Annotated in this window: 96 protein-coding genes, 4 pseudogenes and 1 riboswitch (1 of these 101 running past the window's edge); of the genes and pseudogenes, 54 read left to right on the forward strand and 46 right to left on the reverse strand. The window is 69.9% G+C overall.

Annotation, left to right across the window (positions count from 1 at the left end; genetic code table 11):
• The 6 genes from hrpA to ACXIZN_RS23720 all read right to left on the reverse strand — a co-directional run.
• On the reverse strand, positions 1-1,164 hold the 5' portion of the coding sequence (gene hrpA / locus ACXIZN_RS23695; RefSeq protein WP_457956952.1) for an ATP-dependent RNA helicase HrpA. It extends 2,727 nt beyond the left edge of the window; only the first 1,164 of its 3,891 coding nucleotides appear in the window; it begins with the start codon at positions 1,162-1,164; the stop codon falls past the left edge of the window.
• Positions 1,165-1,454: 290 nt separating this feature from the next.
• A complete protein-coding gene (locus ACXIZN_RS23700) occupies positions 1,455-2,618 on the reverse strand; it encodes a lactate 2-monooxygenase (protein ID WP_457956953.1) in 1,164 nt (387 codons plus the stop codon).
• A gap of 13 nt (positions 2,619-2,631) precedes the next feature.
• The gene (locus ACXIZN_RS23705) at positions 2,632-3,840 is read right to left on the reverse strand and encodes a cation:proton antiporter (RefSeq protein ID WP_457956954.1); all 1,209 of its coding nucleotides are present in this window, start codon (positions 3,838-3,840) and stop codon (positions 2,632-2,634) included.
• Between the two features lie 41 nt (positions 3,841-3,881).
• Positions 3,882-4,193 carry a hypothetical protein gene (locus ACXIZN_RS23710; RefSeq protein ID WP_457956955.1) on the reverse strand — a complete coding sequence of 104 codons (312 nt, stop codon included), beginning with the start codon at positions 4,191-4,193 and terminating at the stop codon, positions 3,882-3,884.
• Positions 4,194-4,216: 23 nt separating this feature from the next.
• Positions 4,217-4,789 (reverse strand): GNAT family N-acetyltransferase, encoded by a 573-nt coding sequence (locus ACXIZN_RS23715; RefSeq protein ID WP_457956956.1) that lies wholly within the window; start codon positions 4,787-4,789, stop codon positions 4,217-4,219.
• On the reverse strand, positions 4,786-6,255 hold the full coding sequence (locus tag ACXIZN_RS23720) for an APC family permease (protein ID WP_457956957.1): 1,470 nt from the start codon (positions 6,253-6,255) through the stop codon (positions 4,786-4,788). Before ACXIZN_RS23720 ends, ACXIZN_RS23715 begins: the two co-directional genes overlap by 4 nt.
• A 189-nt stretch (positions 6,256-6,444) precedes the next feature.
• Here ACXIZN_RS23720 and ACXIZN_RS23725 point away from each other — a divergent pair, with 189 nt between their 5' ends.
• Positions 6,445-7,086: a GOLPH3/VPS74 family protein gene (locus tag ACXIZN_RS23725; RefSeq protein WP_457956958.1), complete on the forward strand. Its 642-nt coding sequence runs from the start codon at positions 6,445-6,447 to the stop codon at positions 7,084-7,086.
• Positions 7,087-7,106: 20 nt separating this feature from the next.
• The gene (locus ACXIZN_RS23730) at positions 7,107-8,276 is read left to right on the forward strand and encodes a saccharopine dehydrogenase family protein (RefSeq protein ID WP_457956959.1); all 1,170 of its coding nucleotides are present in this window, start codon (positions 7,107-7,109) and stop codon (positions 8,274-8,276) included.
• A 295-nt stretch (positions 8,277-8,571) separates the two neighbouring features.
• Here the strand turns inward: ACXIZN_RS23730 and ACXIZN_RS23735 are convergent, their stop codons facing one another.
• From ACXIZN_RS23735 to ACXIZN_RS23745, 3 genes are read right to left on the reverse strand one after another with little or no spacing between them, the layout of a single operon-like run.
• The gene (locus tag ACXIZN_RS23735; protein WP_457956960.1) at positions 8,572-9,564 is read right to left on the reverse strand and encodes a PHP domain-containing protein; all 993 of its coding nucleotides are present in this window, start codon (positions 9,562-9,564) and stop codon (positions 8,572-8,574) included.
• A gap of 18 nt (positions 9,565-9,582) precedes the next feature.
• Positions 9,583-10,086: a metallophosphoesterase family protein gene (locus ACXIZN_RS23740; protein WP_457956961.1), complete on the reverse strand. Its 504-nt coding sequence runs from the start codon at positions 10,084-10,086 to the stop codon at positions 9,583-9,585.
• Complete coding sequence (locus ACXIZN_RS23745) at positions 10,086-10,745, reverse strand: GntR family transcriptional regulator (protein ID WP_457956962.1); 660 nt, start codon at positions 10,743-10,745, stop codon at positions 10,086-10,088. The genes ACXIZN_RS23740 and ACXIZN_RS23745 overlap by 1 nt, the downstream gene beginning before the upstream one ends.
• Before the next feature lie 35 nt (positions 10,746-10,780).
• Here ACXIZN_RS23745 and araD point away from each other — a divergent pair, with 35 nt between their 5' ends.
• The 5 genes and pseudogenes from araD (at position 10,781) to ACXIZN_RS23770 (ending at position 17,282) form a co-directional block, all read left to right on the forward strand.
• Entirely contained in the window at positions 10,781-12,499 is a 1,719-nt protein-coding gene (gene araD, locus ACXIZN_RS23750) for an L-arabinonate dehydratase (RefSeq protein WP_457956963.1), read from the forward strand.
• Between the two features lie 149 nt (positions 12,500-12,648).
• Complete coding sequence (locus ACXIZN_RS23755) at positions 12,649-14,451, forward strand: VanW family protein (RefSeq protein WP_457956964.1); 1,803 nt, start codon at positions 12,649-12,651, stop codon at positions 14,449-14,451.
• 227 nt (positions 14,452-14,678) lie between these two features.
• Positions 14,679-15,137 (forward strand): annotated as a pseudogene (locus ACXIZN_RS23760) (MFS transporter); the annotation flags it as partial.
• Positions 15,138-15,417: 280 nt separating this feature from the next.
• Entirely contained in the window at positions 15,418-15,927 is a 510-nt protein-coding gene (locus tag ACXIZN_RS23765; protein WP_457960582.1) for an MFS transporter, read from the forward strand.
• A gap of 140 nt (positions 15,928-16,067) precedes the next feature.
• Positions 16,068-17,282 (forward strand): GGDEF domain-containing protein, encoded by a 1,215-nt coding sequence (locus tag ACXIZN_RS23770; RefSeq protein WP_457960583.1) that lies wholly within the window; start codon positions 16,068-16,070, stop codon positions 17,280-17,282.
• 68 nt (positions 17,283-17,350) lie between these two features.
• Here the strand turns inward: ACXIZN_RS23770 and ACXIZN_RS23775 are convergent, their stop codons facing one another.
• Positions 17,351-18,703 carry a TrpB-like pyridoxal phosphate-dependent enzyme gene (locus tag ACXIZN_RS23775; protein WP_457956965.1) on the reverse strand — a complete coding sequence of 451 codons (1,353 nt, stop codon included), beginning with the start codon at positions 18,701-18,703 and terminating at the stop codon, positions 17,351-17,353.
• 76 nt (positions 18,704-18,779) lie between these two features.
• Between ACXIZN_RS23775 and ACXIZN_RS23780 the strand changes: the two genes are divergently transcribed.
• The 3 genes from ACXIZN_RS23780 to ACXIZN_RS23790 all read left to right on the forward strand — a co-directional run bounded on the left by ACXIZN_RS23780 (position 18,780) and on the right by ACXIZN_RS23790 (position 21,526).
• Positions 18,780-19,664, forward strand: coding sequence for an arginase family protein (locus tag ACXIZN_RS23780; RefSeq protein ID WP_457956966.1), 885 nt, complete (start codon positions 18,780-18,782; stop codon positions 19,662-19,664).
• On the forward strand, positions 19,661-20,350 hold the full coding sequence (locus ACXIZN_RS23785; RefSeq protein WP_457956967.1) for a dienelactone hydrolase family protein: 690 nt from the start codon (positions 19,661-19,663) through the stop codon (positions 20,348-20,350). The genes ACXIZN_RS23780 and ACXIZN_RS23785 overlap by 4 nt, the downstream gene beginning before the upstream one ends.
• Before the next feature lie 381 nt (positions 20,351-20,731).
• Positions 20,732-21,526, forward strand: a complete 795-nt coding sequence (locus ACXIZN_RS23790) for a PIG-L family deacetylase (protein WP_126735470.1) — start codon at positions 20,732-20,734, stop codon at positions 21,524-21,526.
• 64 nt (positions 21,527-21,590) lie between these two features.
• On the opposite strand, the gene ACXIZN_RS23795 is transcribed toward ACXIZN_RS23790, so the two are convergent.
• Positions 21,591-21,989, reverse strand: coding sequence for a RidA family protein (locus ACXIZN_RS23795; RefSeq protein ID WP_457956968.1), 399 nt, complete (start codon positions 21,987-21,989; stop codon positions 21,591-21,593).
• A gap of 57 nt (positions 21,990-22,046) precedes the next feature.
• Here ACXIZN_RS23795 and mtnA point away from each other — a divergent pair, with 57 nt between their 5' ends.
• Complete coding sequence (gene mtnA / locus ACXIZN_RS23800; protein WP_457956969.1) at positions 22,047-23,012, forward strand: S-methyl-5-thioribose-1-phosphate isomerase; 966 nt, start codon at positions 22,047-22,049, stop codon at positions 23,010-23,012.
• A 431-nt stretch (positions 23,013-23,443) separates the two neighbouring features.
• Here mtnA and ACXIZN_RS23805 read toward each other — a convergent pair whose 3' ends face one another.
• The 4 genes from ACXIZN_RS23805 to ACXIZN_RS23820 form a co-directional block, all read right to left on the reverse strand.
• Positions 23,444-23,653, reverse strand: a complete 210-nt coding sequence (locus tag ACXIZN_RS23805; protein WP_457956970.1) for a hypothetical protein — start codon at positions 23,651-23,653, stop codon at positions 23,444-23,446.
• Between the two features lie 108 nt (positions 23,654-23,761).
• The gene (locus ACXIZN_RS23810) at positions 23,762-24,982 is read right to left on the reverse strand and encodes a GNAT family N-acetyltransferase (protein WP_457956971.1); all 1,221 of its coding nucleotides are present in this window, start codon (positions 24,980-24,982) and stop codon (positions 23,762-23,764) included.
• A gap of 53 nt (positions 24,983-25,035) precedes the next feature.
• Positions 25,036-25,251 (reverse strand): ferredoxin, encoded by a 216-nt coding sequence (locus tag ACXIZN_RS23815; protein WP_457956972.1) that lies wholly within the window; start codon positions 25,249-25,251, stop codon positions 25,036-25,038.
• 2 nt (positions 25,252-25,253) lie between these two features.
• Positions 25,254-26,444: a cytochrome P450 gene (locus tag ACXIZN_RS23820; RefSeq protein ID WP_457956973.1), complete on the reverse strand. Its 1,191-nt coding sequence runs from the start codon at positions 26,442-26,444 to the stop codon at positions 25,254-25,256.
• Between the two features lie 112 nt (positions 26,445-26,556).
• Here ACXIZN_RS23820 and ACXIZN_RS23825 point away from each other — a divergent pair, with 112 nt between their 5' ends.
• Both ACXIZN_RS23825 and ACXIZN_RS23830 read left to right on the forward strand, forming a co-directional pair.
• The gene (locus ACXIZN_RS23825; protein ID WP_457956974.1) at positions 26,557-27,123 is read left to right on the forward strand and encodes a TetR family transcriptional regulator; all 567 of its coding nucleotides are present in this window, start codon (positions 26,557-26,559) and stop codon (positions 27,121-27,123) included.
• Positions 27,124-27,163: 40 nt separating this feature from the next.
• The gene (locus ACXIZN_RS23830) at positions 27,164-28,066 is read left to right on the forward strand and encodes a phosphotransferase (RefSeq protein WP_457956975.1); all 903 of its coding nucleotides are present in this window, start codon (positions 27,164-27,166) and stop codon (positions 28,064-28,066) included.
• Here ACXIZN_RS23830 and ACXIZN_RS23835 read toward each other — a convergent pair.
• Together ACXIZN_RS23835 and ACXIZN_RS23840 are read right to left on the reverse strand one after the other, a co-directional pair.
• On the reverse strand, positions 28,005-29,249 hold the full coding sequence (locus ACXIZN_RS23835; RefSeq protein WP_457956976.1) for a cytochrome P450: 1,245 nt from the start codon (positions 29,247-29,249) through the stop codon (positions 28,005-28,007). The genes ACXIZN_RS23830 and ACXIZN_RS23835 overlap by 62 nt on opposite strands.
• A gap of 135 nt (positions 29,250-29,384) precedes the next feature.
• The gene (locus ACXIZN_RS23840; RefSeq protein WP_457956977.1) at positions 29,385-32,150 is read right to left on the reverse strand and encodes an FAD-binding and (Fe-S)-binding domain-containing protein; all 2,766 of its coding nucleotides are present in this window, start codon (positions 32,148-32,150) and stop codon (positions 29,385-29,387) included.
• A gap of 94 nt (positions 32,151-32,244) precedes the next feature.
• Between ACXIZN_RS23840 and ACXIZN_RS23845 the strand changes: the two genes are divergently transcribed.
• The 7 genes from ACXIZN_RS23845 (at position 32,245) to ACXIZN_RS23875 (ending at position 39,065) form a co-directional block, all read left to right on the forward strand.
• Positions 32,245-33,420 (forward strand): GAF domain-containing protein, encoded by a 1,176-nt coding sequence (locus ACXIZN_RS23845; protein WP_457956978.1) that lies wholly within the window; start codon positions 32,245-32,247, stop codon positions 33,418-33,420.
• Entirely contained in the window at positions 33,390-34,031 is a 642-nt protein-coding gene (locus ACXIZN_RS23850; RefSeq protein WP_457956979.1) for a response regulator, read from the forward strand. Before ACXIZN_RS23845 ends, ACXIZN_RS23850 begins: the two co-directional genes overlap by 31 nt.
• Positions 34,032-34,210: 179 nt before the next feature.
• On the forward strand, positions 34,211-35,020 hold the full coding sequence (locus ACXIZN_RS23855) for an ABC transporter ATP-binding protein (RefSeq protein WP_457956980.1): 810 nt from the start codon (positions 34,211-34,213) through the stop codon (positions 35,018-35,020).
• Positions 35,017-35,793 carry an ABC transporter ATP-binding protein gene (locus ACXIZN_RS23860; protein ID WP_457956981.1) on the forward strand — a complete coding sequence of 259 codons (777 nt, stop codon included), beginning with the start codon at positions 35,017-35,019 and terminating at the stop codon, positions 35,791-35,793. Before ACXIZN_RS23855 ends, ACXIZN_RS23860 begins: the two co-directional genes overlap by 4 nt.
• Positions 35,790-36,668, forward strand: a complete 879-nt coding sequence (locus ACXIZN_RS23865) for a branched-chain amino acid ABC transporter permease (RefSeq protein WP_457956982.1) — start codon at positions 35,790-35,792, stop codon at positions 36,666-36,668. The genes ACXIZN_RS23860 and ACXIZN_RS23865 overlap by 4 nt, the downstream gene beginning before the upstream one ends.
• Positions 36,661-37,818, forward strand: coding sequence for a branched-chain amino acid ABC transporter permease (locus tag ACXIZN_RS23870; protein WP_192746070.1), 1,158 nt, complete (start codon positions 36,661-36,663; stop codon positions 37,816-37,818). Before ACXIZN_RS23865 ends, ACXIZN_RS23870 begins: the two co-directional genes overlap by 8 nt.
• Positions 37,815-39,065: an ABC transporter substrate-binding protein gene (locus tag ACXIZN_RS23875; protein WP_192746071.1), complete on the forward strand. Its 1,251-nt coding sequence runs from the start codon at positions 37,815-37,817 to the stop codon at positions 39,063-39,065. The genes ACXIZN_RS23870 and ACXIZN_RS23875 overlap by 4 nt, the downstream gene beginning before the upstream one ends.
• Here the strand turns inward: ACXIZN_RS23875 and ACXIZN_RS23880 are convergent.
• Entirely contained in the window at positions 39,007-40,065 is a 1,059-nt protein-coding gene (locus tag ACXIZN_RS23880) for a Glu/Leu/Phe/Val dehydrogenase dimerization domain-containing protein (protein WP_457956983.1), read from the reverse strand. The two genes, ACXIZN_RS23875 and ACXIZN_RS23880, sit on opposite strands and share 59 nt — an antisense overlap.
• A gap of 111 nt (positions 40,066-40,176) precedes the next feature.
• On the opposite strand from ACXIZN_RS23880, the gene ACXIZN_RS23885 reads away from it, so the two are divergent.
• The 3 genes from ACXIZN_RS23885 (at position 40,177) to ACXIZN_RS23895 (ending at position 41,673) form a co-directional block, all read left to right on the forward strand.
• A complete protein-coding gene (locus ACXIZN_RS23885) occupies positions 40,177-40,656 on the forward strand; it encodes an Lrp/AsnC family transcriptional regulator (protein WP_125681177.1) in 480 nt (159 codons plus the stop codon).
• A gap of 116 nt (positions 40,657-40,772) precedes the next feature.
• Entirely contained in the window at positions 40,773-41,042 is a 270-nt protein-coding gene (locus ACXIZN_RS23890; protein ID WP_457956984.1) for a hypothetical protein, read from the forward strand.
• 40 nt (positions 41,043-41,082) lie between these two features.
• A complete protein-coding gene (locus ACXIZN_RS23895; protein ID WP_457956985.1) occupies positions 41,083-41,673 on the forward strand; it encodes a GNAT family N-acetyltransferase in 591 nt (196 codons plus the stop codon).
• Between the two features lie 80 nt (positions 41,674-41,753).
• Here the strand turns inward: ACXIZN_RS23895 and ACXIZN_RS23900 are convergent, their stop codons facing one another.
• Positions 41,754-42,383: a YigZ family protein gene (locus ACXIZN_RS23900; RefSeq protein WP_457956986.1), complete on the reverse strand. Its 630-nt coding sequence runs from the start codon at positions 42,381-42,383 to the stop codon at positions 41,754-41,756.
• A gap of 551 nt (positions 42,384-42,934) precedes the next feature.
• Between ACXIZN_RS23900 and ACXIZN_RS23905 the strand changes: the two are divergent.
• The 5 genes and pseudogenes from ACXIZN_RS23905 to ACXIZN_RS23925 all read left to right on the forward strand — a co-directional run.
• A pseudogene (locus ACXIZN_RS23905) lies at positions 42,935-45,892 on the forward strand (glutamate synthase central domain-containing protein); the annotation flags it as partial.
• A 17-nt stretch (positions 45,893-45,909) separates the two neighbouring features.
• Positions 45,910-47,643, forward strand: a pseudogene (locus ACXIZN_RS23910) (glutamate synthase-related protein); the annotation flags it as partial.
• Complete coding sequence (locus ACXIZN_RS23915) at positions 47,636-49,087, forward strand: glutamate synthase subunit beta (RefSeq protein ID WP_457956987.1); 1,452 nt, start codon at positions 47,636-47,638, stop codon at positions 49,085-49,087. The pseudogene ACXIZN_RS23910 and the gene ACXIZN_RS23915, both read left to right, overlap by 8 nt.
• Positions 49,088-49,331: 244 nt before the next feature.
• On the forward strand, positions 49,332-50,744 hold the full coding sequence (locus ACXIZN_RS23920) for a Dyp-type peroxidase (protein WP_457956988.1): 1,413 nt from the start codon (positions 49,332-49,334) through the stop codon (positions 50,742-50,744).
• A 253-nt stretch (positions 50,745-50,997) separates the two neighbouring features.
• Positions 50,998-51,783: a DeoR/GlpR family DNA-binding transcription regulator gene (locus ACXIZN_RS23925; protein ID WP_457956989.1), complete on the forward strand. Its 786-nt coding sequence runs from the start codon at positions 50,998-51,000 to the stop codon at positions 51,781-51,783.
• Here the strand turns inward: ACXIZN_RS23925 and ACXIZN_RS23930 are convergent.
• From ACXIZN_RS23930 to ACXIZN_RS23950, 5 genes are all read right to left on the reverse strand, one after another.
• On the reverse strand, positions 51,773-52,666 hold the full coding sequence (locus ACXIZN_RS23930) for an ROK family protein (protein ID WP_457960584.1): 894 nt from the start codon (positions 52,664-52,666) through the stop codon (positions 51,773-51,775). The genes ACXIZN_RS23925 and ACXIZN_RS23930 overlap by 11 nt on opposite strands.
• Positions 52,667-52,735: 69 nt before the next feature.
• Positions 52,736-53,365, reverse strand: coding sequence for a response regulator (locus tag ACXIZN_RS23935; protein WP_457956990.1), 630 nt, complete (start codon positions 53,363-53,365; stop codon positions 52,736-52,738).
• Positions 53,362-54,645 carry a sensor histidine kinase gene (locus tag ACXIZN_RS23940; RefSeq protein WP_457956991.1) on the reverse strand — a complete coding sequence of 428 codons (1,284 nt, stop codon included), beginning with the start codon at positions 54,643-54,645 and terminating at the stop codon, positions 53,362-53,364. Before ACXIZN_RS23940 ends, ACXIZN_RS23935 begins: the two co-directional genes overlap by 4 nt.
• A 3-nt stretch (positions 54,646-54,648) precedes the next feature.
• Positions 54,649-55,389, reverse strand: coding sequence for an ABC transporter permease (locus tag ACXIZN_RS23945; RefSeq protein ID WP_457956992.1), 741 nt, complete (start codon positions 55,387-55,389; stop codon positions 54,649-54,651).
• Positions 55,390-55,399: 10 nt separating this feature from the next.
• Positions 55,400-56,308, reverse strand: coding sequence for an ABC transporter ATP-binding protein (locus ACXIZN_RS23950; protein ID WP_457956993.1), 909 nt, complete (start codon positions 56,306-56,308; stop codon positions 55,400-55,402).
• Positions 56,309-56,621: 313 nt separating this feature from the next.
• On the opposite strand from ACXIZN_RS23950, the gene ACXIZN_RS23955 reads away from it, so the two are divergent.
• Both ACXIZN_RS23955 and ACXIZN_RS23960 read left to right on the forward strand, forming a co-directional pair.
• Positions 56,622-56,828 carry a CbtB domain-containing protein gene (locus tag ACXIZN_RS23955; protein ID WP_034312940.1) on the forward strand — a complete coding sequence of 69 codons (207 nt, stop codon included), beginning with the start codon at positions 56,622-56,624 and terminating at the stop codon, positions 56,826-56,828.
• A 14-nt stretch (positions 56,829-56,842) separates the two neighbouring features.
• Positions 56,843-57,598, forward strand: coding sequence for a CbtA family protein (locus ACXIZN_RS23960; protein WP_457956994.1), 756 nt, complete (start codon positions 56,843-56,845; stop codon positions 57,596-57,598).
• A gap of 397 nt (positions 57,599-57,995) precedes the next feature.
• Here ACXIZN_RS23960 and ACXIZN_RS23965 read toward each other — a convergent pair whose 3' ends face one another.
• Both ACXIZN_RS23965 and ACXIZN_RS23970 read right to left on the reverse strand, forming a co-directional pair.
• A complete protein-coding gene (locus tag ACXIZN_RS23965) occupies positions 57,996-59,456 on the reverse strand; it encodes a cobyric acid synthase (protein WP_457956995.1) in 1,461 nt (486 codons plus the stop codon).
• Positions 59,453-60,385 carry a cobalamin biosynthesis protein gene (locus ACXIZN_RS23970; protein ID WP_457956996.1) on the reverse strand — a complete coding sequence of 311 codons (933 nt, stop codon included), beginning with the start codon at positions 60,383-60,385 and terminating at the stop codon, positions 59,453-59,455. The genes ACXIZN_RS23965 and ACXIZN_RS23970 overlap by 4 nt, the downstream gene beginning before the upstream one ends.
• Positions 60,386-60,421: 36 nt before the next feature.
• Here ACXIZN_RS23970 and ACXIZN_RS23975 point away from each other — a divergent pair, with 36 nt between their 5' ends.
• Genes ACXIZN_RS23975 through ACXIZN_RS23985 form a run of 3 tightly spaced genes read left to right on the forward strand, consistent with a single transcriptional unit; the run spans position 60,422 to position 62,793 of the window.
• Positions 60,422-61,027 (forward strand): bifunctional adenosylcobinamide kinase/adenosylcobinamide-phosphate guanylyltransferase, encoded by a 606-nt coding sequence (locus ACXIZN_RS23975; protein WP_457956997.1) that lies wholly within the window; start codon positions 60,422-60,424, stop codon positions 61,025-61,027.
• Between the two features lie 9 nt (positions 61,028-61,036).
• Positions 61,037-62,050, forward strand: coding sequence for a nicotinate-nucleotide--dimethylbenzimidazole phosphoribosyltransferase (gene cobT, locus ACXIZN_RS23980; protein ID WP_192746087.1), 1,014 nt, complete (start codon positions 61,037-61,039; stop codon positions 62,048-62,050).
• Positions 62,047-62,793: an adenosylcobinamide-GDP ribazoletransferase gene (locus ACXIZN_RS23985; protein WP_457956998.1), complete on the forward strand. Its 747-nt coding sequence runs from the start codon at positions 62,047-62,049 to the stop codon at positions 62,791-62,793. Before cobT ends, ACXIZN_RS23985 begins: the two co-directional genes overlap by 4 nt.
• A 128-nt stretch (positions 62,794-62,921) precedes the next feature.
• Here ACXIZN_RS23985 and ACXIZN_RS23990 read toward each other — a convergent pair whose 3' ends face one another.
• Genes ACXIZN_RS23990 through ACXIZN_RS24010 form a run of 5 tightly spaced genes read right to left on the reverse strand, consistent with a single transcriptional unit; the run spans position 62,922 to position 68,515 of the window.
• The gene (locus ACXIZN_RS23990; protein WP_457956999.1) at positions 62,922-63,542 is read right to left on the reverse strand and encodes a hypothetical protein; all 621 of its coding nucleotides are present in this window, start codon (positions 63,540-63,542) and stop codon (positions 62,922-62,924) included.
• A 54-nt stretch (positions 63,543-63,596) separates the two neighbouring features.
• The gene (gene cobC, locus ACXIZN_RS23995) at positions 63,597-64,622 is read right to left on the reverse strand and encodes an Rv2231c family pyridoxal phosphate-dependent protein CobC (RefSeq protein WP_457957000.1); all 1,026 of its coding nucleotides are present in this window, start codon (positions 64,620-64,622) and stop codon (positions 63,597-63,599) included.
• Positions 64,615-65,949 (reverse strand): cobyrinate a,c-diamide synthase, encoded by a 1,335-nt coding sequence (locus ACXIZN_RS24000; protein WP_457957001.1) that lies wholly within the window; start codon positions 65,947-65,949, stop codon positions 64,615-64,617. Before ACXIZN_RS24000 ends, cobC begins: the two co-directional genes overlap by 8 nt.
• Positions 65,943-66,557 carry a cob(I)yrinic acid a,c-diamide adenosyltransferase gene (cobO, locus tag ACXIZN_RS24005; RefSeq protein WP_457957002.1) on the reverse strand — a complete coding sequence of 205 codons (615 nt, stop codon included), beginning with the start codon at positions 66,555-66,557 and terminating at the stop codon, positions 65,943-65,945. The genes ACXIZN_RS24000 and cobO overlap by 7 nt, the downstream gene beginning before the upstream one ends.
• On the reverse strand, positions 66,557-68,515 hold the full coding sequence (locus ACXIZN_RS24010; RefSeq protein WP_457957003.1) for a putative cobaltochelatase: 1,959 nt from the start codon (positions 68,513-68,515) through the stop codon (positions 66,557-66,559). Before ACXIZN_RS24010 ends, cobO begins: the two co-directional genes overlap by 1 nt.
• A gap of 59 nt (positions 68,516-68,574) precedes the next feature.
• On the opposite strand from ACXIZN_RS24010, the gene cbiE reads away from it, so the two are divergent.
• Genes cbiE through ACXIZN_RS24035 form a run of 5 tightly spaced genes read left to right on the forward strand, consistent with a single transcriptional unit; the run spans position 68,575 to position 75,342 of the window.
• The gene (gene cbiE, locus ACXIZN_RS24015; protein WP_457957004.1) at positions 68,575-69,714 is read left to right on the forward strand and encodes a precorrin-6y C5,15-methyltransferase (decarboxylating) subunit CbiE; all 1,140 of its coding nucleotides are present in this window, start codon (positions 68,575-68,577) and stop codon (positions 69,712-69,714) included.
• On the forward strand, positions 69,711-70,472 hold the full coding sequence (gene cobM, locus ACXIZN_RS24020) for a precorrin-4 C(11)-methyltransferase (protein ID WP_457957005.1): 762 nt from the start codon (positions 69,711-69,713) through the stop codon (positions 70,470-70,472). Before cbiE ends, cobM begins: the two co-directional genes overlap by 4 nt.
• A complete protein-coding gene (locus ACXIZN_RS24025; RefSeq protein WP_457957006.1) occupies positions 70,469-71,464 on the forward strand; it encodes a Gfo/Idh/MocA family protein in 996 nt (331 codons plus the stop codon). The genes cobM and ACXIZN_RS24025 overlap by 4 nt, the downstream gene beginning before the upstream one ends.
• Positions 71,461-72,204, forward strand: a complete 744-nt coding sequence (locus tag ACXIZN_RS24030; protein ID WP_457960586.1) for a cobalt-precorrin-6A reductase — start codon at positions 71,461-71,463, stop codon at positions 72,202-72,204. Before ACXIZN_RS24025 ends, ACXIZN_RS24030 begins: the two co-directional genes overlap by 4 nt.
• 33 nt (positions 72,205-72,237) lie before the next feature.
• Positions 72,238-75,342 carry an arabinosyltransferase domain-containing protein gene (locus ACXIZN_RS24035; RefSeq protein WP_457957007.1) on the forward strand — a complete coding sequence of 1,035 codons (3,105 nt, stop codon included), beginning with the start codon at positions 72,238-72,240 and terminating at the stop codon, positions 75,340-75,342.
• Positions 75,343-75,441: 99 nt separating this feature from the next.
• Here ACXIZN_RS24035 and helR read toward each other — a convergent pair whose 3' ends face one another.
• Together helR and ACXIZN_RS24045 are read right to left on the reverse strand one after the other, a co-directional pair.
• A complete protein-coding gene (gene helR / locus ACXIZN_RS24040; RefSeq protein WP_457957008.1) occupies positions 75,442-77,616 on the reverse strand; it encodes an RNA polymerase recycling motor ATPase HelR in 2,175 nt (724 codons plus the stop codon).
• Between the two features lie 267 nt (positions 77,617-77,883).
• Positions 77,884-81,543 carry an nSTAND1 domain-containing NTPase gene (locus tag ACXIZN_RS24045; RefSeq protein ID WP_457957009.1) on the reverse strand — a complete coding sequence of 1,220 codons (3,660 nt, stop codon included), beginning with the start codon at positions 81,541-81,543 and terminating at the stop codon, positions 77,884-77,886.
• Between the two features lie 203 nt (positions 81,544-81,746).
• Here ACXIZN_RS24045 and ACXIZN_RS24050 point away from each other — a divergent pair, with 203 nt between their 5' ends.
• Positions 81,747-82,376, forward strand: a complete 630-nt coding sequence (locus tag ACXIZN_RS24050) for a response regulator (RefSeq protein ID WP_457957010.1) — start codon at positions 81,747-81,749, stop codon at positions 82,374-82,376.
• Here ACXIZN_RS24050 and ACXIZN_RS24055 read toward each other — a convergent pair.
• From ACXIZN_RS24055 to ACXIZN_RS24065, 3 genes are read right to left on the reverse strand one after another with little or no spacing between them, the layout of a single operon-like run.
• Positions 82,367-83,872 (reverse strand): precorrin-2 C(20)-methyltransferase, encoded by a 1,506-nt coding sequence (locus ACXIZN_RS24055; protein ID WP_457957011.1) that lies wholly within the window; start codon positions 83,870-83,872, stop codon positions 82,367-82,369. The two genes, ACXIZN_RS24050 and ACXIZN_RS24055, sit on opposite strands and share 10 nt — an antisense overlap.
• Positions 83,869-84,492, reverse strand: coding sequence for a precorrin-8X methylmutase (locus ACXIZN_RS24060; RefSeq protein ID WP_457957012.1), 624 nt, complete (start codon positions 84,490-84,492; stop codon positions 83,869-83,871). Before ACXIZN_RS24060 ends, ACXIZN_RS24055 begins: the two co-directional genes overlap by 4 nt.
• The gene (locus ACXIZN_RS24065; protein ID WP_457957013.1) at positions 84,489-85,577 is read right to left on the reverse strand and encodes a precorrin-3B synthase; all 1,089 of its coding nucleotides are present in this window, start codon (positions 85,575-85,577) and stop codon (positions 84,489-84,491) included. The genes ACXIZN_RS24060 and ACXIZN_RS24065 overlap by 4 nt, the downstream gene beginning before the upstream one ends.
• A 99-nt stretch (positions 85,578-85,676) precedes the next feature.
• Here ACXIZN_RS24065 and ACXIZN_RS24070 point away from each other — a divergent pair, with 99 nt between their 5' ends.
• Genes ACXIZN_RS24070 through ACXIZN_RS24085 form a run of 4 tightly spaced genes read left to right on the forward strand, consistent with a single transcriptional unit; the run spans position 85,677 to position 88,338 of the window.
• Positions 85,677-86,582 carry an ABC transporter ATP-binding protein gene (locus tag ACXIZN_RS24070; RefSeq protein WP_457957014.1) on the forward strand — a complete coding sequence of 302 codons (906 nt, stop codon included), beginning with the start codon at positions 85,677-85,679 and terminating at the stop codon, positions 86,580-86,582.
• A complete protein-coding gene (locus ACXIZN_RS24075) occupies positions 86,579-87,430 on the forward strand; it encodes an ABC transporter permease (protein WP_457957015.1) in 852 nt (283 codons plus the stop codon). The genes ACXIZN_RS24070 and ACXIZN_RS24075 overlap by 4 nt, the downstream gene beginning before the upstream one ends.
• Before the next feature lie 3 nt (positions 87,431-87,433).
• Complete coding sequence (locus ACXIZN_RS24080; RefSeq protein WP_457957016.1) at positions 87,434-87,679, forward strand: helix-turn-helix transcriptional regulator; 246 nt, start codon at positions 87,434-87,436, stop codon at positions 87,677-87,679.
• A complete protein-coding gene (locus tag ACXIZN_RS24085; RefSeq protein ID WP_457957017.1) occupies positions 87,676-88,338 on the forward strand; it encodes a Clp protease N-terminal domain-containing protein in 663 nt (220 codons plus the stop codon). Before ACXIZN_RS24080 ends, ACXIZN_RS24085 begins: the two co-directional genes overlap by 4 nt.
• Before the next feature lie 40 nt (positions 88,339-88,378).
• On the opposite strand, the gene ACXIZN_RS24090 is transcribed toward ACXIZN_RS24085, so the two are convergent.
• Positions 88,379-88,687 (reverse strand): hypothetical protein, encoded by a 309-nt coding sequence (locus tag ACXIZN_RS24090; RefSeq protein ID WP_457957018.1) that lies wholly within the window; start codon positions 88,685-88,687, stop codon positions 88,379-88,381.
• Positions 88,688-88,729: 42 nt separating this feature from the next.
• Positions 88,730-88,843, forward strand: a riboswitch (cobalamin riboswitch).
• 35 nt (positions 88,844-88,878) lie between these two features.
• On the opposite strand from ACXIZN_RS24090, the gene cobN reads away from it, so the two are divergent.
• A complete protein-coding gene (cobN, locus tag ACXIZN_RS24095; protein WP_457957019.1) occupies positions 88,879-92,460 on the forward strand; it encodes a cobaltochelatase subunit CobN in 3,582 nt (1,193 codons plus the stop codon).
• Positions 92,461-92,664: 204 nt separating this feature from the next.
• Here cobN and ACXIZN_RS24100 read toward each other — a convergent pair whose 3' ends face one another.
• Positions 92,665-93,753 carry a dihydrofolate reductase family protein gene (locus ACXIZN_RS24100; protein ID WP_457957020.1) on the reverse strand — a complete coding sequence of 363 codons (1,089 nt, stop codon included), beginning with the start codon at positions 93,751-93,753 and terminating at the stop codon, positions 92,665-92,667.
• Between the two features lie 69 nt (positions 93,754-93,822).
• Between ACXIZN_RS24100 and ACXIZN_RS24105 the strand changes: the two genes are divergently transcribed.
• The 3 genes and pseudogenes from ACXIZN_RS24105 to ACXIZN_RS24115 all read left to right on the forward strand — a co-directional run bounded on the left by ACXIZN_RS24105 (position 93,823) and on the right by ACXIZN_RS24115 (position 96,117).
• Positions 93,823-94,023: a hypothetical protein gene (locus ACXIZN_RS24105; RefSeq protein WP_457957021.1), complete on the forward strand. Its 201-nt coding sequence runs from the start codon at positions 93,823-93,825 to the stop codon at positions 94,021-94,023.
• A 522-nt stretch (positions 94,024-94,545) separates the two neighbouring features.
• Positions 94,546-95,043 (forward strand): annotated as a pseudogene (locus tag ACXIZN_RS24110) (ATP-binding cassette domain-containing protein); the annotation flags it as partial.
• 570 nt (positions 95,044-95,613) lie between these two features.
• Positions 95,614-96,117, forward strand: a complete 504-nt coding sequence (locus tag ACXIZN_RS24115; protein ID WP_457960588.1) for an ATP-binding cassette domain-containing protein — start codon at positions 95,614-95,616, stop codon at positions 96,115-96,117.
• Between the two features lie 60 nt (positions 96,118-96,177).
• Here ACXIZN_RS24115 and paaE read toward each other — a convergent pair whose 3' ends face one another.
• From paaE to paaZ, 6 genes are read right to left on the reverse strand one after another with little or no spacing between them, the layout of a single operon-like run.
• On the reverse strand, positions 96,178-97,248 hold the full coding sequence (paaE, locus tag ACXIZN_RS24120) for a 1,2-phenylacetyl-CoA epoxidase subunit PaaE (RefSeq protein WP_457957022.1): 1,071 nt from the start codon (positions 97,246-97,248) through the stop codon (positions 96,178-96,180).
• Complete coding sequence (gene paaD, locus ACXIZN_RS24125) at positions 97,248-97,736, reverse strand: 1,2-phenylacetyl-CoA epoxidase subunit PaaD (protein ID WP_005168083.1); 489 nt, start codon at positions 97,734-97,736, stop codon at positions 97,248-97,250. The genes paaE and paaD overlap by 1 nt, the downstream gene beginning before the upstream one ends.
• The gene (gene paaC, locus ACXIZN_RS24130; RefSeq protein WP_457957023.1) at positions 97,730-98,587 is read right to left on the reverse strand and encodes a 1,2-phenylacetyl-CoA epoxidase subunit PaaC; all 858 of its coding nucleotides are present in this window, start codon (positions 98,585-98,587) and stop codon (positions 97,730-97,732) included. The genes paaD and paaC overlap by 7 nt, the downstream gene beginning before the upstream one ends.
• Position 98,588: 1 nt before the next feature.
• Entirely contained in the window at positions 98,589-98,873 is a 285-nt protein-coding gene (gene paaB, locus ACXIZN_RS24135; protein ID WP_007034026.1) for a 1,2-phenylacetyl-CoA epoxidase subunit PaaB, read from the reverse strand.
• Positions 98,870-99,814: a 1,2-phenylacetyl-CoA epoxidase subunit PaaA gene (paaA, locus tag ACXIZN_RS24140; RefSeq protein ID WP_457957024.1), complete on the reverse strand. Its 945-nt coding sequence runs from the start codon at positions 99,812-99,814 to the stop codon at positions 98,870-98,872. The genes paaB and paaA overlap by 4 nt, the downstream gene beginning before the upstream one ends.
• Positions 99,811-101,841, reverse strand: coding sequence for a phenylacetic acid degradation bifunctional protein PaaZ (gene paaZ / locus ACXIZN_RS24145; RefSeq protein ID WP_457957025.1), 2,031 nt, complete (start codon positions 101,839-101,841; stop codon positions 99,811-99,813). Before paaZ ends, paaA begins: the two co-directional genes overlap by 4 nt.
• A gap of 203 nt (positions 101,842-102,044) precedes the next feature.
• Between paaZ and paaI the strand changes: the two genes are divergently transcribed.
• From paaI to ACXIZN_RS24160, 3 genes are read left to right on the forward strand one after another with little or no spacing between them, the layout of a single operon-like run.
• Positions 102,045-102,434, forward strand: coding sequence for a hydroxyphenylacetyl-CoA thioesterase PaaI (gene paaI / locus ACXIZN_RS24150; RefSeq protein ID WP_185927413.1), 390 nt, complete (start codon positions 102,045-102,047; stop codon positions 102,432-102,434).
• Positions 102,431-103,717 (forward strand): phenylacetate--CoA ligase PaaK, encoded by a 1,287-nt coding sequence (gene paaK / locus ACXIZN_RS24155; RefSeq protein WP_457957026.1) that lies wholly within the window; start codon positions 102,431-102,433, stop codon positions 103,715-103,717. Before paaI ends, paaK begins: the two co-directional genes overlap by 4 nt.
• A complete protein-coding gene (locus tag ACXIZN_RS24160; RefSeq protein ID WP_126737382.1) occupies positions 103,714-104,307 on the forward strand; it encodes a TetR/AcrR family transcriptional regulator in 594 nt (197 codons plus the stop codon). The genes paaK and ACXIZN_RS24160 overlap by 4 nt, the downstream gene beginning before the upstream one ends.
• A 93-nt stretch (positions 104,308-104,400) precedes the next feature.
• Here ACXIZN_RS24160 and ACXIZN_RS24165 read toward each other — a convergent pair whose 3' ends face one another.
• The gene (locus tag ACXIZN_RS24165; RefSeq protein ID WP_457957027.1) at positions 104,401-104,667 is read right to left on the reverse strand and encodes a hypothetical protein; all 267 of its coding nucleotides are present in this window, start codon (positions 104,665-104,667) and stop codon (positions 104,401-104,403) included.
• Positions 104,668-104,792: 125 nt separating this feature from the next.
• Here ACXIZN_RS24165 and ACXIZN_RS24170 point away from each other — a divergent pair, with 125 nt between their 5' ends.
• Positions 104,793-105,458 (forward strand): TetR/AcrR family transcriptional regulator, encoded by a 666-nt coding sequence (locus tag ACXIZN_RS24170; protein WP_457957028.1) that lies wholly within the window; start codon positions 104,793-104,795, stop codon positions 105,456-105,458.
• Here ACXIZN_RS24170 and ACXIZN_RS24175 read toward each other — a convergent pair.
• Positions 105,385-106,413 carry an AraC family transcriptional regulator gene (locus ACXIZN_RS24175; RefSeq protein ID WP_457957029.1) on the reverse strand — a complete coding sequence of 343 codons (1,029 nt, stop codon included), beginning with the start codon at positions 106,411-106,413 and terminating at the stop codon, positions 105,385-105,387. The two genes, ACXIZN_RS24170 and ACXIZN_RS24175, sit on opposite strands and share 74 nt — an antisense overlap.
• Positions 106,414-106,491: 78 nt before the next feature.
• On the opposite strand from ACXIZN_RS24175, the gene ACXIZN_RS24180 reads away from it, so the two are divergent.
• From ACXIZN_RS24180 to ACXIZN_RS24190, 3 genes are all read left to right on the forward strand, one after another.
• Complete coding sequence (locus ACXIZN_RS24180) at positions 106,492-107,607, forward strand: winged helix DNA-binding domain-containing protein (RefSeq protein WP_457957030.1); 1,116 nt, start codon at positions 106,492-106,494, stop codon at positions 107,605-107,607.
• 47 nt (positions 107,608-107,654) lie between these two features.
• The gene (locus ACXIZN_RS24185; protein WP_457960589.1) at positions 107,655-109,112 is read left to right on the forward strand and encodes a flavin-containing monooxygenase; all 1,458 of its coding nucleotides are present in this window, start codon (positions 107,655-107,657) and stop codon (positions 109,110-109,112) included.
• Positions 109,109-110,744, forward strand: a 1,636-nt coding sequence (locus tag ACXIZN_RS24190; protein ID WP_457957031.1) for a GMC oxidoreductase, incomplete at its 3' end; no start/stop codon positions are given. The genes ACXIZN_RS24185 and ACXIZN_RS24190, both read left to right, overlap by 4 nt.

Here is a 110,744-nt window from a genome sequence, read left to right on the forward strand (position 1 = left end):
CGACACCGGCTCGATCGGCAGCCGCTGCACCTTGGTGCGATGGCTGTAGCGCGAGATCCGCGCGGTGCCGGGGTCGATGACGTACTTGATACCGGGCACGGTCAGCGACGTCTCGGCGACGTTCGTCGCGAGCACGACGCGGCGCCCGGTGTGGCGCTGGAAAACCCGGTGCTGGTCCGACGACGAAAGCCGCGCGTACAGCGGGAGGATCTCGGTGTTCCTCAGGTCCTGTTTGGACAGGGCGTCCGCGGCATCGCGGATCTCCCGCTCGCCGGAGAGGAACACCAGGATGTCGCCGGGTCCCTCGTGCTGCAGTTCGTCGACGGCGTCGCAGATGGCCTGCGTCTGGTCGCGATCCTGGTCGGCGTCCGGGTCGTCGGGGTCGATGATCGGCCGGTAGCGGACCTCCACCGGATACGTCCGGCCCGAGACCTCCACGATCGGCGCGTCGTCGAAGTGCTTGGAGAACCGCTCCGGGTCGATCGTCGCCGAGGTGATGATCACCTTGAGATCGGGGCGGCGCGGCAGGAGCTGCTTGACGTAGCCGAGGATGAAGTCGATGTTGAGGCTGCGCTCGTGCGCCTCGTCGATGATCAGCGTGTCGTACTGCCGCAGCATCCGGTCGGTCTGGATCTCGGCGAGCAGGATGCCGTCCGTCATGAGCTTGACCAGCGTGTCCTGCCCGGACTGGTCGGTGAACCGGACCTTGTAGCCGACGGCCTCGCCCAGCTCGGTGTTCAGCTCGGAGGCGATGCGATCGGCGACCGTGCGCGCCGCCAGCCGCCGCGGCTGCGTGTGCCCGATCTGACCCCGGATACCGCGGCCGAGTTCGAGACAGATCTTCGGCAGCTGGGTCGTCTTCCCGGACCCGGTCTCGCCCGCGACGATCACCACCTGGTGGTCGCGGATGGCGGCGGCGATCTCGTCCTTGCGCTGGCTGACGGGCAGCTCTTCGGGGAACGAGATCTTCGGGACGGCGTCGCGACGGCGGGTGACCCGCAGCTCGGCGGCCTCGATATCGGCCTCGAGCTGGGCGGCGATCGACTCGGCGTTCCGCGCTTTCCGGGCACCGTCGAGCCGGCGCCGGAGGCGGTGCTCGTCGCGCGACATGAGTTCGGGCAGGCGAGCGCGCAGGGCGCCGAGCGGGGAAGGTTGAGAAGCCATGACCGGCACCAGGATAGCCGTGCGTGACGATCCGGGCCTCCGAATATCCCCCACGTCACCACCACCCCACGCGTTTCGTCCTCTGGATGCGGTAGTTCGCGATGCCAACTACCGCATCCAGAGGATGAANGAGCGGGGAAGGTTGAGAAGCCATGACCGGCACCAGGATAGCCGTGCGTGACGATCCGGGCCTCCGAATATCCCCCACGTCACCACCACCCCACGCGTTTCGTCCTCTGGATGCGGTAGTTCGCGATGCCAACTACCGCATCCAGAGGACGAAACGCGGGTCAGGAGTGCCGCAGGGAGGCCGGGGTGAGATCGGCCAGGGTCCGGTGCCCGGACAGGCCCATGGTCAGGTCGAGGTCGGCGAGCAGGCTCCGCAGCACGTGCCGGACGCCGTCCTCCCCCGCGTGCGCGAGGCCGTACACCCACGGCCGCCCCACCAGCACGGCCTTCGCCCCGAGCGCGAGCGCCTTGGCGATGTCGGCGCCGGTGCGGATACCGGAATCGAACAGGATCTCCAGCCGGTCGCCGACCGCGGCCACGATCTCCGGGAGCGCGTCGAGCGACGCGACCGCGCCGTCGACCTGACGGCCGCCGTGGTTGGACACGACGATCCCGTCCATCCCGGCCTCGACGGCGCGGCGCGCGTCGTCGGGATGCTGGATGCCCTTGAGCACGATCGGCCCGTCCCAGTGCTCGCGCAGGAAGGGCAGCCGGTCCCAGGTGCTGTCGGTGCCGGTGATCATGGAGATCCACCGCAGGATCGCGGTGGGCGGGTCCTCCTCCGGCGTCTTCTCCAGCAGGCCGCGGAACACCGGGTCGCTCAGCGGGACACCGAGCCCGATGCCCTTGATGAACGGCAGGTACGCGTGGTCGAGGTCGTTCGGGCGCCACGCGAGGGTCCAGGTGTCGAGCGTGACCACGAGCGTGGTGAAGCCCGCGGCCTTCGCCCGCGCCAGGATGCTCGCGCAGACCTCGTTGTCGGTCGGCCAGTACAGCTGGAACCAGCGCGGCCCCTCGCCACTGGCCTCGGCGACGTCCTCGATGCTCGTGGACGACGCCGTCGACATGACGTACGGCAGGCCGACCGACGCCGCGGCCCGCGCGGCCGCCGGTTCGGCACCCTCGTGCACGATCGACTGGACGCCGACCGGCGCCAGCAGCACCGGCGCCGGCACCGGCGTCCCCAGCACGGTCGTCGACAGATCGCGTTCGGTGGCGCCGGTGAGCATCCGGGGCACGAGATGCCAGCGGTCGAACGCCTCCCGGTTGGCGCGCGCGGTGGCGCCCGATCCGGCCGAGCCCGCGACGTACCAGAACGGCCCGGGCTCGAGGATCTCCCGCGCGGACTCCTCCAGCTTCGTGGCGTCGGTGGAGCACGGCGGGAAGGTCCCGCCGAGCCCCTGCAGGTAGATCTCGTTCTGGTAGCCGCCGAACCGTTCGGTCACCCAGGCCTCCTCGTCACGTCGCCCTGGCCGGCTCGTCGCGGCGGGTCGAGCCTCGGACAATACTCGCCGGTAGCAACCAGGTGAGTTTCTCCGAGCGGATGACCGCGACTGGACCGATCACGGCCAGCAGGAGGACGTAGCCCGCGACGAACGGCGCGACCCGCGAGTCCAGCCCAGCGGCCGTCGCCATCGCGGCGAGCACGAGCGAGAACTCGCCGCGCGTGAGCACGGTGAGGCCGATGTTCACCCCGGCCTGGCGATCGAAACCGTTCACTCGCGCGGCCAGCGCGCCGGCGCCGAGGTTCAGCACGATCGTCAGCGCCACCGCGATCAGCACCGGCACGGCCACCGAGCCGACCGCGTTCGGATCGATGCTGAGCCCGAAGATGAAGAAGAACAGCGCGCCGAACGCGTCCCGCAGCGGGAGCACCAGCTTGTGGATACGCGGCGCGACCTTCGAACCGCCGAGCATCATGCCGACCATGAACGCGCCGATGGCGTCGGACACCCCGACCTCTTCGGCGACGGCGGCGCCCATCACCGCGACACCGACGAAGCAGACGGTGAGCAGCTCGTCGTCGGCCGAACCGAACAGCTTCGACACCACCCGGCCACCCCAGCGGGCGAGCGCGGCCATCACGATCAGGAACGCGAAGGCCTTGCCGAAGTCGGCGAGCGCCGAACCGAAGCTCCCGGCGCCGGACAGCACCGGCTGCAGCAACGCCAGGTAGAGCGCGAGGAACAGGTCCTCGATCACGATGATGCCCATGATCAGCCGGGATTCGGGGTTGTTCATCCGGCGGGATTCGAGCAGGAGCTTGGTGACGATCGCGGACGACGAGATCCCGATGGCACCGGCGATGACCAGCGCCTCCCTGGTCCCCCAGCCCAGCAGGAAGCCGAACGCGAGACCGCCGCCGATGTTGAGGATCAGGTAGATCAGCCCGGACCAGACGAGTTTGCGCCCGCCCTTGGCCAGGTCGTCGAGGGAGAATTCGAGGCCGAGGTAGAACAGGAGGAAGACGAGACCGAGCCCGGCGAGCACACCGAGTTCGGCCGGATCGTCCACAAGGGACAGTCCAGGAGTGTTGGGGCCGAAGACGAAACCGGCCAGCATGAACAGGGGGATGGTCGGCAGCCCGATACGGGCGCCCGCTCTGGCGATGACACCGGCGGCGAGGAACGCCCCGCCGACGGCCAGCAGGGCATGACCGGAACTCATGGAGACCTCCGATGGATGGCTGATGCGGCTTGGGGACCGGGTCAGCGCGGAGGTGCCCGTGCGGGTGCCTGGGGCACCGCCCGGGTGACGACGACGGGTTCGCCCTGCTCTGGGGCGTGGCCCGCGTCGGGGAGGTCGACGGTCTCCGCTTCGGCGGGAGCGTCGGCGAGGGGAACGGCTTGCCCGCCGTGGAAGGCGGGCAGCGGATGGGTCGCGAAGACGGCGACGGGATCTTCCTTCGCGGTGCGGCCGTGCCCGTGGGGGACGGTCGGCGTGACGAAGGCGAAGACGAGCAAGATCAGCAGGAAGAAGACGGAACGGTGCCGTGCGGCGGGGGCACGGTTCGTCGTCATCTGCCCGCCACTTTACCAGTCCTTTATAGACTGATCGACGGCTCCCGCCACATGGGCAGCATCGGCGGCCCGCCCTCGACGGCGAAAGCCGGCCCGTGATCGCGGAAACCCAGCCGCCGGTACAGTTTCGCGCTCTCCGCGGTGCTCGCCTCCAGGTACGCGGGCACCGCGCCGTACCGGTCGAGCCCGTGCTTCAGCAACCGTGCGCCGATCCCTCGCCGCTGCGCGTTCTTGCGGACGCCGATGAACTGCGCGTGGTGGTACTCGCCGCCGGGAGCGTGCTCCGTCATCAACTCGAACAACGCCGCGAGCCTTCCGATTTCTTCCCCGGTGAGTCCGGCGAAGGCTTCGCCGTCGACGTCCTCGTCGCCACCGGGCGCCCAAAGTGCGACGGCGGACAGGTCGTCGGTGACGTCGGCGTGGCCGCCGGCGGCGAGCATCCCCAGCACGACCGCCCGATGGAAGATCGGCAGCGCCACCGCGCGGCGCTCGTCGCCGGGAAAGACCCACATACTCACCGGGTCTTCATGGAAGGCCTCGGACAGTACGTCGACCACGGTGTCCATTTCGGACGGTTCGGCGGACCGGATGATCATCGCCCCACCCCCAGTGCCACGGGTTCGTCTTCTTCGAGCGGGCCGCCGATGGCGGCGTAGGTCTCGGGGTCCTTGGTCCGCAACACCTCCGCGCGCAGGAAGCCGGCCAGGGCCGCGACGAGTACGAGACCTGGCAGCCCCCAGCGCAACAGGAACGTCCCAGCCGGGCCGAGCAGCAGATCGAAGTTGAGCAGGATCAGCGCGAGGACGGCCGACAGCGCGAGCATCGCCGCGCCCGGCGCGATCCAGCGGCGCCAGGCGTTTTCGGCGTCGCGGCGCCGTTTGAAAAAGCCGATCACCGAAAGCGAGACGGCGATCATGATCACCACGACCCCGGTGGACGCCGTCGTGCCGAGCCAGGTGAACAGTTCGGTCACCGGATCGCGGCCCGCGATCGCGAACAGCGACACGACCACCAGCGCGAGCGCGGTCTGCGTGAGCGAACCGGCCACCGGCGCGCCGGTGCGCTTGCTGGTCTTGGCCAGCGAGCGCGGCAGCAACCCTTCCCGGCCGAGCGCGAAGAAGTACCGCGCGACGGCGTTGTGGAAGCTCAGCAGCGCCGCACACTGGCCGGTCACGAACAGCGTGTACGCCACATTGGAGAACGTCTCGCCGAGGTGCTCGCCCGCCAGGTTGAACAGCAGGTCCGGACCCTGCGCGGCCGCGGTGGTGACGATGACGTCCGGTCCGGTCCCCACGGCCAGCGCGAGCGACGAGACGACGTAGAGCACCGCGGTGAGCCCGATCGCCGCGTACGTCGCGCGGCCGACCGTGCGGCTGGGTTCGCGGGTCTCCTCGCCGTAGGTCGCCGCGCCCTCGAAACCGATGAACGCGGCGGCGGAGAACGCGAACACCGCGCCCGCCCCGGTGGTGAACAGGCTCGACGGCTCCAGCGGGACCCAGGAAACGCCGCCACCGGCGGGATTCGCGAACAAGGCGATGTCGACGATCACGACGACGGCGACTTCGAGGCACAGCGCCACCCCGAGCACCTTGGCGTTGAGATCGACCCGCAGGACGCCGAGCGCGCCGATGATCAGCACCATCACCAGCGCGCACAGCCACCACGGCGGCGGGGACCCGGTGAGCGTGCCGAGCCAGGTCGACACCGACCAGCCGAACAGACCGTAGATGCTGATCTGGATGGCGTTGTAGGAGATCAGCGTGACGAACGCGATCCCGGCGCCGGTGGATTTGCCGATCCCGTTGGCGACGTAGGGGTAGAACGCGCCCGCGTTGGTGATGTAGCGGCTCATCGCGGCGTATCCGACCGCGAACAGTCCCAGGATCGGGGCGAGCAGGAGGAACGACAGCGGCACGCCGATACTGCCGGTGACCGCGTAGTTGGTCGGGACGCCGCCCGCGATGGCGAACAGCGGACCCGCCGCGGCCACCACGAAGAACACGATCTGGGCGGCTCCGAGCCGTCGATGGCCGAGACCGCGCCGCGGCCTTTGCGTACCCATGAACCCGTCCCCCCGGACGTAGGTTTGGCGCTGAAGTTTCTTGATCTTGCGAGAGCCATCCCACCCTAGGGCCGGCCACCTCGGCGAGGTACGTCCGTTCAGGCTAAAAACAGACCTCGGGTCGCAGTGGTCCGCGCGCTACCGCTACTTTGGCCGTCCCGCACTACGACGCCGGGGGGCGTGCCATTCATGCGTCGGCTGACCTTGGTCGATTCCCTGTTCTTCCTCGCCCACGACGAGTTCACCGGAAAACCCGCGCTGCGCCGCACGGGACTCGGCATCGGAATGGCCGGTTCCGCGCTCTGCGATCTCCTCCTCGCCGAGCGGATCACCGTGGAACGCAAACGAATCCGGCCGTTGACCCGCCGCGGCCTCGCCCATCCCCCGCTGGACCGGGTGTTCTCGGAAATCCTCCGCGAACCCGAGCGGCACACCGTCCGGGAATGGGTCGGCCATCTCCGCCACGATCTCGGGGAAACGGTCGCGGAGAACCTGCTCGCCGCGGGAGTGATCGACCGGGAAGCCGACCGGATGCTCCTGCGGAAGAATCACCGGTATCCGCCGCGGGATCTGCTGATGTCGACGGCCGCGCGCAGCAAGGTGCGGGCGGCCGTCCTCGGCACCGAACAGCCGGATCCGCATTCGGTCTGCCTCGCCCTGCTGGCCTGGACCATCGGTATCGACGATTTCTGCGAACCGGAACTCGACCGCGCCGGCCTGCGGGCCTGGGCCGGGTCCACGCACCGGGAACTCCCGAAGGCGCTCGCCGAACTGATCTCGGGGGTGGACGCGGTGAGCGCCGCCGTCGTCTACACCGGCGACAGGCGATGACCGGCGGTAGCCTGACGCCCATGCCTGCCGATCGTGACCACGACGTCGTCCTGTTCGGCGCCACCGGGTTCACCGGTGGCCTGACGGCGGAATATCTCGCCCGCGCCGCGCCGCCCGGTCTGCGCCTCGCCTTGGCCGGGCGGAACACCGGCAAGCTGGAGGCGTTGCGGGAAAAGCTTTTCTCGATCAACCCGGCGCTCTCCGAACTGCCACTGTTGCGAGCTGACGTCTCCGACGCGGACTCGCTGCGGAGGGTCGCCGAGTCGACGAAGGTCGTCGCCACCACGGTCGGCCCGTATGTCCACTTCGGAGAGCCACTGGTCGCCGCGTGCGCCGAGGCGGGGACCGACTACGCCGACCTCTGCGGCGAGCCCGAGTTCGTCGACAAGATGTACCTCGCCCATCACGCCCGCGCCGTCGAGACCGGTGCCCGGCTCGTGCACGCGTGCGGTTTCGACTCGATCCCGCACGACCTCGGCGCGCTCTTCACAGTTTCCCGATTGCCGCAAGGGAAACCGATCCGGATCGACGGGTACGTCCGCGCGGGCGCGGCGCCCTCGGGCGGCACCTTCCTCTCGGCGCTGACGGCGTTTTCGCGGCTGCCGTCCAGTTTCCGCGCCGCCCGGGACCGCGCGGCGGCCGAACCGCGACCGGAGGGCCGTCGTGCGCGCGCCACGCTGGGCACACCGCATCGCAGCCCCGGTGGTTTCTGGGCGGTGCCGCTGCCGACCATCGACCCGATGATCGTCGAACGGTCCGCCGCCGCGCTCCCGGTGTACGGCCCCGACTTCACGTACCGGCATTTCGCCGCGATCAAACGGCTTCCGGTGGTGGCCGTCGGTGCGGCCGGGATGGGTCTCGTCTTCGCCGCCGCCCAGATCCCGCCCGCGCGACGGGCGCTGTCGAAACTGCTGAAACCCGGCAGCGGCCCGGACGAGCAGCGACGGGCGCGGTCGTGGTTCTCGGTGCGGTTCCACGCCGAGAGCGGCGGCGAACGTGTCGTGACCGAGGTGTCCGGCGGCGACCCGGGGTACGGCGAGACGGCGAAGATGCTCGGCGAGTCCGCGCTGTGCCTGGCGCTGGACGACCTGCCCGCGACGGCCGGGCAGGTCACCACGGCGACCGCGATGGGGCAGGCGCTGATCGACAGGTTGAGCGACGCGGGCCTGCGCTTCGCGACCCTCTCGTGAGTGGACGGTTCCTGCCGAGGGTGGCCGGAGCCGGTGTCGCGAAAGCCACTTTCGGGACATCAGACGTCGCGAAAGTGGCTTTCGCGACATGATCACCAGGACGGTGCCGGGTACCGAGTGGAGCTGGTCTCGTGAGTGGTCAGGACGGTTCTAACCGTCCTGACCACTCACGAGTACCTTGAGGTCAGCGGTCCTCAACTGCTCCGCGGTCACCGCCGCGCGTCCCTCGACCAGGGCCTTCAAGGCGTCCCCGTCGTCCCACTGGTTGNAGGACGGTTCTAACCGTCCTGACCACTCACGAGGCCAGCAGCTCCTCGGCGGTCCGTGTGTTGATCACCCGGTCCGGCTCGATCCCCAGCTCGTTGGCCCGCGCGCAGCCGAAGACCAGCCAGTCCAGCTGGCCGGGGGCGTGAGCGTCGCTGTCGATCGCGAAGTCGCAGCCCAGGTCCACGGCCAGGTTCAGCAGCCGCGTCGGCGGATCCCGGCGCTCGGGGCGCGAGTTGATCTCGACGGCGACGCCGTTGTCCCGGCACGCGGTGAACACGGCTTCCGCGTCGAACTCCGACTCGGGCCGCTTCCCGCGGCCTCCCATCACCAGCCGCCCGGTGCAGTGCCCCAGCACGCGGACCCGCGGATGCTGCACCGCGGCGATCATCCTCGGCGTCATCTCCTTCGCGGGCATCCGCAGTTTCGAGTGCACGCTCGCGACGACGAAGTCCAGCTGCTCCAGCAGGTCTTCCTCTTGGTCCAGCGTGCCGTCGAGGTGGATGTCGACCTCGATGCCGTGCAGGATCCGGAACGGCGTCATCGTCTCGTTCAGTTCCGCGACGACGTCCATCTGCCGCCGCAGCCGTTCCGGCGACAGACCGTTGGCGACGGTGAGCCGCGGCGAGTGGTCCGTCAGCACCATCCATTCGTGGCCGAGCGAGCGGGCGGCTTCCGCCATCTCCTCGATCGGGCTCCCCCCGTCGGACCAGTCCGAATGGGTGTGGCAGTCGCCGCGCAACGCCGCCCGCATCGGGCCGCCGTCGGGCAGCTTCGGCTCGCCGAGCTTCTCGAAGTACGCGGGACGACGGCCGGCGAGGACGTCTTCGACGACGGCCGCGGTCGCCTTGCCGATATTCGGCAACGCGGTCAGCGTGCCCGCCTCGGCGCGTTTGCGCAGGTCGTCGGGCTCAACCTTGGCGATCACCGAAGCCGCCTGCCGGAACGCCCGCACCCGGTAGGTCGGCTCGCCCGCGCGCTCCAGCCGGAACGCGATCTCCCTCAACGCCTGCGCCGGTTCCATGCCTACCTGTCTACCCGGTCAGCGGCGAAGCGGCAGCTCATGAAGAGCTACTTCGCGCAGCTCGCCGTCGCGGATCTCGGCGGTCTGGTACGTGCAGAACGGCTGGCGCCGCCGGTCGGTCGGCGAGCCGGGGTTCAGCAGCCGCAGCCCGTTCGGCGTGACCGTGTCCCAGGGGATGTGGCTGTGCCCGAACACGAGGACGTCGGTATCCGGGAACCGGTCATCGCAGCGGCGCTCGCGGCCCTGTTTGCCGCCGGTTTCGTGGATGACCGCCAGCCGGACGCCGCCGAGGTCCGCCCGCGCGATCTCAGGGAGCCTCGCCCGCAGGTCCGCGCCGTCGTTGTTGCCGTAGACCCCGATGAGCCGCTTGCTCCGGGCCTCGAGTTCGTCTAGCAGGGCGACCTCGACCCAGTCACCGGCGTGGATGACGACGTCCGCGGCCTCGACCTCGCGCCAGACCTGGGCCGGCAGCTCCCTCGCGCGCTGCGGAAGATGCGTGTCGGCGATGAGCAGCAGGCGCATCATTCGTCTCCGATGGTCTCGAGGATCCGGTCCAGGAAGCCGCCGATGTGGGCGCGCAGCAGCCCGGCCGCGCCGTCGGCGTCCCCCTTCTTCGCCGCCGCCAGCACCGCCTTGTGCTCGGCCCATTCCCTGCGCCAGCTGGGGTTCGCCGCCCAGCCGACCACGCTGATCAGCGCCGCGCGGTCCCTGAGGTCGTCGAGGATGGAGACCATCAGCGGGTTGCCACAGCCGCTGTAGAGCGCGCGGTGGAACCGGCGGTTGAGCAGGCTGAGCGCGGCCTGGTCCTTGTCCGAGATCGCCGCCGACGCCTCCTTCAACGCCTCCGCGGCGTCTTCGAACAGGTCCGGTGAGCGGCGCTCGACCGACCGGCACACGGCTTCGGGCTCCAGCACCATGCGGACGTCGTAGACGGACTTCGCCAGCTCCGCGTCGACCACGCACACCGAGGCGCCCTTGTACGGGCTGAAAGTCACCAGGCCGGTGTTCGAGAGCACCTTCAGCGCCTCGCGCACGGGTGTCTTCGACACTCCGAGCCGGGCCGCGAGTTCGGCTTCGACCAGCGGCTGGCCGGGCTCCAGCTCCCTGGTGAGGATGCCGCGGCGGATCTCTTCGAGCACCACTTCGGTCCGGGAAGCGGGCAGGCTGAAGGTCGAGGACATGGGGCGATCATATATGAGATGCCATACTCGGCTTCATGAGGAACCCTGAGGAATTCCGCAGTCATCGCTGGTTCGGCGGCGACGAACTACGCGGTTTCAGCCACCGGGCCCGGACCAGGCAACTCGGCTACAACCCGGAGGAGCACCTCGGGAAACCGGTCATCGCCATCCTCAATACCTGGAGCGACATCAACCCCTGCCACATGCATCTGCGCGAGCGGGCGGAACAGGTCAAACGCGGAGTGTGGCAGGCAGGCGGATTCCCGCTGGAGTTCCCGGTCGCGACCCTGTCGGAGACGTTCCAGAAACCGACACCGATGCTCTACCGGAACCTGCTTTCGATGGAGACCGAAGAAATCCTGCGGTCCTACCCCGTCGACGGCGCGGTGCTCATGGGCGGCTGCGACAAGACGACACCGGCGTTGCTGATGGGCGCGGCGAGCGCGGGGCTGCCCGCGATCTTCGTCCCCGCCGGCCCGATGCTGCGCGGGCACTGGCGGAACGAGGTGCTCGGCAGCGGCACCGACATGTGGAAGTACTGGGACGACAAGCGGGCCGGGCTGATCGGCGACGGGGAACTGTCCGAATTGGAGCGTGGGCTGGCCCGTTCTCCCGGAACCTGTATGACGATGGGCACCGCGTCCACGATGATGTCGGTCGCCGAAGTGCTCGGGCTGACATTGCCCGGCGCGGCGTCGATCCCCGCCGTCGACTCGGCGCACCACCGGATGGCCGCGGCGAGCGGCGCGCGGGTCGTCGAGATGGTCCGGGAGGACCTCACCATCACGAAGATCCTCGACGAACGCGCGTACGCCGACGCGATCACCACCGTGCTGGCGCTGGGCGGCTCCACCAACGCCGTCATCCACCTGATCGCGATGGCCGGTCGCGGGCGGATCCCGTTGTCCGTGGACGATTTCGACGCGATCGCACGCCGGGTCCCGGTACTGGCGAACATCAGGCCGGGCGGGGACTGGCTGATGGAGGACTTCTACTACGCGGGCGGGCTGCCCGGCCTGCTCTCCCGGCTGACCGACCTGCTGCACACCGACCGCGTCACCGTCACCGGCCGGCCCCTCGGCGAAGACCTGAAAACGGCACGGGTGCACAACGACGACGTCATCCGCACGCGTGACAACCCGGTCGCCACCGAAGGCGGAGTCGCGGTGCTGCGCGGAAATCTCGCGCCGTCGGGCGCGGTGATCAAGCACATCGCCGCCGAACCCCGGCTGCTCGTCCACACGGGACCCGCGGTGGTCTTCAACGACTACCAGGACCTGAAGAAGCGCATCAACGACCCCACACTCGGCATCACCGAGGACTCGGTCCTCGTACTGCGCGGATCCGGCCCGCTCGGCGGACCCGGAATGCCCGAATACGGGATGCTGCCGCTGCCGGATCACCTGCTGGCCAAGGGCGTGCGGGACATGGTCCGTGTGTCCGACGCCAGGATGAGCGGCACCAGTTACGGCGCGTGCGTGCTGCACGTCGCGCCGGAATCCCATGTGGGCGGGCCGCTCGCGCTGGTCCGCGACGGCGATCCGGTCACTTTGGACGTCCCTTCGCGACGGCTGAGCCTCGACGTCGATGATGCGGAATTGCAACGTCGCCGGGCACGGTGGAGCCCACCCGCGCCGCGGCACGAACGGGGTTACGGCGCGTTGTACGCCGAACACATCACGCAAGCCGATGAGGGCTGTGACTTCGACTTTCTCGCCAAAACGGGCGAAAATCCGGAACCTGACGCCCAGTGACCACCCGACGGAGTGATGCGCTCACCCAACCGGGCGAGTTGCACGACTACAAAACGCGCCCCGTATCTTGAACCTACGTCCGGAACGTGTGGAAGGCCCGGATGTTGGATCACGACGCCCGGCCTCGCCGGACCGTGGAGGGTGGAGAGTTGCCGCAGGAACCGCGCTGGCCCGAGTCCCACGCTGAGCAGACGGACATTCTCCCGGTCGTCACGCCCGGGTTCGCGGAGTCTGCCACGCCGGAGGAGCCCTCGCCACCGAAGCGCCGTCGCAGCTACCGCAAGGCCGCCTTCATCGGCGGCGGCGTGTTCGGCCTGCTGGTCGTCGCGTACGCCCTCGACGTGCTGGTCTCACAGGGCAGCGTCCCCCGCGGCGTCACCGTCGCCGGGGTCGACGTCGGCGGGATGGACCGCGTGGCGGCCGAGAAGGAGCTCCGTGGCGGTATCGAGCCGCGGCTGACCCGGCCGGTGAAGGTCGTCGCTGGCGACGCCGAGGAGTCGCTGGCGCCGAACAACGCCGGCCTGCGCCTCGACTGGCCCGCCACCCTCGACCAGGCCGGTGACCAGCCGCTGAACCCGTTCACCCGGATCGCGTCGTTCTTCTCGACCACCGAGGTCGGCGTCGTCACCCAGACCGACGACGCCAAGCTCACCGCCGCGCTGGAGAACCTGCGCGACAAGGTCGATCGCGATCCGATCGAGGGCACCGTGCGCTTCGAGGAGGCCAAGCCGGTCGCCGTCGAGCCGAAGACCGGGCAGAAGCTCGACCTCGAAGCCGCCAAGAAGACCATCCTGGAGCGCTGGGCCAGTGGCGAGCCGCTCACGCTGGCGGTCACCCAGACCCCGGTCAAGGTCTCGCCGGAGGCCGTCCACGCCGCTCTCGAGCAGGTCGCGAAGCCCGCCGTCGCGTCGCCGATGGTCATCAAGGGCGAGGGCAAGGACGCCGTCGTCAAACCCGCGCAGATCGCGGCCGCGCTGACCTTCGAGCCGGTCGACGGCGGGGTGCTGAACCCGAAGGTGGACAACAACAAGATCATCGAGGCCGCGGGCCCGCAGCTGAAGTCCACCGAGAAGGAGGGCAAGGACGCGCAGATCGTCTTCGAAGGCGGCAAGCCGACCGTGCAGCCCTCCGAGGACGCCAACGTCGTCGACTGGGAGCCGAGCCTCAAGCCGGTGCTCGACGTGCTCAAACGCGCCGCGCCCCGCGAGCTGCCGGTGACCTACAAGAAGACCCCGGCCAAGGTGACCACCGAGCAGGCCAACCAGCTCGGCATCAAGGAGGTCGTCAGCGAGTTCAAGACCGGCGGGTTCGCGCCGGACTCGGGGACGAACATCCGGGTCGTGGCGCAGAAGGTCAACGGCGCCATCGTGAAACCGGGCGAGACGTTCAGCCTCAACGGGTTCACCGGGCCGCGCGGCACGGCGCAGGGCTACGTCGAGGCCGGTGTCATCAAGGACGGCGCCCCCGGCCGCGAGGTCGGCGGCGGGATCTCGCAGTTCGCGACCACGCTGTACAACGCCTCGTACTTCGCCGGCATGAAGGACACCGAGCACAAGGAACACAGCTACTACATCAGCCGTTACCCCGCCGCGCGCGAGGCGACCGTGTTCCAGAACCACGGCGGCGGCAGCGTGATCGACCTGAAGTTCACCAACGACACGGACACCGGTGTCGCGATCCAGACCATCTGGACGCCGTCGGACATCACGATCCGGCTGTGGGGCACCAAGAAGTACACCGTCGAGTCGATCCCGGGCGGCCGCACCAACCCGTCCGAGCCGCCGACGAAGCCCGGCCCCGCCGAGAACTGCAAGCCCAGCAACGGCGCGCCCGGCTTCACCACGTCGGACACCCGGGTGATCAAGGACGCCGCGACCGGCCGCGAGATCCGGCGGCACACCCGGAACGTGCACTACAACCCGCAGCCGAAGATCACCTGCGGCACGGAGTAGTTCCTAGCGCGTGAAGGCCCCCTTCCCTCGGCTCAGTCGAGGGAAGGGGGCCTTCACGCGCTTCGCCGTTTCACCGCACGCGTGCGGGGCGGTACGCTCAGTGACTCACCCGATCGAGCGGGGGTGGTCACCTCGTGGAGCCCAAGGCGACCTTCCGGCAGGTCCTCGCGGTCGGCGAACTACGGGCGATCTGGTTCGCGGAACTCCAGTCGATCCTCGGTGACCAGGTGGCCAGGGTCGCCCTGTCGGTGCTGGTGTTCGAGCGGACCCGTTCGGCGACGTGGCCCGCGCTGACCTACGCGCTCACCTACCTGCCCGACCTGATCGGCGGACCGCTGCTCGGCGGCCTGGCCGACCGGTTCCCGCGCCGCGCGGTGATGGTCTGCTCCGACGTCGTCCGCGCGCTCCTGGTCGCGGTGCTCGCCCTCCCCGGCATCCCGTTGCCCGTGCTCGCCGCCGTGCTGGTGGTGGTGCAACTGGCCAACGCGCCGTTCACCGCCGCGCAGGCCGCGGTCCTTCCGTCGGTGCTGAGCGGGGACCGGTACGTGCTCGGCCAGTCCCTGCTGAAGATCACCAACCAGGTCGGCCAGCTCGCCGGCTTCGCGTTGGGCGGCGTGGTGATCGCCGCGATCGGGCCGGGACGCGGGCTGGCGATCGACGCTGCGACGTTCGCCTTCTCGGCCGTCGTCCTGCGGCTCGGTGTCCGCGCCCGGCCCGCGTCGGGCGCGAGCGGGCCGGCGACGTCGACCCTGCGGCGGCTTCGTGGGGGGGGCCCCCCCCGCAGGGGGGGGCGGGGGGGGTTAATGTGGGGGAGANGTCCTGCGGCTCGGTGTCCGCGCCCGGCCCGCGTCGGGCGCGAGCGGGCCGGCGACGTCGACCCTGCGGCGGCTTCGGGCGGGCGCCCGCACGATCTGGCACGACCGACGGCTGCGCGCGCTGGTCGGCCTGGCCTGGCTGGCGGGTTTCGTGATCGTGCCGGAAGGGCTCGCCGTGCCCTATGCCGCGGAGATCGGCGGCGGCGCGGTGACGGCGGGACTGCTGCTCGCGGCGCATCCCGCGGGGATCGTGCTCGGGGTGTTCGTACTGGGCCGCCTGGTGCGGCCGGAAGTCCGGTTGCGCATGGTCGGCGGGCTGGCGCTCGGTGCGATCGTGCCGCTCGCGGGGTTCTGGTTCCGGCCGTCGCTCCCCTACGCCGCCGGACTGCTCGTGCTGTCCGGGATGTGCGCGGCCTACCAGGTCACCGCGAGCACCACGTTCATGCGGCTGGTACCCGACACCGAACGAGGCCAGGCGTTCGGCCTCGCCGGGTCGGGACTCATCGCCGTGCAGGGAATCGGGCTGATCGCCGGCGGCCTGCTCGTCGGCGTACTCGGTTCACCCGCGACGACGGTCTCGGTCATCGCACTCGCCGGTCTCGTAGTGGCTGTTCCGGCCACCCGGGCTTGGCGCCACGTGGCCCCGCTTCACCCCCTTTGACCGGAACCGGGTACTCACCAGTTCTGCCCGCGCATGGAGCTCACCCCCCTCCACTTCCCCGATCCGGTCACGCGTGGTGCACCCACGCCTACCCATACAGCGTAGTGACACCTAGTATCCAACCGATTACGTTCGTCTCCGTGGCGCTAACGAATTGGGCGCTGTGGCGGCTACCCCACCGCGGTTTGATCGGCTTCGTCCTCCTGGTGGACGTCGCGGCGATCGCCGGATCCGCCTGGTCTCTGGTCCGCGTCCCGTTCACCCAGGGCGACGCCCTCCCGTTCGCCATCCTGATCGTCAGCGCCGTGGCGTACACGGAGTTGTCACGCCCGGTCGAGCGGGTGCGGGAGCGGTTCGCCGGGACGCCGCACATCTCGCTCGACAGCGTCTGGACCTTCGCCGCCGTGCTGCTGGTGCACCCGGCACTCGCCGCGCTGGTCATCGCCGTGTCGTTCTTCTACCGCTGGTTCCGCGGTCAGCCGAACCCGTTGTTCCGGCGGATGTTCTCCGCCTCGGCGACCGTACTCTCTGGGTTCGCGGCCGCCGCCTTCCTCTCCCGGTACGCGGCCCCGTTCGACGTACTCCCCCGCGACGTCGCCTCGTTCGGGTCGATCGTCGCGGCGGGCGGGGTGTTCCTGCTGGTCAACACCGTCCTCATGACCATCGCGGTGTACTACGGCACGCCGCACGAGCGGCTGCGCGACGCGTTGGCGAAGCCCTTCGAATACGCGCTCGAAGCGGCGACGATCGCGCTCGGCGTCATCGTCGCGTGGGCGTTGCGGGACTGGCCCGTGGTGCTGCTGCTGGTCGTCGGGATCACGCTGGTGCTGCATCGCGGCGTCCTGCTGCGGCAACTGAAACGGCAGGCCCGCAGCGACGCCAAGACCGGCCTGCTCAACGCGAAGGCGTGGCGCGAAGCGGCGGCCGACGAACTCGACCGCGCGCGGCGCGCGGGGCGGCACACCAGCCTGCTGATGGTCGACGTCGACCGGTTCAAGCTGATCAACGACCGGCACGGGCATCTGGTCGGCGACCGGTATCTGGCGGCGATCGCGGAAACGCTGCGCACCGAGGTGCGCGGCACGGATCTGGTCGGGCGGTTCGGCGGCGAGGAGTTCGTCGTGCTGCTGCCCGGCACGCCCGCCGTCCACGCCCACGCGATCGCGGAACGGATCCGGTCGAGCGTGGCCACGCGTGCCGGTGACCTGCCCGAGCACGTCACCGTGTCGATCGGCCTCGCCGACCGGCCGGGCGTCAGCGATCTGGACGCGGTGATCGCCGTCGCGGACCGGGCGCTCTACGAGGCGAAGAACACCGGGCGGAACCGGACTTCGGGCTACCAGGTGACCGGCTGACCCTTCGCGTTTCGTCCTCTGGATGCGGTCCTTGCGTGTGCAAGTACGCATCCAGAGGACTAAAAGCGTCAGGGGAGGCCGGCGAGGGACTTCTCGAGGACCTCGTCGGGCAGCGCGTGGTCGGAGATGTCGCCCGCCAGATACGCGCCGTACGCCGGGAGGTCGAGGTGCGCGTGCCCGCACAGCGCGGTCAGAATCACCTTCTCCTCGCCGGTTTCCTTGCACCGCAACGCTTCCTGGATGCACGCGGCGAGCGCGTGGGTCGGCTCGGGCGCGGGGATGATGCCCTCCGCGCGGGCGAACCGCACACCTGCCGCGAAACAGTCCTCCTGCCCGATGGCGACCGCGTCGATCAGCCCGAGCTCGTAGATATGCGAGATCAGCGGCGACATCCCGTGGTAGCGCAGGCCGCCGGCGTGGATCGGGTCGGGGATGAAGTCGTGACCGAGCGTGTGCATCTTCAGCAACGGCGTCAACCCGGCGGTGTCCCCGAAGTCGTACGCGTACTTCCCGCGGGTGAGCGTCGGGCAGGCGGCCGGTTCGACCGCGCGGATCACCGGGTCCATCCGGCCGGCGAGTTTTTCGCGCAGGAACGGGAAGGCGAGCCCGCCGAAGTTGGATCCGCCGCCGGTGCAGCCGACGAGGACGTCCGGGGTGTCCCCGGCCAGTTCGAACTGTTTGAGCGCCTCTTCGCCGATGATCGTCTGGTGCAGCAGCACGTGGTTGAGCACGCTGCCGAGCGCGTAACGCGTGTTCTCCGCCTGCGCCGCCTGCTCGACCGCCTCGCTGATCGCGATGCCGAGACTCCCGGTCGAGCCCGGGTCCGCGGCCAGGATCGCGCGGCCGGATTCGGTCAGCTCGGACGGGCTGGGATGCACCGTCGCGCCGAAGGTCTCCATCATCAGCTTGCGATACGGCTTCTGGTCGAACGAAGCGCGGACCTGCCACACCTCGCATTCGAGCCCGAAGGTGGCGCACGCGAACGCGAGCGCGCTCCCCCACTGCCCGGCGCCGGTTTCCGTGGTCAGCCGGGTGACCCCTTCCGCCGCGTTGTAGAACGCCTGCGGGACTGCGGTGTTGGGCTTGTGCGAGCCGACCGGGCTGACACCTTCGTACTTGTAGTAGATGCGGGCGGGAGTGCCCAGCGCCTTCTCCAGCCGCCTCGCGCGGAACAGCGGCGACGGCCGCCAGAGCCGGTAGACGTCGAGGACCTCTTCCGGGATGTCGATGTACCGTTCGGTGCTGACTTCCTGGGCGATGAGCGCCTGCGGGAACAGGGGCGCGAGGTCGTCCGGGCCGACCGGCTCGCGGGTGCCCGGATGCAGTGGCGGCGGTGGCGGCTCCGGCAGATCCGGGACGATGTTGTACCACCGGGCCGGCATGTCCGCTTCGTCGAGGATGTACTTCGTCCGCTCCGCCATTGAGCCTCCTCTGTCCGTCCCTTCAACCTAAAGGGACGGACGGCGTGGCACCAGGCGTCACTACTACGGTGAGGGCATGGGGAATTTCGTACTGCTCGACGCACCGTCCAATCTCGGACTGCGCCCGCCCGCCGAAGGTGTGGTCCCCGGCTGCTACAAGGCACCGGGCGCGCTGCGCGACCAGGGTCTGCTCACCCGGTTGGGCGCCAGGGACGGCGGCGTCGTCACCCCGCCGCGGTATCTGCCCGCTTGGTCGCCCGGCGGCGGGGTGCGCAACGCGGCCGGGATCTCGACCTACACCGCGGCCCTCGCCGGGCGGCTTGCGAAGATCCGCGCGGACGGCGGCTTCCCGGTGGTGCTCGGCGGCGACTGTTCGATCGCGCTCGCCGCGATGCTGACTCTGCGTCGCGAAGGCCGCTTCGGCGTCGTCTACTTCGACGGCCACGATGACTTCCGGCACCTCGGCAATTCCGATCACGTCGCCAACGTGGGCGGTGAGGCTCTCGCCGTCGTCACCGGCCGCGGCCAAGCCGAACTGGCCGATGTGGACGGTCTGGGGCCGTACGTCCGTGACGAGGACGTCCTCGTGCTCGGCGTTCGCGCGGAGGAGTCCGCCGAGGCACGGGACGCGGGGCTGCGCGTCGTGACCAGCCAGGAGATCATGGCGTCCGGCACCGGCGGCGCGCTCGCCGCCGCCCGCGAGATCTTCGCGCCGCTGGACGGTTTCTGGATCCACGTCGACATCGACACGCTCGATCCGGAATTCGTGTCCGCTGTGGACAGTCCCGATCCCGGCGGGCTCAGCCCGGACAAGCTCGTCGAACTGCTCCGCGGCCTGCTCGCGATCCCCGGCGCCGCCGGGCTGGAGCTGACCATCTTCGATCCCGACCTCGACCCCGACGGCACACAGGCCGCCCTGGTGGCGGACTGTCTCGTGCGCGCACTGGAAGGAACCCGATGACCGAGGTGACCGTCGCCGACGGCTCGTTCGACGCCCCGCTCTGGCTGCCCGAATCCGGCTCCGGCCCGGGGCTGGTGCTGATCCAGGAGATCTTCGGTCTCGACGACTACCTCAAGTCGGTCGCCGCCGACCTGGCCGCCCTCGGTTACGTCGTCGCCGTGCCCGAACTGTTCTGGCGGATCTCCCCCGGCTGGTCGGCCACGCACGACGAAGCCGGGATCTCGGCCTCGATGGCCGTCTCCGGACAGCTCGACCCGGCACGCGCCGTCACCGACGTGCTCGCGACACTGGGGACGCTGCGCGAACTGCCCGAAACCGACGGCCGCGCGGGCGTCTTCGGTTTCTGCCTCGGCGGCTCGATGGCGTACGCGGCCGCCGCCGAAGGCGACCCGGACGTCGCGGTCTCGTACTACGGTTCGCGCGTGCCGGAGCAACTTCCGTTGCTGGACAAGATCACCTGCCCGATCCAGTTCCAGTTCGGCGGCGAGGATCCCTACATCCCCGTCGAGGGCGTACGTCGCCTTGCCGACGCGGTCGCCTCTCACGACGGCGCGGAGATCCACATCCACGAGGGCGCGGGGCACGCGTTCCACAACCACGTGGCGCCGATGTTCCACCAGCCGGAGCCCGCCGCCGCGGCTTGGGCACTCACGCTGGAGTTCCTCGGGCGGGTCTTTCCGGCGTGAGCGGGCGTTGGGCTCGTGAGTGGTAAGTAGGGTTAAAGCCACGGGTGTCTTGTGTACCTACTGCGGGAACGGGTGGCGTTTTCGGAGCTCACCTGTCCTGCCGGGGTTGCGAAAGCCACTTTCGCAACCTTCAACGTTGTGAAAGTGGCTTTCACAACGTCGGCCATGGCCGGGCGCGACACCGCCCTGGCGAGCATGTCGCGAAAGCCACTTTCGAGACATCTGATGTCTCGAAAGTGGCTTTCGCGACACCCCTCCCCCGGCCTGGAGCCAGCAGGTATCCAAGACGCCCTTGGTCAGAACCGTCCTTACCACTCACGAGGTGCTTCGCTGTGGGCGAAGCACCGGAATATGTCGGTGCCTCCCGGTAGTTTCCCCAGCATGGCCACATTGGTGAGTTTTCACGCCCACCCCGACGACGAGTGCATCGTCGCGGGCGGCGTCATGCGCAAGGCCTTCGAGGAAGGTCACCGTGTCGTGCTCGTCGTCGCGACCAGGGGGGAGGTCGGCGAGGTGCCGGACGGGTTCCTCGACGACGGAGAGGAGTTGTGGCAGCGCCGCGTGCAGGAGACGCACGCATCCGCCGAGGTCCTGGGGGCCAAGCGGGTGGAGTTCCTGGGGTACACCGATTCCGGCATGATGGGCGAGCCGCGCAACGACGAGCCCGGCACGTTCTGGCAGGCCGACGTCGAGGAGGCCGCGCAGCGCCTGGCCGCGATCCTGCGCGAGGAGCAGGCCGACGTCCTGACCGTCTACGACGACAACGGCGGCTACGGGCATCCGGACCACATCCAGGTGCATCGCGTCGGCATGCGCGCGGCCGAGCTGGCGGGCACGCCGCGGGTCTACGAGGCGACGAGCAACAGTGACGAGATGCGCCGCGGCATGGAGGAGGCGGTGCGGACGGGGCAGATGAAGGCGGAGGATCTTCCCGATTTCGAAGACGGTTCCGAGTTCGGCAAACCGGAAGCGGTCCTGACGGCGAGGGTCGACGTCACCGCGTACCTGCCTGCCAAGCGGGCCGCGATGCGTGCGCACGCCAGCCAGATCAGTGAGGATTCGTTCTTCCTCGCGATGCCGGACGAGGCCTTCGCGCAGGCGTTCGGCGTCGAGTGGTTCATCCGCGCCGGGCAGGGGCCGGGTATCACCGAGACCGATCTCATGGCGGGTCTCTGACCCGCCGTTGATGAAGGATCGGGGACACTCGACGTCCCGGATCCTTCATCAACCTACGGCGGGATCAGGCCGTGGCGGCGGTGACGTCGAGCTCGACGAGCTGCCCGCGATACCCGAGCTGCGCGACGCCGAGCAGGGTGCTCGCGGTGGTGAACGCCTCCCCGAGCTCCGACCCGACGAACCGGTCCCACACGGCCGAGAGCACGTCGGCGTCCGGCGTGACCACGTAGATCACCGTGCGCACCACGTCGGCCGGGGTCGCCTTGGCGAAGGCGAGCGCCGCGGCGGTGTTCGCGACGACCTGGTCGACCTGGGCGAGCACGTCGCCTTCGACGACCTTGCCGTCTTCGGCGAGCGGGCACTGGCCGGCGAGGTGGATGTCCCGCCGTCCTTCGGCGATGGTCACGTGGTGGTAGGTGGGCGTGGGGTGCAGACCGGGCGGATGGTGGCGTTGAATGGTCACGGGCCGCATCCTCACCGAGGCGGTCGCGACGGGACAACCGGATTTCACGGGGGAGCCATGCGCAGGACGATCGACTGGACCGGTGACGCGGTCACGATCATCGACCAGACCGTCCTGCCCGCCGAGTATCGCGTGCTCGAACTGCGCACGGCCGGCGAACTCGTCGACGCCATCCAGCGGCTGGCGGTGCGCGGGGCGCCGGCGCTCGGCGCGGCGGGGGCGCTCGGTGTCGTGCTCGCGACCCGCGCGGGAGGTGACGTCGAGGCCGAGGCGCATCGCGTCGCCCAGGCCCGGCCGACGGCGGTCAACCTGAGCTGGGGTGTCTCCCGCGCCCTCGCGAAGCTCCCGGAGGGGCCGGACGCCGTCCTCGCCGAAGCGCTGGCGATCCTCGACGAGGACGAGCGGATCAACCACGAAGCCTCCCGGCTGGCGGCCGCAGTGGTGCTCGAACACTGTGAGCGGCGGCCGTTGCGGCTGCTCAGCCACTGCAACGCGGGCCACCTCGCCACGGTCGCCTGGGGCAGCGCGCTCGGCGTCGTCTGGCATCTCCAGGCCCGCGGCCTGGTCGAGTCCGTGCTGGTCGACGAGACCAGGCCGCTGCTGCAGGGCGCCCGCCTGACCGCGTGGGAGCTGGCCGAAGCCGGTGTCCCGTACCGGATCCAGCCCGACGGCGCGGCCGCCGCCGCGATGAGCCGCGGTCTCGTCGACTGTGTGCTCGTCGGCGCCGACCGGATCGCCGCCAACGGCGACGTCGCCAACAAGATCGGCACCTACGGCCTGGCGATCGCGGCGAAGCACCACGGGATCCCGTTCGTGGTCGTCGCGCCTTCATCCACTGTGGACACCGCGATGCCGGACGGCGCCGGGATCGTGATCGAGGAGCGCGATCCCGGCGAAGTCCTGGGTTTCGGTGGCACGAAGGTCGCTCCCGAAGGCGCGGAGGTGTTCAACCCGGCCTTCGACGTGACGCCGTTCGAGCTGGTCACCGCGGTCGTCACCGAGCAGGGGGTGCTGCGCCCGTGATCAGCTTGGTGAACATGGCGGCCATTTCCGCGTCGTCGTAGCGGAGAACGCCGGATCCGGCGCCCACGACCATTCCGAAGTCGATCGTCCGCCCTTTCGCCCCGCACGGTCCCGCGATACTCCCCCGCCGCCTGAGATGGCACCCCCGGGTCCGTCACCGGTGCGGTCAGCCCCGGGCCGGTGAAGGCCGGCCGAGGACGGTCGTCGCCGACACCGGCGAACAGTTCACGAAGGCCGCCGTTCTCCAGCGGGCGGAACCATTCCGTCCGATCGTGGTAGCGGCGGCCTTGGGTGACCTCGCCGTACTCGAGCACCACCCGGGTACCGCACCATCCGGCCGTGGATCACCGCTTCGTTGTCCGCCTCGTACAAGACGGCCTCACCGTTCACCACGATCTTCACCGGGGTGAACCGGGACATCGGGAACGCGCCTAGCTGCCCGATTCCGCGAGTGTCCCGTTCGCGGCGAAAATGGTGCCGTACAACCGGACACGGGCATCCCGTGCTTCGGGCGTGTCCGAGCGCATGGCCCCGAATTCGGTCTGTTCGATGATGAAGGCGCACGCGGACGGCGACACCGCACCTTCGACCAGGTCTCCGAGTTGCTTCGGAAGTGAGCAGCCTTCGCTCGTCTCAGCCACCGCCGTCCCGCTTCCCATCACCGTCGCACCGAGCAGAACCGCCGCCGCACCTGGTCGCCTTCGCAAGAGCGACCACGCGAAGTCGATTACCCGGCAGGTAACGCCGGGCTAGAAGGATTCGACGCAGGACGGCTCGCGGTCGGTGGCGAACGCGGCAGTCGCCCGGGAGACGGCGCCGGCGGTCCGCTCCTTGATCCGGCCCGCGGCGGCCAGTGTGCTGGGCCTGGTGCCGCCGAGGAAGATCGCGCCGAGGTCGTCCACGCCCAGTTCGAGATCCGGCGCGTCCTCCACGCGCGTCACCTCGGCGTTCCCGCCGTCGTCGGTGACGAGCCGCCAGTTCCCGGTGTTCCACGGACAGAAGGTGTCGCGCACGCCGAGCACCAGATCCACCGGAGCGCCGTAGCGGCGGGTGACTAGGCCGCGGTCGACGTCGACGAGCCGGAGCCACAAGGAGTCACCGGCGGACCGGGTCATGGCACGAGGATTGGCGAGCAGATGGACGAGCGGCTCGTCGAGGGCGGTGAACCCTTCCACCGTGACGACCAGGTCGTAGTCGAGCAGGAAGCGATACAACGTCGCGTACGCCTCCGGAGTGGTCGCGACCAGTTCTTGGACGGTCAGGATCCCTCGCGGGCCTTCTTCGTTCCAGTCGTTCTTCAGCCGGTAGATCACGTAGCCGTCCGGGAGGACGGCGAACTTCAGCGCGGTCGCGCCGTGACGGCGGTACTCCGGGTCGTCGAGTACGAATTCCCAGGTCGACTCGGGCCGGTCGAGTGCGCCGACCCGTTGTGGCGCTTCCTTTTCGTAGATCGCCTTGATCAGCGGGATCGCCTGTTTCCGCCCGATTTCGCGCACTCGTTCGGCTTCGAGCTCGACGCCGGGCCGGAACGCGGACTTGGCCCGCACCTTCGCGCGGTGGAACTGCGCCGCGAGGCCGTACCCGAAACGGGGGTAGATCACCGCTTCCGACGCCCACAACGCGGCGATCGGTTCGCCGCCGTCTTCGTGCAGGCCGTGCAGTTGCGCCCGCATGACCCGGGTGAGCACGCCCCGCCTGCGGTGGCCCGGCGCGACGGCGACCGACGTCACCGCGGCGAACGGCGTCTGCCCGGCACCGGGAACGGTGATCCCGCGGGTGAGCAGTTCCCCCGCCCCGATGAGGTCGTCGCCGTCGAACACGCCGTGCGTGCGGTCCGGCTCGAACACCAGCCGTTCGCGGTGTTTCAAACCTTCCGTCGGGTCGGTCAGGAAGGCGCTCGCGAGCAGTTCCGCGAACGCGGGCAGGTCGTCGGTGGTCAGAGTGCGGAGGGTCAAGCCGTCATCGCTCACCCTGTCGTCCTACGCCTGTTCACCGGCGACCGCCACGCATTAAGGAGGGGTCATCAGGGCCGCGGCCCGATCACCTCACCCTTTTCCGTCACCTCGATGGCCATCGCGGGGCACGAATCCGCCGCGTCGAGCACCGTCTCGTCCGGCTCCACCTCGCCCATGACCACGGTCGCCGTGGCGCCGTCGAGGACGAAGACCTCCGGCTTCAGCGCGGCGCACATCCCCGAGCCGATGCACGTGTCGCCATCGACGTCGACTTTCCAGCTCATGCTCACCATCCGATCGGCATGGAGCGGGGCCCCCGCACCAGCATCTGCGTCTTCCACACGATATCGCCGTCGAGGCGCAGCCCGGGGAGATCGCGTAGCAGCGCCCGCAGAGCCTCCTGCAGTTCGAGCCTCGCCAGCGGGGCGCCGAGGCAGTGGTGCACGCCGTGACCGAAACCGAGGTGGGGGTTGGATTCCCGGTCGAATTCGAGGGTTTCCGCCGAGGTGAACTGGAGCCCGTCCCGGTTCGCGGCGCCGATCGCGACCATCACCGGCTCGCCCTCCTTCACGAGCACGTCACCCACCTGGATGTCTTCGGTGGCGTAGCGGGCGAACCCGGCCCCGGCACCCAGAGGGATGAACCGGAGCAGTTCCTCGACCGCGGCCGGGATCAGGTCCAGGTCCGCGCGGAGGCGGGCGAGCTGCTCCGGCTGTTCGAGCAGCGCGTAGACGAAGTTGGGGATCTGGCTGGCGGTGGTCTCGTGGCCGGCGATCAGGATGCCGATGCACATGTCGACCAGTTCCAGCTCGCTCAGCCGGTCACGGAGGTCGCGCGCCTCGATCAGCGCGGTCATCAGGTCGTCCTGGGGCTCGGCGCGATGCTGCTCGACGAGCACGTGCATGTACGCCCGCAGCTCGTCCTGGTTGGCCATCATCTCTTCGGTGGTCAGCGGGCTGGTCGACAGCGCGGCGTCGCTCCACACGCGGAACTTCGGCCGGTCCTCGACCGGGACGCCGAGCAGCTCGCAGATCACCGCGACCGGGATCGGCAGCGCGTAGTCCTCGACCAGGTCGGCGGGCTGCCCCTTGGCCTTCATGTCCCGGATCAGGCCCGCCGCCAGTTCGGCGACGCGCGGCCGCAGCAGTTCGACGCGGCGCATGGTGAACGCCTTCGCGACCAGCGTGCGCAGCCGGGTGTGATCCGGCGGGTCCATGCTCAGGATCCCGCCGGGCCGCCTGCCCGGCGCCATCCGCGGCTCGTCCCGTTCCGTGGCCATCGCACGGGAGAAGCGCCGGTCGCCCAGTACCAGACGCGCGTCGGCGTACCGCACGGCGAGCCACGCCGGCTCGCCGTGCGGAAGACGGACGCGGAGCATGCCCTTGGTCTCGCGGGCCGCCGCGTACGCCTCGTTGAGTTCGAGCCCGGCGTCCTCGTTGAAGGGATAGGCGACGAATTCGGTGTCAGTGGTGGTCATTTGTCCGGAAACCCCCCGGCTCGGCGGTTTGTAAGCAACTGCTTACAACGCTAACCATGATCACGCTGAGCGTCAATGCGCCTACCGTGCGACGTCCGGCTAGCCTTTGGCGATGACGGAAGAACCGCAGGTCCGCAAGCGTGACGCGGCCGCGACCAGGGCGGCCCTGCTCGACGCGGCGGCGGCTCTCTTCGCCGAACGCGGTTTCGACCGGACGACCGTGCGCGACATCGCGAAACTCGCCGGGGTCAATCAGGCCTTGCTTTTCCGCTACTTCGGTTCGAAGGACGCGCTGTTCGAGGAGGTCCTGGCGCGCGGCGGACGCGAGCAGATCGCCACCACCCCGCCGGGCGAACTGCTCGGGACGGCGTTGCGCAGCATGCTGGAGTCCGACACCGGCCGTGACCGCACCCTCGACGCGTACCTCCGCTCGACGGGTCACGACAGCGCCGCCGCCGCGGTCCGGCGGCAGCTCGGCGAGGAGTACGCGAAGGTACTCGCCACGCTGACCGACGCCGACGACGCGGACCTGCGGGCCGACCTCGTCCTCGCCTGGCTGCTCGGGATCGGCCTGGTCCGCGACATCACCGGTAAGGAACCGCTGGCCAGCGCGGATCCCGACGACGTCTGCCGTCTGGTGCTCGGTGCGGCGCGGACGCTGCTGGAGCGCAGCGGGTAATTCCGTCGCCGCCCACGGCGCGCTGCTCTACGGTCGTGCCGTGACCCCGTTCCCGCCCGCCGGCACCGAAGCCGAGTTCGACGCGCTGACCAGGCAAGACCTCCTTCCGGCGGTGACGTCGCTGGGCCTTGGCGAAGCCGTCCCGTTCACCGAAGGCTCGCTCCCGGTCTACGCCGTCGGCGAAGATCTGGTGCTCAAACTGTTCCCGCCGGTCCATCTCGACGAACTCCCGACCGAGCGGACGATGCTCGAGGTCCTGCACGGGAAACTGCCGATCCCGACCCCCGCCGTGCACGACGTCGGCGAACGGGACGGCTGGGGCTACGTGCTGATGGAGCGCCTGCGCGGCGAAACGCTGAAGGACGCCTGGCCGAAACTGTCCACAGAGGACAAACACCGGCTCGCCCCCGAACTCGGCGAGGCGCTGGCCGCCCTGCATTCGCTGCGCGATCCACGGCTCGACGTCCTCGAACCGCCGGACTGGGCCGCGTTCGTCGCCGGGCAGCGCGCGAAGGTCGTCGAGCACCATCGCCGGACCGGGCTCGACGAGTCCTGGATCAGCCAGATTCCGGCTTTCCTCGACTCGGTCGACCTGGGCAGCCCGCCCGTCGTCCCGCTGCACACCGAATTCATGCGCGATCACCTCATGGTCGCCCACGACGGCGAACGCCCGCGGCTCACCGGGCTCTTCGATTTCGAACCGGCGATGCGGGGTGCGGCCGAGTACGACTTCGTCGCCGTCGGTCTGTTCGTTTCGGGCGGGGACAAGGATTTCCTGCGCCGATTGCTGGCCGGATACGGTGCCGAGCCGGACGAAGCGTTCTCCCGGCGTTGCCTGGCATACGCGCTGCTGCACGTCTACTCCAACTTCACCTGGTATCTCAGGGTCCTTCCCGCGCCGGACGAACCGACACTGGAGAGCCTCGGCCGGGCTTGGTGGTAGCCCAGGTCACCGGCACGGCTTCCGGGCCGCGGATCGAAAGCGGCGGACGCCAGACGATGGCCGAAGCGGGGACCGCGAGATCCAGGCCCGGCAACCCGTCGAGCAGGGTCCGGAACGCGATCTCCCCTTCGAGCCGGGCGAGTGCCGCGCCGAGGCAGAAGTGGAGGCCGTGCCCGAAGCCGAGCTGCGGCGCGTTCCGGCGCCGGATGTCGAACCGCGACGCACCGGGGAAGGCGGCTTCGTCGCGGTTCGCCGCTCCGGTGTGCGCCAGCACCGCCTCGCCGCGCCGGACCACGCCGGCGCTCAGCTCGACGTCCTCCAGCGCGAGCCGGAGCAGTGACGCGTCGGCGGGCCCGTCGAACCGCATGATCTCCTCGACGGCCCCCTCCGTCAGGTTCGGATCCGAGCGCAGCTCCGCTAGCTGGTCCGGATGCCCAGCCAGCAGCACGATCCCGGTCGCGATGAGGCTGACCGTGGTCTCGTGCCCGGCGAGCAGGAGCTGGGTGGCCAGATCGATCAACTCGGCCTCGGTGAGCCGATCGCCGTCCTCGTCGCGAGCGTGCACGAGGACGCTCAGCAGGTCCTCCCCCGGCGTCACCCGTTTGACGGCGACGAGTGCCGCCATGTCGTCCGCACCGTCACGCCGGGCCTGCGCCACTTCCGCCGGGGTGTACGCCATCGGCGTGACGATCACGCGCGACCACTGGCGAAACCGTTCCCTGCCTTCGTAAGGGACGCCGAGGATCTCGCACATGACCGCGGTGGGCAGCGGGAAGGCGAACATCTCCACCAGGTCCACCGGCGGGTCGTGCTCGATCATCGCCCGCAGCAGCGTGTCCGCGATCTCCTGGATCCGCGGCCGCAGCCCGGCGATGCGGCGGACGGTGAAGGCCTGCGCGGTCAGCTTCCGCAGCCGCGTGTGATCCGGCGGGTCCATGTTGAGGATGCTGTGCTCGCCGGTGGAGAAGTCGCCGGGTTCGATGAGGCACGGCGCGCCCGGCGCGAGCAGGTTCCGGGAGAACCGCGTGTCCGAGAAGATCAGGCGGACGTCTTCGTACCGGGTCACCAGCCAGCCTTCGCAGCCGCTGGGGAAGACGACCCGGGACATCGGCGGATATTCGGCGTAGATCGCGCCCATCGGGGTCGCGGGGTGGTCCTTCGCCGCGGGATACGTGGCTGTCATGGAGCATGATGATGAGCGGCGGCCGTCGCGGCCGGAAGGATCCGGCCGGTCACCCGCCCGAAGAGCCGAAGATCCTTATCACCGGGTGATAATCCCGCGCAGGAACTCCGGAAGTACGCCGGACGGGACGAGCGGCTAAGGCAGCGCGCGCCTCAACAGCTCGGCAAGGTGCAGCGCCCGCCGTCCGTCGAGCTGCTCGATCTGCGTCCGGCAGCTGAAGCCGTCCGCGACCACCTCGGTGCCCTCGGCCGCGGCACGGATCGCGGGCAGCATGCGGTCTTCGGCGCAGGCGACGGAAACGTCGTAGTGCCCGCGTTCGAAACCGAAGTTCCCCGCCAGTCCACAGCAGCCCGAGTCCATTGTGGAATTGCGGATACCGGCGGCGCGCATCGCGGCCTCGTCGGCGCCGAAGCCGAGCACCGCGTGCTGGTGACAGTGCACCTGGCTGAGCGTCTCGACGTCCAGTGACCGGAATTCGAGCGGCGAACTTTCGACGAGTTCGGCGAAGGTCCTGGTCCGTTCGGCGAGCAGTTCCGCGACCGGGTCGCCAGGCAGGAGCGCGGGGAGATCGCCACGGAACAGCGCCGTGCAGCTCGGCTCCAGACCGGCGACCTGATATCCCGCACGCAGGTACGGTTCGAGGACGGAAAGCGTGCGGCGCAACACGTTCTTGGCCACGTCGAGCTGTCCGGTGGACACCCACGTCAGCCCGCAGCAGACGCCGCGATCGGGCAGGACGACGTCGTAACCGGCGGCGGTGAGCACCTCGGCCGCGGCGTCGAGGACGTCCGGCGTGAGGTAGTTGTTGAAGGAGTCGGGCCACAGCACCACGCGCCGCGAGCCGGTCGCCCAACGCTTGAGATCCTTACGGCGCCGCGTGAACGGAGCTGTGGCGAAGGTCGGCAGCTCCCGTTCCGGCGCGATCCCGCCGAACTTCTTCAACAGCCCGGAAAACCGGCGCGACATCGTGTTCGCCAGCCGGGGCGCGACCGACGCCGCGCGCAGCCACAACGGCAGCCAGCCCATCGAGTAGTGCGACGCCGGGCGCAGCCGCCCCTTGTGGTGCTGGTGCAGGAATTCCGCCTTGTACGTCGCCATGTCGACGTCGACCGGGCAATCGGACAGGCATCCCTTGCACGACAGGCAGAGATCCAGCGCCTCGGCGACCTCCTCCGAGCGCCAGCCGTCGGTGATCAGTTCGCCGTTCACCATTTCGGCGAGCAGATGCGCACGTCCCCGCGTCGAGTGCTTTTCCTCGCGCGTGGCGCGGTAGCTCGGGCACATCACGCCGGCTCCGGTGGTGTTGCGGCATTTCCCGACGCCGACGCAGCGCCGCATCGCCTGCCCGAAACTCCCCCTGTCCTCCGGGTACGCGAGCGCGGTGACGTCTTCGAGGTCCAGCGGCGCGCGCCGGACGCGGAGATCGGCGTCGACCGGCCTGGGGTTCACCAGGATGCCGGGGTTCATCATGCCCGCCGGATCGAAGATCCCCTTGAACCGCGCGAAAAGCGTGAGGATTTCGGGGCTGTACATCCGGGTCAGCAGCTCCGAGCGGGCCTGCCCGTCGCCGTGTTCCCCGGACAGCGAGCCGCCGTGCGCGGCGACCAGGTCCGCCGCCTCTTCGAGGAACGACCGGAACCCGGCGATCCCTCGCGGCGACAGCAGGTCGAAGTCCAGCCGCAGGTGCAGGCAGCCCTCGCCGTAGTGGCCGTAGACGACGCTCTTGCGCCCGTGCTCGCGCATGAGCTGCTTGAACTCCCGCAGGTAAGCGCCCAAACGCTCGGGCGGGACGGCCGCGTCCTCCCAGCCCGGCCAGGCCTCTTCGCCCCCGGCGAGCCGGGTCGCGAGACCGGCGCCCTCCTCCCGGATCCGCCACAGCCGCTTCTGCGCGGCCGCGTCGTCCAGCAGCGCTGATCCGGTCAGCGCGCCGCGGAGCCCGTCGATCAGCCCGCGCGCCTTGTCCGGATCGGCCATCTCGACGAACAACCAAGCGCCGCCCGGGGGAAGCCCGTCGGCGCGGCCTGGCTCGAGCAGGGCGACGAGGTCCGCGTCGACGCCCTCGACGGTCAGCGGCGACCACGGCAGGATCGCCGGGACCGCGTCGGCCGCGGCGATGTCGGACTCGAAGCCGAGCACCGCGAGCACCTTGCGCTTCGGCACCTCGGCCAGGGAAACCGTCGCCTCCAGCACGGTGACGCAGGTGCCCTCGCTGCCGACCAGCGCCTTGGCGACGTCGAAACCGTTCTCCGGCAACAGGTGCTCCAGCCCGTAGCCGGACACCCGCCTGCTGAACGAGGACAGCTCCGTCCGCAGCAGCGCCAGGTTGTCGTGGACGAGCGCGCGCAGTTCCGTGAAGACCCGGCCTTCGGTCCCGGGCCTGGCCGCCCGCGCGTCCACTTCGGACGGCGGGGTCGGCCCGACGGTGAGCCGGGTACCGTCGTAGAGCAGCACGTCCAGCTCCCGGACGACGTCGACCGTGCGGCCCCAGGCCACCGAATGCGAGCCGCAGGCGTTGTTGCCGATCATCCCGCCGATCGTGCAGCGCGAATGCGTCGACGGATCGGGGCCGAACCGGAGGCCGTGCGGCGCGGCGAGGCGCTGAAGGTCGTCGAGGACGGTCCCCGGGGCGACCCTCGCCGTGCGGGCCGCCGGATCGAGGCCGAGGACCCCACCGAAGTGGCGTGACGTGTCGATCACGACGCCCGGCCCGCACGAGTTGCCCGCGACGCTGGTGCCGCCGCCACGGGCGATCACCGGCAGCCCGGCCTCACGGCAGGCGGCGACGGCCGCGATCACCTCGTCGACGTCCCGCGGCAGCACCACGCCCTTCGGCACGTGCCGGTAGTTGGAGGCGTCGGTCGTGTACAGCGCCAGTGTCGCGGCGTCGGCCAGGATCTCCACGGGTCCATTCAAGACAACCGCGGACGAGAACGCATCGGTGAACCTCTCCGGACGGGTGTGTCGGAAACCACGTCCGATATGCGATCGTGAGCGCGTGACGGCGAGACGGCACGCCGCTGAAGACCTCGCCGCCGAGCACAGCGCGGTGCTCGGCGGGCTTCTTCGCGAGCGCGAGGAGTTGCTGGCCACCCTCGACCGGGTCGCCGCGCTCAACGGCACCGCGCGCCTGATCCGCGAGTCCATCGGCACGCATTCCGGCTTCGTCGCCGAGCTGACCGGGCCCGAACAGGCGGTGATCCGCTGGATGTCGGGCACCCGCACGGACGCGCTGCAGGACCTCGCCGTGCCCATCGGCCAGGGCATCGGCGGGCGGGTGCTCGCGCTGGGCAAGCCGGTGCGGGTCAACGACTACGTCAACTCGCCGAGCATCACCCACCAGTTCGACGCGCAGGTGCGTGGCGAGGGCCTCGCCGCGATGATCGCCGTCCCGATCGTCAGCGGGACGGAGACCGTCGCCATCGCGTACGCCGCCATGCGGGAGCGGCGCGACTTCGGCGACGACGCGGTCCAGTCCCTCGAAGACATCGCCACCGAGGCCGGCCGGGCGCTGAAACTGGCGTCGGTCGCCGAAGCCGACCGTGAGACCGCGCTGTCCTCCGAGCGGCTCCGCATGCAGAGCGCGCTGCACGATTCGGTCGGCGCGCTGCTGTTCTCCATCGGCGTCCAGGTCCGTAACCTGCACGAGGACATCAGCGACAACCCGGCGCTCGAATCACGGCTGCGGCGGCTCGAAGGCGACGTCTCGGCCGCGTCGAGGGCACTGCGCGAGTCGTTGCTGGCGTTGTCGGAGTCGAGCCCGGAACGCGCGCTGCCGGTGGAGCTGGCCGAGCACTGCCGCTCGTTCCATGCGCGCTGCGGCGTCCCGGCGCGCTTCGTCCAGCTCGCCCCGGTGCCCAGGCTGGACGCCGAACGCACCGGCCTGCTGGTGGCGGCCGTCCGGGAAGGCCTGCTCAACGTGGAGAAACACGCGGACGCGCTGTCCGTCGTGGTCAGCCTGCTGCCCAGCGACGACGGCGTGCAGGTGGTCGTCGCCGACGACGGGACCGGGCATCGCTCCGGGGACGAAGAGCCAGAGCCGGGGACCGGGATGGGGCTGCGCGCGCTGGCCGAACGCGCCGCGCGGCTCGGCGGCCGGGTCAGCCTGGTCCGCGACGAGGACGACGGCTGCACGCTGCGCGCATGGGTGCCGGAACCGTGCCGTCGCCGGTGACGGTACTCGTCGTGGACGACCATCCGGTGGTCCGCGACGGGGTGAGCCTGCTGCTGCGCTACGACCCGGCGATGACCGTGGTCGGCTCGGCCGAGACCGGCCGGGCCGCGATCCGGCGGGCGGGTGAACTGAAACCGACGCTGATCCTGCTGGACCTGCGGCTGCCGGACATGCTCGCGCCCGAGGTCATCGCCGAACTCCGGCGTGTTCACCCGGCCGGGCGGATCGTGGTGTTCACCGCGCACGGCGACCATCAGGGCGTCCGGGCCGCGCTGGACTCCGGGGCGCACGGCTGCCTGCTCAAGGACGTCGCCGGGACGGATCTCGTGGCGGCGCTGCGGCAGGTGCTCAAGGGTGAGCGCGTCGTCGATCCGCGGATCTTCCCCGATGACGGCCAGCGATCCGACGCGCTGGCCCGCAGTGGCCTGACGCGGCGCGAGTACGAGGTTTTACGACTCGCGGCTCAGGGTCAGACGAATCCGGAGATCGCGGAATCGACGGGCCTGGCGCGGAACACGGTGAAGACCTATCTGCAGTCCGCGCTGCACAAACTCGGCGCCCGGAACCGCGTCGAGGCCATCGGCAAGGCCTCCGAAGCCGGCCTCCTCTGACGCGTTTCGTCCTCTGGATGCGGTAGTTGCGTGTGCAAGTACCGCATCCAGAGGACTAAATGCGCTGTGTCCGTTTTGTAGCCGTCTGGGTCTCCAGGTGGGGGTAACGCGGCGGAGGGTGCCAACGCAGGATGACCGCCACCGATCGTGACTCGGGTCACACGGATGGAGGAGGCGGCTTGCTGAGTGTCCGTGATCTTCAAGTGCGGTACGGCCGATCGGTGGCCGCACTGCACGGGGTCGACCTCGACGTTTCACCCGATGGAGTACTGGCCGTCCTCGGCAGCAACGGTGCCGGGAAGTCGACCCTGCTCCGCACCGTGTCGGGCACGCTGTGTATGCACCGCGGCTCGGTTTCCGCCGGCGAGGTGCGCTACGACGGCAAACCACTGACCAAAATGGACCCCGCCCGCATCGTCGGTCTCGGTGTGGTCGGCGTCCCCGAGGGCCGCCAGGTCTTCGCGCGGATGACGGTCGAGGAGAACCTGCGCGCGGGCGGGATCGGCGCCCGCTCCCCCGAACAGCGCGCGGCCGCCCGCAAACGCGTCGACGAGCTCTTCCCGGTCCTGTCCGAACGGGCCAAACAGCGCGCGGGCCTGCTCTCCGGCGGTGAGCAGCAGATGTTGGCGATCGGCCGCGCGCTGATGTCCGGCCCGCGGCTCCTCCTGCTCGACGAACCCTCACTCGGGCTCGCGCCGAAGATCGTCGAGCGGATCGGCGACATCATCCGCGAGATCCACGAACAGGGCACCGCCGTGGTGCTGGTCGAGCAGAACGCCGTGATGGCGTTGCGCGTCGCCGATCACGCGATCGTCCTGGAGGTGGGCCGGGTCGCGCTCGCCGGGACGACGGCCGAACTCGCGGCGAGCGAGGAGGTCCAGCGGCTCTACCTCGGCGGCCACGCCGAATCGCAGGCCACCGCCGAGGCCGAAGCCGCCGACGCCCGCAAGCAGCTCGCGGGCCGGAGCCTGTCGAGGTGGGCCGGATGACGCCGCTCGAACTGCACGTCGAGAACGTCACCCTGCGCTTCGGCGGGATCAGGGCACTCGACGACGTCTCCTTCACCGTCGGTTCCGGCTCGCTGCACGCGCTCATCGGTCCGAACGGCGCCGGGAAGTCCAGCTGCTTCAACGTGATCAGCGGGCTGTACCGGGCGAACACCGGCCGGGTCCGACTCGGCGACGCGGTCCTTTCCGGACTCCCGCCGCACCGGCTGGCGGGCCTCGGCGTCGGCCGGTCGTTCCAGAACGCCGCCCTCTCCCCCGGCTCGACCGTGCTCGACAACGTCATGCTCGGACGGCACGCGCTGACCAAGGGCGGCTTCCTCGCCTGCGGGCTCCGGCTGCCGTGGACGGTCCGCGCCGAACGGCGGCATTCCGCGCGGGTGCGGGAGATCTGCGATTTCCTCGGCATCGGCGCACTGGTGGATCTCCCGGTCGGCGCGCTGCCCTACGGCGCCGTGAAACGGGTCGACCTCGCCCGCGCGCTCGCCGTCGAGCCGGTCCTGCTGCTGCTCGACGAACCCGCGGCGGGCATGAACGCGACCGAGACCGCCGAACTCGCCGGGACGATCCGCGACGTCCGCGACGAGCTCGGTATCTCGATCCTGCTGGTGGAACACGACATGGGACTGGTGATGGGCATCGCGGACCGGGTCACCGTCCTAGACTTCGGCAGGCGGATCGCCGACGGCACACCGGCCGAGGTCCAGTCGGATCCGGACGTGATCAAGGCATATCTCGGCACGGAGGCCACGGCGTGAACACTTTCCTGCAACTCGTGGTCAACGGACTCGGCAAGGGCGCGGTGTTCGCGTTGCTGGCGCTGGGTTTCGTGATCATCTTCAAGGCCACCGAAGTGGTCAACTTCGCGCACGGCTCGCTTGTCCTCTTCGGTGGCTACCTGGTCGTCGTGACCCGGGAATCGCTCGGCTGGATGGGCGCCTCACTGGTCGGCATCGTCTCGGCCGGTCTGCTCGCCCTCCTGCTGGAACGGTTCCTGCTGTCCCGCTCGCGGCACGCGGACGCGAACAGCCTGGCGTTGCTGACGATCGGCGTCGACGTGATCATCACCGAGGAGATCGTGCGACGGCTCGGTGTCACGCTGCCGTTCCTCGGCGACGCCTGGGACGCGCAGCCGTTCCAGCTCGGCGGGATCACCCTGTTCCGCACGCATCTGGTGGCACTGGTCGTCGCCGCCGTGCTGATCACCGCGTTCACCTTGGCGTTCAAGTACTCGAACTGGGGCGTCGCGATGCGGGCCCAGGCCGAGAACCGCGAAGCCGCCGCGCTGATGGGGATCCGCAGTTCCCGGGTGACGGCGACGGCATGGGTGGTCGCCGGCGTGCTCGCCGGGGTCGCGGTCCTCTTCATCGCCACGCAGGACTTCTCCGGCGCGGGACTGTCCCGCGGCACGCACTCCATCGCGCTCGCGGCGTTCCCCGCGGCCATCCTCGGCGGGCTGGACTCGACGGCGGGCGCGGTGGTGGGCGGCCTGGTCGTCGGGCTGGTCGAGGCACTGTCCGCGCAGTACGTGTCGTTCGACTTCTCCAAGAGCGCGGTCTTCCTGGTGATGCTCGTGGTCCTGGTGGTGCGGCCGTCGGGGTTGTTCGGGACAAGGGAGAGCACACGTGTCTGACACCGCCGTGAAAGCCCCGCCCGCCGCCCCGACGGCGCCGCCTCCGAAACGCGATCGGGGACGGCTGCTGAAGGCGCTGGCCTGGATCGCGCTGCTCGTCGTCCTGCTCGCGATCCCGTTGTACCTCGACGCCGCCTGGCTGAAGGCCGGGCAGTACATGATGATCGGCGGGGTCGGCGCGATCGGGCTGACCATGCTGGTCGGGCAGGCCGGGCAGTTGTCCCTGGCGCACGCGTTCTTCCTGCTGGCGGGCGCGACCGGGTACACCGTCCTTTCCGGACCGGTCGACGACGAGCGCGTGTTCGGCCTCGGCCTCGATCCCGGTCTTTCGCTGGTCGGCGCGGTGGTCATCGCCGCGCTGCTGGGGCTGGCGTTCGCGCCGGTTTCCGGACGGCTACGCGGGATCTACCTCGGTGTCGCGTCGCTTTCGCTGGTCTTCCTCGGGCTCTACTTCGGACAGTCGGCCGAGACGCTGACCGGCGGGACCTCGACCGGGCGCAGCCCCGAACCGTTCTCGCTGTTCGGTTTCCCGTTCACCAACGACGGCCCCGAAATCGAACTGATGGGCGTGCCGATCCGGCAGGCGGAACGGCTCTGGTACCTGTTCCTGCTGCTGACCGTGCTCGCGTTCGTGGTCGCCAAGGCGGCGGTGCGCAGCCGGGTCGGCCGGTCGTGGCGCGCGGTGCGGGACAACGAGGCCGCCGCGTCCGTGATGGGCGTCAGCGTCACGCGCGCCAAGGCCGGCGCGTTCGCCGTCTCGTCGGCGTACGCGGGGCTCGCGGGCGCGATGACCGTGCTGTGGTTCGACATCCTCAAACCCGACGAGAGCGAATTCGGCACGTACGGCATCAACATCTCCATCGCCTTCCTGGCCATGGTGATCATCGGGGGACTCGGCTCGGTGCCCGGCGCGCTCGTGGGCGCGCTGATCGTCAACGGGCTGCCGCAGGTGCTTTCGCTGTACTCCGCCGATCTCGGCTGGTTCTCCGGAACCGGCGACGGCGCACTGACCCCGATCCTGGTCAGCTCGTTCGTCTACGGCGCCGCGATCATCCTCGTGGTGCTCTTCGAACCGGGCGGGCTCGCCGCGATCGGCCGCCGCATCACGTCAGCAAGGAAACCTCATCTCCCGGAGGAGCAAGACAAATGAAGCGCACATATCCGGCCGTCGCGCTGGCGGCGGTCCTCGCCCTCTCGGCGTGCAGCACGAAGGCGGGCGACTCGGGGTCCTCGGGGGCGGACGGTTCGGGCGTCAAGACCGACAAAGGCGTGACGGCGTCGGAGATCACCCTCGGCGTGATGACCGACAAGACCGGGGTGTTCAAGAACCTCGGGCTCGGTATCACTCAGGGGAACGAGTTGTGGGCCAAGGACTTCAACGCCGCGGGCGGGGCCTGCGGCCGTCAGGTCAAACTGGAGACCGTCGACCACGGCTACAAGGCGGACACGGCGAAGACGCTGTATCCGCAGATCGAGCCGAAGGTCCTCGGCTTCGTGCAGTTGCTCGGCTCGCCCGTGGTGGCCGCGCTGAAGCAGAACATCGCGTCGGACAAGACCGTCGCCGCGCCCGCGTCCTGGTCTTCGGAACTGCTCGACAACCAGTACGTGATGATCGTCGGGACGACGTACGATCTGGAGATCATCGACGGGCTGTCGTACTTCCAGGAACAGGGCCTGGTGAAGGACGGCGACACGATCGGGCACGTCTACATCGACGGCGAATACGGCAAGAACGGCCTGCGCGGCTCGCAGTTCTACGCGAAGAAGCACAATCTGACGGTCAAGGAGGTCAAGGTGACCTCCACGGACAACGACCTCACCAACATCGTCACCGGGCTCAAGGGCGACGGCGTCAAGGCCATCGTCCTGACCACCACGCCCGCCCAGACCGGTTCGGCCCTCGCGGCGAACAAGGCGCTCGGCCTGAACGTCCCCGTGCTCGGCAACAACCCCGTGTTCGATCCAGTGCTGCTGAAGAGCCCGGCGGCGAACGCGCTGGACAAGCTGACGATCGTCGCCAGCAGCGTGCCGTTCTCCGCCGACATCCCCAAGGCCAAGGACGTCGCGACGAAGTACAAGGCGGCATACAAGGAGACCCCGAACGGCGGGATCCCCTACGGCTACGCGGTCGGCGAGGTCTGGGGAACGGTGCTCAAGAAGGCCTGCGAGAACAAGGACCTCACGCGGGACGGCATCGCCGCGGCGCTGAAGCAGACGACGTCCGCGAGCACGGGTGATCTGGTGGCGGCGCTGGACTTCTCGAAGGCGGGCACCCCGGCGACACGCCAGGTGTACGCGGCGACACCGGACGCGTCGGCCGAGGGCGGGGTCCGCTACGTCAAGCCGCTGTTCGAGGCTCCCGAGGCGAAGGAGTACGTGGCTCCGCACCAGAAGTGAGTCTCGCTTCGGCGAGCGCGTCCGCTTCGGCCAACGGCGTGGTGCCGTTGGCCGAAGCGGCGTCGAGAATCCTTTGTGTGGTGTCCTCCAGCGTTTCGACGCGGGCGATCGCCTGTTCGTGCGTGAGGTTTTGGGCTTCCCTGCCGAGCGTGTAGACGACTCCCCCGGCGCTCGCGACGAAATCCGGGATCCACAGAACTCCCCGGGCGGAAAGCTCGTCGGCCACGGTGTCGTCGGTGAGCTGGTTGTTGGCCGGGCCGACGACCAGCGGCGCGTTGACCTCGGTCCCTGTTCCGAAGACCCCGCCGACCGCGGCCGGGATCAGGACGTCGGCCTCGATGCCGAGCACTTCCTCCGGCTGGACCACGGGCAGGCCTTGGTCGCGGGCCGCGGCGAGGCGTCGTTCGTCCACATCGGACACGACGACCTCGGCCCCCTGCTGGACCAGGTCCGTGGCCAGGTGGGCGCCGACCGAGCCGTAGCCGCTGACGACCACCTTGCGGCCTGCCATCCCGTCGTCACCGAAGACGACCCGCGCGCCGGCTCTCAAGGCGGCGAGCACGCCGACGGCGGTGGGACCGCTCGACGAACCGGTTCCACCGTGTTCCTCGGGCAGGCAGAAGACGTGAGGGGTCCGCTCACTCAGCACGAGCATGTCGTCCGGGCCGGTTCCCACGTCCGGACCGGCCAGATACGCGCCGCCGAGTGACTCGATGAGGTCGGCGTGGTCGAGCAGGATCTCGCGTCGCTGCTCGGCGGTCGGCACGGCGTCGAGCGCGACGACGCTCTTGCCGCCCCCGAAATCCAGGCCCGCGACCGCGCATTTGCGCGTCATCGCCGCGGACAGCCGCAGGACGTCGTCGATCGCGTCGTGGACGCGCGGATAGACCTTGAACCGGCAGCCGCCGACGGCCGGGCCGAGCGCGCTCGAATGCACGGCCACCATCGTGGTCACTCCGGACCTGCGTCCCCTCCGGACGACCAACTCCTGTACGGACATCTCGCTTCCTCCCACGCATTTAGTCGACTAATTGCGCTGACGCTAGGCTGATGCGCGGGGTCATAGACGGCCTGCCGAATGATATTCGGCAGGCATGGCGGAGGAGTGGACGTGGACGAACTTGATTCGGCGATCATCCGGGAACTCCAGGCGGATGCGCGGCAGTCGAACCGCGACATCGCCCGCAAGGTCGGCGTCGCGCCGTCGACCTGCCTGGAACGGACCCGGCTGCTGCGGGAGCGCGGCGTCATCCGCGGGTATCACGCCGACATCGACCTGCGCAGCCTCAACCGCGGCGTCCAGGCGATGGTCTCGGCGCAGGTGCGGCCCTTGAGCCGGGAGGTGATCGACTCGTTCCAGCGTTCGGTCGCGGAATTGCCGGAAGTCCTTTCGGTCTTCGTCACCGCCGGCAGCGACGATTTCCTGATCCACGTCGCCGCACAGGACGTCGATCAGCTCCACGCATTCCTGGTGGATCGATTGGCGAAGCGCAAGGAGATCATCGGATTCCGCAGTTCGATCATTTTCCGGCATCTGCGCAAGACCGAGCTGGAGCCGCTTCCGCCGCGAATACCGGGTGATACCCCTTAGTGGGCGACTCGCCGCCCTTCGGTCCGCCCGAAATCCCGGATTCCGCAGCCAAGGAGACGGAAACTGTCGGGGGTATGGGTTTGACTGTTCAGTGCGGGACGGAAAGGAGGCACGCCATGGACCTTCGAACGGACCTCAACCATCGTGAGCGGGCCACCCTGAGAGCCGTGGCCAAGGGCCACGCCGAGATCAGCTGCAGCCGCGAGCCGGACCTGTTCGTCGACGGCCTCGCCTGCTGCGACCAGCACACCGCGCATCGCCTCGCCCATCTCGGCCTGGTGGCGCCCGCCAGGGACGGCCGGTGGGGCGAGCGCGTTCCCGCCCTGCTCACCGAGGCGGGGGCGGCGGCGCTGGGCAACCTCGCGGGCCCCGGGGCGGCCGCGTAATCCGGTTGCCAGGGCGTCTCGCCGGCGCCACGCTTTGCCGATGCGTGTCTTTCTGGAGACCGAGCGGCTCCTGCTGCGACAGTTCACCGGCGCCGACGTCGACCATCTGTTCGCGCTCTACGACGACCCCGAAGTCATGCGCTACCTCAACGGTGGCGAACCCGCCGACCGGGCGGAGATCGAAAAGCACGACCTTCCCGCCTTTCTCGGTTACTACGAGCGGTTCCCCGGTTACGGATTCTGGGCGGCGATCGAGAAATCGAGCGGGGATTTCCTGGGCTGGTTCCATTTCCGCCCGTCGCGCGATCACCATACGGACGACCCCGAACTGGGCTACCGGCTGAACCGGGCCTCCTGGGGCAAGGGATACGCGACCGAAGGTTCGCTCGCACTACTGGAGAAGGGGTTCACCGAATTCGGGGCCCGGCGGATCTGGGCGGCGACCATGGCGGTGAACCTGGGGTCCCGGCGGGTCATGGAGAAGATCGGGATGCGGCACGTCCGGACCTATCACGAGCACTTCGACAACCCGATCCCCGGCACTGAGGAGGGCGAGGTCGAGTACGCCATCACCCTGGAGGAGTGGCGGACCCGTAACTCACGTGATCGGACACGTAACTCGCGTGATTGAAGGCGTAACTCACGTGATCAGGCGAGTTACGCCTTCAAGCACGCGAGTTACGGCTCTGATCACGCGAGTGACGCGTCTGGTCACGAGGTGGGCAGCCAGGTCTCGCCGATCTCCTCGGCCAGGGCCTCGCCGCCGGTGAGGTCGGCGAGCCAGGCGTGGAACGCGGGGCCCTGGTCCGGCGCGAGCCCGACGTCGAAGTGCGCGACGTCCTCGAAGCGGGTCGCGTGCAGGAGATACGGCGACGAGCGGATGTCGTTCTCCAGGCGACCGGCCCGGTCGTAGTCGACGACGACCTCCACCAGCCGCAGCCGCCGGTACTCCCGGACGCCGAGGACGTCGACGGCCTCCGAGACGGCCTGCCCGTACGCGCGGATCAGGCCGCCGGCCCCGAGGAGCACCCCGCCGAAGTAGCGGGTCACCACCGCGACGGTGTCGGTCAGCTCCCGGCGGCGGAGCACTTCGAGCATCGGGGTGCCCGCCGTGCCCGCGGGCTCCCCGTCGTCACTGGAACGCTGGGTGCGCCCGTCTGCGCCCAGCACGAACGCGTGACAGTGGTGCCGGGCCGCCGGATCGGCCTTCTTCCTGGCGGCGATCACCTCACGGGCGGCCTCTTCCGAGGTGACCGGCGCGAGCGCGCAGAGGAAGCGCGACCGCCGGATTTCGATCTCGTGGACCCCGGTGCCCGCCACGGTGAGATAACGATCCGCCATCGGCCAAGCCTCTCAAACCAGGCAGTCGACTCTGCCGTTCGGGCGATTCGGCGGTCACCCGGGGTCACCGCAACACCGGCGAAACCCACTCCACCGCGCGACCCAGATCACACTTTCGGCCTAAGTGAGCGATCGTTTACGCAGGTCAGTGGGCTGATGCCCCACTCAGTGGACATCTCATTCCAGCCAGTGGGCAGATGATGTTTGAAGTCAACGCCCGCGTGGCATTTCCCACCCCGACCAAGCGACGTATGTCGATAACAGCGATTTCACACTATCGTCATAAGACCGGCGAACCCGGGAGTAACACGTGTACCCGTCAGCCGCCCACCACAGTGGCCGGACGGCACCCACGTGCACAGCAGTACCGATATGCGCATCGGCCGCCCAGTGCAGTGCGGCTCTACGAGGCCTGCCCCCGTTTCCGCGGGCGGGATCGTTCCCTCTCGACTGACCATCGCGGTCCCGGACCACTCCGTTAACTGGTTCACGTCCGAACCACCCGAACGGAGTGGTACCGGTCGCGCCGACGCCTTGGGAGGCGGCCAGCCGTGACCCACCATGCCAGCTACAAGGGCAGCAAGGCCCCCGAAGGCCTGTACGACCCGGAGTTCGAGCACGACGCCTGCGGTGTCGCGTTCGTCGCCGATCTCTCCGGTAAACGCGATCACGGCATCGTCGCCAAAGCGCTGATCGCGCTGCGGAACCTGGAACATCGCGGGGCCCGCGGCGCCGACCCGGAGACCGGCGACGGCGCCGGGATCCTCATCCAGGTCCCCGACGAGTTCTATCGCGAGGTCGCCGGCTTCGATCTTCCCGCGCCCGGCGCCTACGCCGTCGGCACGGCTTTCCTTCCGCAGGACGAAAACGCCCGCGGCCAGGCGATGACGACCATCGAACGCATCGCCGCCGAAGAGGGCATGCGCGTCCTCGGCTGGCGCGACCTTCCCGTCCACACGGAACACGTCGGCACCGGCGCGGCCGAGACCATGCCGTATTTCAGCCAGCTGTTCCTGGCGGGGAACGACGCACTGGAGGGCCTGGCACTGGAACGCGCCGCCTTCGTCGTGCGCAAACGCGCCGAGCACGCGCTCGTCGAGGAAGACGTGTACTTCCCGAGCCTGTCCTCGCGGACGATCGTCTACAAAGGAATGCTCACCGAGCCGCAGGTCGAGAAGTTCTTCGCCGACCTCACCGACGAGCGCGTCACCAGCGCCATCGGCCTGGTGCACTCCCGCTTCTCCACCAACACCTTCCCGTCGTGGCCGCTGGCGCACCCGTACCGGTACGTCGCCCACAACGGCGAGATCAACACCCTGCGCGGCAACCGGAACTGGATGGACGCGCGTGAGGCGCTGCTCGAATCCGACCTGATCCCGGGCGACCTCAAGCGGATCTACCCGATCATCACCCGCGGCGCGAGCGACTCGGCGTCCTTCGACGAGGTGCTGGAGCTGCTCCACCTCGGCGGGCGGCCGCTGCCGCACGCCGTGCTGATGATGATCCCGGAGGCCTGGGAGAACCATCAGGAGATGGACCCCGCGCGCCGCGCGTTCTACGAGTTCCACTCGACGCTGATGGAGCCGTGGGACGGCCCCGCGCTGGTCTCCTTCACCGACGGCACCCAGATCGGCGCGGTGCTCGACCGCAACGGCCTGCGCCCCGCCCGGTACTGGGTCACCGAAGACGGCCTCGTCGTCCTCGCCAGCGAGGTCGGCGTGCTGGAGCTGGAGCAGTCCACGATCGTCCGGAAAGGACGGTTGGAGCCGGGCCGCATGTTCCTCGTGGACACCGCCGCCGGCCGGATCGTCGAGGACGAGGAGATCAAGGACCGCCTCGCCACCGAGCATCCGTACGACGAATGGGTCGAGGACGGGCTGCTCCCGCTCGACGGGCTTCCCGAGCGCGAGCGCGAGATCCCGCCGCACGCCGCGCTCGTGCGCCGCCAGCAGGCTTTCGGCTACACCGAAGAGGAACTCGACGTCCTGCTCCAGCCGATGGCCCGCACCGGCGCGGAGCCGATCGGCTCGATGGGCAACGACTCCCCCATCGCGTCGCTGTCCAGCCGCCCGCGGCTGATCTTCGACTACTTCATCCAGCTCTTCGCCCAGGTGACCAACCCGCCGCTGGACGCGATCCGCGAGGAACTGGTCACCTCGCTGGGCACCCAGCTGGGCGCGGAGCCGAACCTCCTGCAGGCCGACGCCAAGTCGTGCCGCCGGATCGTGCTGCCGTTCCCGGTGCTGGACAACGACGAGTTCGCGAAGCTGGTGCACGTCAACGACGACGGCGATCTGCCCGAGTTCCAGGCGGTCACCGTGCACGGCACCTACGACGTCCACGGTGGCGGCGAGGCGCTCGTGCGGCGGCTCGACGAGATCCGGGCCGAGGTGTCCGCGGCCATCGCCGAGGGCGCGCGGCTGATCGTGCTGTCCGACCGCGGGATCGACGAAGACCACGCGGGGATCCCGTCGCTGCTGCTCACCGGCGCGGTGCACCACCACCTGGTGCGCGAGAAGACCCGCACGCAGGTCGGCCTCATCGTCGAGGCGGGTGACGCGCGCGAGGTGCACCACATCGCGCTGCTGATCGGCTACGGCGTCGCGGCGGTGAACCCGTACCTGGCGATGGCGACCGTCGAGGAGATGGCCGACCAGGGCCTGATCCCCGGCGTCACCGCGAAGCAGGCGACCGCGAACCTGATCAAGGCGCTGGGCAAGGGCGTCCGCAAGACGATGTCGAAGATGGGAGTGTCCACAGTGGCCTCCTACACCGGCGCACAGATCTTCGAGGCGGTCGGGCTCGGCGAAGAGGTCATCCAGAACTGCTTCACCGGCACCACCTCCCGGCTCGGCGGCGTCGGCTTCGACACGCTCGCGCTGGAGGTCGCCGAGCGGCACCGCCGGGCGTTCCCGCGTGACGGGTTCCGCGCGAACCACCGCGAGCTGGAGACCGGCTCGGACTACCAGTGGCGCCGCGAGGGCGAACCGCATCTGTTCAACCCGCAGACGGTGTTCAAGCTGCAGCACTCCACCCGGGCCGGGAAGTACGAGGTCTTCAAGGAGTACACGAAGGCCGTCGACGACCAGGCGCAGAAGCTGTACACGCTGCGCGGGCTGTTCGACTTCAAGATCGGGCAGCGGCCCGCCGTGCCGATCGAGGAGGTCGAGCCGGTTTCCGAGATCGTCAAGCGGTTCGCCACCGGCGCGATCTCCTACGGCTCGATTTCGGCCGAGATGCACGAAACCCTGGCCATCGCGATGAACCGCCTCGGCGGCAAGTCGAACACCGGTGAGGGCGGCGAGGATCCGGAACGGCTCTACGACCCCGAGCGCCGCAGCGCGGTCAAGCAGGTCGCGAGCGGCCGGTTCGGCGTCACGAGCGAGTACCTGGTCAACGCCGACGACATCCAGATCAAGATGGCGCAGGGCGCGAAGCCCGGCGAGGGCGGCCAGCTGCCCGGCGCGAAGGTGTACCCGTGGATCGCGAAGACGCGGCACTCCACGGCGGGGGTCGGGCTGATCNCGCGAGCGGCCGGTTCGGCGTCACGAGCGAGTACCTGGTCAACGCCGACGACATCCAGATCAAGATGGCGCAGGGCGCGAAGCCCGGCGAGGGCGGCCAGCTGCCCGGCGCGAAGGTGTACCCGTGGATCGCGAAGACGCGGCACTCCACGGCGGGGGTCGGGCTGATCTCGCCGCCGCCGCACCACGACATCTACTCGATCGAGGATCTCGCCCAGCTGATCCACGACTTGAAGAACGCCAACCCGGCCGCGCGGATCCACGTGAAGCTCGTGTCCGAGGTCGGCGTCGGCACGGTCGCGGCCGGTGTGTCCAAGGCGCACGCGGACGTCGTGCTCATCTCCGGGCACGACGGCGGCACGGGCGCTTCGCCGCTGTCGTCGATCAAGCACGCGGGCGGCCCGTGGGAACTCGGGCTCGCCGAGACGCAGCAGACGCTGCTGGCCAACCGGCTGCGCGACCGGATCGTCGTGCAGACCGACGGCCAGCTCAAGACCGGCCGCGACGTCGTCATCGCCGCACTGCTCGGTGCCGAGGAGTTCGGTTTCGCGACCGCGCCGCTGGTGGTGTCCGGCTGCATCATGATGCGGGTGTGTCACCTCGACACCTGCCCGGTCGGCGTCGCGACGCAGAACCCCAAGCTGCGTGAGAAGTTCAGCGGCAAGGCGGAGTACGTGGTGAACTTCTTCGAGTTCATCGCCCAGGAGGTCCGGGAGTACCTGGCGGAGCTGGGTTTCCGGTCCATCGCCGAGGCCGTCGGCCACGCGGAGATGCTCGACAAGCGCAAGGCGATCGACCACTGGAAGGCCGCCGGGCTCGACCTGTCGCCGATCTTCCACGTGCCCGACTCGGCCCCGGCCGGGCTGCGGCACCAGCAGACCGTGCAGGACCACGGGCTGGAGAAGGCGCTCGACAACACGCTGATCCAGCTCGCCGAGGGCGCGCTGTCGTCCGGGGACAAGGTGCGGCTGGAACTGCCGGTCCGCAACGTGAACCGGACCGTCGGCACCATGCTCGGCCACGAGCTCACCAAGCGGTGGGGCGGCGAAGGCCTGCCGGACAACACGATCGACGTCACCTTCACCGGGACCGCCGGTCAGTCGTTCGGCGCGTTCGTGCCCAAGGGCATCACGCTGCGGCTCTACGGTGACGGCAACGACTACGTCGGCAAGGGGCTCTCCGGTGGACGGCTCATCGTCCGGCCGCCGAAGGAGGCGCGGTACAACGCCGAAGAGCAGATCATCGCGGGCAACGTGATCGGGTACGGCGCGACCAGCGGCGAGATCTTCATCCGCGGCAAGGTCGGCGAGCGGTTCTGCGTGCGCAACTCGGGCGCGCTGGCCGTCGTCGAAGGCGTCGGCGACCACGGCTGCGAGTACATGACCGGTGGCCGTGTCGTCGTGCTCGGTGGCGTGGGCCGCAACTTCGCGGCCGGTATGTCGGGCGGCGTCGCCTACGTGCTGGACCTGCCCGCGCACCGGATCAACCCGGAGATGGTCGACGTCGACCCGCTGGATTCGTCCGATGTGGACTTCCTGCGCGAGGCGCTCGAAAAGCATTACGACGAAACGGAGTCCGCCGTCGCGCGCGCGCTGCTCGCCGACTGGGACGCCGCCGTCGACCGGTTCGGCAAGGTCATGCCGAAGGACTACAAGCGCGTGCTCGCGGCGCAGGCTGAGGCCGAGCGCGACGGGCGTGACGTGAACGAGGCGATCATGGAGGCCGCACATGGCTGACCCCAAGGGCTTTCTGACCACCACTCGCGAGACGCCCAAGAGCCGTCCCGTCGACCTGCGCCTGATGGACTGGCGCGAGGTGTACGAGGACTTCGCGACGTCGAAGCTGCAGAAGCAGGCCGGCCGCTGCATGGACTGCGGCATCCCGTTCTGTCACCAGGGCTGCCCGCTCGGGAACCTCATCCCCGAGTGGAACACGCTGACCTGGCGTGACGATTGGCGCGACGCGGCCGAGCGGCTGCACGCGACCAACAATTTCCCGGAGTTCACCGGGACCCTCTGCCCGGCGCCGTGCGAGACGGCGTGTGTGCTCGGGATCAACGACGATCCCGTCACCATCAAGCGGGTCGAGATCTCGATCATCGACCGGGCCTTCGAAGAAGGCTGGGTCACGCCGGAGATGCCGGTCGTCAAGACCGGCAAGAAGGTGGCGGTGGTCGGGTCCGGCCCGTCGGGACTCGCCGCGGCGCAGCAGCTCACGCGCGCGGGCCACAGCGTCGTGGTCTTCGAGCGGGCCGACAAGATCGGCGGGCTGCTGCGCTACGGCATCCCCGAATTCAAGATGGAGAAGCACCGCCTCGACCGGCGTCTCGACCAGATGCGGGCCGAGGGCACGGAGTTCCGGACCTCGGTGAACGTCGGCGTCGACCTCACCGTCGAGGAACTGAAGTCGTCGTACGACGCCGTGGTCCTCGCCGGCGGCGCGACCGCGTGGCGCGACTTGCCGATCCCCGGCCGCGAGCACGCCGGTATCCACCAGGCGATGGAGTTCCTGCCGCACGCCAACCGGGTCGCCGCCGGTGAGCTGGACGTCTCGCCGATCAGTGCCAAGGGCCTCGACGTCGTGGTCATCGGTGGTGGCGACACCGGCGCGGACTGCGTCGGGACCTCGCACCGCCAGGGCGCGAAGTCGGTGACGCAGCTGGAGATCATGCCGAAGCCGCCGCTTTCGCGGTCGGACGCGCACCCGTGGCCGACGTATCCGATGATCTACCGCGTCTCGTCCGCGCACGAGGAGGGCGGCGAGCGGCTGTACTCGGTCAACACCCAGGAGTTCCTGGCCGACGCCGACGGGCGCGTGCGCGCGCTGAAGCTGGTCGAGGTGCGCAACGAGGGCGGCAAGTTCGTCCCGGTTCCCGGCACGGAACGCGAACTGCCCGCGCAGCTGGTGCTGCTCGCGATGGGCTTCGTCGGCCCGGAGCGGGAAGGCCTGCTGGAGTCGCTCGACGTCGAACTGGACCAGCGTGGCAACGTCGCCCGCGACAAGTCCTTCAAGACCAGCGTCGACAACGTGTTCGTGGCGGGCGACATGGGCCGGGGCCAGTCGCTCATCGTGTGGGCGATCGCCGAAGGCCGTTCCGCCGCCGCCGGGGTGGACGCGTTCCTGACCGGGCGTGACGTCCTGCCCGCACCGATCGCGCCGACCGACCGGCCCCTCACCTAGGCACCCTTAGCGCGTGGAGGCCCCCTTCCCTCGGCTGAGCCGAGGGAAGGGGGCCTTCACGCGCGTTTGCCCGACTAAACGCGGGGAGTGACCGGAGCGCTGGTTCTTTCGAGTGAAAGAACCGCCGGAAGAGTGTACTTACGGGTGATGACGGCGAGCTTTCGGTATCGGTTGTATCAAGGAGTAAGACCTGTGCGGCGGCGGGGGCCGTCGGACAGGGTTCCCAAGGAGGGGGTTCCTTGTTATGTCCGTCGATCTGACCATGCCCTTGGAATGGAAGACCGCGACAGGCGACGCCGCGAAGATGCTCGAAGAACTACAGCCGAACATCCTCAAAGCACACGCTCGCGACCATTTTTCGGCACTGTTCCTCCGTTTTTCGGAGGCTCCGGGAGCGATGCGGTTCCTCGCCTCGCTCGTCCCGCTGATGAAGTCCGCGAAGACCCACCTGACCGAGGTCGAGCGGTTCAAAACCGAAGGGGTGAAGGGGTCGCCCTACGTCGGCACCGGGCTCACCTCCGCGGGCTACCGGTTCCTGCAAATCGAGGTGCCACAAGACGAATCGTTCCGTCTCGGCATGCGCGCGCAGGAGACCCGCGAGAAGCTGAGCGACCCGCCGCGCTCCACGTTCGACAACGGGTACCACGACGAGATCCACGCGGTCGTCATCGTCGGCGACGCCGAGGACGCTCCGATGACCGCGCGCCGGAACGAGGTTCTGGCACTGATTCCGTCGACGATTTCCGTCGTCGCCGAGGAAACCGGATTCGGGCGGGTGAACGCCAACGGTGACGGAATCGAGCATTTCGGTTACGTGGACGGCCGGAGCCAGCCGCTCTTCCTGGTCGAGGACCTCCACGCGGAAAAGACGGAATCGGACGGCATCAGCGTCTGGGATCCGGCCGCCCCGCTGAACCAGGTGCTCGTCCCGGATCACGCCGCCCCCGATCCAGGCGTGCATTTCGGCAGCTACTTCGTTTTCCGCAAACTGGAACAGAACGTCCGGCGATTCAAGCAGTCCGAGGAGGCGCTGGCGGATCAATTGGGCCTCGTCGGCGAAGACCGGGAACGGGCGGGCGCGATGATCGTCGGCCGTTTCGAAGACGGCACCCCGCTGACCTCGCAACGGGAAGAGGGTGCGGAAAGTCCGGTACCGAACAATTTCGACTACGGAAGTGACGCCGCCGGCGCCAAATGTCCTTTCCAGGCCCACATCCGGAAGACGAACCCGCGGGGCAGCGGAGGCGCGGAACCGCCGCCGCAGGAACGTCTGCACCTGATGGCGCGGCGGGGCGTGCCGTACGGCGAACGCGCCGACGACCCGAACGCCGATCTCCCGCCGTCCGCCCGGCCAAGCGGCGGCGTCGGACTGCTGTTCATGGCGTTCAATTCGGTGCTGGGCAACCAGTTCGAGTTCACCCAGGCGACCTGGTCGAACAACCCCGGGTTCCCGATCCCGCCCGTCGGGGTCAAGCCGCCGGGACTCGATCCGGTGATCGGCCAGGGCCCGCGGCCGGAATCCGTCTACACCACGGAATGGGCGGGCTCGCGCACCGTGACCGCGGATCCGATCCCGCAGGCCGTGACACTGAAGGGCGGCGACTACTTCTTCATGCCGTCGCTCGCCTTCCTGCGCGGGCTCGGCGGAAAGGACTGATCGGCGGCGAATATCCGCTGAACGTCACCGGAACGGGCGTAAATCCGATATCGATCCGGAGCCGGCGGGGATAGCCTGCGAAACGGGCCGGTCCTGGGCGTACCGGCCACCGGGCGGACGCCGGTCACACTGGGGGTGGCCGGCGCCCGCCCATTTCCGTTTCTCCCCGGCGTCCCGGGCCCGCCCCATTCGCGACGCGTAGTACTTTGTCCGGTGCGGTAAGCGACATCGGGCTTCGGGGAGGGAGCTGGGGATGAATCGGCATGAGCGGCTCACGGCTTTATTGGACATGGTGGGAGAGCGGGAAAAAGTCGACGTCGAGGTTTCGGCGGGCGAACTCGGTGTCTCCCCCGCGACGATCCGCCGGGACCTCGATCACCTGGCGGGCCGCAATCTCGTGGTCCGCACCCGCGGCGGCGCGGTCGCGAGCAACGTCGCCTACGACCTTCCGTTGCGGCACAAGGCCGCGCGCAACGCGCCGGAACAACAACGGATTTCCGCCGCCGCGGCCAGAATGGTCGACCCCGGCATGGTGGTCGGGCTCAACGGCGGCACCACGAGCACCGAAGTCGGCCGCGCGCTCGCGACCCGGCCGGACATGGGCGAGCCGACCGGCGGCCCGGCGCTCACCGTGGTGACGAACGCGCTCAACATCGCGCACGAACTCGCCGTCCGGCCCAATATCAAGATCGTGGTGACCGGCGGGGTCGCGCGGCAGCAGTCGTTCGACCTGTCCGGGCCGCTGTCACAGCTGTTCCTCGACCAGATCTCGCTGGATCTGGTGTTCCTCGGCGTGGACGCGTTCGACCCGGTGCACGGGGCGCAGGCGCATCACGAGGGCGACGCGAGCACGAACCGGCTGATGGCGGCCCGTGCCCGGCATGTCGTCGTGCTCGCCGACAGCGGGAAACTCGGCGGTCACGCCTTCGCGAAGATCTGCGCGACCACCGACGTCGACGTCCTCGTCACCGATGGCCGCGCGGATCCGGAGCGGGTGCACGCCTTCGAGGAGGAAGGCGTGCGGGTGGTCACGGCTTGAGCCGGTCCAGCGCCAGCAGCGCGGCGCCGAGCCTGCCCGCCTCGTCGCCGAGCTGCGCGATCCGCAGTTCGGGCATCCGCTGGAACTGCAGGTTCGCCGCCAGCCACGCCCGCACCGGTTCGAGCACGTAATCGCCCGCGGTGAACAGGCCGCCACCGAGGACGACGACTTCGGGCGCCAGCAGCGTGACCAGGGTCTTGATGCCGTGGCCGAGCCCTTCGAGGGCGTCGTTGACCACGGAGATCGCGGCCTCATCACCGTGCCGGGCGGCGTCGACCACCTGCTCGGCGCCGTCCGCGGGCCGTCCGGTGTGCTCGCTGTAGCGGCGGGCGATGGCCGACGCGGAGGAGATGGCCTCGAGACATCCCGTCGCGCCGCAACCGCACGGCAGCCGGTGGCCGACGTCGATATGCCCGATCTCGCCGCCCTGCCCGCCCGCGGCGTACAGCTTCCCGTCGAGCTGGAGCGCGGCCGCGATCCCGGTGCCGACCGGGATGAAGGCGGCGTCGGTGCAGCCCTTGCCCGCGCCGACGCGGAACTCCGCGAGCCCGCCGGCGCGGACGTCGTGCCCGAACGCGAACGGCAGCCCGAGCCTGCTGTCGAGCATTTCGCCGAATGGCACGTTCCGGAAGTCGAGGTTCGCCGAGAACCGGGCCACTCGCTCGGCTTCGTCGACGATGCCGGGGATGACCACCCCGACGGCGTCCGGCGTCCCGGTCCCCGCCTGCTTGCCCAGCGTTTCCACGATCCGCGCGACCTGGTCCGCGAGCGCCTCGCCGTCCGCTCCGCGCGCCGTCGGCTCGCGCAGGCTGGCGAGGTCCTTCAGATCCGCGTCGTACAGGGCCGCCTTGATGGACGTGCCGCCGACATCGAGTGCCGCCACCGCTGGTGTCATAGCTGGATTTTGGCATGCGGACCGGCGTCGATGGCAGGGATCCGTCAGCGTCATCGGTCAGCCACGGGGTGTCAGGTACCCCTGGGCGAACGCGGTGGCCACGGCCGCCGCCCGGTCCTTGACGCCGAGCTTCGCGTACACGTGCAACAGGTGTGTCTTCACCGTCGCTTCGCTGATGAACAGTCGCTTCGCCGCCTCACGGTTCGTCGAACCCTGGGCGATCAGTCTCAGGACTTCCAGTTCACGCTGGGAAAGCGGCCCGGGGGTCGGCTGCCGCATCTGCCCCATCAACCGGGTCGCGACGGAGGGAGCGAGCATCGCCTTCCCCTGCGCGGCCGCCTCCACCGCGCGGAACAGCTCGTCCCTCGGCGCGTCCTTCAGCAGGTAGCCGGTGGCACCCGCCTGGATCGCGGGAAGCACGTCGCTGTCCGTGTCGTACGTGGTGAGCACGAGAATCCGCGAAGCCACCCCGCGTTTCGCCAGCTCTTCGATGGCCGTGACGCCGTCGAGGCGGGGCATCCGCAAATCCATGAGGATCACGTCGGGCCGGAGCTTCACCCCGGCGGTGACGGCCTCCTCGCCGTCCCCGGCCTCACCGAGGACCTCGAAACGCGGGTCGGCACTGAACATGCCCCGAAGCCCGTCCCGGACCACGGGATGGTCGTCGACGATCAGCAGCGAGATCACCGGTCGGCTCCGGCCGGGATCGCCGGCACGGACGCCGATATCGCCGTGCCCCCGCCCGGCTCCGACTCGACATCGAGACGGCCGGCGAGGCGCTGCACGCGCTGCCGCATACCGGCCAGCCCGAACCCGCCGTCGGCGGAACCGCCGGCACGTTTGGCGGCGGGCTCGAAGCCCACTCCGTCGTCGCGGACGTCGAGCGTCACCAGGTCCTCCATGTACGACAGGGTCAGGCCGACCCGGCCCGCCTTCGCGTGTTTGGCCACGTTGGCCAAGGCTTCCTGCGCGGCCCGCAGCAGTGTCACCTCGACATCTGCGTGCATCGGCCGCGGGTCGCCGGTGGTGGTCAGCACCGCCTCGATGCGATTCACCTCCGACCAGCGTCTGGCAACGTCGCCGATCACGTCCTGGAGCCTGCCATCGGCGAGCGGCTCCGGCTGCACCGCGTGCACCGTCCGGCGCGCCTCGGTCAGGCTTTCCCTCGCGAGGTTCATCGCGTTCGTCACGTGCCGCCGCAGCACCGGACGCTCGTCCAAGGTCTGCTCCGCGGCCTGGAGCTGGGTGAGGATGCCCGCCAGGCCCTGGGCCAAGGTGTCGTGGATGTCCCTGGCGATCCGCTGCCGCTCGTCGAGCACCCCGGCCTCGCGGGCCTGGACCAGCAGCTGGGCGTGCAAGCCGGCGTTCTCCTCCAGCGCCGCTTCCAGCCTGGCGTTCGCCTCGTGCAAATCGGCGAGCGCCCGCTTCTGCTTGAGGTTGCGCTGGTCGGATTTCTCGGCGATATGGGAAAAGGCACCGGCCAGCACGGTGATGATCACGCTGAGCGCCGCCCACGCCGGCCACATGCCCTCCTCCTGGATGCCGCTCAGCCCACCCAGGTACGCCACCGCCGAGATCACGGACGTGGCCGCGACCCCCGCGTACCGCCACCGGCCCTTGAGGTAGTGGAACGCCTGGGGGTAGCCGATGAAGGCGAAGAGGCCGAACCACGGCGCCATCGCGACCACACAGGCCGTCAGCACCATCAGGCCCGTGTAGTACAGGCCCATCAACGGGCCGTTCCCGTGCCATTCCGGGTGCAGCGTGTGGAACCAGACGGACCAGGCCAGGATCCCGGCCGAAAGCGCCAGCACCGCCGGCAGATGCACCGGCACCCGCCAGATCGTCAGCAGCACCGAGATGAGGACATCGATCGCCAGCAGGACGTACGGAAGGACCTTGAACACCACCGTCTCGAGGCGCTCCCAGCGGTCGAATTCCGCACGCAGCTCCGCTTCGATGCCCACGATTCACTCCCAGCGGAAGTACCGGGCGGCCAGCCCGCCTGCCACGATCGTCCACCCCAGCAGGACGGCCACCTGCAGTGGTTGCGCCCAGTGACCGGCGGTGGCGTCCTGCAATGATTGCACGCCGGCGCCCAGCGGGGTGAAGTCGCTGATCGTCCGGAGGACGTCGCTCATCTCGGCGCGCGGCACCCAGAGACCGGCGAAGAACACGATCGGGAAGAACAGCAGGGTCCCGATCGCGCCCGCGCTCTTGCCGGTCGGCGCGACGGAGGCGACGAGCAGGCCGATCGCGAACATCGCGAGCGCTGTCAGCAGATAGGCGAGCAGGTAGGCGAGCGGCTGCCCGGGCAGGCCGACGCCGAACATCGCCCTGCCGATGGCCAGCACGACCAGCATCGTCGCCACGGACAGGATCGTGGACATCAGCAGCTGGGCGCCGAGCATGACGTGCGGCCTCACCGGGGTGGTCCGCATACGCCGCAGCACACCTTTCTCCCGGTAGGTGGCGAGTAGCTGGGACACGCTGTTGAGCGCGAACATGGCGAGCCCCATCGCGACGATGATCGGCAGGTACAGGGTGATCGCCCTGACGCCGCCGAGGTCTTCGCTCGGTTCCCGGATCGCGGGGAACGCGCCGAGGACGACGAGCAGGAGCGGCGGGAACGCGAGCACGAAGAACACGAGCATCGGCTCGCGGAAGAAGAGTTTGGTCTCGGCGACGGTGAGCCGGGCGAGGGCGGACATGGTGTTCTCCTCAGGAGTCGATGGTGCGGCCGGTGAGCGCGACGAACGCGTCGTCCAGCGACGCCTGCTCGACCCGCAGCCCTGCCGCGGTGACCTGGTTGCGGGCGAGCACGGTGGTGACGGCGAGCAGGACGTTCCCGGTGCCGGTCACGACGAGCTGGTCGCCCGCGCGGTCGACCGAGCTGACCTCGGGCAGCGCGGTCAGCACGGAGTGGTCCAGCGGGGCGGACGGACGGAACCTGATGCGTTGCCTGTCGTCGACGCGGGAGACAAGCCCGGCCGGGGTGTCCAGCGCGACGACGCGGCCGGAATCGATCACCGCGAGCCGATCGCACAGCCGTTCCGCTTCCTCCATGAAGTGGGTGACCAGCAGGATCGTGACGCCGCGGTCGCGGACGCGCTCGATCAGGCCCCACGCGTCACGGCGGGCCTGCGGGTCCAGGCCGGTGGTGAGCTCGTCGAGCACCGCCACCCTCGGGTTGCCGATCAGCGCGAGCGCGATCGACAGCCGCTGCTTCTGCCCGCCGGACAACCGGCGGAACTGGGCGCCGGCCTTGTCGGTCAGGTCGAGGGTGGCGAGCAGTTCCCGCCAATCGGCCGGGTCCCGGTAGAAGGAGCCGTACAGCTCCATCGCCTCGCGGACCTTGAGCTTGTCCGGCAGCTCGCTTTCCTGCAGCTGCGCGCCGAGCAGCTGCCGCAGCTCACCGGATTCGCGTCGCGGGTCGAGCCCGCACACCCGGATGGTCCCGCCGTCCGGGACGCGGAGTCCCTCGACGCATTCGACCGTCGTCGTCTTGCCCGCCCCGTTGGGGCCCAGAATTCCGAAGATCTCGCCCTGCTCGACGGCGAAACCGACCCCGTCCACCGCGGTGTGGTCGCCGTAGCGCTTGACGAGGTCTTGCACCTCGATGATCGCCATACGAAGACCATGCCGCGCGGTGGGGGTCCGCCGAATCAACCGCGTGGCCATGATCGCGGCGGGCCGCGGTGGAGCCGCCATCAACCGATCGGTGGATGCCCGTGATGTCACGAGCCTGCGCCGATCGGGTTCCGTCACATTGACCGGACGCTTCGCGGCGACCTACGCTCGACCGGCCAGACGACGGCATCCGGAACGCGGTGAGAATCCGCGCGGTCGCGCCACTGTGACCCCGAGCCATCGGGGAAGCCAGACCCGGATCCGTCGTGACAACCCCTGAAGAGGCCGCGCTAGCCCGAGGAGGTCCACCGCCATGTCCGAAGCGGTAGCCGCAGTACCCGTCCCCGTCCGGATCCCGGTCCGCGAGATCCTGCCCTGGGCGGTGCTCGTCATCCTCCTTTCGCTGATCACGCTGTACTTCGTCAGCGCCGAGCAGGGCGCGGTGTCGGTGTTCGCGAACTCGTACGTCCACGAGTTCGTCCACGACGGCCGGCACCTGCTGGCCTTCCCGTGCCACTAGGCGGCACGCGCCCCATGATGAGGACCTTGCTGGTCCGCGGCATGCTCGCGGGCCTGGTCGCCGGTGTCCTGGCGACCCTTTTCGCGTACTTCTTCGGTGAGCCTTCGGTCGACGCCGCCATCGGTCTCGAAGGCTCCGCCGCGCATTCGCACAGCGCTCCGGGCGTCCATGAACACGCTCCCGCGGAAGCGGAGGAAGAGCTCGTCACGCGCGGCGTGCAGAGCACCGTCGGCCTGCTGACCGGCGTCGGCCTGTACGGCGTCGCGGTCGGCGGGCTGTTCTCACTCGCGTTCGCCTTCGTCTACGGGCGCCTCGGCACCCTGCGGCCGCGGGTGACCGCGGCACTGCTCGCCGGCGGCGCCTTCGTGGTCGTGTTCCTGGTGCCGTTCCTCAAGTATCCGGGGAATCCGCCCGCGGTCGGGCAGGCGGGCACGATCGGGAGCCGGACTTCGCTGTACTTCGGGTTCGTCGCGCTTTCGCTGCTGGTCGGCATCCTCGCGGCGGCGTTCGGGCGGAAGCTGGCCGACAAGCTCGGCGCCTGGCGCGGCGGCCTGATCGCCGCGGGCGGGTACGTCGTGCTGATCGGGGTGGCCGCGGCGCTGCTGCCGTCGATCGACGAAGTCCCCGACGGGTTCCCGGGTTCCACGCTGTGGTCCTTCCGGATCGCTTCGGTCGGGACGCAGGTGGTGCTCTGGACCGCGCTCGGCCTGGCCTTCGGGGCTCTGGCCGAGAAGGCGTTGAAGCACAAGGCGGCAGTTCAGGCCGCTTAGTGAGGCGGAGCGTCCACATGGGACACTTGATGGCAACCTTATGTCCGATTGACGTCGAGGCAAGGGCAAAGGTGGCGCCGGTACTCGCGATCGGACCTTGTCTTCGCCCTCGCGTGATCACTCGACGTGGGTTGATGGGGTGTGAGTGTTACCGCGGGTGAGGGGTGTGTGGAAATAGAGACGTTCAACGTCCCTATTTCCACACACCCTCGCATCTGCGGCGGTCCCCGTCGTGACCGGACCGGTCACGACGGGGACCGTGTGGATTTCTGGTCATCCAACGCCCCAAAATCCACACAGTGCCCGTCCTGAGGTCGTTCGCCTTACCCCGCTAGCATTCAGTCCTCTCAATGCGGTAGTTGCGTGCGCAAGGACCGCATCCAGAGGACGAAATGCGTCAGGGGACGCCCGGCGGAACGAAAGGCAGGTCGCCGGGGGCGCCGTTTTCGATGAGGCGCAGCAGGCGGGCGGTGTCGACGTGTTCTTCGACGGCGTCGGCGAGCCGATCCAGCATGCTCTCCCGCAGCGCGCCGAACCCCGGTGCCCCAGCGACCGGTGACCAGTCCGCCACCTCGCCCAGCCAGGCGCGGCGGAAACCGTCGTTCTCGAAGGCCCCGTGCCACATCGTGCCCCACACCGCGCCCCGCCGGTATCCATCCAAAAAGGACTCGGCGGGGCCGGTGGCGGTCACGGTGCCGTGGTGGATTTCGTACGCCTCCACTGATTGCCCGCGCCACTCACCCGATGGCCGGGCCAGTACCTTGCCGGCGCTGAACGAGACGCGCGTCGGCAGCAGGCCGAGTCCGGGGACCGTGCCGGCGCCGGACTCGACGTCGTCCTCGATCTCGGCGGCCAGCATCTGATAACCGCCGCAGATCCCCAGCACCGGGCGCCCCGCCTCGGCCCGCGCGCGCACGACGTCCGCCAGGCCGCGCGCACGCAGCCACGCCAGGTCGTCCACGGTAGCGCGGGAACCCGGCAGGATCACCACATCGGCGGAACGGACCGTGTCCGGATCGGCGGTCAGCGCGACCGAGACCCCGGGCTCGGCGGCGAGCGCGTCGACGTCGGTCGCGTTGGAGGCACGCGGAAAACGCACGACGGCGACCCGCAGAGACCCGCCCGAAGCGCCCCAGCCCGCGGCGGCGAGCGCGTCCTCCGAGTCGATCCACACCTGGTCGAGCCAGGGCAGCACGCCGAAGACCTCGCGGCCGGTGAGCTTTTCCAGCGTCTCCAGTCCCGGCCGCAGCAGGCCGACGTCACCGCGGAACTTGTTGACCAGCCAGCCCGAAACCAGCGCCTGGTCTTGGGCGGACAGCAGGGCGAGCGTGCCGAACATCGCGGCCATGACACCGCCGCGGTCGATGTCGCCGACGACGACCACCGGCAGGCCGAAGCGCCGCGCCAGCCCCATGTTGACGTAGTCGCCTTCGCGCAGGTTGATCTCGGCCGGGCTGCCCGCACCCTCGCACAACACGACGTCGAAACGCTTTCGCAGCGACGAGAACGTGTCGAAGGCGATCTCCGCGAGCCCGGCCCGGCCCGTGGCGTACTCCCCCGCTTCCAGCGTGCCGAACGGTTTCCCGAGCGCGACGACGTGGCTGCGGCGATCGCTCCCGGGTTTCAGCAGAACCGGGTTCATCGCGGCTTCGGGTTCGACGCGGGCCGCCCGCGCCTGGAGCCATTGCGCGCGGCCGATCTCGGCGCCGTCCGCGCACACCATCGAGTTGTTCGACATGTTCTGGGATTTGAACGGCGCGACCCGGACGCCCCGGCGCGCGAGCCAGCGGCACAACGCGGCGGCGACCAGGCTCTTGCCCGCGTCCGACGTCGTCCCCGCGACGAGCAGCCCGCTCACCGCGTGACCGCCACCGCGACGGCGAGCGCGGCGAGACCGACCGCCCTCGACAGCCGGACCGCGCGGCGCACGTCCACCGGTTCCGGCTCGCGGCCGTCACCGAGGACGCCGCGGCGTTCGGCGCGTCCGCCGTAGCTGTTCGTCCCGCCCAGCCTGATCCCGAGCGCGCCGGCGAAGGCGGCCTCGACCTGGCCCGCGTTGGGGCTCGGATGATGCTTGCCGTCGCGGCGCCAGATCCGGAACGCGGGTTTGGCGAAGCCGCCTGCCAGTGGCGCCGACGCCACGGTGAGCGCCGCGCCGACCCGGGACGGCACCAGATTCGCCAGGTCGTCGATCCTCGCCGACGCCCAGCCGAAGTTGGCGTACTTCGGGGACCGGTAGCCGACCATCGCGTCGAGCGTGTTGAGCGCGCGGTAACCGAGCAGGCCGGGGATCCCGGCGACCGCGCCCCACAGCAGCGGCGCTACGACCGCGTCGGAGGTGTTCTCGGCGATGGACTCGGTGGTCGCCCGCGCGAGCTGTTCGGTGTCGAGCCCGGTGGCGTCACGGGCGCACAGATGCGAAAGGCGCTGCCGTGCGGCCGGCAGGTCGCCGTCGTCGAGCAACCGGGCCATGCGGGTGCCCTCCGCCGCGAGCCCCTTGCCGCCCAGAACCACCCAAGTGGACGCCGCGGTGAGCACGAACCGCGCGAACGGGCGTTTGCGGGTCCAGAACTGGGCCGCGACCCCCAATCCGGTGACCGTGCCCGCGCAGACCGCGGTGTACGCCGCGCCCCGCACCTTCGAATCGGCGTAAACCCGCTGTTCGAGGGCTTGCGCGGCGCGGCCGAAACCCGCGACCGGGTGCCTTCTGCCTGGATCTCCGAACACGGCGTCGGCGACGTAACCGGTCACGAGTCCGGCTGCGGTGGCGGCTTGTCGGAGTGGCACGTGGCGAACCGTAGCGCGTGCACAAGAATGCGGGGTATGACCAAGCTGACGCACCGCCTCGCGAAGGTCCTGGAGACCCTCGCGCGCGCACTTCGCCGCTACTCGCGCGACGACGGCAAGGTGCTGATACTGGGCGGCGTCCGCTCTGGGAAGTCACACCACGCCGAGCGGCTCGCGTCCCGCCACCCGCACCTGACCTACGTCGCGCCCGGGCTGCCGCCGAGCGCCGAAGATCCCGAATGGGCCGCCAGGGTGGCCGCGCACCGCGCGCGGCGGCCCGCCAACTGGAAGACGGTGGAGACCACCGACCTGGCCACGGTGCTGCGCACGGCGACGCATCCGCTGCTCATCGACTGTCTCGGCACGTGGATCAGCCGCGTGCTCGACGAGGTCGGCGCCTGGGAGCAGCGCAAGGGCTGGGAGCGGCGGCTCGACGAGCGGCTGGAGGACTTCCTGGCGGCGTGGGCGCAGGCCGACGTGCCGGTGATCGCGGTCAGCAACGAGGTCGGCAGCGGTGTGGTGCCCGCGACGGTGTCCGGACGCGTGTTCCGTGATGTGCTGGGCGCGCTGAACAACCGGGTGTCCGCCGTGTCCGACCGGACCGTGCTGGTCGTCGCCGGACGGATGCTCGACCTGCCATAGGGAGTCGCCATGCGTATCGCCACCCCGGACGCCGCCGCCGAAGCCGCCGCGCGCGCCAGACTGGACGGCCTGGTCAAACCGCTGGGTTCACTCGGACGGCTCGAAGACCTGGCCGCCTGGCTCAGCGCCGCGCACGGCGTGGTCCCGCCGCGGCCGCTCGACGACGTCCGCGTGGTCGTCTTCGCCGGGGACCACGGGGTTTCCGGGATGTCGGCGTATCCGCGCGAGATCACCGCGGCGATGGTGCGGGTGTTCCTGGCCGGGAAGAGCGGCGTCAGCGTGCTGGCCGGGCTGGCCGGGGCGAAGGTGCGGGTGCTGGACATCGCGGTGGACTGGGACGGCGCGGACGTGCCGGCCGAGGTCACCGCGCACAAGGTCCGGCGTGGTTCCGGCTCGATCGACGTCGAGGACGCGCTCGCCGAGGGCGAGGCGCGGACGGCGTTCGAGCACGGGCTGGCGATCGCGGACGAGGAGATCGACGGCGGCGCGGATCTGCTCATCCCCGGCGACATGGGCATCGGCAACACGACGATCTGCGCGGCCGTGGTCGCCTCGCTGCTCGGCCTCTTCCCGGAGGACGTCGTCGGTACGGGCACCGGGATCGACGAGGACACGCGGGCGCGGAAGCTCGCGGTCGTCGAGGCCGCGTTGGTCAGGTCCGGTGCGGTGAAAGACCCCTTCACGCTACTGACCGAGCTCGGCAGCGCTTGTCTCGCCGCGACGGCGGGCTTCCTCGTGCAGGCCGCGGTCCGCGGGGTTCCGGTACTGCTCGACGGCGTCTTCTCCGGTGCCGCCGCGCTCGTCGCGCGTGAGATCGCGCCGGGGGCCGAACAGTGGTGGCTGGCGGGGCATCGGTCGACCGAGCCGTCGCAGGCGTTCGCGTTGAAGGCGCTCGGGCTGGAGCCGATCCTCGACCTCGGGCTGCGGCTCGGCGAGGGCAGCGGCGCCGTCCAGGCGGTGCCGACGCTGCGGGCGGCGCGGGCGATCCTCGCGGACATGGGTCTGCTGGCGGATCTGGCTTGATCGCCGACGCGCTGAAGATGGCCGTCGGCACCCTGACCACCGTCCGGGTGCCGGCGCCGGGGCTGATCGACCGGCGGGTGGCGGGCGGCGCGATGGTGCTCGGCCCGCTGGCCGTCGTGCCGCTCGCGGCCGTCGCCTCGGTGATCGTCTTCCTGGGTGAGCTGATCGGCCTGCCCGCGTTCGCGTCGGCGGCGCTCGCGCTGGGCGCGGTGGCGCTGGGCAGCCGCGGGCTCCATCTGGACGGGCTCGCCGACACGGCGGACGGGCTCGGTGCTTCGTACGACCGCGCACGGGCGCTGGAGGTCATGCGGCGCGGGGATTCCGGGCCGACCGGGATCGCGACCCTGGTGCTGGTGCTGCTGGTGCAGGTCGGCGCGCTGGCAGGGGCGATCTCGGCCGGGCACGGGATCGCGGCGGCCGCGGTGGCGGTCGTCGCCGGACGCGGGGTGCTCTCGCTGTGCTGCGCGCGTGGTGTCCCCTCGGCCCGGCCGGAAGGGCTGGGCGCGACCGTCGCCGGTTCGGTGCCGTGGTGGGCGGCGGCGGCGGTGTTCGCCGTGCTCGCGGGCGCGGCGGCGCTGGTACTCCCGTGGTGGCAAGGGCTCGCCGCCGTGGCGCTGGGCTATCTGGCCGCGGCGGCGTTGCTGGCGCGATGCGTTCAGCGGCTGGGCGGGATCACCGGGGACGTGCTCGGAGGTTGCGTCGAGGTCGCCGTCGCGGGGGTTTTGCTGGCTTCGTCGTTCTGAAAGACGTATCTCGCGTGCTCAGAGACGTATCTCGCGTGCTTGGAGGCGTAACTCGCGTGTTACGCCTCCAAGCACGCGAGTTACGCGTTTGAGCACGCGAGTTACGCCTTCGGCCTCACTGGCCCCGGTCAGGCAGCGGTGTCCTTCGCCAGCTTCTCGTCGATCTCCGGCAGCCAGAAGCACAGCTCGAACGTCTTCATCGCGGCCCACAGCCCGAGCTTCCGCCCCTGCGACACCAACGTGAGCGACGCGAACAGCAGCAGTACCGCGATCACGGCGGCGGCGAACGGGTGCTTGCCCGCGAAGATCTCGACGATCGCGGCGATGGCGCCGAACAACAGTGGCGGCGCGCAGTTGCGCACCATGAGCCCGGACGCGCGCAGCCGCGTGACGTCGGCCGCGACCTCCTTGTCGTGCAGTTGCAGCGCGCACAGCAGGAGATGCGGGTTCTCCTTCAGGAACGCGCGGTCCTTGGCCTCGGGCATCCGGCGGACGAACTCCTCGGCGGCGTTCCTGCTCCGCCTCCGCGGCAAGATCCGCTCCATCGCTTCGCCGAGGGGGTAGGCCAAATAGCCCAGCAGGAAGCTCAGCACCACGATCACGACGACCAGCACCACGGTGGGCACGCCACCGATGCTCGCCGCGGTCAGGATGTGGAGTTTCGCCCCGAGGTAGCCGAAGAACGCGACGTACAACGCGCCGGGGATGGTGTAGGCGAAGAGATCGAAGACGCCGATCACGAAGTTCACCGGTCCATCCAACCATTTCGGACGCCGGAATGGTCGTGAGTGGCGAAGACGGTTCTAACCGTCCTTATCACTCACGACGACCGCGTCGAGTGCGGCGAGGAACCCGTCCACCGTCTCCCGGTCCCGCACCGCGATCCGCAGGTACCGCGCGTCCAGCCCCGGGAAGGTGTCGCCACGCCGAACGGCGAACCCGCGCTCCCGCAACCTTTCCCGGACACCGTCGGCGCCGGGGAGCCGCACGAGCACGAAAGGCCCCCGAGGTTCGCCGAGCACCTCGACGCCCATCGCGGTCAGGCCCGACACCAGATACTCCCGATCCGCCTCCGCCGCCACCGCCAGCTTTTCGGCTTCCTCCAGCGCCGCCGCACGACAGCACGCCACCACGGCGACGGCGGCGAGGGACGACACCGACCACGGCGGCTGCACCGCGCGCAGACTGTCCACAACGGACTCGTCCGCCAGCACATACCCCGCGCGCAGGCCGGCGATCCCCCAGGTCTTCGTCAGGCTGCGGAGCACCACGAAACCGGGTTGTCCGGCGACGCTTTCGGTCTCGCCGGGGACGGCGTCGAGGAAGGCCTCGTCGACGACCACCAGCCGGCCGGGGCGCCCCAGCTCGAGCAGGTCCGCCGCCGGGTGCAGTACGGAAGTCGGGTTCGTGGGGTTCCCGACGAAGACCAGATCGGCTTCTTCCGGGACGTCGCCCAGCCGGAAACCATCGTCGGGCGACAACACCACCCGGTGCACGGCATGGCCGGCCGCGCGCAGAGCGGCCTCGGGTTCGGTGAACTGCGGGTGCACGACCACCGCGTACGACGGCCGCAAAGCCGTGGCCAGCAACGTGAAGGCCTCGGCCGCGCCGGAGGTCACCAGCACCTGGGACTCGGGCAGCGAATGCCGGGCGGCCACCGCGGCCGTCGCGGCGGTGACGTCCGGATAAGCCGCCAGATCGTCCAGGGCCGCCGCCAGTTCGGCACGCAGCCAAGCGGGCGGCGCCGGGAGGCGGACGTTGACAGCCAGATCGACGAGCCCTTCGCCGACCTCGCGATCACCGTGGTGCCAGAGGTCGTAGTCAGCCATGGGCGTGCACCGCGGCGGCGAACCGTTCGGCGAGTTCGGGGTAACCCGCCCAATGGACGTGCAGGTACGACGCGTGCAGGGACGCCGACGCGAAACCGTCGGGGGTGCGATCCCAGCCCCAGGCCGGGGTCGGGCCGCTGCCGGGTTCGATGAGCGTGCGGTGGAATTCGTGTCCGGTGACGCGCTGGCCCGCGACGGCGAGCACGCTGTCCGTGGGTGCGAAAGCCTTGCGGTAGCCGAGTTTCCCGCGTTTCGTCATGGTGGCCGATGCGCCGAGGACGCCGGTCATCGGCGTGCCGTCGATGTCCTGGCACAGGTACAGCAGCCCGGCGCATTCCGCCACGACGGGCATTCCGTCACCGACGGCCCGCGCCACCGCGGTCCGCAGCGGGACGTTCGCCGACAGTTCCTCGGCGTGCACCTCGGGGAAGCCGCCACCGAAGTACAGCCCGGCGCAGCTCTCGGGGAGTTCCTTGTCCTGCAAAGGATCCACGTCGACGACGTCAACACCGGCGGCCGCGAGCAGTTCGACGGCCTCGGTGTAGCGGAAGGTGAACGCGGGGCCTGCCGCGGCGGCGACCACCGTACGGCGGCCGTCATAAGCGAACGGAGGCCGCCAGGGATCCCCCGAAAGCCGAGACGCCGATCGGGCGACCTGCACGATCGCGCCGAGGTCCACGCCCTCGCTGATCCACGCCGCCAGCTCCGGCAGCAGCCGCGCCGACTCGCTCGCCCGTTCCGCCGCCGGGACCAGGCCGAGGTGACGGCTCGGCGCGTGGATTTCTTCGTTGCGGTACAACGTGCCCAGCAGCGGGACACCGGTCGCCTCCAGCGCGGTGACGATCTCGTCCGCGTGCCGCTGTGAGCCCAGTTTGTTCAGGATGACCCCGGCCAGCCGGACGCGCGTGTCGTACTGAGCGAACCCGAGCACGGTCGCGGCGACACTGCGCGACGCGGCCGAGGCGTCCACGACCAGCACCACCGGCGCGTCCAGCAGCCGCGCGACATGCGCCGTCGACGCGTATCCCTCGGTGCCGAGCGCCCCGTCGAACAGGCCCATCACACCTTCGATGACCGCGATGTCGGCACCGGCGGAACCGTGCCGCAGCAATGGGATCAGCCGATCCTCACCCTGGAGGAACGGGTCGAGGTTGCGCGGCGGCCGTCCGGTGGCGAGGGAGTGGTAGCTCGGGTCGATGAAGTCGGGGCCCACCTTGTGCCCGGAGACCTCGAGACCCCGCGCCCGCAACGCCGCCATCAGGCCCGCGGCGATCGTGGTCTTGCCGTGCCCGGAGCCGGGCGCGGCGATGACCACGCGGTTCACCATTCGATGCCTCGCTGGCCCTTTTGCCCGGCGTCCATCGGATGCTTGACCTTCGTCATCTCGGTGACCAGGTCCGCGGCCTCGATCAGCTCCGGCGGCGCGTACCGGCCGGTGATCACCACGTGCTGGTGGCCGGGGCGCTCCGTCAGCGTCGAGACGACGTCGTCCACTTCGAGCCAGCCCCATTTGAGCAAGTAGCTGAACTCGTCGAGGACGTAGAAGTCGTGGGTCTCGGCTGCGAGACGGCGTTTGATCTCGGCCCAGCCCTCACGCGCGTTCTCGGCGTGGTCTTCTTCGGAACCGGATTTACGCGCCCAGCTCCAGCCTTCGCCCATCTTGTGCCACTCGACCGCGCCACCCTGGCCGGTGTCCTCGTGCAGCTTCCCCAGCGCGCGGAACGCGGCTTCCTCACCGACGCGCCACTTCGCCGACTTGACGAACTGGAACACGCCGATCGACCAACCCTGGTTCCACGCGCGCAGCGCCATCCCGAACGCGGCCGTGGATTTGCCCTTCATCTCGCCGGTGTGCACGGCGAGCAGCGGGCGATTGCGACGCTGACGTGTGGTGAGCCCGTCGTTCGGCACCGTTTCCGGTTTGCCCTGTGGCATTACGCCGCCCTTCCCGAAATACGTGTGCGGACGGCGCCCGCGAGGGTGTCGGCGGCGACCTCGGCGACCGGAACGTGTTCCGCGCCAAGGTGTTCCGCCAGTTCGGCGGCGAGCCCGAGCCGCATTTTCCCGCTCTCGCAGTCCATCACGATCGAGGTCACGTTCCCGGCCAGCAGCCCGGCCGCCTGCCGCGCGCGCTGGACGGCGTCGGCGCCGCTGGTCGCGCGGCCGTCGGTGACGACGACGAGCAGCGGACGCCGCAACGGATCGCGGACCGCTTCGATCCGCAGAACCCTTGCCGCTTCGAGAAGCCCCTCGGCCAGCGGCGTTCGGCCGCCGGTCGCGAGACCGTCCAAACGGGACGCCGCGGCGTCGACACTGATCGTCGGCGGGAGCGCGAGTTCGGCGCCGGAAGCGCGGAAGGTCACCAGACCCACCTTGTCCCGACGCTGGTAGGCGTCGAGCAGCAGCGACAGCACGGCGGTCTTGACCTCGCGCATCCGCTGGCGCGCGCCCATCGAGCCGGACGCGTCGACGCAGAACAGCACCAGGTTGCCCTCCCGCCCTTCCCGCCGCGCGAACCGCAAATCCTGGGGCCGCACTACGAGTCCCGCGCCGCTGCGGCCGCGGGACCGCTGGTGCGGCGCGGCCGCGCGCACGGTCGCGAGCAGATGCGGATGCCCGTCCTTGGTCCCGGCGGGCTGGACGCCGATGGTCCGCCCGTTGTCGGTGATCGCCCGCGAGCGCCGTCCGGCGGCGCCCTCACCGGTGCCCTTCACCTCGAAACGCCTGGCACGGAAGGCTTCCCCGGCGCCGACCGGCTTCTGCTCACCTCCGCTCTGGCCGCCGCCCGACGGCTCCTGGCTTCCGCCCTCCGACGGCGGAGCCTCACCGCCTTCGGGAGGGGTACCGGAACCGGGGCCGTCGTCGTCGGGACCGGGGCCTTCGGGTTCGGCGTCCTGCAACGCCTGCTCCAGTTGCTCCTCGGAGATCCCGGGCGCGTCGAAGGGATTGCGGCGACGCCGGTGCGGCAGCGCGAGCCGGGCCGCGACCCGGACGTCGTCGGTGGTCACCTCGGTGCGCCCGGCCCAGGCGGCGTGCGCGACCGCGGTCCGCGCGGTCACGATATCCGCGCGCATCCCGTCGACCTCGAAGGACGCGCAGACCTCGGCGATCTGCCGCAGCGCGTCGTCGGGCAGTTTGACCGACGGCAGAAGTCGTTGTGCCGCCTCGATGTCCGCGGCGAGTTCGGCGTCGGCCGCGGCGTACTGGCCGGCGAATCCATCGGGATCCGCCTCGTAGGCGAGACGGCGGCGGACGACCTCGACCCGCAGTTCGGGATCCCGGCTGGACGCGACCTCCACGGTGAGCCCGAAGCGGTCCAACAATTGCGGCCGCAGCTCGCCTTCCTCGGGGTTCATCGTGCCGATCAGGACGAACCGGGCCGCGTGCGACACCGAGACACCCTCGCGCTCGACGGTCGCGCGGCCCATCGCGGCGGCGTCGAGCAGCGTGTCGACCAGGTGGTCGTGCAGGAGGTTGACCTCGTCCACGTACAGCAGCCCGCGGTGCGCGGCGGCGAGCAGACCGGGCTGGAAATCGGTGACGCCGTCCGCGAGCGCGCGTTCCAGGTTCAGCGAACCGATCACGCGGTCTTCGGCCGCGCCGACCGGCAGCTCCACGAGCCGCGCGGGACGGCGATGCGCGGGCGAGCCTTCGGCGTGCGGCCCGTCCGGGCAGGCCGGGTCGGGTTCGACGGGATCGCAGGAGAACCGGCACGCGTCCACGACGTCGACGCCGGGCAGCAGACCGGCCAGCGCGCGCACCATCGTCGACTTCGCCGTGCCCTTCTCCCCGCGCACCAGCACCCCGCCGACGGCGGGCGAGATCGAGGAAAGCACCAGCGCCAGGCGCAGATCCGGCATCCCCACAACGGCGGTGAACGGGTACGGCTTCACAGCTCTCCTGTCGTCGACGACCTCTGGCCGATCATCGCATAGGAATCCGGTCGTCTAGCGTGACCGAGGTGCGCGAAAAATCACCCCTGACGGTCGTCGGAATCGGGGCCGACGGCTGGCCCGGCCTGTCCGAGCGGGCCAAGGAGGCACTGCTCGGTGCCGACGTGGTCGTGGGTTCGCCGAGACAGCTCGCGTACCTGCCGGCCGGGATGAAAAGCGAACCCTGGCCCAGCCCGCTCCTCCCCGGTCTGGACGCCTTCCTCGCCGAGAGGGAAGGCCGCGTCTGCGTCCTGGCCAGCGGTGATCCCCTGCTTTCCGGCATCGGCACGACGCTGATCCAGCGCGGCTACGACGTCGAGGTCCTGCCCGCGCTCTCCTCGGTGACGCTCGCCCGCGCGAAGCTCGGCTGGCCGGCGGAGGAGACGGAGGTCGTCACCGTCGTCGGCCGCGCGATCAGCCGGGTGAACCGTGTACTGGCGCCCGGCCGGAAGATCCTCGTCCTCGGTGCGAACGCCGAAGACCTGCTCGAACTGCTCAAAGCCCGCGGTTACGGCAAGAGCCGCGTCACCGCGCTGTCCGACCTCGGCGGCCCGGAAGAGCGTGTCGGCCCCGGCACGCTGACCGTGTTCGCCATCGAGGCCGACGGGCCCGCGCTGCCGCTGACCGGCCTCCCCGACGGCGTCTTCGAGCACGACGGACAGCTCACCAAACGCGATCTCCGCGCGTCCGCGCTGGCCAGGCTCGCGCCGACACCCGGCGAACTGCTGTGGGACGTCGGCGCGGGCGCGGGCAGCGTCGGGATCGAATGGTCCCGCGTGCACCCCCTGAACCGGGCGATCGCGATCGAACGTTCGCCCGAGCGGGTCGCCAGGATCACCCGGAACGCTTACACGCTCGGCGTCCCGGAACTCGACGTGGTGATCGGCGCGGCACCGGAAGCACTCGAAGGGCTGACCAGGCCGCAAGCGATCTTTATCGGCGGCGGGCTGACCGTGCCCGGTGTGCTGGACGCCTGCCTGGCGACCGGCGCGCGGATCGTCGCGCACGGCGTGACCCTCGAATCCGAGCAGGCCTTGGCCCGCGCGTACGGCGAACACGGCGGGGAACTGATCCGCGTCGCCGTCGAACAGGCCGCGCCGCTAGGCGGATTCACCGGCTGGACCCCGGCGCGGGCCGTGACGCAGTGGAGCAAACCTTGACAGTGCACTTCATCGGAGCCGGACCCGGCGCCGCCGACCTCATCACCGTCCGGGGCCGTGACCTGCTCGGCCGCTGCGAAACCTGCCTGTACCCCGGCAGCATGACGCCCACGGACCTGCTCGCCTACTGCCCGGACGACGCGGTGCTCGTCGACACCGCGAACCTCGACCTCCCCGCGATCGTCGAGCGCATGGTGGAGGCCCACGGCAAGGGCCACGAGATCGCGCGGCTCTGCTCCGGCGACCCGTCGATCTACAGCGCGGTCGCCGAACAGATGCGCCGCCTCGACGCGGCCGGCGTTCCCTACGACGTCACGCCGGGCGTGCCCGCGTTCGCCGCCGCGGCCGCGCTGCTCAACCGCGAACTGACCGTGCCCGAGGTCGGGCAAAGCCTGGTCATCACGCGCGCGCAGGCCCGGTCCACCGCCATGCCACCGGGGGAAACACTGGCGAACTTCGCGCGCACCGGCACCACCCTCGCGCTGCATCTGGCGATCAACCGCATCGAGCAGGTAGTCGACGAATTGCGGCCGTTCTACCCCGACGACTGCCCGGCGGCGGTGGTCGCGCTGGCGAGCCAGCCCGGTGAGCAGGTGTTGCGCGGCACGCTCGGCACCATCGCGGCGCAGTCCCGGGAGGCCGGGATCAGCCGCGCGGCGATGATCTTCGTCGGGAAAGTCCTTGCCGCGGAAGGTTATCCCGACAGTTTCCTGTACTCGGCCACCCGTGATCGCGCCAACCAACCGGAGTCGCTGTGAAGAACCTTCGCTGGGGCCTGCTGGCCGCCGGGACCATCGCCGCCGAGTTCGCGGCGGGCGTCGAAGAGAGCAGACACGGTGTCCTCGAAGCCGTCGCCGCGCGATCCGGTGACCGGGCGGCCGAGTTCGCGAGCCGCTTCGAGATCCCGAAATGCTATGGCGCCTACGAAGACCTGCTCGCCGATCCCGGCGTCGACGCGATCTACATCTCGACACCGCATCCCCTGCACGGTGAATGGGCGATCCGCGCGGCCGAAGCCGGCAAGCACATCCTGTGCGAGAAACCGCTGACCATGTCGGTCGCCGAGGCGGAGAAGGTCATCGACGCCGCCCGCGCCAACGACGTCTTCCTCATGGAGGCGTTCATGTACCGGCTGCATCCGCAGATCCGGCGGCTGGCCGAGCTGATCTCCTGCGGCGCCATCGGCGAGGTCCGCGCCGTGGACGTCACCTTCAGCTACAACTTCGCCGTGCCCCGGCTCACCGATCCCGCGCTGGGCGGCGGCGGGATCTTCGACGTCGGCTGTTACTGCACGTCGCTCGCGCGGCTGGTCTCGCAGGCGGCGACCGGGCAGGACGTCGTCGAGCCCGAAGAGGTGCTCGGGATGGCGAGGCTCGACGAAAACGGCGTCGACGAGGTCTCGTTCGGGCTCCTGCGGCTGCCCGGCGGGATCCTCGCGCAACTGGCCTGCGGTTTCCAGCTCACGCAGGACGACCACATCCGCGTGTACGGCTCGGAAGGGCAGCTGTACGTGCCGAAACCGGCTTGGATCCACGAGATGCGCAAGCCGAGGACCTCGCAGATCATCCTCACGCCCGAAGGCGGCGAGCCCGAGGTGATAGAGGTCGAAGCGACTCAAGGCCTCTTCGCTCGCGAAGCCGACCACGTCGCCACACACCTCGAAGACCGGCAGGCGCCCGAACTCACCTGGGCGGAGACGCTCGCGAACCTGCGCACGCTGGAGCGGTGGCGCGCGGCCGTGGCGCGATGACGTTGCTGATCCTGGGCGGCACCGGCGAAGCACGCGAGCTCGCGAAGGAACTCGTGGCGCGGGGCGAGCACGTCGTGTCGTCACTCGCCGGCCGCGTCGCGCGCCCGAAGCTGCCTCACGGCGAGACCCGCGTCGGCGGCTTCGGCGGCCCGGAGGGTCTCGCGCGCTGGCTGACCGAGAACGACGTCGACGCGGTGATCGACGCCACGCATCCCTTCGCCGAACGCATCGGCGCCAACGCGGCCATCGCGGCACGGGAAACCGGCACCCCGTTGCTCAGGCTCGCCCGGCCCGGCTGGACCGAACAGCCCGGCGACGCCTGGCACTGGGCCGACGACCTCGACCACGCCGCGCGGCTGCTCCCGGCGCTCGGTGACCGCGTGTTCCTCACCAGCGGACGGCAAGGGCTCACCGCCTTCGCCGGGCTGGATCTCTGGTTCCTGATCCGCTGCGTCGACCCGCCCGAGGTGCCGCTCCCCCGGCGTCACGAGATCCTGCTGGACCGCGGGCCGTACACGGTGGAGAAGGAACGCGCGCTCATGCGGCGGCACGGCATCGAGGTTCTCGTCACCAAGGACAGCGGCGGCGAGATGACCGCGGCGAAGCTCACGGCCGCCCGCGGGCTCGGCGTTCCGGTGGTCGTCGTCCGACGGCCGTCGCGGCCGGAAACGGCCAGCGTAACGACAGTTCAGGACGCCATAACCTGGTTGAGCGGCACGGCGAAGGGCAGCCCTGCGTAAGCCGTTCGGAGCAGACCCGTTAGCGTTGCGCCGATGCGTCTGATCGCTGTCACGCTGGGGTTGCTGTCCGCCTTGTGCGCGTTGGCTTTCCCCTTCCTGCCGGTGGTGCAGGACACAGCGGAGGTCGTCTGGCCAACGGGCGGCGACACCCGCTCCGTCAACGCGCCCTTGACCGGGTACTGGGCGCAGGACCTGCGCGTCGACCTGCCGTGCACGACCGTCCGGTCGCTGGACGCGCGTTCGCAGGGTCAGGCACTGTTGTTCTCCACCGTGCCCGACGGCCGCACCGACCCGCGCGCGGGCAAGGGCGTCGGCCTGCAACTGCGGATCGACAACGGCGTGCTGCTCGCCTCCAGCCAAGGGCAGCAGATCGTTCAGCAGCCGCTCCCGGAGAACAACTGCGACGTCAAACTGTCGGCCGACGCGAACCAGATGACGCTGACCGTCGCCAAGACCGTGGTATTCCACGCCGAGGGCGACGTCCGGCCGCGGCTGGTCGGGATCTACTCGTCGATCAACGCGGGCAAGGACCCGATCGCCGGACTGCACGTCTCGGTCGTCCCGGACACCCGCTACCAGACCTCGCCGACCGTGTGGAAGTGGATCATCGGCGTCATCGCGGCGCTGTCGTTCATCGGCTGCCTGATCGCGGTGTGGCGGATGGACTCCGGGTTCGCCCGCCGCGCGCCGCGCTGGGCGCCGGTCGGCTGGTGGCGCCTGACCGCCCGCGACGCGACGGTGATCATCGCGCTCGGCGCATGGGTCTTCATCGGCCCGGTCACCTCCGACGACGGCTACATCCTCACGATGTCGAGAGTGGCCGAAGAGACCGGCTACCTGACGAACTACCACCGCTGGTTCGGGGTCGCCGAGGCGCCGTTCGGCTGGTTCTACCACGTGTACCAGCTGATGGCGCACGTCAGCACGGTGCCGCCGTGGATCCGGCTCCCGTCGTTCCTGCTCGGCGTGCTGAGCTGGCTGCTGATCAGCCGCGAGGTCATGCCGCGCCTGGGCACGCAGGTCCGCACGAGCCGCGCCGCCGGCTGGGCCGCCGCCGCGGTGTTCCTGGTCTGGTGGATGCCGTTCAACAACGGTGTCCGGCCCGAACCGGTCGCCGCGCTGGGCTCGCTGCTGGCGATCTGCGCCGTCGAGCGCGCGCTGGTGACCCGCCGCCTGCTGCCGTTGTGCCTCGGCCTGACCGCCGCCGGCTTCACCCTGGCCGCGACGCCGACCGGGCTGATCGCGGTGGCGCCGTTCCTGGTCGCCGCTCGCCCGCTGTACAAACTGGTCCGCCAGCGCGCCGAGAACGGCTGGCTCCCGGTGCTCGCGCCGGTGCTGGCCGCCGGGCTGCTGGTGCTGGTCGTGGTGTTCGCCGACCAGACCTTCGCCACCGTGCAGGAGGCGACCCGGATCCGCACCCTGGTCGGCCCGAACCTGTCGTGGTTCCAGGAACTCGCGCGCTACCAGCTGCTCTTCGAAAGCCTGCCGGACGGCTCCGTGCCACGCCGGTTCCCCGTGCTGCTGGTGCTGCTGTGCACCGGGACCTGCCTGGTGGTGCTGCTGCGCCGCGGCCGGATCCCCGGCGCCGCGCTCGGCCCCAGCCGCCGCCTGATCGGCACGGTCGCGCTGTTCTTCCTGCTGCTGGCGCTGACCCCGACCAAGTGGACGCACCACTTCGGCGCGTTCGCCGCGGTCGGCGCGGCGATGGCGGCCTTGACCGCGCTGGCGACCAGTTCGACGGTGCTGAGGTCCAGGCGCAACCGCGCCGCGTTCCTCGCCGGGCTGCTCGTGGTCGGCGCGCTGGCCGCGACCGGGCCCAACTCGTACTGGTTCGTCTCGAAACTCGGCGTGCAGTGGACGGCGGTGGCGCCGTCGATCGGCGGGATCCAGCTGTCGACGATCCTGCTGGTCGCGGCCGCGATCTCCGGGGTGTACGCGTTCGTGGAGAACGTCCGCGCACACCGGCCCGGCCTGCAGGCGGGGCCTCAGGAAGGACGGAGCCGGTCGCTACGGCTCGGTTCGCTCTCGCTGGTGGTCGTCTGCGGTCTGATGGCGACGGGCGAATTCGTCAGCATGGCGTGGGCGATCCACAACCAGTCGGGGTCCTACAGCCTCGGCGCCGCGAACTTCGGGCATCTGTTCGGCAAGAGCTGCAACCTTTCCGACCACGTGATGGTGGAACGCGACGCCGCGACCAGCATCCTGCGCACCCAGCCCGAACAGCGGACGGTGCCGGTGAAGAAGGAAGAGCCGCCTGCCGGGCAGACCCCGCCGCCGCTGCCCGATCCCGAACAGGACAACGGCCGCGTGCAGACCGGGTTCCACACCCGCGCGATCGACGACAAGGATCCGCTGGCCGAGCCGCCGCACGGGTTCAAACCCGACGAAGTCCCCATGTGGAGCAGCTTCCTCGACCCCGAGACGCGGGCCGGACGGCTGCGCAGCGACTGGTACGCCCTCTCCGAGAAGCCCGCCGACGGCCAGATCGTGGTCGCCACCGCGGGCGCGGCCCGGCGGCCGACGTCGGTCAGCCTCGATTACGGCGTGAACACCAGCGAAGGCGTGAAGGTCGTCCGCAGCCAGTTCGTGCTGCCGCCGGGAGCCGGGACCAACGGCTGGAACGACACCCGGATCAACCTGCGCGACCTCCCCGCCGAGACGACGTCCGTGCGGATCAACATCGTCGACAACGACCTCACCGAGGACGGCTGGATCGCCGCGTCCGCGCCGCGCGTGCCGACGTTCACCACGCTGACCGAGAAGATCGCGGGCAAGCAGGTGTACGTCGACTGGCCGGCGTCGTTCGTCTACCCGTGCGTGCAGCCGGTGACCTCGCACGACGGCATCTCGAAGATGCCCGACTACCGGATCACCCCCGGCACCGTCGCCGACGAGGCGAACTGGGCGTCCAGCACCAACGGCGGCCCGATCGGCTGGCTCGAAGAGGTCGCGGCCGAACCCGAGGTGCCCAGCTACCTGATCGGCCAGCCGAGCCAGTCCTGGGGCCAGCTGTTGCAGGTCGAGCCGTTCACCGAGGGCATCGCGCCGACGATCGTCCACGGCGAGAAGGTCGTCCCCGGCTGGTGGTCTCCGGGGCCGGGTCCGCGGCAACCGAACGGCAAGGACCCGACGCGCTAAGTCGTCACTCGCGTGCTTGAAGCCGTAACTCACGTGATTGGAGGCGTAACTCGTGAGTTACGCCTCCAATCACGCGAGTGCGGTCTCTGATCACGCGAGTTACGAGTTCAGGCCCGCCAGTGCGGGCGGGAGCGGGCCTTCGTGCAGGACGCCGAGGCGCTGCGTAGCGCGCGTGAGCGCGACGTAGAGCTCAGCGGCACCGCGCGGGCCGTCGGCGAGGATCCGCTCCGGGTCCACGACGAGGACGGCGTCGAACTCGAGCCCCTTCGTCTCCGACGCGGGCACCGTGCCCGGCACCCCGGGCGGGCCGATCACGACGCTGGTGCCTTCACGCCCGGCTTCGTCCTTGACGAACTCCTCGATGGCACCGGCGAGGGATTCCCCGGAGACCTGCCGCGCCCACGGCCGGACCCCGTTGGACCGGACAGACTCCGGCGCCCGGACGTCCGGCGCGAACTCGGCGAGCACCGACGCGGCGACGGCCATGATCTCCGCCGGGGTGCGGTAGTTCACCGTCAGCGACCGGTAGACCCAGCGCCCCGGCACGTACGGCTTCAGCATCGCGTCCCACGATCGCGCCCCGGCCTCGGACCGGCGCTGCGCCAGATCGCCGACGACGGTGAACGACCGGTTGGGACAGCGCCGCATCAGCACCCGCCAGTCCAATTCGGACAGTTCCTGCGCTTCGTCGACCACGACGTGCCGGTACGTCCAGTCCCGGTCGGCGGAGGCGCGTTCGACGAGGCTGCGCGTGTCGTGCTCGACGAACCGGTCGGCGAGTTCGTCGGCGAAGAGGAGGTTCTCCGCCGACAGCATGACGTCCTCGTCCATCTCCTCGCGGTCGAGTTTCATCGTGTCGAGCACACCTTCGGCGTACTCGGCTTCGGCCTTCTTCTCCCGCGCGAGCGCCTTCTCCGCCGCCGCGTCCGCCGTCTTGTCGCGGCCGAGCAGGTCGACGAGTTCGTCGAGCAGCGGCATGTCCGACACCGTCCAGGCTTCCCCCTCGGCACGCAGCAACACCTGGTCCGCACCCGCCGCGCGAAGCCGCTCCGAGGACGAAAGCAGCGAGCCCAGCAGGCTTTCGGGCGTCAGGATCGGCCAGAGTTCGTCGAGCGCGGTGGTGAACGTCTCGCTCTCCGCCAGTTCCTTCAGCAGGTCCTTCCGCAGCCGCTCCCATTCGTCGCGGTCGTCCCGGCTCAGCCAGCCACGCCCGATCCGCGCGATCGCCCGCTCGGTCAGGACGTAGGTGACGATGTCGATGAACGTCCCGCGCGCCTCGTTGTGCGGGAGACCGCTCTTGCGCGCCTCGTCCCTTGCCCATTCCGCGGTCTCGGCGTCGATCCGGACGGTGACGTCGGCGAGATCGATCAGCACCGGCTCCTCCGGCAGCCGCTGGCGATCGGCGACGGCGGCCTTGAGGACGTCCAGCATCTTCAGCGAACCCTTGAGCCGGGTGGCTTCGGGGCCGTCCTCGGCGGTGACATGCTTGCCGGGGACGAAATCACCGGTGGTCATGAACACCACGTCGGTCTCGCCCAGCGACGGCAGGACCCGGCCGATGTGGTGCAGGAACGCCGGATTCGGCCCGACCACGAGCACGCCGTGGCGTTCCATCCGCTCGCGCTGCGTGTACAGCAGGTACGCGACGCGGTGCAGCGCCACCACGGTCTTCCCGGTACCCGGCCCGCCCTCGATCACCAGCACCCCGGGGTGTTCGTGCCGGATGATCTCGTCCTGTTCGGACTGGATCGTCGCGACGATGTCCCGCATCCCCTCGCCACGCGGCGCGTTGACGGCCGCCAGCAGCGCCGCGTCGCCCTCCGCGTCGCCGCCGGGGCGGCCGAACACCTCGTCGGTGAAGCCGAGCAGCTCGCGCCCGTGCGTGTGGAACTGACGGCGACGGCGCATCTTCTCCGGCGTCGCGGCGGTCGCGGTGTAGAACGGGCGCGCCGCCGGTGCCCGCCAGTCGAGCAGCACCGGTTCGTAGTCGTTCTCCTCGTCGAAGAGCCCGATGCGGCCGATGTACGAGGTCTCCCCCGCGAGACTGTCGAGCCTGCCGAAGCACAGCCCGTTGTCGACGACGTCCAGCCGCCGCGACTCCCTGGCCAGCGCGCGCACCTCGACGTCGCGTTCCATGGCCGTCCCGCCGGTTCCGCCCAGCGCCGCCTGGAACTCCCCCTTCACCCGCGCGCGTTCGGCGTCCAGGCGCGTGTAGAGCCCGGCGACGTATTCGCGTTCGGACCGCAGCTCTTCTTCATGACCCTGAGTTGACACAGACTCCCATTTCGCCAGGTTTCGACTACGGCGAGTGAGTCTGAGGCATCACCGGGGTCTTGTGGCAAGTCCCCCCATGCGCTATATGTTTATTACGGAGGGAGTTACTCCGTCTCTTTCTCGGTCCTGTCGGGCCATCGTCCACGTAAGTCGGCGGCGTTCCTTTGCCGAGACTCGGGACCCATCGCGTGTCGCGAAAGCCACTTTCGAGACACCTGACGTCCCGAAAGTGGCTTTCGCGACACGCGACGACCGGGCAGCCCGCCCTCATCCGCACGGCGGCGTGTATTCGAGCCCCGGGAAATACCGCTCCCACTCCTCCCGCGTGATCCTCGGCGTCGCCAGCGCGCAGATCTCCTCGCTCACGCGGTCCGTGTTCGTCTGCCACAGCTGGACGCCGCTGCTCCCGATCGCGAGCGTATGCCCGTCGTCCCGGTACACCAGCGAGTTGACCGTCGCCGCGAACCCGGTGAGCTGCGCTTTCTCCACCGGTTTCCGCGGATCGGCGATATCCCAGACGCGCACCGTCCGGAACGCCGAAGCCGCCAGCTCCCGGCCGGACGGCCCGAACGCGATATGCCCGACGCCTTCGGCATTGCCGCCCAGTTTCGACAGCCGCACGGGGTGCGCGCGATCCGCGATGTCCCACAGGTAGACGTTCCGGTCGCTGCTGCCCGCGGCCACCGTGCGGCCGTCCGGGCTGACGGCCGCCTTGAACACGGCCCCGGCGTCGGGCTTCAGCGTCGACGCCAGCCCTGGGCGCCGGGGATCGGTGACGTCCCACAGGGTCACCGCGGACGAATCCGGCCCTTGGGCCGCCACGAGCGTCCGCCCGTCCGGGGTGAACGCGAGCGACCACACGGTGCCGTCCCCGACCGGGAGGACCCGCGGCTCGGCGAACCGGCCGGGATCACCGACGTCCCAGAGCTGCACCGGACCGTCGTCGTGGCCGGAGGCGAAGGTCTTCCCGTCGGGACTGAACGCGAGCGAGTACGTGGGCTTCACCTCGGTCGACGCCAGCAGCCGCGGCGCCACCGGATCGGCGATGTCCCAGCGCTGGAGCACGAACGTCCCGCCGACACCGGCGCCGGCGTGCGCGGCCAGCGCGAGGCTTCGCCGGTCCGGGCTCAGCGCGACGGCGGTGACGGTGGCCGGGCCGGGGAGTTTCGAGAGCTGTCTCGGCGCACGGAGATCGTCCATCGCCCAGAGCCGCGCGTCGTCCCCCGCGGTGACGAGGATCCGCCCCTGTTCGGTGAACGCGCCGGCGTTCCAGCCCACGCTCGAAGCCAGCGCCAGTTCGCCGACGTCCTGCAGCCGCACGGTGCGGTCGGCGCTGGCGGACACGATGGTCTTGCCGTCCGGGGAGAACGCGGTCCACCAGATGGCGTTCGTATGCCCCGAAAGGGGCGGCAGTTCCTTCGCCGGACCCGTGACGTCCCAGAGCCGCACGGACTGGTCGTCCCCCGCCGTCACCACCAGCCTGCCGCTCGGGCTGAACCCGGCCGCCCAGACCACGGCCGGGGTGGTCAGCGTCGACAGCGGCCGCGGCGCCGCAGGATCGGCGACGTCCCAGAGCTTCGCGGTGCGGTCCCAGCTGGTGGTGAGCAGCCGCCGCCCGTCCGGGCTCCACGCCGGGGTGAGCTGGAGGTCCTTGTGTCCGGAAAGGACGGAGCGCCGCCGTGGCGCGGACGGCGCCGTGACGTCCCAGAGCTCCGCCGTCCAGTTCGTGCTCGTGACCGCGAGCATCGTGCCGTCGGGATTGAACACGGCGCGTTCGAGTTCGGGAGCCGGGATACCGCCGAGCGGTTTCGGCGTGCCGAGGTCCCCGACGTCGGTGAGCAGGACGGTGCGGTCGACCGAACCCGTGGCGAGCCGGCGGCCGTCCGGGCTGAAATCGAGGGAGAGCAACGTGTTCCGGTGCCCGGTGACGTCCGCCATCCGCACCGGGTTCCGCGGATCGGTCAGCTCCCACAGCCGGACCCGGTGATCCCGGGTGGTGGTCGCCAGCGCCCGCCCGTCGCGGCTGAACGCCAGCGGCCCGCGGATTTCCTCCGATCCGGGCAGCGTCGCCAGGAGCGCCGGATGCCGCGTGTCGGCGATCGACCACACCTGCGTCGCCCGGTAGTTGTCCGAAGTGACCATCAGCTGCCCGCTCAGCGCGACGGTGACCTCGCCGGGGTCGAAGACCATCCGGGTGGGGAACGGCGCCGCCATGGCCGCGAGCAGACCGTCATGGGTCTCCTGGATCGGCGCGAGCCGGTACGCGGCGAGGCTGAGCTGCGTGGACAGCGCCGGGTTCGAGTCCCGCAGCGCCTTCGCGTCGACGACGGCCTTGCGCGCGAGTGCCACATTCCGCTGATCGGTGGCGGTCCGCCCGGCATCGACGGCGTATCCGACGGCGACCCCCGCGAGGAGCAGCAGGACGCCGAGGAGCGCGACGAGCCTTCGCAGCCTCCGCGTCCGTTTGCGGCCGACAGCTGTCTCCTCGGCTTCGGCGTCCAGCCCGGCCTGGAGGAACTGCCGCTCGCGTGCGCTCAGCGCGCCGGGCTCCCGCTCCGCCCATTCCGCCGCGCGCCCCAGCCGCGTGCCCCGGTACAGGCTGCCCTTGTCGCGATCCAGCGATTCCCACAGCTCGGTCGCTTCGGCGAGCTGACGATGCAGCCGGTGCCCTTCGCGGTCCTCCGCGAGCCAGTCGCGCAGCCGCGGCCAACCGCGGATCAACGCCTCGTGGGCGATCTCGACACCGTCGCGGTCGAGGACCAGCAGACGTGCCTCGGCGAGGCGTTCGAGGACCTCCGTGGTCGCCGGGTCGTCGTCGAGTTCGCGGCGGTTGAGACGGCGCTTCGTGTCTTCGGTGCCTTCGCCGAGCGCGGTCAGCCGTAGGAAGATCTGCCGCACGAGGCGCTGTCTGTCCGGCTCCAGATCCGTGTAGACGGCCTCGGCGGTCTGCGCGATCGCGTTGAGGATCCCGCCCGCCGCCTCGTAGGCCGCGCTGGTCAGCGTGATCCCCTGGCGCCGCCGCCAGGTCTCGAGCAACGCGTGCGAGACCAGCGGGAGCATGGCGGGCTGGCCGGTGGCATCGGCGACGAGCGTCGTGACCAGCGCCGCCTCGACCCGGCAGCCCGCGCGGACGGCGGGTTCGACGATCGCGGTCCGGAGCTCGTCGGCGGTCATCGGGCCGACCATCACCTGCGCGTCGGTGAGCGCCTCGACCAGACCGGCGTGACGGCAGAGGTGACCGTAGAAATCCGCGCGGACACCGAGGACGACCCGCGTCCCGTGCTCGTCGCGGGCGAGCGCGAGCAGCGCGTCGACGAATTTCTCGCGTTCGGCCTGGTCCCGGCAGAGCGTGTAGACCTCCTCGAACTGGTCGACGATCAGCAGCCGTCCCTCGGCGTCGAGGTCCTCTTCGAGCGGATGCGCGCCCGGTGTGCGGAGGACGACCGGACGTTCGCTCGACGCCGCCAGCCCGGCCCTCAGAACGGACGACTTCCCCGAACCCGAAGCACCGAAGACGCCGACGAGGCGTCGTTCCGCGAGCTTGCCTGCCAGTTCGGCGACCAGCCGCTCGCGGCCGAAGAAGCGGGCGGCGTCGGCCGTCTGGAACGCGGCCAGCCCCAGGTACGGCAGTTCGGTTTCGTCGCGTTCGCCCGCGGCCGCGGCGAGCCCGGCGGCGACCGTGCGCCAGCGCTGCTCCCATGCCGGGACGTCGCCGCCGCACGCGGTGACGTACGCGGTCGTCACCGCGAGCCCCGGCAGCTTCCGTCCGCCGGCGGCTTCGGAGAGCGCGGCGGCCGAGTAACCCGCACGGGTCGAAAGCTCGCGGTACGTCGGGCCTCCGGCCTTCTCGCGAAGCAGCCGAAGGTCCGCCGCGAAGCTCACGACGACGTCGTCGCCCGGCCCCAGCGGACGCTCGCGTCTCGGCACCAGGCCCCCCTGATCGTCGAAGCGCCTGTCGGCGGAGCCGCAGACGCACTTGGTAAGCAACCGAACGCGTGAACCCACCCCGGCCGAAGGCCCCGCTATCGCGGCCGCGGGTTCACCCGACTGACATCAAGCGTTATCGAAGGGACATTGTTCACCGAAAACGGCCCGACACTGTACAAAAGTTCTGCGCTACAACCGATGGCGTGCCGATTCGAACCCAAGCGGTGAGCGTGGTCTTCGCGGGTGTCCCCGAACCGCCCGTGTCGCCGGAGCTCGAGGTGGTCGCCCACACGCCCGACGAACGCGAAGCGGTCTGGCACGCCACGGCCCTTCGTCCGGACGTCCTTGTCCTTCCGGTTCACCCGCCCGCGCTGGACGGCCTCGCCGTGACGCGCGAAGTGGCTTCGCGCGTGCCGGGGACCGCAGTCCTCGTCCTGACCCCACCGGGTGACGGCGAGCTCGTGGTCGCCGCGATGCTCGCGGGCGCGCGCGGTGTCCTGTCCCGGAGCGCGAGTCACGACGACCTTGTCCGGTTCATCCGCGGGGTGGCGGCGGGAGCGGTGGTGTTCGGCGAGCGCGCCGCGGACCGGCTTTACGGCCTCCTGGCCGCGTCGCAGCCGATGCGGGCGTTCCCGCGGCTGACCTCACGCGAGCACGAGGTGCTCGGCCTCCTGGCGGACGGGCTGGAGATCCCGGCCGTCGCGCGGCGGCTCGGGCTCGCGCCCAAGACGGTCCGCAACGTCGTCTCGGCGATCCACGCCAAGGCCGGCACGGACGACCGGGAGGTGCTGCTCGCCCAAGCCCGCAACGCGGGCCTCGGACATCACTCGTAAGTGCGCGGCGTCCAGACCACGCCGTTCTCGGCGCGCGTCTTCGACGAGCCGACGATCAGCAGGCAGCGCATGTCGACACTGGCCGGATCGAGGGTGCCGAGGGTGACCACACGGACGTCCTCCTCGGGCCCGCCGACGTCGCGGGCGACGACCACCGGGGTCTCTGGCGCGCGATGCCGGAGCAGGACGTCGCGGGCCTGCGCGAGCTGCGTGGTCCGCGTGCGGGACGCCGGGTTGTACAGCGCGAGCACGAGATCCGCCGCGCCCGCCGCGTCCAGCCGTCGTTCGATGATCTCCCACGGCTTGAGCCGGTCGGACAGCGAAAGCACGCAGTAGTCGTGGCCCAGCGGCGCGCCGACCCTGGACGCGGCCGCCTGCGCGGCGGTCACACCGGGCACGATCCGGACCCGGGCGCCCGCGCCGTGACCTGCGGCGACCTGCTCCAGCACCGCCGACGCCATCGCGAACACGCCGGGATCACCCGACGAGACGACGGCGACCTTGGCGCCGTTCGCGGCCAGTTCGAGCGCTTCGACGGCGCGTTCGGCCTCGACGCGGTTGCCCGACGCGTGCCGCTGCTGGCCCGCGCGCTGCGGCACTCGCGCGACGTACGGGCCATAGCCGACGACGTGTTCCGCCGCGGCCAGTTCCTCGGTCGCTTCCGGGGTCAGCCAGCCGGGACCGGCCGGACCGAGGCCGACGACCACGACTTCGCCACCGGTGTGCGTTTCCTGCTTCCGGGTGACTTCGGGTTCGTCGGCGAGCCGGGACGCGTAGGCCGGGCTGGGCAGCAGCGCCAGCGAGAAATACGGCACCGAATCCGGATCGACGTCGGCGAACGGCTCGACGCGCTGCGCCTGCCAGGTCGCGCGTTCGACGTAGAAGGCGTCGTCCAGCTTCCCGGCTTCGGCCAGCGCCTCGCGGACGTTGCCGAACGTGCGCCCGAGTTTGAGCACCGCCGCGGCCTGCGTGTCGGCCAGGCGCCGCGCGAGTTCCGGCGCGGGCAGCGTGCCGGGCAGGATGGTGAGGACCTCGTCGCGCTGCACCAGCGGGCGGCCGAGTACCGAGGACGCCGCGCTGACCGAGGTCACGCCGGGCACCACGGTCGCCTCGTAGCGGTCGGCGAGGCGTTCGTGCATGTACATGTAGGAGCCGTAGAAGAACGGGTCGCCTTCGCAGAGCACGACCACGTCGCGGCCGGCGTCGAGGTGCTCGGCCAGCCGTTTCGCGCTCAGCTCGTAGAAGTCGGCGATGGCGCCTTCGTAGCCGCCGGGGTGGTCGGTGGTCTCGGTGGTGACCGGGTAGACCAGCTTCTCCTCGATCTGGCCGTCCCGCAGGTACGGCTCGGCGACCGAACGCGCGATGCTCCGGCCGTGCCGCGCGCTGTGATAGGCGATGACGTCGGCCTCGCCGATGAGGCGGGCCGCCTTGACCGTCATCAGTTCCGGGTCACCGGGTCCGAGCCCGACACCCCAGAGTTTCCCGAGCCCGCTCATTCGACCTCACTCGCCATCGCGTTGATCGCGGCGACGGCCATCGCGCTGCCGCCGCGGCGTCCGTGCACCACCAGGTACGGGGCGGGTGCCCGCTTCGCGAGCTCCACTTTGGACTCGGCGGCGCCGATGAAACCCACCGGGACCCCGATGATCGCCGCCGGGGCGCCGACGCCCTCTTCCAGCAGTTCCAGCAGGCGGAACAACGCGGTGGGCGCGTTGCCGATCGCCACCACGGAACCGGGCAGCTTGTCGCGCCACAGCTCCAGCGCGGCCGCGGACCGGGTGGTCCCCATCCGCTCGGCCAGGCCCGGCACCTTCGGGTCGGACAGCGTGCAGAGCACCTCGTTGGCGGCAGGCAAACGTTTGCGGGTCACCCCGGAGGCGATCATGTTGGCGTCGCACAGGATCGGCGCGCCCGCTTCGAGCGCGGCGCGGCCGGATTCCACCACGTCCAGGCTGTAGCGGAGGTCGTCGATCAGGTCGACCATCCCGCAGGCGTGGATCATCCGCACGGCCAGCACCGCGACGTCGTCGGGGAGGATCGCGAGATCCGCCTCCTCACGGATGGTGGCGAACGAATGCCGGTAGATCTCGGCCCCGTCCCGGATGTAGTCGATCACTGTTTTCCCTTCTCCGCCAACGTCGCCAACGTCGCTGTCAGCTCGCCGACCGGGACGAACGCCCCGTCGACCAGATAACCGTCCTCCGTCGCGAGCACGTCGACGTGCTCGCGCGCGGGCTTTCCGCATCGCCGGGCACACCCGGCGAAATGAACTCTCGGGGTCCGGCCGGCCCGCGCCGCGTCGGCCCGCACGTCGGCGAGCGACTTCGCGCAGCCCGGCTGCCCGACGCAGGCGCTGATCCCGAGCGACGGCGCGTCCGGATCGGTGATCAGCCCCGGGTCCGCTTCCAGAGGACCGAGCACCAGGATCGACCGCCACGGGGTGACCACGGCGTTCCCGGCCTTCGCGATCTTGCGCGCCTGGGCCGAGGTGAGTCTCCCGAAGACCGGGGCGACGCCGACCGCGTCGCCGATCGGCCCGATCGGGAGGCCTGGGTTCACCTCGAACTTCCGCGGCTCCGTCGTTTCGCCCGGGATGCCCTCGACCAACGGCGCGGTGTCGGCGAGTTCACTGATCCGCCAGGCCGTTCCGCGCAGGCGCAGGAACGCGCGCGCGACCGAAAGCAGCGTCTCGACGGCGTGCTCGGCGGTGACCCGCAGGCCGGTGTCCTCGCCGGCGAGCAGCACGGCTCCGTCGCGCCAGCAGACGTCGGCGCCCTCGCCCGCGACGTCGCCTCGACCGCCGTCGAGGGCGAAGAGGAAGCGTCCCGGGAGTTCGGCCAGCTCAGGGTCGGCGCACAGGGCGTCGTCGAGCGCCGAGGCGAGCTTTTGGGCGGTCTCGCTGAGCGGCGACGCGAGGATGTTGCGGACGCGTTCGTGCGACGGCGAGGGCAGGAGCCCGGCCACGGCGAGCCTGCCGGCGAGACCCGGCCGGGTGACGCCGCGCAGCTGCACGTTCCCGCGGGAGGTCAGATGGAGGGCGCCGTCCCCGAGGTCGTCGGCGGCGTCGGCGAGCGCCTCGAACTGGCCCGAGGTGATGGCGCCGCCGGGCAGCCGGATCCGGGCGAGCGGACCGTCGGCCGCGTCGTGGGTGGCGAAAACACCAGGGCACGCGTCGGCTCGGACACGTGCGCTCGTGGACATGCGCTCACTGTAGATGGCCGATTCCGCCGAGAGTATGTCTCAGATCATATGTAGTAGGTGTGCTACATTCGATCGCATCATTGAGATGGGGGTGACCAAATGAGAGATCCACACGACGTGATGATCTCCGTCAAAGATCTCCGCATGCGGTACGGGACGAACGACGTCCTCCACGGCGTCGACTTCACCGCGCATCGCGGCGAGGTGATCTGCCTGCTGGGGCCGAACGGCGCGGGCAAGACCACGACGATCGAGATCCTCGAAGGCTTCCGGATGCGGTCGGAGGGCGAGGTCAGCGTGCTGGGTGCCGACCCGGCGCACGCGGACGAGAACTGGAGGGCGCGGCTGGGGGTCGTCCTCCAGGCCTGGCGCGACCACGCGAAATGGCGGGTGCGCGAGCTGCTGGAACACCTGGGCGGCTACTACGCGCCGTACTCCACGGACCGCATCAAGCGGCCGTGGGATCCGGACGAACTGGTCGCCGCGGTCGGCCTGACCGAGCACGCGGACAAGAAGGTCCGGATGCTCTCGGGCGGGCAGCGGCGGCGTCTCGACGTCGCGATCGGCATCGTCGGCCGCCCGGAACTGCTGTTCCTCGACGAGCCGACCGCCGGATTGGACCCGGAGGCGCGGCGCGAGTTCCACGAACTCGTGCACCGGCTGACCGATGACGACGACACGACGATCCTGCTGACCACGCACGACCTCGACGAGGCCGAGAAACTGGCGGATCGGATCCTGATCCTGAACCACGGCCGCATCGTCGCCGACGGTTCGGCCGACGCGCTGAGCAGGCAGATCGCCGGCGAGGCCGAGGTGCGCTGGACGCTGGACGGCCAGCGGTTCGTGCACTCGACCACGGAATCGACGAAGTACGTGCACGAACTGTTCAAGCAGCACGGGGACGCCATCGGCGATCTGGAGGTCCGGCGGGCGTCGCTCGAAGACACGTACATGACCCTGGTCCGCAAGGCCGAAACCCTCGAGGCGGTGGGCGCGCGATGAACACGATTCAGCACAGTGTCCGGCTGGGCGTCCGGCGCGGCTGGCTCGAAGGCCGCCAGATGATGACCAACCGGGAAGACCTCTTCAACACCTTCCTGTTCCCGGTGATCTTCATCATCGTCATGTTCTTCATGCGCGACTCGAAGCTGCCGGGGACCGAGTTCTCGCTCGGCGCCGCCACCGTGCCGAGCGTGCTGGGCGCGTCGATCGTGTTCAGCGGCATGCTCGGGATGGCGGGCGTCCTCGCCGTCGAACGCGAGGACGGCACACTCCTGCGCGCCAAGGCCACGCCGAACGGCATGATCGGCTACCTCGTCGGCAAGGTCGTCACGGTTTCCCTCAACACGGTCATCGGGATCCTTCTGGTACTGGTCCCCTGCCTGTTCCTGTTCGACGGCATCGCGCCCGGCGGGTGGACGTCCTGGCTCGGCCTGCTGTGGGTGCTCGGGCTCGGCCTGCTCGCCACCATGCCGATCGGCGCGATCTTCGGCTCGCTGACCACGAACGCGCGCAGCATCGGGCTGATCATGCTGCCGACCCTGGGTATCGGCGCGATCTCGGGGATCTTCTACCCGATCACCGCGCTGCCGGAGTGGCTGCAGTACCTCGGGCAGGTGTTCCCGATGTACTGGCTCGGCCTCGGCATGCGGTCGGCGCTACTGCCGGACTCGACGGTGGTCATCGAGATCGGCCAGTCCTGGCGGCCATGGGAGACCCTCGGCGTGCTGTCGGTATGGGCCGTGATCGGATTGACGCTGGCCCCGGTCGTCCTGCGGCGCATGGCGCGGCGCGAGTCCGGGTCCTCGGTGGCGGCACGACGGGAAAAGGCGATGCAGCGAATTGGCTAGCTCATGAGCGAGGTCGTTTACAACCGGATCGCGATGTTGCGGGCGGAACGGGGCATCTCCCGCCGCGAACTCGCCGATGCGCTGGGCGTGCACTACCAGACCATCGGTTACCTCGAACGCGGCGAGTACAGCCCGAGCCTCTACCTCGCCCTGCGGATCGCGGAGTTCTTCGAGGTGTCGGTGGAGATCATCTTCTCCACCGCCCCTTTCCCGCGGATCGGCGACTCTTCGTCGGACCGGTCGGCGTGAGCCTGCTGGAGCGGGCTCACGCGCACGCGGTCCGGCTGGGGCACGACCGCGTCGGGGGCGAGGAGCTTCTGCTCGCGGTTCTCGACGACGGCGTCGGATACGTGCTCCCCGACGCTTTGGGAATCTCGCGCGACGTCCTCGTGTGGCAACTGGAGAAAGCGGCTTCGTCGCCTGCCGCCGGGACCGTCGACGGCTATCCGGTCACGGCCGAAGTCCTTGACGTGCCCCGGTCCTCCGGTTTGGTGGAACTGGTCGCCGGACTGCTGTCCGCAGGGGGCGGAGTGGCTCGCGTCCTGGGCGAACACGGCGTGACCGAGGAACGGGTGCGGGAGGCCTGCGCGCGGATCTGGGCTCCCTTTCGCGATGAGAACGCCGTTTGGGGATACCCCGGGCCCGGCAGCCCGACGCGCGGCCCTGCCGACCCGCCCGCCGAGATCGACTTGCTGACGTCCCGGCTCGCCGAATTTCGGCGACGCAAGGAAGCGGCCGTCGACGCGCAGGAGTACACCCAGGCGGCCCTCATCCGCGATGAGGAGAAAGAGGTCCTCCGGCGGCGGTCCGAGCTCATCCGGGACTGGGCCGCGACCGTCGATCCGGTGGATCTGGCGGAGGCGGTCGTTTCACTGCGGGAAGAGGTCGCCGCCCGTCGCCGCGATTAGCCGGCTGATCGCGGGGTGCCCGCCAGCGCCCGAACCTTGATCAAGACGCCACCCGACCGGACCGATCACGCACGACCGGGTGGATTCCAGGCCATCCGACGCCCGAAATCCACCCGGTCCACCACCAGCGGTGGTCGCCGACGGCGAACAGGCCCACCAGCACGCCCTCGGTGGTCATCCTGACCGCGCACGATTCGCCCCAGACCATCCTGGCCGGCTGGAGGCTCCGGCCGCGCCGCACCGAACTCGTGGCCGAGACCACCGTGCCGCACGCGGGTTCGCCCTCTTGGTGCTGTTCCTCGGCCATCAGGACCAGGTGCTCACCCGTGAGCTTCGACCCCGGCCGCACATCACCTTGACTCCCGCCGGACCGCACCGGAGAGTGAACCGGAGAACCCACGCGTCGGCAGGTGGAGGAACCCGGTGAGAGTCCGGGGCGGTCCCGCCACTGTCACCCCTCCCAGTGAAGAGGGGAAGCCAGGAACTCCGGCCGGCGCGACCGCACGACCCGGGGCGCGGACACCCCGAGTGAGGAATGCTGTGATCCTGCTTCTGTCCACTTCGGACACCGACCTGCTCAGCGCCCGTTCCAGCGAGGCCGATTACCGGCTGGCGAACCCGGCCCGGCTCGATCTGGCCGAGCTGCCCGCCCTGCTCGAGGGCGCCCCGATCGTCGTCGTCCGGATCCTCGGCTCCGAACGCAGCTGGCAGGAGGGACTCGACACGGTCCGCGCGAGCGGCGCGCACGTGGTCGTCCTCGGTGGTGAGCAGACGCCGGACGCGCAGCTCATGAAGCTCTCCACGGTCCCGGCGGGCACCGCGGCGGAGGCGCACGCGTACCTCGCGCAGGGCGGGCCGGAGAACCTCACCCAGCTGCACCGCTTCCTGAGCGACACGCTCCTTCTGACGGGTGACGGCTTCGAGCCGCCCGCCGTGCAGCCGCTGTGGGGTGTCCTGGAGCGCGAGCCCAAGACCACCGAGGGTCCGGTCATCGCGATCCTCTACTACCGGGCGCATCACCTGTCCGGCAACACCGAATTCGTCCACGCGCTGTCCGACGCCGTCGAGGACGCCGGGGGCCGCGCGCTCCCGATCCACTGCGCGTCCCTGCGCACCCGTGAGCCGGAGATGATGGCCGAGCTGGCCAAGGCAGACGCGCTCCTGGTCACCGTGCTGGCCGCCGGCGGCACGCGGCCGTCCGAGGTCGGTGCGGGTGGCGACGACGAGGCGTGGGACGTCGCCGAGATGGCCGCGCTCGACATCCCGATCCTCCAGGCGCTGTGTCTCACCAGCGACCGCGAGACCTGGTCGGCCAACGACGACGGTCTCTCCCCGCTCGACGCGGGCAACCAGATGGCCGTCCCCGAGTTCGACGGCCGGCTCATCACCGTCCCGTTCTCGTTCAAGGAGATCGACGACGACGGCCTCCCCAAGTACGTGCCGGACGCCGAGCGCGCCTCCCGCGTCGCGAAGATCGCGCTGGCCCACGCCCGGCTGCGGCACACTCCCCCGCCGGAACGCCGTATCGCGCTGATGCTGTCCGCGTACCCGACGAAGCACTCCCGCGTCGGCAACGCCGTCGGTCTCGACACGCCCGCGTCCGCGATCGAACTCCTGCGCCGCATGCGCGACCAGGGTTACGACCTGGGCGAAGACCCGTTCCCCGGCGTCGAGCCCACCGGCACCGACCAGCCCGACGGCGACGCGCTGATCCACGCGCTCATCGCCGCGGGCGGTCAGGACCCGGAGTGGCTCACCGAGGAACAGCTGTCCGGCAACCCGATCCGCGTGCCCGCCGACAAGTACCGCGAGTGGTTCGCCGAGCTGCCCGCGGAGCTGCGCGAGGGCATGGAGGAGCACTGGGGCCCCGCGCCCGGCGAGCTCTACGTCGACAACGGCGACATCGTCCTGGCGTCGCTGCAATCGGGCAACGTCATCCTGATGATCCAGCCGCCGCGCGGCTTCGGCGAGAACCCGGTGGCGATCTACCACAACCCGGACCTCCCGCCGAGCCACCACTACCTGGCCGCGTACCGCTGGCTGGAGGAGGAATTCGGCGCGCACGCCGTCGTCCACCTCGGCAAACACGGTTCGCTGGAATGGCTTCCCGGCAAGACCGCCGGTCTCTCCGACTCGTGCGCGCCGGACGCCGTCCTCGGCAACCTGCCGCTGATCTACCCGTTCCTGATCAACGACCCCGGCGAGGGCGCTCAGGCGAAACGGCGCGCGCACGCCACGATCGTCGACCACCTCATCCCGCCGATGGCCCGCGCCGAGAGCTACGGCGACATGGCCCGTCTGGAGCAACTGCTCGACGAGCACGCCAACATCGCCGCGATGGACCCGGCCAAGCTGCCCGCGGTCCGCGCGCAGATCTGGACGCTGATCCAGGCGGCGAAACTGGACCACGACCTCGGTGTCGAGGAACGCCCGCACGACGCGGAGTTCGACGACTTCCTGCTGCACATCGACGGCTGGCTGTGCGAGGTCAAGGACGCCCAGATCCGCGACGGCCTGCACATCCTCGGCGCCGCGCCGGTGGGCGAGGCGCGGATCAACCTCGTGCTCGCGATGCTGCGCGCCCAGCAGATGTGGGGCGGCAAACAGGGGGCGGTCCCCGGTCTGCGTTCCGCCTTGGGGCTCAAGGAGAACAGCGACGCCCCACTGTCCGAAGTGGACGCCATCGAGCAGACGGCCCGCTCGCTCGTCGAGGCGATGGAGGCCAGGGACTGGTCCCCCGACGCCGTCGCCGAAGTCGTCGCCGAGGTGCCGGAACACCAGGAGGTCGCCCGCGTGCTGACCTTCGCCGCCACCGAGATCGTGCCGCGGCTGGCGGGCACCGGCGCCGAGATCGACGCCGTGCTCCACGCGCTCGACGGCGGCTACATCCCGGCCGGGCCCAGCGGTTCGCCCCTGCGCGGCCTGATCAACGTGCTGCCGACCGGCCGCAACTTCTACACCGTCGACCCGAAGGCCATCCCGAGCCGTCTCGCCTGGGAGACCGGGCAGGCGCTCGCGGACTCGCTTCTCCGCCGCTACAAGGAGGACACGGGCGACTGGCCGCGTTCGGTCGGCCTCTCGGTGTGGGGCACGTCGGCGATGCGCACGTCGGGTGACGACGCGGCGGAAGTCCTTGCCCTGCTGGGTGTCCAGCCCGTCTGGGACGAGGCGTCGCGTCGGGTCACCGGCATCGAGGCGATCCCGCTCGCCGAACTCGGCCGCCCGCGGATCGACGTCACCGTGCGGATCAGCGGGTTCTTCCGCGACGCCTTCCCGCATGTGATCACCCTGCTGGACGACGCCGTGCGCCTGGTGGCGAACCTCGACGAGCCGGACGAGCAGAACTTCGTGCGCGCCCACGCCCGCGCGGATCTGGCCGCGCACGGTGACGAACGCCGGGCCACCACGAGGATCTTCGGCTCCAAGCCCGGCGCGTACGGCGCGGGGCTGCTGCCGCTGATGGATTCCGGGAACTGGCGCGACGATAAGGATCTCGCCGAGGTCTACGCGGTCTGGGGCGGGTTCGCCTACGGCCGCGACCTCGACGGCAGGCCGGCGCGCGAGGACATGGAGAACTCGTACAAGCGGATCGTGGTCGCGGCGAAGAACACCGACACCCGTGAGCACGACATCGCCGACTCCGACGACTATTTCCAGTACCACGGCGGGATGATCGCGACGGTCCGCGCGCTGACCGGGACCGCGCCCGCGTCCTACGTCGGCGACAGCACCACCCCGGACGCGGTCCGCACGCGGACGCTCGGCGAGGAGACAGCGCGCGTCTTCCGCGCCCGCGTCGTCAACCCGCGCTGGCTGGCGGCGATGCGCAAGCACGGTTACAAGGGTGCCTTCGAGCTGGCGGCGACCGTCGACTACCTCTTCGGTTTCGACGCCACCGCGGGCGTGGTCGGTGACTGGATGTACGAGAAGCTCACCGAGTCCTACGTGCTCGACGAGGTCAACCAGGAGTTCCTGCGCCAGGCCAACCCGTGGGCGCTGCGCGGCATCATCGAGCGGCTGAACGAGGCGGCCGATCGGGGGCTCTGGGCCGAGCCGGACGCCGATCTTTTGGCTCAGCTGCGCGAGGTCTACTTATCGCTGGAAGGGGATCTCGAATCCTGAGATCACCCGCTGGAGCAGGCCCGTGGCACTCCCGGCGGTACCACTGTCATATGCGCAGAACTTAGCGTGACAAGGGCGGTGGGACGTCAATGATCGGGAGGACAGCGATGATCAAGCGTCTGTTGAAGGTCGTGCTTCGCCACGGTTGCTGCTCGGCGTGCACCGGTCTGGGCTGCGGCTGCTGCGACGCCTGCAAGTAGGAGTTCAGAGGTGGACACCCGGGATATGGGTGTTCGCGCGGCGGACGCCGGCGGCGAGGGCGGATACCTCGACCACCCGGCGTCCGGCCGCCTCCAGTGTCTCGGCGCCGACGCAGTCGACGAACACCGACGGCTCGCGCCAGGCGAAAACGACGCGCGGGATGCCGGCGTCGAGGATGAGCTGGGTGCAGCTTCGCGGATGTGACGTCCGCGAGCTGCACGGCTCCAGTGACGTGTACATCGTCGCCTCCGCCAGCCTCGGATCCGAGGGTTCGAGTTTGGCGAGGGCGGCTTCTTCGGCATGGTTGGCGGGATCGCCGTCGCCCGAGAAACCGGTGGAGATCACTTCACCGTCGGCGGCGGCGATCACCGCTCCGACGCGGAACGTGCGCGGCGGGCAGTTCTCGGCGAGCGCGATGGCCTCGCGTAGATGCCGAATGTCCACATCGGACGGTTCCGGGGTCGCGTGGTACTCCAGGACGGCGATGTCGCCCAGCCTCGTGCTTTCGACCAGGGTCAGCCCGCGCGGGAAGGCGCCAGGGCCGACGAAGCGCGGCGCGCTCGGGTCGCCGACGAAGAAGGGCGCGACGGCCAGGTGCAGTTCGTCGACCAGGCCTTCGGTGAGGAACTGGGTGTGGATCGCGCCGCCGCCTTCGACCATCAGCCGCCGCACGCCGCGCGCGGAGAGATCCGCCAGCATTTCGCTTAGGCCGGACAGTTCGACGACGGTCGCCTTCACTCCCGTGACGACTCCGGGCGGGGCGTAGACCAGCTTCTCCGTGTCACCGACGGTGAAGAACTGTGCCGCCGGGTCGAGTGACCCGCTCCGCGTGAGGGTGACCTTGACCGGTTGCTCCGGGCGCCCCTCCGCGACTCGCCCGGCGACCAGCTCCGGCGAGCGGACGAGCAGCCGCGGGTTGTCCGCGCGGACCGTGTTCGCGCCGACGAGGATCGCGTCCGACGCGGCGCGCAGCCCGTCCACCCTGGCCCAGTCCTCCTCGTTGGACAGCACCAGCCGGGTGTCGCTCGCGTCGTCGAGGTAGCCGTCGAGCGAGACCGCGGCGGACAGCAGGACATGAGGGCGTTCGATCACGCCCGCCAGTATGCCCTCGCCGGTCGCGGGTCGCCGAGGTTGCAGACCGTGTCTCGGGCGGTGGGGCTTGTGGCAGGTCTTCCGTTGCCGGAGATCGGCAAGGGCTGGGCGGGGATCCGGGCGTCCCGGTGCCGTTGCCGAAATCCGGCGACGGTCGACTGCGAGATCCGGGAACGGCCCGACGTCATGTGCTCGACGGTGACACCTCTTCAGTTGCCGAAATCCGGCGACGGCTCCCTACCGGCCCGGGAACGCCCCGACGTCATGTGACCGAGACCGACACCTGCGTCATCGCCGAAATCCGGCAACCACCACCCGCAGGACCCGGGAAACAACCCGAAGCCACGCGACCAAAACCGACACGCGCCATCGCCGAAATCCGGCAACCACCAGCCAAGGAGCACCACCGGCAGCGCAACAACGGTCGGCACTGCCGACCATTACCGAAATCCGGCAGTGCAAGGCCCCCTGTTCCCGAGGGCAGCATTCAAGAAACCTGTCTGCGCCCTGCCAGGCGCCAAGCGCACGGCCGCCATTACCGAATATCGACGACCAGCTTCGCGCAGCCGTCACCCTCGGCCTCCTCACGGCGCCGCGGCGGATCATCACCGACCCGCTGTCAGGCCGGGACCGGCACCGTCCGACGGCAGGTCCTTCCGAGTTCGATCTGGTCCGCGAGCGCCGGCCCCCTCGCGAAAATCGATCGCCACGCGCCAACCCGCGGGCTACCCTGTCGCGGTGATCTTCTGAGACGAACCTGCGCCCTCATCCACCTCCTTCGCAGGGAGTCTCATGTCTTCTTCCTTGACGCTTTCCGACGTCACCTTCACCTGGCCCGACGGCGCCCCGGTGTTCGAGCGCCTTTCGCTCACCATCGGTGCCGGCCGCACCGGACTGGTCGGCACCAACGGATCCGGCAAGTCCACGCTGCTCAGGCTGCTCGCCGGCGACCTGCGGGCCACCACGGGTTCCATCACCGCACCGGGTGAGCTCGGCTACCTGCCGCAGAACCTCGTCCTGGACACCGGCCGCCGCGTCGACGACGTCCTCGGTGTCACCGCGATCCGCGCGGCGATCCGGGCCGTCGAGCGCGGTTCCGCCACCGAAGAGCATTTCGCCACCATCGGCGACAACTGGGACGTCGAGGAACGCATCCACGCGATCCTCGACCGGCTCGGCCTGGGCACCATCCGGCTGGACCAGAGGGCGGGCGAGCTGTCCGGTGGCGAGCTCACGCTGCTCGGGCTGGCCGCCCTGTTGCTGCGCCGTCCCGCCGCGCTGCTGCTCGACGAGCCCACGAACAACCTCGACCTGCGGGCCCGTGAGCTCGTGCACCGTGAGGTGGCGGGCTGGGGCGGGATCCTCGTGGTCGTCTCGCACGATCGCGAACTGCTCGGGCTGGTCGACCGGATCGCCGAAGTCCGCGACCGCGAGGTCACGCTGTACGGCGGGAACCTCGCGGACTACGAACACGCCGTCGAGGTCGCGCAGGAGGCGGCACGGCGGCACCTGCGGGCGGCGGAATCGGACGTCAAACGGCAGAAGCGGGAGCTGGTCGAGGCCGGGATCAAACTCGCCCGGCGGGCCCGCTACGGCCAGCAGATGTGGGACCGGAAACGCGAACCCAAGGTGCGGATGCGCAAACGTCAGGAGGACGCGCAGATCGCCGCGGGCAAGTACCGGAACCTGCACACCGACCGGCTCGAAGGCGCCGTCGAGGCGATGAAGGCCGCCGAGGAATTGGTGCGGGAGGATGCCGAGATCCGGGTCGAACTGCCGGAGACGACGGTCCCGCGCGGTACGGACGTGCTCCGGATCGACGCCGTGCCCCGGTTCGGCCCGGCGGTGGACCTGCACGTCATGGGCCCCGAGCGGATCGCGCTCGTCGGCCCCAACGGTTCGGGCAAGACCACCCTGCTCCGCACGATCACCGGCGAGATCCCGCCGGAGTCGGGCGAGGTGGGGCTGTTCGTGCCCGCCAGGCTGCTCCCCCAGCGGCTCGACGTTCTCGACGAGTCGCTGTCCATTGTGGACAACGTGCGGCTGGTCGCGCCGTCGCTCACGGACAACGAGATCCGCGCGAGGCTGGCGCGGTTCCTGTTCCGGGGCAAGGCGGCCGACCGCGGGGTGGCGTCACTGTCCGGTGGGGAACGATTCCGCGCCACGCTGGCGACGTTGCTGCTGACCGAGCCCACGCCCCGGCTGCTGCTGCTCGACGAGCCGACGAACAACCTCGACCTGGCGAGCGTGCGGCGGCTCACCGAGGCATTGCTGGCCTACCGGGGAACGCTGATCGTGGCGAGCCACGACCGCCCGTTCCTCGCCGACATCGGCATCACCCGATGGCTCCCCCTCGGCATTTAGTCCTCTGGATGCGGTAGTTGCGCGCGCAACTACCGCATCCAGAGGACGAAACGCGGGTGGTCAGGCGTCGAAGTCCACGGTGACGGCATCGGAGACGGGCACCGACTGGCAGGTGAGCACGAAACCGGCGTCGACCTCGGCCTTCTCCAGCGCGAAGTTGCGCCGCATGTCCACCGTGCCGTCGCAGATCTTCGCCCGGCAGGTGCCGCACACGCCGCCCTTGCAGGCGAACGGCAGATCCGGACGGTACTTCTGCGCGCCGTCGAGCAGCGAGGAACCGCGCGGCAGCGTCATCGTCGTCGACCGGCCGTCGAGCACCAGGGTGACCTCGCTGGACGCACCGACGACGGCCGGGTCGATGTGGCGCACCGGCTCCGGTGGAGTGTCCACATAGAACAGTTCCTGGTGGACACGCTCGTCAGGAACATCCAGGGACCGCAGCAGTTCCTGCGCGCCGGTCACCATCTCGAACGGCCCGCACAGCCACCAGTGCGCGACGTCCTCGACCGGGATCAGCACGGTGCACAGCCGCCGCAGCTTCTCCACGTCGAGCCGCCCGGTGAACAGTTCGGCCTCGCGCGGCTCACGCGACAGGACGTGGACGAGTTCGAGCCGAGCGGGGTAACGGTCCTTGAGGTCCGCGAGGTCGTCGGCGAACATGACGGTGTCCGTGCGGCGGTTGCCGTAGAGCACGGTCACCGTCGCGTCCGAGTCGCTGAGCAGCGAAGACGCGATCGACAGCACTGGCGTGATCCCGGATCCGGCCGCGATCAGCACGTGATGTCCGGCGGCTTCGAGATCGGGGCTGAAGCTGCCGGTCGGCGGCGCGACCTCGATCTCGTCGCCGGGTTTCACGTCGCGCACGAGCCACGACGAGAACAGCCCGCCCGGCACTTCGCGGACGCCGACCCGCGGCGCCGCACCCGCGGGCGCGCAGATCGAGTACGAACGGCGCTCGTCGCGGCCGTCGATCTCTCGGCGCAGGGTCAGCGACTGTCCCGGCTTGAAGCGGAAGGTGTCCGTGAGGTCTTCGGGCACGTCGAAGGTCACCGCGACGGCGTCGTCGCACAAACGCTGGACGCGCGCTACCTTGAGGGTGTGGAAACCCGTGCGGCGCAGGGTCGCTGTCACTAGATCTCCTTGACGTGTTCGAACGGTTCCAGGCAGAACCGGCAGCGGCGCAGGGCCTTGCACGCCGTCGCACTGAACCGGGACTGCTCCTCGGTGTCCGCGGAACCGCAGTGCGGGCAGCGGACCGACGACACCGGCGGGCTCAGCGTGAGCGGGATCGGGCCGGTCCGCCGCGGCGCGGCCCCCGGCGGCGCGATCCCGGCCTCGGCCAGTTTCCGTTTGCCGTCCTCGGTGATCCAGTCCGTGGACCACGCCGGCTGAAGCACCGTGCGGACCTCGACGTCGCCGTAACCCGCGCCGGTCAGCGCGTGCACGAGGTCGTCGCGCATGGTGTCCATCGCCGGGCAACCGGTGTAGGTCGGGGTGATCGCGACGACCACCCGTCCGTCCTCTTCGGACACTTCACGCAGCACACCGAGGTCCGCGAGCGTCAGCATCGGGAGCTCCGGATCGGTGACCGTGGCGGCCACGGCGTACGCGGTCACCATGTCGCGTCCGGGTGTTCCCTGGCGACACTCTGCAGGGTCGCCAGCAGGAAGCCCATCCGCTCGGTGTGCACGCCGTCACGGCCCATCCGGCCGGAAACCCCTGCGATGGCACCGATTTCGGGACGCGTCAGCTTCGCGACGGCCAGCACCTGGTCGAGGATCGCGTCGAACTCCGGCCGCAGCGACGGCGACTCGACGAACTCGACCTCGTGCGCCGCGAAAAGCTCGTCGACGTACGGCCAGACCGCGTCCAGCCCTTCCTGCATCCGCGAATGGGACAGCTCGGTGCCGTCGCCGAGGCGCACGGCCCACTGGGCGGCGTAGTCGCGGTGGTATGCGACCTCCTTGATACCCTTGTCCGCGATGGCCGCGAGCACCGGGTCCACACTCGTCTGCAAGCGCTGCAGCAGCGCGAGCCGCCAGATCGAGAAAACCAGCAACCGCGCGATCAGATGCCCGAAATGCCCGCCGTCGAGTTCGGCGAGCCGGACGTTGCGGTACTCCTGCTCGCCGCGGAAGAAGGCGTACGAGTCCTCGGTTCGGTCGCTGCCGTCGGCCTTGCCCGCGCGCGCCAGCAGCAGCCGGGCCTGCCCGAGCAGGTCGAGCGCGATGTTCGCGATCGCGACCTCGTCCTCGAGTTCGGGCGCGTTCGTGCACCATTCCTGCAGCCGGTGCGAAAAGATCAGCGCGTCGTCGCCGAGCATCAGGCAGTAGGCCGCGAGCCGTGCACCGTCCACACCGGACGGAACCGTGGTGTCCACACCGGACAGCGGATCCTCGAACCCGGTGCCGAAGGCCCAGCGGGAGTCGTTCTCCTCGGTGATCGCCTCATAGGCGTTGTCGAAGCTCATGTCACATGTGGGGAACGTTGTCGGGGATTTCGTAGAACGTCGGGTGCCGGTACACCTTGTCGCCGCTGGGCGCGAAGAACGGGTCCTTCTCGTCCGGCGAGGACGCCGTGATGTCCGAAGCCCGCACGACCCAGATCGACACGCCCTCGTTGCGACGGGTGTACAGATCCCGCGCGTGGTGCAGCGCCATGTCGTCGTCCGCCGCGTGCAGCGAACCCACGTGCACGTGGTTCAGCCCGCGCTTGCCCCGGACGAACACCTCGTACAACGGCCAGTCGTGTTTCATGCCGAGGCACCTTTCTTCGCGGCGTGCGCGGCGGCGGCTTCCCGCACCCACGCGCCGTCTTCCTGGGCCCGCCGCCGGTGCGCGATGCGCTGGGCGTTGCAGGGGCCGTTGCCCTTCAACACGTTCTTGAACTCGTCCCAGTCGACGGCGCCGAAGTCGTAGTGCCCGCGTTCGGCGTTCCACTTCAGGTCCGGGTCGGGGAAGGTGACGCCCAGCGCCTCGGCCTGCGGAATGGACATGTCGACAAAGCGCTGGCGCAGTTCGTCGTTGGTGTGCCGTTTGACCTTCCACGCCATCGACTGGGCGGTGTTCGGCGAATCCGCGTCCGGCGGACCGAACATCATCAGCGACGGCCACCACCAGCGGTTCACCGCCTCCTGCACCATTTCGCGCTGCTTTTCGGTGCCGCGCATCATCGTCATCAGCAGCTCGTAGCCCTGCCGCTGGTGGAAGGACTCCTCCTTGCAGATGCGGATCATGGCGCGCGCGTACGGCCCGTACGAGCTGCGGCACAAGGGAACCTGGTTGCAGATGGCCGCGCCGTCGACCAGCCAGCCGATCACGCCGACGTCGGCGAAGGTCAGCGTCGGGTAGTTGAAGATCGACGAGTACTTCTGCTTGCCGTTGATCAACTTGTCGGTCAAATCCGCGCGGTCGGCGCCGAGCGTGGCGGCCGCGGAGTACAGGTACAGCCCGTGCCCGGCCTCGTCCTGCACCTTCGCGAGCAGGATCGCCTTGCGGCGCAAGGAAGGCGCGCGGGTGATCCAGTTGCCTTCCGGTTGCATGCCGATGATCTCCGAATGCGCGTGCTGCGCGATCTGGCGGATCATCGTCTTGCGGTAGCCCTCGGGCACCCAGTCGCGCGGCTCGATGCGCTGGTCGCGCTCGATGGTGGCCTCGAAATGCCGTTCGAGGTCCTCCTCGGGCAATGTCGCGGTCATGACTGCTCCTTCGCCACCAGGGTCAGCACGTCGTACTTGGCGACCGAATCACCGTCGGCGTTGGTGACGTCGGCGTCCCAGCGGACCTCGCCGTACTCCTGGTCGATCCGCGGGGTGATCTGCTTGGCGGTCAAGGTCACGGTCAGCGAGTCGCCGACCTTGACCGGGGTGAGGAACCGCAGGTTCTCCAGGCCGTAGTTGGCCAGCACCGGGCCGGGTTCCGGCGAGACGAACAGGCCCGCCGCGAAGGACACCACGAGGTACCCGTGCGCCACGATCCCGCCGAACAGCGGGTTCGCCGCCGCGGCCTCGGGATCGGTGTGGGCGTAGAAGGTGTCGCCGGTGAACTCGGCGAAGTGGTCGACGTCCTCCTGGGTGACGGTGCGCGGGCCGGCGACGACGGAGTCGCCGATCTTCAGCTCCGCCAACGACTTCCGGAAGGGGTGGACGTCGCCTTCGGTACGCGGCGCGCCCGCGACCCAGCGGCCGGTGACCGTGCTCAGGGCGGCGGGCGAACCCTGGACCGCCGTGCGCTGCATATGGTGAAGCACGCCGCGGACGCCGCCCATCTCCTCGCCGCCGCCGGCGCGGCCGGGGCCACCGTGCACCAGCTGCGGCATCGGCGAACCGTGACCGGTGGACTCCTTGGCGTCTTCGGCGTCGAGCACCAGCAGGCGGCCGTGGTACGGCGCGACGCCGAGGACGACCTCGCGCACGAACTCCTTGTCGGCGGAAACGACGGAACCCACGAGGCTGCCGCCGCCGCGCGCGGCGAGCTCGATGACCTGTTCGGTGGAGGTGTACGGCAGCAACGTCGACACCGGGCCGAACGCCTCGACCTCGTGCGGCTCGGACCGCTCCGGGTCGGCCTTCAGCAGTACGGGTGAGATGAACGCGCCGCGCTCGGCGTCCGCCCCGACGACCTCGACCTGCTCCGGATCGCCGAAGACGACCGTGCCGGCGTCCAGCAGCGCCTTGAGCGACCGCCGGACCTCCTCACGCTGCTCCAGGCTGGCCAGGGCGCCCATGCGGACACCTTCGGCGGTGGGGTTTCCGACGGTGGTCTTCGCCAGCCGCGCGCTCGCGGCCTCGGCGACGTCGTCCAGCAGGTCGGCGGGTACGAAGGCGCGGCGGATGGCGGTGCACTTCTGGCCGGCCTTGACCGTCATCTCGGTGGTCAGCTGCTTGACGTAGAGGTCGAACTCGGTGGTGCCGGGTTTGGCGTCCGGGCCGAGGATCGACAGGTTCAGCGAGTCGGCCTCGGCGTTGAACCGGACGGAGTTGCGCACGATCGCCGGGTGCGCGCGCAGCTTCTGCGCCGTCGACGCCGAACCGGTGAAGGAGACGAGGTCCTGCGCGGTGACGTGGTCGAGCAGGTCGCCGACGCTGCCCGCGACGAACTGGAGCGTGCCCTCGGGCAGGATGCCGGAGTCGATGATGATCTCGACCAGGCGCGCGGTCAGGTACGCGGTCTGGCTGGCGGGCTTGATCAGGCTCGGCACACCGGCGAGGAACGCGGGGGCGAACTTCTCCAGCGGGCCCCAGACGGGGAAGTTGAACGCGTTGATCTGGACGGCGACCCCGCGCAGCGGGACGGCGATGTGCTGGGCGACGAAGGTGCCGCCCTTGCTCAGCTGCTCGACGTTGCCGTCGACGTAGACGGTGTCGTTCGGCAGTTCGCGCTTGCCCTTGCTGGAGTAGGCGAACAAGACGCCGATGCCGCCGTCGATGTCGACCATCGAGTCGGTCTTGGTCGCGCCGGTGCGCGCCGAGAGCGCGTACAGCTCCTCGCGGTGTTCGCGCAGGTGAGAGGCCAGCGCCTTCAGCAGCGCGGCACGCTGGTGGAAGGTCAGCTCGCGCAGCGCGGGGCCGCCGACGCGGCGCCCGTAGTCCAGCGCGGCGGCGAAGTCGATGCCCTCGGACGAGACCCGGGCGACCTCTTCGCCGGTGGAGGCGTCGTGCAGCGGTACTCCGTCGTTGTCCGCCGTGTGCCATCCGCCGGAGACGTAGCTGCGCAGCAATGCCATGGGGCCGAACCCTTCGATGGTGGGATTAACAGACCGTCCGTTCAGTAATTCACTGTAGCTCGCGTCCGGGGTCTTGCAAACCCCCGGACGGCGGCGGATCCTTGACATCCACCCGGAAGCGCGCCTTTACTTGCGGCACCCTTTAACAACCGTCCATTCGGTCAGTAACCAGGGGGTCTGGCTTGACCAACGCCGCGCACACGATGTTCGCCGACGACCAGGCGTCGAAGGCGCTCGGCATCGAGCTGGTCGAGGCCGCCGAAGGGCACGCCGTCGCCACCATGCGGATCACCGAAACGATGGTCAACGGCCACGACATCGCCCACGGCGGCTACGTCTTCCTGCTGGCCGACACGACGTTCGCCTGCGCCTGCAACAGCCACGGGCCGGTGACGGTCGCGTCCGGCGCGGAGATCTCGTTCGTCGCGGCAGGCAAACTCGGCGACCACCTCATCGCCACCGCCACCGAGCGGACCCGCTACGGCCGCAACGGCATCTACGACGTCACCGTGCACCGGGAGACCCCCGACGGGCCGGAGGTCGTCGCCGAATTCCGCGGCCGCAGCCGCACCATCCAGAAAGCATCACGATGACCGCCTTCAGCGACGAAGCCGAGAACCTGACCATCGACGAACTCCAGGCGCTGCAACTGAAGCGCCTCCAGTGGACGCTGCGGCACGCCTACGAGAACGTGCCGTTCTACAAACGGAAGTTCGACGAGTCGGGCGTTCACCCGGACGACTGCAAGGCGCTGGAAGACCTCGCGAAGTTCCCGTTCACCACGAAACAGGACTTGCGCGACAACTACCCGTTCGGCATGTTCGCCGTGCCGGAAGCGCAGGTCAGCCGCATCCACGCGTCGAGCGGGACCACCGGGAAACCGACCGTCGTCGGCTACACGTCCGAAGACATCGACACCTGGGCGACGGTGATGGCGCGCTCGATCCGCGCCGCGGGCGGGCGGCCGGGCGACAAGGTCCACGTCGCCTACGGATACGGCCTGTTCACCGGCGGGCTCGGCGCGCATTACGGCGCCGAAAAGCTCGGCTGCACGGTGATCCCGGCGTCCGGTGGCATGACCGCGCGCCAGGTGCAGATCATCACCGATTTCAAACCCGAGATCATCATGGTCACCCCGTCGTACATGCTGACGTTGCTGGACGAGTTCGAACGGCAGGGCATCGACCCGCTGACGAGTTCGCTCAAGGTCGGCATCTTCGGCGCCGAACCGTGGACCGAGCAGATGCGCGCGGAGATCGAGGAACGCGTCGGCATCGACGCCGTCGACATCTACGGCCTGTCCGAGGTGATGGGCCCCGGCGTCGCGCAGGAATGCGTCGAGACCAAGGACGGGCTGCACATCTGGGAGGACCACTTCTTCCCCGAGGTGATCGACCCGTTCACCGAAAAGCCCACCGACGCCGAGGGTGAGCTGCTGTTCACCTCGCTCACCAAACAGGCGCTGCCGATCATCCGGTACCGCACGCGCGACCTGACCCGCCTGCTGCCGGGCACCGCGCGGCCGGCGTACCGGCGGATGGAGAAGGTGACCGGGCGCAGCGATGACATGATCATCCTGCGTGGCGTCAACGTCTTCCCCACGCAGATCGAGGAAGTCGTGCTGGTGACCCCCGCGCTCGCGCCGCATTTCCAGCTGATCCGGTCGACGAAGGGCCGGATGGACCACCTGACGGTGCGGGTCGAAGCGCGTCCGGACGCGTCCACCGAGCAGCGCGCCGAAGCCGCCGCCCGGCTGATCGCCGGCGTCAAGGACGGGGTCGGCGTGAGCGTCGGCGTCGAGGTCGTCGACCCGGACACGCTGGAACGCTCGCTGGGCAAGATGCGCCGCGTACTCGACGAACGGGACCGCGGTTGAGCACCCCCGCCCGCCGGGGACGCCCCGGCTACGACCTCGAGTCGCTGCTGCAGGTCGCGGTCAAGCTGTTCAACGAACGCGGCTACGACGGCACCAGCATGGAGGACCTCTCCCGCAAGCTCGGCATCACGAAATCCGCGATCTACCACCACGTGCCGAGCAAGGAGGAGCTGCTGCGGCTCGCCGTCGACCGCGCGCTGAACGGCCTGTTCGCCGTCGCCGCCGAGACGGAATCCTTCGAGGGCAAGGCGATCGAGAAGCTGGAGCATCTGGTGCGGGGCAGTGTCCTCGTGCTGGTCGAGCAGCTGCCGTTCGTGACCCTGCTGCTGCGGGTGCGCGGCAACACCAAGATCGAACGGGCGGCGCTGGCGCGGCGGCGCGAGTTCGACCGGCTCGTCACGGAACTGGTGAAACAGGCCGAGACCGAGGGCGACGTGCGGCCCGACATCGATCCCGCGGTCACCGCGCGGCTGCTGTACGGCATGGTGAACTCGCTGATCGAGTGGTACCGGCCGCGCCGCGGTTCGGCCGGAACCGAACTGGCGGACGCCGTCTGCAAGATCGCCTTCGACGGCCTGCGGACCCAATAGCCGTAACTCGCGTGCTTGAAGGCGTAACTCACGTGATTGAAGCCGGATCGCCTTCAAGCACGCGAGTTACGGCTCTGATCACGCGAGTTACGCCTACTCCCCCGCGGCCTTCGGCGGCTGTCGCGCCTGCCAGATCAGCGCGTCGCGCAGCTGCTGGATGAGCTGTTCGTCGTCGGCCTCCGACGGATCGACCCCGAGCGGGATCCAGCGTTCGCCGACCTCGGCGCCGTTCTCGAAACTGGTGATCACGATCCCCGCGTAGGAGACGCATTCGTCCTGGACGCGGACGTCACGATGCTGCAGCCGCACACTGACCCACCGTCCGGTACGGCGAACCGGATCGCGTTCGGCACTGGCCATTCGTCCCTACCCATGACACCCGGTCCCCCCGCCCCCAACGTCGCCGTACGGGCCTCGGGGGTTACCGGCGGGTTGTTCCGAATGAGTAACGGCAGGCGGTCACGTGAAACGGTTACGCTCGGCCCATGAGCACCGATCCGGAGAACCGGCGGCGCCGCCTCGAACCGGCCGCCCGGCGCGCCGAGATCCTGACCGCGGCCCGGCGGCTGTTCGGCGCGGGCACCTACGCCTCGGTTTCGACCTCGGACATCGCGAAGGCCGCCGGGGTGGCCAGGCCGCTGATCAACCACTACTTCGGCGGCAAACGGGAGCTGTACCTGGAAGTCGTCCGGCAGATGATGATCGTCCCGGCGCCGGTGATCGAGAACCTGCCCGACACGAGCGCCGAAGAGCGGCTCGCGATCAGCGTCCGGCACTGGATCGAGGTCGTCGAGCGCAACGAGCAGGCGTGGCTGACCGCGATCGGCTCCGAGGCGGTGGGCCGCGATCCCGAGATCGAGCGGATCATGCTGGAGGCCGACGAGATCGCCGCCGATCGCGTGCTCGCGGCCGCGTTGATGAGCGAGGTCACCGAGGGTCGCGAAGAGCTTCGCGCGATGATCCGTTCGTACGGCGGGATGCTGCGCGCGGCGTCACGCGAATGGCTGATCCGCGGCACGCTCGGTCGCGACGAGCTGCGGGTCTTCCTCACCGAATCGATCCTGCATCTGCTGCGCGTCACCTACCCGGCCGTGCTCGCAACGCGTTCCGCCGGGCATAAGCCGCCGGCGTCATCCCCTTCCAGCGTTTGAAGGCGTAGATGAAGCTCGACGCTTCGGCGTAACCCAGCCGCAGCGCGACGTCCTCCACGCTGAGCGCCCCGGTGTCGAGCATTTCCTCCGCCAAGGCCTGGCGGACCTCGTCGAGCAGCGTGCGGTAGCCGGTCCCGGCCTCGAACAGCCGCCTTCGCAGCGTGCGCGGGCTGAGCGCGAGCTGCCGCGCGACCTCGTCCATCCCGGCGTCGACGCCGCCGAGCCGCACCAGCCGTTCGCGGACCTGCTGCGCGATCCCGGAGCGCGCCCGTTTCCGCGACACCAGCAGATCGCATTGCGCGGCGCAGACCGCGACCGTCTGGTCGTTGGCCTGCGGCAACGGTTTGTCGAGGAAGAGCGGATCCAGGGTGGCGAGATGCGACGGGGTGGAGAACGACGGCGTCAGCCCGAAGGTCCGCGTGTATTCGTCCACAGTGGAGGGCTTCTCGTGCCGGAAGGCCAAGGAGCGCAGGGAGATGTCCGGCAGGATGTCGCGCATGACGGTGTGGATGGCGCCGAGGTCGCGCAGCACCAGGAAGCGGGCGACGTCGCCCGGCACGCGGCTGTCGTCCATGGCCAGCGCGAGCCGCCCCGCCTCGACGGTCACGTGCGGGATGCAGAAGGTGAAACTCAGGTCGAGATAGCGCAGGGCGAAGCGCATCGCGTCCCCCAGCGTCGGGCTGCTGATGCACGCGAAGCCGAAGATGCCGAACGCGCTGACCCGGTACCGCCTGCTCAGCCGCAGCGCGACGTCGTCCCCGCCGCCGAGCCCGCGGACCAGCGCCCGGACCACCGCGAGCTCCTGCCGCGCGTCGACCTGACCGTCCACGGGGGCGTGCTCGTAGGACTCCAACCCGGTGACGCCGTTCTCGGCGGCGAAGCGGGCCATGAGCACGATGCTCGCCGTGCCGCGCGGGTAGTCCCAGTCCCGGATCACCGGCGGCGGTAGTTCCATGGCCGGGATTATGGATCCCGGCAACGCTCGGCGCATTGAGGACCGTAACTGTCCTTGATCCCGATTAGGGTGAGCGGCATGTCCGACACGTTGAGCAGGCGCGCGCTGAACCGCGCCATGCTGGACCGGCAGCTGCTGCTCCGGCGTTCGAAGATGACCGCGCTCGAAGCGGTCGAGCACCTGGCCGGTTTGCAGGCACAGGCCCCGAACCCGCCGTACTTCGCGCTGTGGACCAGGCTGCACGGGTTCCGCCAGGAAGAGCTGGCGAACCTCCTGCTCGACAAGAGCGTCGTACGGATCGCGCTCATGCGCGGCACGGTGCACCTGGTCACGCCTTCGGACGCACTCGCGTGGCGCCCCATCGTCCAACCGCTCTACGACCGCTCGGTGCTCGGCAACACCCAGCACGGCCCGGACATCAAGGGCCTCGACCATCAGGAGATCGCTCGCACCGCCGGCAAGCTGCTGGGCGAACGGCCACTTTCGGCGGCAGGCCTCGGCGCGGAACTCGCGAAGCAGTGGGAGGGCGTGGCGCCGTCGTCGCTGGTGCACGTCGCGCGGGCGCTGCTGCCGCTGGTGCAGATCCCGCCGCGCGGCGTCTGGGGCAAGTCCGGGCAGCCGACGTATCAGACCACCGGGGACTGGCTGGGCGCCGAGCCGGATTCGGCACCGTCCCCGGACGCGATGTTCCTGCGCTATCTGGCCGCCTTCGGGCCAGCCAGCGTGCAGGACGCGCAGGCATGGGCCGGCATCACGAAGCTCGGCGAGGTCGCCGAGCGGTTGCGGCCGCGGCTGCGGACGTTCCGTGACGAGAACGGCCGCGAGCTCTTCGACCTGCCCGAAGCCCCTCGCCCCGACCCGGACACGCCCGCACCCGCCCGGCTGCTGGGCCCGTTCGATCAGACCGTCCTGTCCTACGCCGACCGCACACGGGTGATCAGCGACGAGTACCGCAAGGTCGTCATCACGCAGAACGGCCTGGTCAAGGGCACGATTCTGGTCGGCGGGTTCGTGAAGGGGTTCTGGGAGATCAAAGTCGTGAAGAAGGCGGCGTCGGTGGTGATCACGCCGTTCGAGCGCGTCCCGAAGCGAGATCTGGACGCTCTCGAAAGCTCCGCCCACCGGCTCCTGGCCTGGGCCCACCCGACGGCCGAAAGCCATTCGGTGAAGATCGTGGCCGGAAATCTCGATTGAATGGCCGCTCGTGTACTTCCTAGCGGGGTGACCGCTGGGTAACTTCGATCGGCATGACGAGCGTGCTGATCGTAGGGACGGGCTTCGGCGGGGTCGGGACGGCGATCGAGCTCAAGCGTGCCGGGTTCGACGACTTCACCATCCTGGAGAGCGCCGGCGAACCGGGCGGCGTCTGGCGGGAGAACACCTACCCAGGCGCGGGCTGCGACATCCCGTCGCCGCTGTACTCGTTCTCCTACGAGCCCAATCCCGACTGGCCGAAGCGGTTCTCGCTGCAACCGGACATCCACGCCTACCTCAAGCGGGTGGTGCGCCGCTACGGGCTCGAACCGCACATCCGGTTCGGCACCCGCGTCACCGCCGCGGCATTCGACGAGGAGCGCGGGCTCTGGCGGGTGGAGACCGCGGGCGGCGAGACGTTCGAGGCCAACGTCTTCGTGCCCGCCGTCGGCCAGCTTTCGCGCCCGGTCCAGCCGGACATCCCCGGCCAGGAGACCTTCGAGGGCGCCAGTTTCCACTCCGCGCACTGGGATCACGACGTCGATCTCCGCGGCAAGAAGGTCGCGGTGATCGGCACCGGCGCGAGCGCGATCCAGTTCGTGCCCGAGCTCCAGCGCCAGGCGGGCGAACTGACGGTCTTCCAGCGCACCGCGCCGTACATCATGGCCAAACGGGACACGAGTTACCGGCCCTGGCAGCAGCGGCTGTTCCGGCATCTCCCGGCCACCCAGCTGCTCGGCAGGCTGCGGATCTTCCTCCTCGCCGAGTACGCGACCTACGCGATGACCCGGCATCCGTTGCTCGCCAAGGTCTTCGAGCTGCGGACGGCCCAGCTTCGCCGCCGTCACATCAAGGACCGGACGCTGCGCGAGAAACTCACCCCGGACTATCCGCTGGGCTGCAAGCGGATCCTGTTCACCAACGAGTACCTGCCCGCGCTGGCGCAGCACAACGTCGCCGTGGAAACCCGGCACATCAGCGCGATCACGCCGTCCGGCGTACTCACCGAAGACGGCGTCGAACACGAAGCCGACGTCATCGTCTACGGAACGGGCTTCGCGGCGACCGACTTCCTCGGTGAACTCGAGATCGAGGGGCTCGGCGGGCGGGCGCTGTCCGACGCGTGGAAGGGCGGGGCTCGGGCGTACCTCGGCATGACCGTGCCGGGTTTCCCGAACCTGTTCTGCGTCTACGGACCCAACACGAACCTCGGCGCGGGCTCCATCATCTACATGATCGAACGCCAGGCCCGCTACATCCGACAGGCCGTCGAGCACCTCGCCAAACCCGAAGTGTCCTATATGGACGTCGTGCCGGAGGTCGAGCAGGCCTACGACGAGGAGATTCAGCGACGCCTCGGGCGCAGTGTCTGGACCTCCTGCGCCAGCTGGTACCGCCAGGAGAACGGCCGGGTGAGCACGAACTGGCCGGGCCTGGTCACCGAGTACGACCGGCGGACGAAGAAGCTCGACCTCGGCGACTACCGCACGGCGGGCGCGCGATGAACTACGACGTGCTGGTGATCGGCTCCGGTTTCGGCGGCAGCGTCACCGCGCTGCGGCTCACCGAGAAGGGGTACCGCGTCGGTGTGCTGGAGACCGGCCGCCGGTTCGCCGACGACGAGTTCGCGAAGACGTCGTGGCGGCTGCGGAAGTACCTGTGGGCCCCGAAACTGGGCTGCTACGGCATCCAGCGGCTCACGTTGCTGAAGAACACCTTCGTGCTGAGCGGCGCCGGCGTCGGCGGCGGGTCGCTCGTCTACGCGAACACGCTCTACGAACCCCCGGACACCTTCTACCAGGATCCGCAGTGGGCGCACATCACCGACTGGAAGGCCGAGCTCGCCCCGCATTACGACCAGGCGAAACGGATGCTCGGCGTGGTGGAGAACCCGCTGGTCACCCCGGCCGACCGCGTGCTGCGCGAGGTCGCCGAGGACATGGGCATCGCGGACACCTACCGGCCGACACCGGTCGGCGTGCATTTCGGCGAGCGCGACGTCGACCCGTTCTTCGGCGGCGAGGGCCCGCTGCGCAAACCGTGCACCCACTGCGGCGAGTGCATGACCGGCTGCCGGGTCGGCGCGAAGAACACGACCGTCAAGAACTATCTGTACCTGGCGGAGAAAGCGGGCGCGGAGGTCCATCCGCTGACGACCGCCGTGTCGGTCCGGCCGATCAACGGCGGCTACGCGATCGACACCGTCCGGACGGGACGGTGGTTCCGCAAACGCGAGCGGACCTTCACCGCCTCCGAAGTCGTGTTCGCCGCCGCTTCCCTCGGCACGCAACAGCTTCTGCATTCCTTGAAGGACTCGGGAACGCTGCCGAAGCTGTCGCCGCGCCTGGGTCTGCTCGCCAGGACGAACTCCGAGGCCGTGCTCGCCGCGCGTTCCCTGCGCACGGACACCGACTTCACCCGCGGTGTCGCGATCACGTCGTCGATCCATCCCGACGCCGTCACGCACGTCGAACCGGTGCGCTACGGCAAGGGCAGCAACTTCATGGGCCTGCTGACGACGGTGCTCGTCGACGCCGAGCCGGGCAAACGCCGATGGGTGCTAGGCGCGAAGGAACTGTGGCGGAACCGGCGGCAGCTGGTGCGGCTGCACAACCCGCGACGGTGGTCGGAGCGGATGGTCGGGCTGCTGGTGATGCAGACGCTGAACAATTCCGTGACCACGTACACGAAACGGGGGCTCTTCGGCCGCCGGATGACCACGAAACAGGGCATCGGCGAGCCGAACCCGGAATGGATCCCGGCCGGGCACGAGGTCACGCGGCGGGTAGCGGACAAGATCGGCGGGCTGGCGCAGGGCGCGTGGACGGATCTGGCGAACATCCCGATCACCGGCCATTTCATCGGCGGCTGCGCGATCGGCGACAGCGCCGAGACCGGCGTCGTCGACGCGTACCAGCGTGTGCACGGCTATCCCGGGCTGCACATCGCGGACGGCTCGGCGATCTCGGCGAACCTCGGGGTGAACCCGTCGCTGACCATCACCGCGCAGGCGGAACGCGCGATGTCGTTGTGGCCCAACAAGGGCGAGGCCGACCCGCGGCCGCCGCTCGGCTCCCCCTACCGGCGCCTGTCCCCTGTCGCCCCGCTCAAACCCGTCGTGCCCCCACACGCCCCGG

Source organism: Amycolatopsis sp. TRM77291 (genome assembly GCF_054166285.1).

Bases quoted from the DNA above. Each gene is read 5' to 3' on its own strand.
- ACXIZN_RS23705 (WP_457956954.1), bottom strand. From the start codon at position 3,840: ATGAGTTCCGGTCATGCCCTGCTGGCCGTCGGCGGGGCGTTCCTCGCC.
- ACXIZN_RS23710 (WP_457956955.1), bottom strand. From the start codon at position 4,193: ATGACGACGAACCGTGCCCCCGCCGCACGGCACCGTTCCGTCTTCTTC.
- ACXIZN_RS23715 (WP_457956956.1), bottom strand. From the start codon at position 4,789: ATGATCATCCGGTCCGCCGAACCGTCCGAAATGGACACCGTGGTCGAC.
- ACXIZN_RS23720 (WP_457956957.1), bottom strand. From the start codon at position 6,255: ATGGGTACGCAAAGGCCGCGGCGCGGTCTCGGCCATCGACGGCTCGGA.
- ACXIZN_RS23725 (WP_457956958.1), top strand. From the start codon at position 6,445: ATGCGTCGGCTGACCTTGGTCGATTCCCTGTTCTTCCTCGCCCACGAC.
- ACXIZN_RS23730 (WP_457956959.1), top strand. From the start codon at position 7,107: ATGCCTGCCGATCGTGACCACGACGTCGTCCTGTTCGGCGCCACCGGG.
- ACXIZN_RS23735 (WP_457956960.1), bottom strand. From the start codon at position 9,564: ATGGAACCGGCGCAGGCGTTGAGGGAGATCGCGTTCCGGCTGGAGCGC.
- ACXIZN_RS23740 (WP_457956961.1), bottom strand. From the start codon at position 10,086: ATGCGCCTGCTGCTCATCGCCGACACGCATCTTCCGCAGCGCGCGAGG.
- ACXIZN_RS23745 (WP_457956962.1), bottom strand. From the start codon at position 10,745: ATGTCCTCGACCTTCAGCCTGCCCGCTTCCCGGACCGAAGTGGTGCTC.
- araD (WP_457956963.1), top strand. From the start codon at position 10,781: ATGAGGAACCCTGAGGAATTCCGCAGTCATCGCTGGTTCGGCGGCGAC.
- ACXIZN_RS23775 (WP_457956965.1), bottom strand. From the start codon at position 18,703: ATGGCGGAGCGGACGAAGTACATCCTCGACGAAGCGGACATGCCGGCC.
- ACXIZN_RS23780 (WP_457956966.1), top strand. From the start codon at position 18,780: ATGGGGAATTTCGTACTGCTCGACGCACCGTCCAATCTCGGACTGCGC.
- ACXIZN_RS23785 (WP_457956967.1), top strand. From the start codon at position 19,661: ATGACCGAGGTGACCGTCGCCGACGGCTCGTTCGACGCCCCGCTCTGG.
- ACXIZN_RS23790 (WP_126735470.1), top strand. From the start codon at position 20,732: ATGGCCACATTGGTGAGTTTTCACGCCCACCCCGACGACGAGTGCATC.
- mtnA (WP_457956969.1), top strand. From the start codon at position 22,047: ATGCGCAGGACGATCGACTGGACCGGTGACGCGGTCACGATCATCGAC.
- ACXIZN_RS23815 (WP_457956972.1), bottom strand. From the start codon at position 25,251: ATGAGCTGGAAAGTCGACGTCGATGGCGACACGTGCATCGGCTCGGGG.
- ACXIZN_RS23820 (WP_457956973.1), bottom strand. From the start codon at position 26,444: ATGACCACCACTGACACCGAATTCGTCGCCTATCCCTTCAACGAGGAC.
- ACXIZN_RS23825 (WP_457956974.1), top strand. From the start codon at position 26,557: ATGACGGAAGAACCGCAGGTCCGCAAGCGTGACGCGGCCGCGACCAGG.
- ACXIZN_RS23835 (WP_457956976.1), bottom strand. From the start codon at position 29,249: ATGACAGCCACGTATCCCGCGGCGAAGGACCACCCCGCGACCCCGATG.
- ACXIZN_RS23850 (WP_457956979.1), top strand. From the start codon at position 33,390: ATGGGTGCCGGAACCGTGCCGTCGCCGGTGACGGTACTCGTCGTGGAC.
- ACXIZN_RS23860 (WP_457956981.1), top strand. From the start codon at position 35,017: ATGACGCCGCTCGAACTGCACGTCGAGAACGTCACCCTGCGCTTCGGC.
- ACXIZN_RS23875 (WP_192746071.1), top strand. From the start codon at position 37,815: ATGAAGCGCACATATCCGGCCGTCGCGCTGGCGGCGGTCCTCGCCCTC.
- ACXIZN_RS23880 (WP_457956983.1), bottom strand. From the start codon at position 40,065: ATGTCCGTACAGGAGTTGGTCGTCCGGAGGGGACGCAGGTCCGGAGTG.
- ACXIZN_RS23890 (WP_457956984.1), top strand. From the start codon at position 40,773: ATGGACCTTCGAACGGACCTCAACCATCGTGAGCGGGCCACCCTGAGA.
- ACXIZN_RS23895 (WP_457956985.1), top strand. From the start codon at position 41,083: ATGCGTGTCTTTCTGGAGACCGAGCGGCTCCTGCTGCGACAGTTCACC.
- ACXIZN_RS23900 (WP_457956986.1), bottom strand. From the start codon at position 42,383: ATGGCGGATCGTTATCTCACCGTGGCGGGCACCGGGGTCCACGAGATC.
- ACXIZN_RS23915 (WP_457956987.1), top strand. From the start codon at position 47,636: ATGGCTGACCCCAAGGGCTTTCTGACCACCACTCGCGAGACGCCCAAG.
- ACXIZN_RS23920 (WP_457956988.1), top strand. From the start codon at position 49,332: ATGTCCGTCGATCTGACCATGCCCTTGGAATGGAAGACCGCGACAGGC.
- ACXIZN_RS23925 (WP_457956989.1), top strand. From the start codon at position 50,998: ATGAATCGGCATGAGCGGCTCACGGCTTTATTGGACATGGTGGGAGAG.
- ACXIZN_RS23945 (WP_457956992.1), bottom strand. From the start codon at position 55,389: ATGTCCGCCCTCGCCCGGCTCACCGTCGCCGAGACCAAACTCTTCTTC.
- ACXIZN_RS23950 (WP_457956993.1), bottom strand. From the start codon at position 56,308: ATGGCGATCATCGAGGTGCAAGACCTCGTCAAGCGCTACGGCGACCAC.
- ACXIZN_RS23955 (WP_034312940.1), top strand. From the start codon at position 56,622: ATGTCCGAAGCGGTAGCCGCAGTACCCGTCCCCGTCCGGATCCCGGTC.
- ACXIZN_RS23960 (WP_457956994.1), top strand. From the start codon at position 56,843: ATGATGAGGACCTTGCTGGTCCGCGGCATGCTCGCGGGCCTGGTCGCC.
- ACXIZN_RS23975 (WP_457956997.1), top strand. From the start codon at position 60,422: ATGACCAAGCTGACGCACCGCCTCGCGAAGGTCCTGGAGACCCTCGCG.
- cobT (WP_192746087.1), top strand. From the start codon at position 61,037: ATGCGTATCGCCACCCCGGACGCCGCCGCCGAAGCCGCCGCGCGCGCC.
- cobC (WP_457957000.1), bottom strand. From the start codon at position 64,622: ATGGCTGACTACGACCTCTGGCACCACGGTGATCGCGAGGTCGGCGAA.
- ACXIZN_RS24000 (WP_457957001.1), bottom strand. From the start codon at position 65,949: ATGGTGAACCGCGTGGTCATCGCCGCGCCCGGCTCCGGGCACGGCAAG.
- cobO (WP_457957002.1), bottom strand. From the start codon at position 66,557: ATGCCACAGGGCAAACCGGAAACGGTGCCGAACGACGGGCTCACCACA.
- ACXIZN_RS24030 (WP_457960586.1), top strand. From the start codon at position 71,461: ATGACGTTGCTGATCCTGGGCGGCACCGGCGAAGCACGCGAGCTCGCG.
- ACXIZN_RS24035 (WP_457957007.1), top strand. From the start codon at position 72,238: ATGCGTCTGATCGCTGTCACGCTGGGGTTGCTGTCCGCCTTGTGCGCG.
- ACXIZN_RS24055 (WP_457957011.1), bottom strand. From the start codon at position 83,872: ATGAGCGGGCTCGGGAAACTCTGGGGTGTCGGGCTCGGACCCGGTGAC.
- ACXIZN_RS24065 (WP_457957013.1), bottom strand. From the start codon at position 85,577: ATGTCCACGAGCGCACGTGTCCGAGCCGACGCGTGCCCTGGTGTTTTC.
- ACXIZN_RS24070 (WP_457957014.1), top strand. From the start codon at position 85,677: ATGAGAGATCCACACGACGTGATGATCTCCGTCAAAGATCTCCGCATG.
- ACXIZN_RS24075 (WP_457957015.1), top strand. From the start codon at position 86,579: ATGAACACGATTCAGCACAGTGTCCGGCTGGGCGTCCGGCGCGGCTGG.
- ACXIZN_RS24080 (WP_457957016.1), top strand. From the start codon at position 87,434: ATGAGCGAGGTCGTTTACAACCGGATCGCGATGTTGCGGGCGGAACGG.
- ACXIZN_RS24115 (WP_457960588.1), top strand. From the start codon at position 95,614: ATGGGCCCCGAGCGGATCGCGCTCGTCGGCCCCAACGGTTCGGGCAAG.
- paaD (WP_005168083.1), bottom strand. From the start codon at position 97,736: ATGGTGACCGCGTACGCCGTGGCCGCCACGGTCACCGATCCGGAGCTC.
- paaC (WP_457957023.1), bottom strand. From the start codon at position 98,587: ATGAGCTTCGACAACGCCTATGAGGCGATCACCGAGGAGAACGACTCC.
- paaB (WP_007034026.1), bottom strand. From the start codon at position 98,873: ATGAAACACGACTGGCCGTTGTACGAGGTGTTCGTCCGGGGCAAGCGC.
- paaA (WP_457957024.1), bottom strand. From the start codon at position 99,814: ATGACCGCGACATTGCCCGAGGAGGACCTCGAACGGCATTTCGAGGCC.
- paaZ (WP_457957025.1), bottom strand. From the start codon at position 101,841: ATGGCATTGCTGCGCAGCTACGTCTCCGGCGGATGGCACACGGCGGAC.
- paaI (WP_185927413.1), top strand. From the start codon at position 102,045: ATGTTCGCCGACGACCAGGCGTCGAAGGCGCTCGGCATCGAGCTGGTC.
- paaK (WP_457957026.1), top strand. From the start codon at position 102,431: ATGACCGCCTTCAGCGACGAAGCCGAGAACCTGACCATCGACGAACTC.
- ACXIZN_RS24165 (WP_457957027.1), bottom strand. From the start codon at position 104,667: ATGGCCAGTGCCGAACGCGATCCGGTTCGCCGTACCGGACGGTGGGTC.
- ACXIZN_RS24170 (WP_457957028.1), top strand. From the start codon at position 104,793: ATGAGCACCGATCCGGAGAACCGGCGGCGCCGCCTCGAACCGGCCGCC.
- ACXIZN_RS24175 (WP_457957029.1), bottom strand. From the start codon at position 106,413: ATGGAACTACCGCCGCCGGTGATCCGGGACTGGGACTACCCGCGCGGC.
- ACXIZN_RS24180 (WP_457957030.1), top strand. From the start codon at position 106,492: ATGTCCGACACGTTGAGCAGGCGCGCGCTGAACCGCGCCATGCTGGAC.